The sequence below is a fragment of the Streptomyces griseochromogenes genome (assembly GCF_001542625.1).
GTDB lineage: Bacteria > Actinomycetota > Actinomycetes > Streptomycetales > Streptomycetaceae > Streptomyces > Streptomyces griseochromogenes.
The window spans coordinates 3,652,455-3,767,797 of the sequence record NZ_CP016279.1; the positions used below are offsets into that span (position 1 = coordinate 3,652,455).

Below are 115,343 nucleotides of genomic sequence, written 5' to 3' on the forward strand. Positions count from 1 at the left end.
CTCTCTCGGCCATGGCAGCCGGGGCGGCCGTGGACCTAGGCCGCCCTGTTCGCTGGAGGGAGGATCTGCGTGCGGTACGGGTGGGAGTACCTGCCGAACTGCTGGAGCAGGACGCGGACATCACCGACGACTGCCGTACCGTGTTTGCCGAAGCCCTCCGCCACATGAAGGACCTGGGTGCCGAGGTCGTACCCATCGAGTTCTCCGAATACCACCCACTCCTGGCCGCCCATCTGATCACCGTGCTCGTCGAGGCCTTCGGCAGCCATCGGGACAGATTGCGGCGCCACTGGACGGAGCTGGGGAGATCCTTCCGGCGGGCCATCGTGCTGGGCGGGCTCCTGACACCCGAGGCCTACGAGCGCGCGCAGACGACCCGGCGGCATGCCCTCGGTCTCATGCGCGAACGGTTCCGGACCTTCGACGCGGTCGCGACTCCGACCTGGCCCACGACGGCCCCCCGGCTCGACGACCCCGCCGCGTTGCGGCGGATCTCGGGTCTGCCCGGGATCTGGAATGCGCTGGGCTGTCCGGCGGTGGCACTTCCGATGGGGTTCGGTGCCGATGACCAGCCGCTCTCGCTCCAACTGGCAGGCGCGCCGGGAGACGACCTCCGGCTCGCGGAGATCGCCGACGTCTACCAGCGGCGCACCGGATGGCATCTGCGCACGCCGCCCCCGATCGACGAGCAGAGCACACCTACGGCCCGGACTCCGCCGTGGCAGCCGCCACCACCCGGGGAGACCGCGTCCTCACCCCGGCTGAGGAGGGCACTGACCGCGATCGGGATCACCGTCGAGGAGGACGACCTCGCAGCGCTGGAGAAGGCATGGCCGGGTATCGCCGGACTCCCCGGCCACCTCCAGGGGTTCGCCACGGCGACGGCACCGGAGAACCCCACGCACCGGGCCTGAGGCGGAAGCCGGGCCGCTCGGTCCGATGGAACGTCACGCCTCGGGCAGCCGGACACTGTGTACGACCTTGTCCTCGCCCGCGCCGGCGAGGAACCCGCCGTGCGGGTAGAACGCCACGGCGTTCACGGAGCGTTGGTGCCTGTGGGTGAGCAGCGACTCACCCGTGTCGGCCCGCCACACGCGGACGGTGCCGCCCTCGCTGCCGGTGGCGAGCATCGTGCTGTCGGGGCTGAATGCCACCGTCCGCAGACCGCTGTTGTGCTCCACGTGGAAGAGCGGAGTCCAGGTCTCCGTCTCCGTGGCCTGAGCCGTGTGGTCCTGGCTGCACGTAGCGATCTTCCGCCCGTCCGGAGACCAGGCGACATCGAGGACGAAGTCCCGGTGCGGAATCCGCGCCACCTGCCCGCCGGTGTCGATGTCCCAGACGTACGCGTTCTTGTCCTCGGACGCCGTGAGCAGTCGGCGCCCGTCCGGACTGAACCGTGCGGCCTTGACCGCGCGCGCGTGGCGCAGGGACAGGACACGGTTCCCGGTGTCGAGGTCCCACACGCAGGCCGTCGCATCCGCGCTCCCGGTGGCCAAGTATCTCCCGGTGGCGTCGAAGTCCACGGCGTTGACGAAATGCCGGTGGGCCAACTCGGCGACCATGGACCCGCTTGCCATGTCCCAGATGCGCGCGGCGTTGTCCGTGCTGCCGGCCGCCAGTCTGCCGCCGTCGGGGCTGAAGGCGATCGCGTTGACCATCGTGCTCCACCCGCCGAGCCGGTGCTCCCATGTCGAGTGGCCGGTGATCACGTCCCAGACCCGCACGAGCTTGCGGGAGCCGGTGGCGAGCAGGAGCCCCTGAGGGTGGACGGCCAGGCTGACGACCCAGTGCCCGGTGTCGATCTCCGTCCGTGGCGGTGTGATGTCGGGGGCGGGCTTCCTGGGTTCGGGAGTGCTCGGTCGGGGGGACGTTCGCACGGGCGGCGGCGCGGGCCTCTCGGTGGGCTTGACCTGGTCAGGGGCCTGCCAGATCTGGTTGATCTTCTTGACCACGGTCTGCGGGGGAGTGGGGGGTCGCGGAGAGGTGAAGTCGAAGAGCCGGGCGTCGCCGCTGCGCTGGTACAGGACGGGAGTGAAGCATTCGAGGCTGTCGTCCTTGTCGGCCCGCAGCGCGATACGGCCCGTGCGCACCGCCTCGTCGACCGGCCGGTTGGCCGCGAGGGCCTGGTAGAAGGCCGCGGAGAAGAGCACCGCCGCCTTGTCGGTCACCGCGAACTGCATGGCCACCACGGCCGGCACCGTGTACTCCAGCATGGCCGCGGTGCTGGAGAACAGATCCCGCGAGTGGGAGGTTCCGGTCTCGCAGCTGTTGAGTACGACGAGGCGCGGTGCGGGCTCGGCGATGCTGATGAGCGAGCCGAGCGCCTCGGCGTGCAGGGGATCCTCCCGGCCCTGCTCATCGGCGAAGACGATCATTCCCTGGCGTCGTTGATCGTCGAACTTTCCGTGGCCGATGAAGTGGAAGACGTGGCAGCCACCGAGCAACGCCGCCAAGAGATGCTGTTTGGTTCCCCCGGGCACCCAGTCGAGCTGCACCATCCTCTCGTCGATCAGCGGTTTGAGCGCTGTGCTCAGGCTCTCCCGCTCTGCCTCCGCGTCCAGTGCGCCCATCGAGCCGGGCAGGGACACCATGCCGAGGATGTGCAGCGGCGGCTCCACGTGCAGCGGCGAGACCGGCTCCAGCATCTCCACGTGGCGGATGATCGGGTGGTGCAGACACAGGTAGCCGCCGAGCTTCGGGTCGTGCAGCAGCTCCCAGGGCAGCGCGGCGAGTACGGGGGAGCGCACCCGGAGGACCATGCGCAGCCGCTGCCCGTGCTCCTGCGCCGTCTGCCTGCTGGCGAGGTACAGCGCTCTGATTGCGCTTTGAAATACAGCGTCGAAGAGAATGCCGCCGACCTGCCGGGCGGGCGCCTCCAGCTCGGTGCCCACGCTCCGTGAGCGCGCTGCGGACCCCAGAACGGCCGCCTCCAGGGCGGGCAGCCTGTTCAGCAGGTCCTCTGCGTCGATGTCGGCGATGGCGCTGTCCTGTCCGCACGGCGACGACACCTCGATGCGGTAGCCGTCGGACGCCTCGCTCATTTCGAGCACGAAGTCAGAATCCGCCGCCATGGCGCCCCTCTCTCCTCCGGCCGGGTCAGTGTCCCGCTTCGGACATGGTGTGAGAGGGCGTCGCGGGGGTGGCATCCTGATCCCCTGCGGGGACGGAGTCGTCGCTGTTCACCCATTTGATGAAGTCGGAGAGAAGCTGGGGATTCGCGGACTGGGCAAAGACGACGATGTTGTAGCGCCGGTCCGTGAAGACGGACACTGCGGTAGTCCCGGCCATGTAGCAAACCTGATCACCGACAGTGACGGACTGGTCGTTGAGGAACCACGGCCCTTTGCCCCCCTTCTTGAAGTCATCCGTGGTGGCGCAGGTGGCTCCCGAGAAGTTGCTCGGAGTGGCCTTGTCGAACCAGTACTTCTGCATCAAATTCACGTCGGGGAACAGGGTGAACCACACCTGCTCCGGGGTGGTGCTGGCATCCGTGCTGTCGCACTCTATTTGCACCGCACTCTTGGGGGATTCGGGGGATTCCGCACAGCTCAGGCCCGACTTGATGTTGTCCGGAATGTGTTTCCGGAGTTCCGCCAGCGAGGGCCTGTGCTGCTCGGTCTTGGTCACCATCCCCCACGCACCCCCGGCCAGCAGCACCACACCGAGAATCGCGAGCACGATACGTGGAGCCTTGTGCATCTTGGGAATGGTCATCAACCGCCGGGAGATGCCGCTGCCGATCAGTGCGGCCGCCAGGAGGAGAATTCCGATGACAATGAGAACGATCTCGACGGCGAGTGACATCGCTGAGCTCCTTCATGTGTGAAGCCGCAATCCGCGGCCGAAGCCCACCGACCCTGCCCTCGCCTCCGGCGCGCACGTTCGGGAATTGAAATAATCATCAACTAGCTGGCGCTACCCGGAAATTCGTGTTAATCCATAGTTTATGGCGATTGTAGAGTTCCCGCTACACGACGGCAGCGCCGTGCTCGTCAAGCTCTCCGACGAGCAGGCGCTGAGCCCGGTCCGCACCCGGGGTGCGTCGACGTCTGCGGTGATCGAGAGAGCCGAGGCCACGTTCGAGTCCGTCATGCACGCCGTACGGGCGGTGACCCGCGGCGTCGCGGCGCAGGTCGAGGACTTCGCGCAGCGGCCGGACGCCCTCGTCGTGGAGTTCGGGATCGAGTTGACCGCCCAGGCGGGGGCGGTCATCACGGCGGCCGGGGCCTCGGCCCAGCTGACCGTCAGTCTGACCTGGAACAACAAGTCCTGACCGACGGCAGCCGGGCTGCCGTCACCGCGCTTCGACGCGCGGTTCCCGTACGACGGCGATCTCACCCGGTGGGACCGTGACCGAGTCGTGTACCGCCTTGCCGGTGAGCAGTTCCGTCGCCCCCGGGAGGACCGGGATCGATGCGCCGTGGCCCGCGTGGTCGACGAGGAAGAGGTAGTCCGCGTCCGCGCCGCGCCGCCGGACCACTTCCACACCGGGCGGCGCGGTGCGGACCGGCTCGACGCCCGCCTCGGTGCGGATGCGGTCCAGGAGCGCGGCCAGCGTGGCCGGGTCGGGCAGGGTGGCCAGGTACCAGGTGGTGCCCGTGCCGTAGCCGCGCCGGGTCACCGCCGGGATGTCCTTCAGTGGGCCGTCGGCGTACGAGGCGATCGCCTCCGCGCCCTCCAGCCGCAGCCGCTCCGACCACAGCGTGCCCGTCGCGCCGTCCGGCACGGCGCCGCTCAGGGCGACCTGTTGCCCGGGCAGCAGCGGGAACGGCTCGTCGGAGCGCACGCCCAGTACGCCCCGGAACGCTCCCGGATATCCGCCCAGCCGCACATGGCAGTTCTCGTCCACCGCGCCGCTGTGGAAGCCGACGGCGAGCGTGCCGCCGCGTTCGGCGTACGCCGTGAGGTTCGCCGCGCCCGTCTCGTCGACCAGGTACAGGTTCGGGGCCAGGACCAGCCGGTAGCCGGAGAGGTCCGCGTCGGGCCGTACGAAGTCCACGGCCACGCCCGCCCGCCACAGCGGCTCGTACCAGGACCGCACCAGGTCCGGGTAGCGCAGCTCGCCGCTCGGCTGGGAGGGCAGCTCCAGGGCCCAGCGGGCGTTCCAGTCCCAGACGATCGCCACCTCGGCGGGGACCGTACTGCCGCGCACCTCGGCGAGGGCCCTGAGGTCGGCGCCGAGCCGGACCACGTCCTGCCAGATCCGGCTGTCGGTGCCCGCGTGCGGCAGCATCGCCGAGTGCCACTGCTCGGCACCCGCCTTCGCCGCCCGCCACTGGAAGTAGGCGATGCCGTCCGCCCCGCGCGCCACATGGCCCAGCGCGTTGCGGCGCAACTCGCCGGGGTTCTTGGCCCGGTTGACGGGCTGCCAGTTCACCGCGCCGGTGGAGTGCTCCATCAGCAGCCACGGGCCGCCGGCGAGCGAGCGCATCAGATCGCCGCTCAGCGCGATGTCGATCTCCGACTCGGGGTCGGTGGACATCAGGTAGTGGTCGTTGGCGACGATGTCCAGCTCCGGTGCCCAGCGCCAGTAGTCGAGGGCGTCGAAGGTGTGCATCACCATGAAGTTGGTGGTGGCCGGGATCGTGGGGGCCGCCGCTCGCAGCACGTCCCGTTCCGCCGTGTACAGCGACAGCAGTTCGTCCGAGCAGAAGCGGCGCCAGTCCAGCTGGTGTGTCGGGTTGGCTACGGCGCCGGTGGCGCGGGGCGGCAGGATCTCCTCCCAGTCGTAGTACCACTGCGACCAGAAGGCCGTGCCCCAGGCGTCGTTGAGGGCCGCCAGGTTCTCGCCGTAGCGGGTGCGCAGCCAGCGGCGGAAGGCCGCCGCGCTGGTGTCGCAGTAGCAGGCCGCGTTGTGACAGCCGTACTCGTTGTGCACGTGCCACATGGCCACGGCCGGATGACCGGCGTACCGCTCGGCCAGCGCGTTCGCGATGCGCAGGGCGGCCTCGCGGTAGGCGGGGCTGGACGGGCAGAACGTCTGGCGGCTGCCGTAGGAGAGGGTGCGGCCGTCACGGTCCACCGGCAACGCCTGCGGGTGCGCGCGGAAGAACCACGCCGGAGGCGCCGCCGTGGGCGTGGCCAGGTCGGCGGCGATGCCGTTCTCGTGCAGCAGGTCGAGGACCTTGTCCATGCGCGAGAAGTCGTACCGGCCCTCGGACGGCTCCAGCAGCGCCCAGGAGAAGATGCCGACGCTGACCAGGTTCACCCCGGCCTCGCGCATCAGGCGCATGTCCTCGGCCCACACCTCCTCGGGCCACTGCTCGGGGTTGTAGTCGCCGCCGTAGGCGATGCCGGGGACGGACAGGGTGCGCTTCACTGTGCTTTCTTCGTTCCCTTTCACGTGCGGGCGGATCAGCCTTTGTTGGAGCCCAGCGTCAGGCCGCTGACGAACTGGCGCTGGAGCGCGAAGTACACGATCAGCGTCGGGACCGCGGTGAGCAGAGCGCCCGCGGCGACCAGGTTGGGGTCGGTGAAGTACTGGCCGGAGAGGTTGTTCAGGGCCGAGGTGATCGGCATGTTCTCGCCGGTCGAGATCAGGACGAGGGCCCAGAAGAAGTCGTTGTAGATCCAGATCGACAGCAGGGTCGCCAGGGCCGCCATCGCCGGCTTGCACAGCGGCAGCGTGATCTGCCAGTACAGCCGCCACACCGAGGCGCCGTCGACGAGCGCGGCCTCCGTCAGTTCGTGCGGCAGGGAGCGCATGTAGTTGCTCAGCACGAACGCGCAGAAACCGGACTGGAACGCCACGTGGATGAGGACCAGGCCGAGCGCGGAGTCGTACAGTTTGCCGCTTGCCGTGATGCCCGGCAGATCCGTGAGCAGGTAGAGCCGGTACAGCGGGGTGATGATGACCTGCTGCGGCAGCAGGTTGCCCGCCGTGAAGACCAACAGCAGCGCGAGGTTGAGCCGGAAGTCGAAGCGGCTGACGTAGAAGGCGACCATCGACGACAGGAACAGCGTGAGCAGCACGGCCGGTACGGCGATGACCAGCGTGTTGCCGAAGTAGTGCAGCATGTCCGACTGCTGGAACGCGTTCTTGAAGTTGTCGAGGTTCAGTGTGTCCGGCCAGGAGACGTAGCCCTTGGCGCTGGTCTCGCTGTAGGGGCGCAGCGCCGAGAAGACCGCCCAGAGCAGCGGGGCGAGCCAGGCCAGGGCGGCGCCCGCGAGGAAGACGTGCAGCAGGACCCGGGCCGGCCGGATCGGGGCGCGCCGCTTCGATGGAGCGGTCACGGTGGAGGCGCTCACGATCGCCGCTCCTTCCGGAAGGTGGCCACCAGATACGGGATGATCACCGCGAGGGAGATCACGAGCAGGACGACGGCGATGGCCGACCCGTAACCGATGCGGCTGGACTCGCCGATGATGTTGTTGGTCACCAGGATCGACAGCAACTCGGTGCCCTGGGCGCCCTTGTTGAAGACGAAGACCAGGTCGAAGGCGCGCAGTGCCTCGATGATGGTGACGACGAGGACGACCGTGTTGGTCGGGCGCAGGGTCGGGAAGATGACGTTCTTGAACGTCTGCCACTCATTGGCGCCGTCCAGCGCGGAGGCCTCCCTGAGGGACGGGTCGACACTCTTCAGACCGGCCAGGTACAGGATCATCATGTAGCCGGCGTGCCGCCAGGACGCGGCGATCAGGACGGCCCACAGATTGAGCTTGGGGTCGCCGATCCAGTCGATGTAGTGGCCGGGCTTGTTGGCCCCGATGATGCTGTTGATCAGGCCCGTGTCCGGGTTGTAGACCAGCTGCCAGACGAAGCCGATGCAGGCCATCGAGATGACGACCGGCAGGAAGAACGCCGTCTGGTAGACACGGCTGAACCGGATCTTCTTGTCCAGCTGCACCGCCAGGAACAGGCCGAGCGGCGTCGGGATCAGGATCAGCACCACGAACCAGATGACGTTGTGCTGGACGGCCGGCCAGAACTGCGGGTTGTCGTCGAAGAGCTGTTTGAAGTTGTCGAGGCCCACCCACTTGATCGAGTCGAACCCGATGCCGTCCCAGGTGGTGAAGGCGAGCGCGATGGAGGCGAGGGCCGTGACCCAGACCAGGGCCACGTGCAGGACCGTGGGCACGCCCGCCATCAGGGCGAGCGTGATCCGGTCACGGCGGGTCAGCAGGCGCCGGTGGCCCCGCGCGGCCCGCTTCTTCTCAAGCGCAGTGCCCGGAGGCGGCGCGGCGGCCGTCTCCGGGGACTTCGTGGTCGTGTCCGTCGTCATCGGGCTGCTCACGAGGACGCGAAGATCTGCTTCTTCTGGCGCTCGATCGACGACAGCAAGCCGTCCACGCCCTTGGGGTTCTGGAGGAACTTCTGCAGCCCGGGCTGCATCACCGTGGAGGTGAAGTCCGGCCGGGAGTCGCGGTCCATGAACTGGGTGAGGGTCTTGGCGTTGCCGATCATCTCGAACGCCTTCTTCTGCAGCGGCGAGTAGGAGGAGGTGTCGGCCTTGCTGGAGGCGGCCACCACGCTCGGGTCGGTCTTCAGATAGACCTCCTCGGCCGCCGGGGTGCCCAGGTACTCCAGCAGCTTCACGACACCGGCGTGGTTCTTCGGGGACTTGCTCACCATGAAGCCGTCGGTCGGCGCCTCCACGGTGTCCTGGCCGTACGCGGAGTTGATCTCCGGGAAGGGGAAGAAGTCGAGGTCGTCCAGGTCGGCCTTGTCGGTGAACTGCTGGGCCACGAAGGAGCCCAGGAGGTACATGCCGGCCTTCTTGGCAACCAGCGTCTGGGCGGCGTCCTGCCAGGTGCGGCCCATGAAGCCGTCCTGGTGGTAGGGCAGGAGCTCGGCCCAGTGGTCGAAGACGGCCTTGACCTTGGCGTCGGTCCAGGAGGCCTTGCCGGCCATCAGCTGGACGTGGAAGTCGTAGCCGTTGAGGCGGAAGTTGATCTGGTCGAAGGTGCCCATCGCCGGCCAGGCGTCCTTGTCGCCGAAGGCGATCGGGACCAGGCCGTCCTTCTTCATCTGCTTGCACAGGGCGACCAGTTCGTCCCAGGAGGCGGGGACCTTGTAGCCGTGCTGCTGGAAGACGCTCTTGCGGTAGAAGATCGCCCAGGGGTACGTGGTCAGCGGCACGAAGTAGTACTTGCCGTCCTCGCCCTTGCTGAGCTTCTTCATCGCGTCGGGGAAGTTGTCCCCGATCTTCGCCCACACGTCGTCGATCGGCGTGGCCAGCTTCTTCGCCGCGAAGAACTGCATGCGGTATCCGGCGAACCAGTTGAACACGTCGTCCGGTGTGCCCTGCAGATACGAGTTGATCTGCTCCTGGAAGGTGTTGTGGTCCTTCGTGTTCACATCGACGGTGAGACCGGACTGCTTCTTGAAGGCCGCGTAGACGCTCTCGAAGGCCTTCTTCGGCACCGCGTCGGAGGCGTTGGAGCCGAGAGTGACGGTCTTCGGGTCGGAGGACGAGCCGCTGCCGCCGCAGGCGGAGAGCAGGGGTATGCCGGCACCGGCGAGGAGGGCGGCACCGCCCGCTCCGCGCAGCAGCGAACGGCGGCTGGGACCCGGGACGGCAAGGCCGGAAGGGGAGAGGCGCATGGCGGCTCCTGAGGAATACAGGGTTCGGTCAAGGGGATGAGTCGATCACCGAAAGGTCCTCGAAACCGATCAGAAACCAACTCGACCGAACATCGTGGGCGTAATAACAGCCCCATGTCCGCTCATGCGTCAATAGCTCTGGTCGTACTGGGTGGTCTCTTGCCCGAAACGTAATCGTCATCGCCACCAGCGGCGTTGTTGACGGGACAGGCAAAACGGCCCCCGCGGCGGACGCGGCCGCGGGAGCTGTGTGAACACGGGTGGTTCCGTTTCCGGGTCTGACCAGCGGCGGTCAGGGCCTGACCAGCAGCTGGAAGTCGAAGGTGTACCTGGAGGCCCGGTAGACATGGGTGCCGTACTCCACCGGCCGGCCGGTGTCGTCGTAGGCGGTGCGCTGCATGGTGAGCAGGGCCGCGCCCTCCTTCTCGTCCAGCAGGGCGGCCTCCTCGGGGGTGGCGCTGCGGGCGCCGACGGACTGGCGGGCACTGTGCAGCGTGATGCCCGCCGAGCGCATCATCCGGTACAGGCCCGTCGACTCCAGCCGCTCGGTGTCGAGTTCGAGCAGGTCCGCGGGCAGGTAGTTGCACAGGAACGCCACCGGCTGGCCGTGCGTGCGGCGCAGCCGCTCCAGCACGACGACCTCGGCGCCCTCGGGGATGCCGAGGGCCGCGGCCACGTCGGCGCTCGCCGGAACGCGTTCGCCCCGCAGCACCTGAGTGGTCGGTCCCTGCCCGGCCGACTCCAGGTCGTCGTAGAGGCTGCTCAGTTCGAGCGGCCGTTTGACCTGGCTGTGCACCACCTGGGTGCCCACTCCGCGGCGGCGCACCAGTAGGCCCTTGTCGACCAGGGACTGGATCGCCTGGCGGACGGTGGGCCGGGACAGGCCGAGGCGCACGGACAGATCGACCTCGTTGCCCAGGAGGTTCCCCGGGGTGAGGATCCCGTGTTCGATCGCCGCCTCCAGCTGCTGGGCGAGCTGGTAGTAGAGCGGCACCGGACTCGTGCGGTCCAGGTCGAAGTCGAGGGAGTCGAGCGCGGAGACGGTCACGGGACGAGCGGAGTCACCGGTCCTCGTCACGGTGCACCTCCTTCCGGAGCGCGGACGGGGCGGGGTTGTTCACAGGTGCCGGCGGCGGCCGGCGACCTGGCGGTCGTATTCCTCGCGGGCGCGCAGTGCCGCCTCGCGGGTGGCGGCCCCGGCGACCGGCACGTCCCACCAGGCCTCGGCTCCGGGAGCGGTGGGTGCCGGGTCGGTCTCCACGTAGACACAGGTGGGGACGTCGGCCGCGCGTGCGGCGGTCAGCGCCTCGCGCAGCTCCCGCACCGTCTTGGCGCGGAGCACCTCCATGCCGAGGCTCGCGGCGTTGGCGGCCAGGTCCACGGGCAGCGGGGCGCCGCTGAAGGTGCCGTCGGCCGCCCGGTACCGGTAGGCGGTGCCGAAGCGCTCGCCGCCCACCGACTCCGACAGGCCGCCGATGGAGGCGTACCCGTGGTTCTGGATCAGGACCAGCTTGACGGGCAGCCGCTCCTGGACGGCGGTGACGATCTCGGTCGGCATCATGAGGTAGGTGCCGTCGCCGACCAGCGCCCACACCACCGTGTCCGGGGCGGCCTGCCGTACCCCGAGCGCGGCCGGGATCTCGTAGCCCATGCAGGAGTAGCCGTACTCCAGGTGGTACTGGCGCCGCGAGCGGGTCCGCCACAGCTTGTGCAGATCGCCGGGGAGCGAGCCCGCGGCGTTGATGACCACGTCCTCGTCCCCGACGACCGCGTCCAGCGCGCCGAGCACCTGCGTCTGGGTCGGTACGGCGTCCTCGTCGCCGGCCCGGTAGGCCGCCTCGACGACCCGCTCCCAGCGCTCCTTGCCGGCCCGGTACGCGGTCTCGTACGCCGCGTCGACGCGGAAGCCGGCCAGTCGCGCGGTGAGCGCTTCCAGGACGGCCCGCGCGTCGGCCACCACGGTCTGCGCGGCGAGCTTGTGGGCGTCGAAGGCGGTGATGTTGAGGTTGAGGAAGCGGACCTCGGGGTCCTGGAAGAGGGTGCCGGAGGCCGTGGTGAAGTCCGTGTAGCGGGTGCCTACGCCGATCACCAGGTCGGCGGTGCGGGCGAGGTCGTCGGCGACCGCGGTGCCGGTGTGGCCGATGCCGCCGACGTCGGCCGGGTGGTCGTGGCGCAGGGAACCCTTGCCGGCCTGGGTGGCGGCGACCGGGATGCCGGTCGCGTCCGCGAGAGCCTTCAGGGCGTCCTCGGCGCGGCTGTGGTGGACCCCGCCGCCCGCGACGACGAGCGGCCTGCGCGCGGCCCTGATCGCCCGGACGGCCGCTGAGAGCTCGGTGGGGTCCGGCGCGGGACGCCGTACGGTCCACACGCGCTCGGCGAAGAACTGCTCGGGCCAGTCGTACGCCTCGGCCTGTACGTCCTGGGGCAGGGCGAGGGTGACGGCGCCGGTCTCGGCCGGGTCGGCGAGGACGCGCATGGCCTGGAGCGCGGACGGGATGAGCTGCTCGGGGCGGGTGATCCGGTCGAAGTAGCGGGACACCGGGCGCAGGGTGTCGTTGACCGACATGTCGAACTGGCCCGGATGCTCCAGCTGTTGCAGCAGCGGGTCGGCCGGGCGGGTGGCGAAATAGTCGCCGGGCAGGAGCAGCACGGGCAGCCGGTTGACGGTGGCCAGGGCGGCGCCGGTGACCAGGTTGGTCGCGCCCGGGCCGATGGACGTCGTCACGGCCTGGGCCGAGAGGCGGTCGAGCTGGCGGGCGTGCCCGACGGCCGCGTGCACCATCGCCTGCTCGTTGCGGCCCTGGTGATACGGCATGACGTCGCTGTATTCGATCAGCGCCTGGCCGATGCCCGCCACGTTCCCGTGCCCGAAGATGCCCCAGGTGCCGGCGATCAGCCGGTGCCGTTCGCCGTCGCGTGCGGTGTACTGGGCGGACAGGAACCGCACCAGCGCCTGGGCGACGGTCAGACGGCTCGTCGCTTCACTCGTCGAGAGGCTCATGCCTCCCAGGTGTAGGTGCCGAGGGGCAGCACTGTCAATGGTTTGTACTTACATTCGGACCTGCTGGTGAAATTATGTCTTAACAAAGTATTGACAGCGGGCTCCGCAGGGACTTTGATCCCGTCCCAACGCAACAGCGTCCCTTCCCCCGTAGCACAGTGAGGTGCAGGAACGATGGACCGCTCTTCTCACTCCCGCTCCCGCAGGCTGGCCCCCGTCGTGGCCGTGGCCGCCGCGGCAGCTCTCACCCTCGCCGGCTGCTCCAGCAGCTCCGGGGGGAAGAAGTCCGAAGAGGGAGGATCGAACGCCTCGGCGGGCAAGGCGAACACCCCGCGGATGACGGTCGCGCTGGTCACCCACCAGTCGCCGGGCGACACCTTCTGGGACATCGTCCGCAAGGGCGCCGAGGCCGCCGCCGCCAAGGACAACATCAAGCTCGTCTACTCCGCCGACCCGAACGCCGGCAGCCAGGCCAACCTGGTGCAGAACGCGGTCGACCAGAAGGTCGACGGCATCGCGCTCACCCTGGCCAAGCCGGACGCGATGAAGGACGTGATCAAGAAGGCGACCGCGGCGAAGATACCCGTGGTGGGCCTGAACTCCGGGGTCAGCGACTGGAAGAAGCTCGGACTGCTGCAGTTCTTCGGGCAGGACGAGGGCGTGGCGGGCGAGGCGTTCGGCAAGAAGCTGAACGAGGTCGGCGCCAAGAAGGCCGTCTGTGTGATCCAGGAGCAGGGCAACATCGGCCTCACCCAGCGCTGCGACGGCGTGAAGAAGACGTTTTCCGGCACGACTGAGACGCTGTACGTGAACGGCACCGACATGCCGTCGGTGAAGTCGACGATCACGGCCAAGCTCAAGCAGGACAGCTCCATCGACTACGTCGTCACCCTCGGCGCCCCCATCGCCCTGACCGCCGTGCAGTCGGTGGGCGACGCCGGCAGCAAGGCCAAGGTCGCCACGTTCGACCTGAACAACCAGCTGACCAGCGCCATCAAGAAGGGCGACATCCAGTTCGCGGTGGACCAGCAGCCGTATCTGCAGGGCTACCTGGCGGTCGACTCCCTGTGGCTGTACAAGAACAACGGCAACTACAGCGGCGGCGGCGAGCAGCCCGTGCTCACCGGCCCGGCCTTCGTCGACAAGTCCAACGTCGACCAGGTCGCCCAGTTCGCCGCGAAGGGCACCCGGTGATGAGCATGACCCAGCAGGCTGAGCCGGCGGTCGGCGGGCCGCCGGCGTCCGCCCCCAAGGAGACCGACGGCCGCACCGCCCGGCGCCCCCTGGCCCTCAGGCTGCTGGCCCGGCCCGAAGTGGGTGTCTTCCTCGGCGCCGTGGCCGTTCTGATCTTCTTCCTGATCGCCGCGCCCTCACTGCGCCAGGGCAGCTCGATGGCCACGGTCCTCTATCAGTCCTCGACCATCGGCATCATGGCCCTTCCGGTGGCCCTGCTGATGATCGGCGGCGAGTTCGATCTGTCCTCCGGTGTCGCCGTGATCACCTCCGCGCTCACCGCGAGCATGCTCAGCTACCAGCTGACCGTGAACGTGTGGACCGGCGTGATCGTCGCCCTCGTCGCCTCGCTCGCGATCGGCGCCTTCAACGGCTGGATGGTGGTCAAGACCGGGCTGCCCAGCTTCCTGGTCACCCTCGGCACCTTCCTGATCCTCCAGGGTGTCAACCTGGCCGTGACCAAGTGGGTCACCGGCAACGTCGCCACCGACGACATCAGCAACATGGACGGCTTCGACCAGGCGAAGAAGATCTTCGCGTCCTCCGTCGACATCGGGGGCGTCGAGGTGAAGATCACGATCTTCTACTGGCTGGCCTTCGCGGCCCTGGCCACCTGGGTGCTGCTGCGCACCAAGTACGGCAACTGGATCTTCGCCGTCGGCGGCAACAAGGACAGCGCCCGCGCCGTCGGCGTCCCGGTGAACTTCACCAAGATCACCCTGTTCATGCTGGTCGGCTTCGGTGCCTGGTTCATGGGCATGCACAACCTGTTCTCGTTCAACACGGTGCAGTCCGGCGAGGGTGTCGGCCAGGAGCTGATCTACATCGCCGCGGCCGTCATCGGCGGCTGTCTGCTCACCGGCGGCTCCGGCTCCGCCATCGGCCCGGTCTTCGGCGCGTTCATGTTCGGCATGGTGAATCAGGGCATCGTCTTCGCCGGCTGGAACCCCGACTGGTTCAAGGCCTTCCTCGGCGTGATGCTCCTCGGCGCCGTCCTGATCAATCTGTGGGTCCAGCGCACGGCGACCCGGAGGTAAGACCCGATGAACAGCAACGGAACCGGCACCCATGGCGCCGTCCTCCAGGACTCCGTCCCCGCCGGGGACGGCCCGATCGTGGAACTGCGCGGCGCGGGCAAGTCCTACGGCAACATCCGCGCCCTGCACGGCGTCGACCTCAAGGTCCACACCGGCCGGGTGACCTGCGTCCTCGGTGACAACGGCGCCGGCAAGTCCACCCTCATCAAGATCATCTCCGGGCTGCACCAGCACACCGAGGGCGACTTCCTCGTGGACGGCACCCCGGTGCGCTTCAGCACCCCGCGCGAAGCCCTCGACCGCGGCATCGCCACCGTCTACCAGGACCTCGCCACCGTCCCCCTCATGCCCGTGTGGCGCAACTTCTTCCTCGGCTCCGAGATGACCAAGGGACCCTGGCCCGTCCGCCGCCTGGACATCGCCCGCATGAAGCAGACCGCCGACCAGGAACTGCGCAACATGGGCATCGTCCTGGACGACCTGGAACAGCCCATCGGCACCCTCTCCGGCGGCCAGCGCCAGTGCGTGGCCATCGCCCGCGCCGTCTACTTCGGCGCCCGGGTCCTGATCCTGGACGAGCCCACCGCCGCCCTCGGCGTCAAACAGTCCGGAGTCGTGCTGAAGTACATCGCCGCCGCCCGCGACCGCGGCCTCGGCGTCATCTTCATCACCCACAACCCGCACCACGCCTACATGGTCGGCGACCACTTCAGCGTGCTGCGCCTCGGCACCCTCGAACTGTCCGCCGACCGCAGCGAGGTCAGCCTGGAGGAGCTGACCAACCACATGGCCGGCGGGGCCGAACTCACCGCCCTCAAGCACGAACTGGCCCAGGTACGCGGTGTCGACGTCGAGGAACTCCCGGAAGAGGAGGACCTCACCGCTCCCGTGGCGACCTCCCCCGAAGGGACCACCTGACATGGCGAACCCCTCTGCCCTGGACCGCATCCGGGTCGGCTCGGCCCCCGACTCGTGGGGCGTCTGGTTCCCCGACGATCCCCGGCAGGTCCCCTGGGAACGCTTCCTGGACGAGGTGTCCGAGGCCGGCTACGACTGGATCGAACTGGGCCCCTACGGCTATCTCCCCACCGACCCCGCCCGCCTGACGGACGAGCTGGGCCGGCGGAACCTGAAGGTGTCGGCCGGTACGGTCTTCACCGGCCTGCACCGCGGGCCGGCCGTCTGGGACGAGACATGGACCCATGTCAGCCAGGTCGCCGCCCTCACCCGGGCCATGGGCGCGCGGCACCTCGTCGTCATCCCCTCCTTCTGGCGGGACGACAAGACCGCCGAGATCCTGGAGCCGCCGGAGCTGACGGCCGAGCAGTGGGCGCACCTGACCAAGGGCATGGAAAGGCTCGGCCACGAGGTCAAGGAGGCGTACGGCCTCGAACTCGTCGTCCACCCGCACGCCGACACCCACATCGACACCGAGGACCATGTCGAGCGGTTCCTGGACTCCACCGACTCCGAACTGGTCAACCTCTGCCTGGACACCGGGCACTACGCCTACTGCGGCGGGGACAGCGTCAAGCTGATCGAGACCTACGGCGAGCGTATCGGCTACCTGCACCTCAAGCAGGTCGACCCGGACGTCCTCGCCGAGGTCGTGGCGGACGAGGTGCCGTTCGGGCCGGCCGTGCAGCGGGGTGTGATGTGCGAACCGCCGTCCGGTGTGCCCGCGTTGGGGCCCGTCCTGGAGGCGGCGCAGCGGCTCGGCGTGGAGCTGTTCGCGATCGTCGAGCAGGACATGTACCCGTGCGAGCCGGACAAACCGCTGCCGATCGCGCTCCGCACACGCAGGTTCCTGAGGTCGTGCGGGGCCTGAGGGGTTCGGTCCGGCCATGGCCGGGAACCAACGGGGGCGTGCGGGCGTTCTGACGGATGACGGGGGACGCCCGCGAGGACGGGAGGACGAGATGGCACAGCACAGGGAACTCCACGAAACCCCCCAGCAGGCCGCCGAGGGCACCGGCAGCCCGAGCCCCAACCGTTTCAGCCGCTTGCCCGAGCGGATACGCCCCGAGGACACGGTGGAGACGAAGCCGGCGACGCTGCCCGACCCGGCGCGCGACCAGTACAACGCGGACGAGTGGCTGGTGCGCTACTGCCTCTGAGCTGCCGCACCGGACGGGACGGCGCCGTGAGCGAACAGGCTCTCGGCGCCGTCCCGTTTTTCGTTCGCGTCGCGGTCACCGCGCACACGCAGACGGGGCACGACGGGTGAGCCGTGCCCCGTGGCGTCAGGGTCGGGTCAGGCCCCGCGTACCTCCGCGATCGTCACCGGCCGGTGCTCGTGCAGGGACAGGGTGCACGCCTCGGCGATCCAGCCCGCCTCCAGGGCGTCCTCGACGGTGCAGGGGGAGGGGCGGGTGCCGGCCACGACCTCGGTGAACGCGGTCAGTTCGGCGCGGTAGGCCTCGGTGAAGCGGTCCATGAAGAAGTCGTGCGGGGTGCCCGCCGGGAAGCTCACGCCGGGTTCGACCGAGCGCAGCGGCAACTGGTCGTCCAGACCCACCGCGATGGAGTCCTTGAAACCGTGCAGCTCCATGCGGACGTCGTAACCGCGGGCGTTGTGACGGGAGTTGGAGACCACCGCGATCGTGCCGTCGTCCAGGGTGAGGACCGCGCCGGTGGTGTCGGCATCGCCCGCCTCCCTGATGTAGTCGGCACCCCGGTTGCCGCCGACCGCGTACACCTCGGTCACCTCGCGGCCGGTCACCCAGCGGATGATGTCGAAGTCGTGCACGGAGCAGTCGCGGAAGATGCCGCCGGAGGCGGCGATGTACGCGGCCGGCGGGGGCGCCGGGTCCAGGGTGGTCGAGCGGACCGTGTGCAGCTTGCCCAGCTCGCCGGCCCGGACCGCGGCCCGTGCGGCGACGAAGCCCGCGTCGAAGCGCCGGTTGTAGCCGATCTGGATCGGCACCCCGCTGCCCCGTACGGCCTTGAGGACCTCGACGCCCTCCGTCATGGTGCGGGCGACGGGCTTCTCGCAGAAGACGGGGACGCCGGCCTCGACACCGGCCAGGATGAGCGCGGGGTGGGCGTCGGTCGCGGCCGCCACGACGATGCCGTCCACGCCGGCGGCCAGCAGCGCCTCGGGCGAGTCGGCGACCTCGGCCCCGAAACGCTCGGCCGCGGCCTTGGCCGCGTCCGCGAAGGGGTCGGTGACGACGAGGGACTCGACGGCGTCGAGTCCGGAGAGGGTCTCGGCGTGGAAGGCGCCGATGCGGCCGAGGCCGAGGATTCCGATGCGCATGAGGGTGCGGCTCCTAGAGGTGATGGTGCTGAAGGGGAGAGTCAGTCGAGTCCGCCGAGCACGTTCTGGTCCCAGTCGATCACCGATCCGGTGACCACGCCCGAGCGGTCGGACAGCAGGAGGACCACGAAGTCCGCGATCTCGTCCGGCCGGCCGAGCTTGCCCATCGGCAGCCGGGCGGCGGCCTGCTCACGCCAGTCGTCGCCCGCTCCGTGGAAGGAACGCTGGGTGGCGTCCTCGCCCTCGGTCGCGGTCCAGCCGATGTTCAGGCCGTTGATCCGGATCCGGTCCCAGCGGTGGGCGTGCGCCGCGTTCCGGGTCAGGCCCGCAAGACCCGCCTTCGCGGCGACGTACGGCGCGAGGAACGGCTGCCCGCCGTGCGCCGAGGAGGTGATGATGTTGACGATCGTGCCCGGCGCCTTGCGGGCCACCATGTCGGCGACCGCCGCCTGCATCGCGAAGAACGGCCCCTTGAGGTTGACCGCGATGTGCGCGTCGAACAGCTCGGGCGTGGTGTCCAGCAGCGTGCCCCGGGAGGTCAGACCCGCCGAGTTCACCAGGCAGTCGATCCGCCCGTACGCGTCGATCACCTCGGCCACGGACGCCTTGGCCTGCTCGGCGTCGGCCAGGTCGGCACGCACGAACATCGCCTTGCCGCCGGCCGCCGAAAGCTCGGTCACCAGCGCCTCGCCGGGTTCGCTGCGACGGCCCGTGACGGCCACCACGGCGCCCTCACGGACGGCGGCCCGCGCGATCGCGGCACCGACCCCCTGGCTGCCGCCGTTGACCAGGACGACCTTGTCGTCGAGAAGTCCCATGTGTCGTTCGCCCTTTCAGCTCGCGCACCGCCCGGCGCCGGCCCGTCGCTGCTCACTGAGGCGGCGGGCTTCCCTTCGGGCACGGGAGCGACGCGGCCCTGTCATTCTTGTCAGTACAAACCCCTCGAACAACCAGCAGGCAGCCATCAAAAACCCCTCAAGGAGCCGGTCCATGGGCCATCCGTTCCCCCTCCGGGAAATCGCACGTCAGGCAGGCCTGAGCGAGGCCACGGTGGACCGTGTGCTGAACGGCAGGGGAGGGGTGCGCGAGAGCACCGCCCAGGAGGTGCACCGGGCCATCGCCGACCTGGACCGGCAGCGCACCCAGGTCCGGCTGGTCGGCCGTACCTTCATGGTCGACATCGTGGTGCAGGCCCCCGAGCGGTTCTCCACGGCCGTGCGGGCCGCGCTGGAGGCCGAGCTGCCCTCGCTGCACCCGGCCGTCGTCCGCTCCCGCTTCCACTTCCGCGAGACCGGTCCGGCGGCCGAGCAGGTCAGGACGCTGGACCGGATCGCCCGCCGGGGCTCGCAGGGCGTGATCCTCAAGGCGCCGGACGTCCCCGAGGTCACCGCCGCCGTCGGCCGGCTCACCGCGGCCGGCATCCCGGTCGTCACCCTGGTCACCGACCTGCCCGCCAGCGGCCGCCTCGCGTACGTCGGCATCGACAACCGGGCGGCGGGCGCCACCGCCGCCTACCTCGTGGGCCAATGGCTCGGCGACCGGCCCGGCCATGTCCTCACCAGCCTGAGCAGCGGCTTCTTCCGCAACGAGGAGGAGCGCGAGATGGGCTTCCGCGGCGTCATGCGAGCCCGGCACCCGGAGCGCACCCTGGTGGAGATCGCCGAGGGCCAGGGCCTGGACGCCACCCAGTACGACCTGGTCCGCGCCGCCCTGGAGCGCGACCCGCAGATCCGTGCCGTGTACTCCATCGGCGGCGGCAACAACGCCACCCTGCGCGCCTTCGCCGACCTCGGCCGAGACTGCTCGGTCTTCGTCGCGCACGACCTCGATCACGACAACACCCGTCTGCTGCGCGAACACCGCCTGTCCGCCGTCCTCCACCACGACCTGCGGCACGATCTGCGCGAGGCCTGCCACGAGGTGATGCGCCACCACGGCGCCCTGCCGCCCGCCGGAGCGGTCCGGCCGTCCGCGATCCAGGTGGTCACCCCCTACAACATGCCTACGACGCAGGCAGGCTGACCCATGCCCCGCTCTCGGCCGACGCCGCCATGGCGTCCAGCACGGCCGCGCTGTGCACCGCGTCGGCCAGGGTCGTGCCGTACGGCCTGCCCTCGGCGACCGAGCGCAGGAAACGGTAGGCCTCGATCACCTTCAGGTCGTCGTAGCCCATCGCGTTGGCCGCGCCCGGCTGGAACGCGGCGAACTCGCCGTCGCCCGGGCCGACGTACACCGTGCTCACCGGCTGGTCCTGGTACGTCGTGCCGCGGCTGAGGGCCAACTCGTTCATCCGCCGGAAGTCCCAGAAGACCGCGCCCCGGGTGCCGTGCACCTCGAAGCCGTAGTTGTTCTGCTCGCCGACCGAGACCCGGCAGGCCTCCAGGACCCCGCGGGCGCCGGAGGCGAACCGCAGCAGGCAACTGGCGTAGTCCTCGTTCTCGACCGGACCGGGTTCGCCGCCCGAGGCGAGCGCGTGACCGGCGGTGGCGCCCGTCGGGCGGGCTCGTTCCGGGACGAAGACCGCCGTGTCGGCGGTCAGGGAGGCGATGTCGCCGAGCAGGAAGCGAGCCAGGTCGGCGCCGTGCGAGGCCAGGTCGCCGAGCACCCCGCTGCCGCCGCGCTCACGCTCGTACCGCCAGGTCAGGGCGCCGTCCGGATGGGCCGCGTAGTCGCTGAACAGGCGGATGCGCACATGCGTGACCCGGCCGATGTCACCGGAGGCGATCAGGTCACGGGCGGCCTCGACGGCGGGCGCGTTGCGGTAGTTGAAGCCGACCGCGCCCTGGACGCCGGCCTTGGCGGCCGCGTCGGCCACCGCGCGGGCGTCCTCGCCGGTCAGGCCCACGGGCTTCTCGATCCAGAGGTGCTTGCCCGCCTCGGCCATCGCCACGCCGATCTCCCGGTGCAGGAAGTTGGGCGCGGTGATGCTGACAGCCCGCACGCGCGGGTCGGTGGCCACCTCGCGCCAGTCCCGGGTGGCGGTGGCGAACCCGAACCGCTCGGCGGCCTCCTCGGCCCGGCCCGGCACCTCCTCGGCCACCGTCACCAGCTCGGGCCGCAGGGACAGCTGCGGATAGTGGTGCCGGACGCGGGCGTACGCCTGCGTGTGCACCCGCCCCATCCAGCCGAACCCGACGACGGCGACACCGAGCGCATCCACCATGACAGCCCCTCTTTGGACCGGTCCATATCCTGTCCGGGCCCACCTTTGTACGGACATGGCCCGCACGTCAACCCGTGGGTCGGAGGGTACGGCCTTGTGTCAGCCCTTTGACAGCGCGGCGAGTTTCATGGAACGGTCCAAGTCATGAAACCGCCGACGATCCGCGACGTGGCCGAACGGGCCGGAGTGTCCAAGTCGCTGGTCTCGTTGGTGCTGCGCGGCTCCGGCCAGGTCCGCGCCGAGAAACGGGACGTCGTCCTGAAGGCCGTGCGCGAGCTGGGCTACCGGCCGAACGCGGCCGCCCGCAGCCTCAGCGAGCAGCGCACCCGCACCGTCGGCGTCCTCCTCGACGACCTGCGCAACCCCTGGTTCGTCGATCTCCTCGACGGCCTGAACTCCCTGCTGCACGCGGCCGGCCTGCACATGCTGCTCGCCGACGCGCGGCTGAACCGGCGCATGGGCCACGACCTCGCCGAACCCTTCCTGGACCTGGGCACCGACGGCCTCGTGGTCGTCGGCACGGTCCCGGGCGCGGGCGGGCTCGGCGCGCTCGCGCGGCGGATGCCGGTGGTCGTGGCGGGTGCCCGGGAGCCGCAGCCGCCGGGCGTGGACGTCGTCGCCGGGGACGACGAGCACGGCGCCCGCCTGGCCACCGAGCACCTGCTCGCCCTCGGCCACCGCCGGATCGCCCATCTCGCGGGCCACGGCGCGGTCGGCGAGCTGCGCCGGCGCGGCTTCGAGGCGGGAATGCGGGCGTACGGCGCCGAACCGCTCGTCGAACCCGGCGACCTGACCGAGGAGGGCGGCTACCGGGGCACCGTACGGCTGCTCAGCCGCCCCGACCGGCCCACGGCGGTCTTCGCCGTCAACGACATGGCCTCGGTCGGCGCCCTCTCGGCGGCCGAGGAGCTGGGCCTGAGGGTGCCGCGGGACCTGTCGGTGGCCGGGTACGACAACACGAGCATCTCCCGGCTGCGGCATGTGTGGCTGACCACCGTCGACACCGCCCCGCACGAGGTCGGCCGGCGCGCCGCCCGCTGTCTCCTGGACCGCTTCGAGCGGCCGGATGGCGAGGGGCGCGTGCACCTGGCCGTACCGACGCTTCAGATCCGGGGGACGACAGCGGCGCCGCCCGAGCTCACAGATTGATCGCGTACGCCTTGCGCAGCGTCTCGTGCACGGTCCACGTCGTGCGGTCGCCCTCGCGCAGCACGGCCATGTCGCCGGGCCCCACCGTCAGCGTCGGACCGCCCTCGACCTCGATCGTCGCCGACCCGCTGATCACCACGAACAGCTCGTCCGCCTCGGTGTCGGTCACCACGCCGGGCGTGATCTGCCAGATCCCCCGGATCTGCCGGCCGTCCGCCGACTCCCAGACCACCTTCCCGGTCACCTCGGGGTTCCCGGAGACGATCTGCTCCGGGGCGAGGGGTTCGGGTTCGAGGTCGGCGGCTGGGATGTGGAGCGCGAAGCTGTGCGTCATGAGGCGACCCTAACCAGGATCCGCGGCGCGCGGCCGTCGACAGTGTGTGCGGCATCGGGGCTGGTGGGAGGACACTTCGTCGGGCCACGCGGACCGGCGGTGCGGACTGGCGGCGGCGCGGGGCGCAGGTGATCGTGGAGGGCATGGCTGACTCCACGGCGGCCGCCGTCGAACCGCACCGGCGGCACGACACGCACGAGGCCATCCTGTTCGGCGGTGTCTACGGCGCCGTCCTCGCCAGCTCGATGGTCGCCGCGCTCTCCCAGTACGGCCACAGCTCGGCCGCCGGCCGCCGCTACGACGCCATCTGGCTGCTGGTCACCGCGCTCGCCTCCGCCCTCGCCCACGGCTACGCCCACTACATCGCCGAGCGCGCACCGCACCGCCGCTGGGACGTCCTGCGCGCCCTGGTCGACGAATGGCCGCTGGTCACGGCCGTCCTGCCGACGGTCTTCCTGCTCGCGGGCGCGGGCTGGGGCTGGTGGCCCCCGAACGGCGTCCAGTACCGGGTGTTCGTCCTGAACATCGCGATCCTCTTCGCCCTCGGGGTGGTCACCGCCCGCTGGTCGGCACGCAGTTGGCCGCGCGCCGTCCTCATCGGTCTGATCGACGCCGTGCTCGGGGTGGTCGTGGTGGTGGCCAACGCGCTCATCAAGTAGACGACCGGCGTCCCGCCGGGCATGGACTCGGTATGACCACTGAAGACGCCGTAACCGAAGCGGCCGCCGCCGACGTCACCCGTCAAGCCGTCGACAGCCTCCGCGCCACCGCCGACCCCCGGCTGCGCGACCTGCTCACCGCACTTGTCCGGCACCTGCACGCCTTCGCCCGCGAGACGCGGCTGACACAGGCGGAGTGGGAGCGGGCGATCGGCTTCCTCACGGCCACCGGGCAGGCCTGCACGGAGACCCGGCAGGAGTTCATCCTCCTCTCGGACGTCCTCGGCCTGTCCACACTCGTCGAGACGCTGCGCGGGAACAGCGCGCCCGGCACCACCGAGTCGACCGTCCTCGGCCCCTTCCACCTGACGAAGTCCCCGGTGCGGGAGCTCGGTGACAGCGTCGACCTGGTGGGCGACGGCGAGCCCTGCGTGATCAGCGGCCGGATCCGGTCCGCCGACGGCACCCCGCTGCCCGGCGCGGTCCTGGACGTGTGGCAGGCCGACGGGCACGGCTTCTACGACGTCCAGCAGCCCGAGGTCCAGCCGGCCGGCAACGGGCGCGGCCTGTTCACCACCGACACCGAGGGCCGCTTCCGGTTCCGCACCTGTGTGCCCGGCTCCTACCCGGTCCCCGTCGACGGGCCCGTGGGCACCCTGCTCCGGGCCACCGGCCGCCACCCCTACCGCCCCGCGCACATCCACTTCATCGCGACGGCCGACGGCCACACCCCGGTCACGACCCACGTCTTCGTGGCGGGCGACGCCTACCTGGACTCGGACGCGGTGTTCGCCGTGAAGGAGAGCCTGGTCCAGGACTTCCCCCTGACCGACGACCCGTCGCTGGCCCGTGAGCTCGGCCTGCCGAACCCGTTCCGGCATGCTCGCTTCGACCTCGTACTGGAACGCGGCTGAGGGCGGCAGGCCGCCGCTTCCCCGTGCGGCGGGCGGGACGGGAGACGAGGAGGGCGCGCCGCGGGCCGGCGGGCCTCAACGGACGGCGCGTACCCCGTCCAGCGCGATCGCGAGCACCCGGTCGCGCTGGGCGTCGTCGTCGAAGGCCGTCGCCGTGATACCGGCGACCATCCGCAGCAGATCGCCGAAGTCCATGTCCGTGCGGGCCACGCCCGCCTTCTGGGCGCGCTCCAGCAGCGGACCGCCCGCCGCGTACATGGAGTCGCGGCAGGCCATGAAGATGTCCGACTCGTCGTTCAGGGCCTCGCGGACCGCGCGCTTGGTGACCATGTAGCCGGCGAACCGGTCCAGCCAGCCCGTCAGGGCCTCCCACGGCTCCCGGTCGGCGACCTCCACGGCCGCCCGGCACAGGGCGTTCACCTCGTCCGCGTAGACGCTCTCGAAGAGGTCGCGGCGGGCGGGGAAGTTCCGGTACAGGGTGCCGATGCCGACGCCCGCACGGCGCGCGATGTCCTCCAGGGAGGCCTCCGCCCCGTGCTCCGCGAAGGCCTCGCGGGCGGCCGCGAGCAGGGCGTCGTAGTTGCGGGCGGCGTCCTTACGGTGCGGCCGACGGGACGCGACGATCTCGCTGACGGGGAACGGCGTGGCCGTCACTGCTGCCTCCCGGAAGGGATCGATTGAACCGGAGGAGTGCCTCCGGTAGAGTGGAGGGGTACCTCCACTTTAGCAGTGCGGGGGTGGCTTCGCCGTGGACGGACGCGTCCGGCGCCTGCCGCTGCCCGCAGTCCCGTGAGTACGGGCCCCGCGCGCCCGCGCACCGCCCGCTCCCCAAGACATCCCACCCTCCGCGTTCGGATTCCGGAGAGGCTCCTTCATGCCCCGCACCTCCAGCCGCATCACCTTCACCGTCCTCGCGACCGGCGCAGGTGTGTTCTCCATGCTGCAGTCGCTGATCGCGCCGGCCCTGCCGACCGTCCAGCACGCGCTGCACACCTCGCAGTCCACCGCGACCTGGGTGATGACGGCATACCTGCTGTCCGCCTCGGTCTTCACCCCCATCCTCGGCCGCGTCGGCGACCTCATCGGCAAGAAGCGCACCCTTGTCGCGGTCCTGCTGGCGGTCCTCGCCGGCTGCCTCGTCGCCGCGCTCGCCCCGAGCATCGGCGTGCTGGTCGTCGCCCGGGTCGTCCAGGGCGTGGGCGGCGCCCTGTTCCCGCTCTCCTTCGGCATCATCCGGGACGAGTTCGCCGCGTCCGAGGTGGCCGGCAGCATCAGCAACCTGTCCGCCGTGATCGCCGCGGGCGGCGGTGTCGGCATGGTGGCCGCGGGCCCCATCGTCTCCGCCCTCGACTACCGCTGGCTGTTCTGGATCCCGGTGGCCGTCGTCGCCGCGACCGTCCTGATCGCCCTGCGCTACGTCCCCGAGTCGCCCAATCGCGCTCAGGGAAAGGTCGGTTGGCTCGGAGCCGGACTGCTGTCGGCCTGGCTGGTGGCCCTTCTGCTCCCGCTGAGCCAGGCCGGGCAGTGGGGCTGGGGCTCGGGCAAGGTGCTCGGTCTGTTCGCCGCCGCCGTGGTGCTGTTCGCGCTGTGGCTGGCCACCGAGGCCCGCTCCCGCACCCCCCTCATCGACCTGCGTGTGATGCGGCTGCCCGCGGTGTGGACGACCAACGCGGCCGCCCTGCTGTTCGGCGCGGGCATGTACGCCATCTGGTCCTTCCTGCCGGGCTTCGTGCAGACGCCGGCCGTGGCCGGATACGGCTTCGGCGCGAGCGTGACCGAGTCCGGTCTGCTCATGCTGCCGATGCTCGTCGCGATGTTCCTGTCGGGTGTCCTGTCCGGGCGGCTCGAACCCCGTGTCGGCGCCAAGGCGTTGCTCACCACGGGTGCCGCGCTCGGCGCACTGGCCTGCGGCTTCCTCACCCTCTGGCATGACGCGCGGTGGCAGATCGGCGTCGTCGCGGGCCTGTTCGGCCTCGGTATCGGACTGGCCTTCGCCTCGATGGCCCATCTGATCGTGGGCAGCGTGCCGCCCGGGCAGACCGGCGCCGCGACCGGCATGAACGCCAACATCCGCACCATCGGCGGTTCCATCGGCGCCGCGCTCACCAGCGTCCTGGTCACCGGCCGCCTCCAGCCCTCCGGCCTGCCCTACGCCTCCGGCTACACCCACGGCTGGGCCCTGCTCGCCCTGCTCTGTCTGGCCGCGGCCGGTGCCGCACTCCTCGTCCCGGTCCGCCGCGGCGGCCTCGCGGTGGGCCCCGTCCTGGAGGAGGTGACACGGGCACCCGCGCGCGTGCGGTAGTGTTGACCTGCGTGATCACGCGGGACATCCCGCGTGAGTCCGCAACGGGACGTGGCGCAGCTTGGTAGCGCACTTGACTGGGGGTCAAGGGGTCGCAGGTTCAAATCCTGTCGTCCCGACACGGAGACCGCTTCGTAGTCGCATGTCAGAGCCCTGTTTCGCATCAGCGAGACAGGGCTCTCGATCATTCCCGGGCAGTCCCGTCCCCTCCTGTCGCGGTCGGCTCGGCAGCGCCGCCTACCCGAACGGACCATTCCGGGAGGGCACCGTGTGCGAAGCGCCCCTAACGTCATGTGTGTCCGCACTCACTCCCCGTCAGGAGCCCGATGTGAACCGCATACGCCGCTACATGGCCTGCACGGCCGCAAGTACCCTGCTCACCGTCGGCGGCCTCGCGCTGGCCTCGCCCGCCCAGGCGCAGACCGGCGTCACCGCCGCCCGTGTCGTGGCCGCGGCCGCACCCGCCGACGACACGAGTGGCACCGGTGACACCAGTGCCACGGATGACACCACCGGCAACTGCAATTGCACCGGCAATGGCAATGGCAATGGCAACGGCGCCGGCGGCGTCGTCGGCGGCCTCCTCGGTGGCCTGCTCCACCTGGTCGGCGGCCTGCTGGGCGGAGTCACCGGCGGCTTGTGACCGGGGCACGGTGCACCTGCTCCACGACCGTGTCCGCCGCCTCGCCGCCCGGTGCGGCGTCCCGCTGCCCGGGGCGCCGCACCAGGCGGCTGGTGGCGGCCGGCCGCATGCCGTAGAGGCCGGGCGACAGGGGCTGTCGCGACACGGGCCGTAGGGGCCGGACGGACGGAACTCGCTCATGTGTACGACCTTGTCGGCCCGGTGACGGATGAGCGGCCGGTTGTCGGTGGACGCCGTGCCCCGCCTCATCGGCGCGGTGATCCTCGGCGCCGTGGTCGGTGTGGCCGTCGGGCTGCCGACCGGAGCACCGCTCGGGGCGCTGGCCGCGATCGCCGCCACGCAACTGGCCTTCGTGGTGGCGGGCTGGGCGGTGCTGTGGCCCATGGACGCCACGGCCACCCACCGCAACGCCCGGCGTGAGGATCTGCGGCCCGTCGGCGAGGAACTCGTGGTCGTGGCGGTCGCCTCGTGCGGACTGGTCGCCATCGTGCTGCTGCTCGTGCTCGGCACCTCCGACACCGGCCACGCGGGCGCCGCGATCGCCCTGTCGGGGGTGTTCATGGCCTGGGCGGCACTGCATCTGATGTACGCCACGCGTTACGCCTACGCCTACTACGACGCCGCGGGCGGCATCGACTTCAACTCCGCCCGGCCGCCGGCATACCGCGACTTCCTATACTTCAGCTACAACCTCGGCATGACCTACCAGGTGTCCGACACCGCCGTCTCGAGTACGGTCATCCGCACGATCGTGCTGCGCCACGCACTCCTGTCGTACGTCTTCGGCACCAGCATTCTGGCCACCGCCATCAACCTCGTCGTTGGACTCGTCACCGGCTGACGCCGACGGCGACGGCCACGACCGGGACCCGATGAGCGCGGTCCGCCGCGCCCGCCACTTTCGCGGCGCCCGTCCGGCTACTCGGCCCACAGGGCGCGCACATGCCCCAGGTGCCGCGTCATGATCTCCGCCACGGCCTTCTCGTCGCGCTCCAGCAACGCGTCCAGCAGCTCCAGGTGCTCCTGGGCCGAGGCCAGCAGACGGCCCGCCTCGACCAGGGCGGTGAGACCGTACAGACGGGAGCGCTTGCGCAGGTCCGCGACGACCTCCACCAGGTGCGCGTTGCCGGCCAGGGCGAGCAGGCCGAGGTGGAAGCGGGTGTCGGCCTCGACATAGGCGATCAGGTCGCCGGCCGCCGCCGCGGTGACGATCTCCCGGGCCGCGGGGCGCAACGCCTCCAGCGAGACCCGGTCGGCCGTGCGGGCCAGTGCCACCACGGTGGGGATCTCGATGAGTGAACGGATGTGCGTGTACTCGTCGAGCTGCTGGTCGGAGACGGCCGTGACCCGGAAGCCCTTGTTGGGCACCGTGTCGACCAGGCCCTCCTTGGCCAGGTCCAGCATCGCCTCCCGCACCGGTGTCGCCGAGACGCCGAAACGGGCCGCGAGCGAAGGTGCCGAGTAGACCTCGCCCGGCCGCAGCTCGCCCGCGATCAGCGCGGCCCGCAACGCGTCGGCGACCCGCTCGCGATAGCTGCTGCGCCGACCGCCCAGCCGGGGGAGCGCGGGTGCGTTCGCCTGCTGCGGATCCTGTGCCATGTCACGCATCATCGCAGTGTAATCGGCGTCTAGAGGACGAAGCCCTCCGGGAACGGATCGGTCGGATCGAGCAGGTACTGCGCCGTGCCGGTGACCCAGGCGCGGCCGGTGAAGCTCGGCAGGACGGCGGGGATGCCGGCGACCTCGGTCGTGCCCAGCAGCCGTCCGGTGAACCGGGTGCCGATGAAGGACTCGTTCACGAACTCGGTGTGCAGCGGCAGTTCGCCCCGCGCGTGCAGTTGTGCCATGCGCGCGCTCGTACCCGTGCCGCAGGGCGAGCGGTCGAACCAGCCGGGGTGGATGGCCATCGCGTGCCGGGAGTGGCGGGCGGTGGCGCCGGGCGCGTACAGATGGACGTGGTGGCAGCCGCGGATGGACGGGTCCTCCGGGTGGACCGGCTCCTCCTCGGCGTTGATCGCCTCCATCAACGACAGCCCGGCGGCGAGAATGTCGTCCTTGCGGGCACGGTCGAAGGGCAGGCCGAACTGCTCCAGCGGCAGGATGGCGTAGAAGTTGCCGCCGTAGGCGAGGTCGTACGTGACCGTCCGCCCGTCGGCCAGCACCGCCTTGCGGTCCAGTCCGACGCTGAAGGACGGCACATTGCGCAACGTGACGTTCGCGGCGGCACCGTTCTCGACCGCCACCTCGGCGACCACGACCCCCGCCGGGGTGTCCAGGCGGATGGTGGTCACGGGCTCCACGACCTCCACCATGCCGGTCTCGACCAGCACGGTCGCCACGCCGATCGTGCCGTGCCCGCACATGGGCAGATAGCCGGAGACCTCGATGTAGATCACCCCCCAGTCGCAGTCGGGCCGGCTCGGCGGCTGCAGGATCGCGCCGCTCATCGCGGAGTGCCCGCGCGGCTCGTTCATCAGCAACTGCTTGACGGGGTCGCGGTGTTCACGGAAGTACAGCCGCCGCTCGTTCATCGTCGCACCGGGTACGGTGCCGATCCCACCGGTGATCACGCGGGTCGGCATGCCCTCGGTGTGCGAGTCGACGGCGTGCAGGACGAGCTTGCTGCGCATCTGCGGTTCCCTCTCCGTTGTCCGTCACGCGGTCCGTCGTCCGTCACGCGAGGCCCGCGGCCACGGCCTTCTCGGTGGCCGCGCGGACCGCGGCCTCCTGCTCGGGCAGCAGCGGGACGCGGGGCGGGCGCACCGGGCCGCCGTACCGTCCGACCACGTCCATGGACAGCTTGATGGCCTGCACGAACTCCACCTTCGAGTCCCAGCGCAGCAGCGGGTGCAACTGCCGGTACAGGGGGAGCGCGGTGGTGAGGTCCCCGGACACGGCGGCGCGGTACAGCTCGGCCGAGGCGCGGGGGAGTGCGTTGGGGTACCCGGCCACCCAGCCCTTGGCGCCGGCCACGGCCAGTTCCAGCAGCACGTCGTCGGCGCCGATCAACAGGTCCAGTTCCGGAGCGAGTTCGGCGATCCGGTAGGCCCGGCGGACATCACCGGAGAACTCCTTGACGGCGTGGATGTGGCCCTCGCCGTGCAGCCGGGCGAGGAGTTCGGGTTCGAGGTCGACCTTGGTGTCGATGGGGTTGTTGTACGCCACCACCGGCAAGCCCGCCCCGGCGACCTCCGCGTAGTGGGCCAGTACGGACCGCTCGTCGGCGCGGTAGGCGTTGGGCGGCAGCAGCATCACGGCCTCGCAGCCGGCCTCACCCGCCTGCTCGGCCCAGCGCCGGGCCTCGGCGGAGCCGTACGCGGCGACGCCCGGCATCACCCGCGCGCCGCCGATCGCGGCGACGGCCGTCTCCACCACCTTGGCGCGCTCCTCGGGCGTGAGCACCTGGTACTCGCCGAGCGAGCCGTTCGGTACGACGCCGTCACAGCCGTTGTCGACCAGCCAGGCGCAGTGCTCGCCGTACCGGTCGAAGTCCACCGAGCGATCGGCGCGCAGCGGGAGCGCGGTGGCGACGAGGACGCCGCGCCAAGGGCGGCTCTCCGGGAGGGTCATGAGCGGTCCCCAATCCAATAGGGTGTGACATATTACTGGGCTTCACAGGCGTGTCCATGCCTTCGACGCTGATCAGTGCCGGTCGGCGACGGCCGGTGCTGATCCGTCAGGCTCCTGTCCGGGCAGTTCGGCCAGTACTCCGAGCGGCACCGGCCGGGCGAACGGCCGCCGTCCGGGTGTGAACGCGCACCCGGCGAGGCCGGCCACCGCCGGACCGCACATCCGGCCCTGGCACCAGCCCATTCCGGCCCGGGTGAGCAGCTTCACGGTGCGCGGGTCGGTGGCCCCGAGCGTGCCGACGGCCGTGCGGACCTGCCCGGCGGTGATCTCTTCGCAGCGGCACACCACCGTGTCGTCCGTGATCAGGTCCGGCCAGCCCCCGGGCGGCGAGTACAGCGTGTCGAGCGCCGCGAAGAACTCCCGCGACCGGGTGCGGGCCCGGGCGGCCGCGGCCCACCGGCGCGGATCGGGTGCCGTGCCGTGCAGCCGGGCGGCGATCGACCGGCCGGCGATGTGCCCCTCGGCGAGCGCGAGGGCCGCGCCGCCGATCCCGGTGGCCTCCCCGGCGGCCCAGACGCCCGGCACATCGGTGCGCTGCTCGTCGTCGACCCGTACGTCCGTCCCGGACAGGGTGCAGCCGAGGGTCTCGGCGAGGTCGGTGTGCGGCAGCATGCCGTGCCCGATCGCGAGGGTGTCGCAGGGGATGCGGCGCGTGCCGCCGGTCTTCGGGTGTCCGTCCCGGCCGAGCGCGGCGACCGTGACCGCCTCCAGCCGGTCGGTGCCGTGCGCCTCCACGACGGTGTGCCGGGTCAGGGTGCGCACCCCGTGCCGGAGCAACTGCCCCGCGTACCAGGCGCCTTCGGCGAGTTTCCCGGGCTGTGCGGCCAGTGCCGCGGCGCGCCTCGGCAGGGCCCTCGGATCGGCGGACTCCACCAGCGCGGCCACCCGGGCGCCCGCCGCCGCGAGCGTCGTGGCCACGGGCAGCAGCAGGGGCCCGGTGCCGGCGACCACGGCCGTACGGCCCGGCAGCACCAGGCCGCCCTTGAGCATGGCCTGCGCGCCGCCCGCGGTCACGACACCGGGGAGTGTCCAGCCCGGGAAGGGCAGCACGCGCTCGTAGCCGCCGGTGGCGAGCAGCACGGCGTCCGCGGACACGGCGACACCCCTCTCCTGCGCGGGGCCGCGCAGGGCGTACACCGTGAAGGCTCCCGAATCCCCTTCCACGCACCAGACATGGTGATCCGCCAGATGCGCGACGCGCCCGGCGCCGACGTGCCGGTCGAGTGCGTCGCGCAGCCGTTCCCAGGTGCGCCACTGATGGTGCAGGGCCTGTGGCCGGCGTGCGCCGAGGGCGGCGGCGGGCTGCCGGTAGAACTGCCCGCCCGCCTGCTCGGCCGCGTCGAGGAGGGTCACACGCACCCCGTCGGCGGCCGCCGCCAGCGCCCCGGCCAGTCCCGCCGGGCCCGCCCCGACGACGGCGAGATGCGGTCGCTCAGTCATCGTCCCGCCCCGTTCCCTCCTGTGTGACGATCACATCACCCGGCCGTACCGGGACCAGGCAGGCGCGTTGGTTCGCCTGGCCGTTGACGGTCACCAGGCAGTCGAAGCACACCCCGATCCCGCAGAACACCCCGCGCGGCCGTCCCGCACCGCGCGTGCTGCGCCAGGAGGTCACCCCCGCGGCCCACAGCGCGGCCGCGACCGTCTGACCGGGCAGCGCCTCGACGGGCCGGCCGTCCAAGGTGACGGTGAACGGGGCGCCCGGACGGGCCCGGGCCAACTCGATGGGGTTCACGCGGTGCCGCCTCCGTCCGTCGGATGGGCCTCGCCCGCCTCGAACCGCTCCGGGCGGAACGGGGTGATGTCCAGGTCCGGCGTCTTTCCCGTCAGCGCCCGCGCGATCAACTGCCCGGAGCCGGTGGCCAGTCCGATGCCCGCGCCCTCGTGTCCGCAGGCGTGGTACAGCCCGGGCACCCGGGGATCGGGGCCGATCGCCGGGAGGTGGTCGGGCAGGTAGGGCCGGAAACCCGCGTACGTGCGCAGGGCGTGCACCCGCTCCAGGAAGGGGAACAGCCCGATCGCCCCGGCCGCCAGCGCGCGGACCGCCCGGAGTGACAACGAGCGGTCGAAGCCGACCCGTTCCCGGGTCGCCCCGATCAGGACGGGCCCCGCGGCCGTGCCCTCGACGACCGGTGAGGTCCTGAGCGCGGCCGAGTCGCTCGCCACGTCGGCCACGTAGTCGGCGGCGTACACCTTGTGCCGGACCAGGCGCGGCAGCGGCTCGGTGACCAGGACGAAGCCGCGCCGGGGCAGCACCGGGAGGCGGACGCCCGCCAGTTCGGCGAGGTCGCCGCCCCAGGTGCCGGCCGCGTTCACCACCGCCGGGGCGTGGATGTCGCCCTGGTCGGTGCGGACGCCGAGCACCGCGCCCGCCGCCGTGCGCAGCACCCCGGTCACGGTCCGGCCCGTGTGCAGACGGGCGCCGCAGGCGCGGATCAGATGGGCGGCGGCCAGTGCGGGCATGACCTGGGCGTCCTGTGGATAGCGGACGCCGCCCGCCATTCCGGGCGCCAAGTGCGGCTCCAGGTGCAGGAGTCCGTCCGTGTCGACGACTTCGGCCGTGACGCCGGCCGCGCGCTGGGCCTCGGCGAAGTCCCGCAGCGCGCCGAGCGCGCCGGGCGTCGAGGCGACCACCACACCGCCCTTGGGCTCGTACTCGATCGGCGTTCCCAGCTCGTCGGCCAGGTCCGTCCACAAGCGGGCCGAGAGCAGGGCGAGTTCGAGCTCGGGGCCCGGCTCCTTGTCGGAGACCAGCAGGTTGCCCTCGCCGGCCCCCGTGGTGCCGCCGGCCACCGGGCCCCGGTCCACCACCGTCACATCGAGGCCGGTCCGCGCGGCGTACAGCGCACAGGCCGCACCCACCATTCCGGCTCCCACGACCACGACATCGCAGGTCAGTCGCTTCGCCACGGCAGTACTATGTCACATGTCGCTGTGTCTGGGGAGACCCCTGAACCGGCCTCGTCACCCGTCCGGAGTCCCAGGAGTGGACGCCCCCTTGACGTCGTACGACGCCGGATCGACACTCAAGGGCGGAATCCTAGTGAACGGGTAGGGAAGCATGGTGCGTCTGAGGACGGTCGCCTGCCGAGCGGGCTGTACGCCGTTGCGCGCGCCCCTGCTCACCTCCCGCCTGCACATCGACCTGCTGCGCGTGTGCAGCGCGATCAGCCCTCGCCGCTGACCCAGGCCCGCACGCGCTGTCCGAGCCCGGGCACGTCCCGCTGCCCGAGCCAGGCCCGCGCCCGCTGGAAGAGGCCGGTCCGCCCGGCGCCCCGGGCCCGGCCCGCCCCCGCACCCACCGTCCTACGACGCTTCCGCCGCGCATACGTCCGCGCGCCCGCATCCGGGGAGACCCATGTCCATCACTCCGCTCGCCGCCGTCCCGTCCGCCCACCGCACCGCCCCCGGCTTCCGAGGCCGGATCGGCCGGGACGCGCGCAGTGGCCACTACGCCGTGCCGCACCGCTACCGGCTCCATCTGTCCACCGCCTGTCCGGACGGGCTGCGCCTCGCCATAGGCCATCACCTGCTCGGCCTTCACGGCAGCTGTCCGGTCACCTTCCTGCCCGCCGTCCCGGACTGTCCCGGTGGCGGCCACGCCGCCCTGCGCCCGCTGTACGAGGCGAGCGCACACCACTACACCGGACCGGCCCTCGCGCCGGTGCTCAGCGACGACTGGTCCGGACGCATCGTCAGCACCCATGCCCCGGAGATCCTGCGCGACCTGGACCGCTTCCCCGGGGACGGCCGCCCGTCCCTGTATCCGCGCGGCACCGAGAGCGAGATCGAAGCCGTCGAAAGGCTCTGCGCCGAGGGCATCCAGGAGGCCGCGCAGCGCGCCGGACGCGCCGACGCCGACCCCGCCGAGCGCGCCGCCGCACTCGATCTGCTGCTGGACACGCTGGGCAGGCTGGAGCGCTACCTGGCGGGGGAGGAGTACCTCGTCGACGGCCGGCTCACCGCCGGCGACCTCGAGTTGTGGGTGTCCCTGGTGCAACTGGACACGGTGCACCGCTACCACCTCGACGCCTCCGCGGTGCACCGCATCGCCGGTCACCCGGCGCTCTGGGCCCACGCCCGGCGCCTGGCCGCCCATCCCGCCTTCGGCACCCACCTCGACCTCGACGGCATCGCCCGCCGTCACCACGGCCACTGCCAGGGGCTGGAGGCCGCCGGAGCGGCCGTCCAGATCCTGGACTGGACGCGCCACGCAAGCCGTTGACATGCGAACGGTCAACTGACCAGCCCGACCTGCGACGTGGCCGCGAAAGACGAGGTCGGCCCGGGAACATCCGGCGCCGCCCGCGCGTTCCCTCTCTTGACGAGATCCGCCGGGCGGCCGCCGACCAGGCCCGCCGCGTACGCACGACGGAGGTGACGGCCGTGACACATGTCCTCCCCCTGCCCGTCCGCCACCCGTACCGCTCCGTCCGTCTCCACTCCCGGCCGCACATAGACCTCCAGCGTGTGGCCGGCGCGCTCTGTCGCCACTGACTCCTGCCCCACTCCTTCCCGGCCATCGCCCGGGTTCCCTTGCGCCGCGCTCGCCCGCCGCCGACGCCTGCCCGCGAGCCGATGCTCTCGTACGGACTTCCAGGAAGGCACTCACGTGTCCCCGACTTCCGCCCCTTCCCTGCATCTCGCCGTCGCCCTGGACGGCACCGGCTGGCACCCGGCCTCCTGGCGCGAGCCGGTGGCCCGGCCCCGGGACCTGTTCACCGCCGGCTACTGGGCCGACCTCGTCGCCGAGGCCGAGCGTGGCCTGCTCGACTTCGTGACCATCGAGGACGGCCTCGGCCCCCAGTCCTCCCGCTTCCTCGAACCGGACGACCGCACCGACCAGGTCCGCGGCCGGCTGGACGCCGTACTCATCGCCTCCCGCATCGCACCGCTGACCCGGCACATAGGCCTGGTGCCGACCGTGGTGTCCACGCACACGGAGCCGTTCCACATCTCCAAGGCGATCGCCACCCTCGACTACGTCAGCACCGGCCGGGCCGGACTGCGCGTCGAGATCACCGCCCGGCCGGACGAGGCCGCGCATTTCGGCCGCCGGACGGTCCCCCTGACCGACGCCCACGCCGGCCCGTCCGCAAGGGAGCTGGTCACCGAGCTGTTCGACGAGGCCGCCGACTACGTGGAGGTGGTCCGCCGGCTGTGGGACAGCTGGGAGGACGACGCGGAGATCCGGGACGCGGCCACCGGCCGCTTCGTCGACCGCGACAAGCTGCACTACATCGACTTCGAGGGACGGCACTTCAGCGTCAAGGGCCCCTCCATCACGCCCCGCCCGCCCCAGGGCCAGCCGCTCGTCACCGCCCTGGCCCAAGACACCGTCCCCCACCGGCTCGTCGCCCGCCAGGCCGACATCGGCTACGTCACCGCGCACGACATCGAGCAGGCCCGCGCGATCGTCGCCGGGATACACGCCGAGCAGGCCGAGGCGGGCCGCGCCGACCAGACCCTGCACCTCTTCGGTGACCTGCTGGTCTTCCTCGACGACGACCAGGCCGAGGCCACGGCCCGTCGCGAGCGCCTCGACGCCCTCGCCGGGGAGCCGTACACCGGCGACGCCCGGATCTTCGCCGGTACGTCCGTCCAACTCGCCGACCTGCTGGAGGAGTTGCGGGAGGCAGGCCTCAGCGGCTTCCGGCTGCGGCCCGCCGTGGCCGCCCACGACCTGCCGCGGATCACCGGGCACCTCGTGCCCGAACTGCAACGCCGGGGCCTGTTCCGGCGGGCCTACGAGGCCGGCACCCTGCGCGGCCTCCTCGGTCTCGCCCGCCCCGCCAGCCGCTACTCCGCGGCCAACGCCTGAGCCGGAGGAACGCCCGACCATGAGCAAGCCGCTGAAGCAGATCCACCTGGCCGCACACTTCCCCGGCGTCAACAACACCACCGTGTGGAGCGACCCGGCCGCCGGCAGCCACATCGAGTTCAGCTCCTTCGCGCACTTCGCCCGCACCGCCGAACGGGCCAAGTTCGACTTCCTGTTCCTGGCCGAGGGCCTCCGGCTGCGCGAACAGGGCGGCGAGATCTACGACCTGGACGTCGTCGGCCGCCCCGACACCTTCACCGTGCTGGCCGCGCTGGCCGCCGTCACCGACCGGCTCGGCCTGACCGGCACCATCAACTCCACGTTCAACGAGCCCTACGAGGTGGCCCGTCAGTTCGCCAGCCTCGACCACCTCTCCGGCGGCCGCGCCGCCTGGAACGTGGTCACCTCCTGGGACGCCTTCACCGGCGAGAACTTCCGCCGCGGCGGCTTCCTGCCGCAGGACGAGCGCTACGCGCGCGCCAAGGAGTTCCTCGCCACCGCGCACGAGCTGTTCGACTCCTGGCGCGGCGACGAGATCCTCGCCGACCGGGCCACCGGCACCTTCCTGCGCGACGCCGAGGCCGGCGCCTTCGCGCACCGGGGGCGGCAGTTCGACATCCACGGCCGGTTCAACGTCCCGCGCTCCCCGCAGGGCCGCCCGGTGATCTTCCAGGCCGGAGACTCCGAGGAGGGCCGCGAGTTCGCCGCGTCGAGCGCGGACGCGATCTTCAGCCGGTACGCCACCCTCAAGGAGGGCCAGGCCTTCTACACGGACGTCAAGGAACGCCTCGCCAGGTACGGCCGCCGGCCCGGCCAGCTGCTCATCCTGCCCGCCGCGACCTTCGTCCTCGGCGACACCGACGAGGAGGCCGCCGAGCTGGCGGGCGAGGTGCGCCGGCAGCAGGTCAGCGGCGCCACGGCCATCAAACACCTGGAGTTCGTCTGGAACCGTGACCTGTCGGCGTACGACCCGGAGGGCCCACTGCCCGACGTCGACCCGGTGGTAGGCGAGGAGCACATCTCCCGCGGGCGAGCCCAGGTCCGGATGTACCGGGACCCGATCGCCATCGCCCGCGAGTGGCGCGAACTCGCGGCCGCCCACAACTGGTCCATCCGCGACCTGGTCATCAACACCGGCAACCGGCAGACGTTCGTCGGCTCCCCGGCCACCGTGGCCCGGACCATCGACGACTTCGTTCAGGCCGACGCGTCCGACGGCTTCATCCTCGTTCCGCACATCACCCCGGGCGGCCTCGACCCCTTCGCCGACAAGGTCGTACCGCTCCTCCAGGAACAGGGCGTCTTTCGCACCGACTACGAGGGCACGACCCTGCGCGACCACCTCGGCCTCGACCACCCCGACGCCGGCACCACGGCCGAGCGCGCCGTGTCATGAGGTTCCTCGCGGTGCCGGCCACGGCTTCACGCAAGGGCACAACGGCACATCGCCGTTCGCAAGCGCGGCGAACGGCGTATCGGAGTGGTCGAGGGACGTCTCCCTCCCCCGAAGGCGACGTCCCTCGACCGTTCCCCCGGTGCCGGACTGTGGCCAGGACAGCCAGACTGCCGCCCCCGGCGACCGGACGCCTGAGTCGGGGGCTACTCAAGTCACCCTGTATCAAATCTGAGTAGGCGCACTCCTCTTGGCGTGACGACTTACGAACGGGATGCGAAGACTCTGGAGCTGCCCTGGCCGTTCACCGGCCGGGAGGGCGAACTGGAACTGGTGCGCGGGTCGTTGGCGGCCGGCCGGCCCGGCATCGCGGTGACCGGGCCGGCCGGCCGCGGCAAGACCCGGCTGCTCACGGAGGCAGCACGGGGCGCGGACTGTGCCCGGGTGACCGGGACGCCCGAGACCCGGGGGCTGCCCTTCGCGGCGTTCGCGCATCTGATGCCCGACACCCTGTCACTGCACCGCGCGGTGCACCTGATGTCCGGCGTACGGCTCCTCGTCGTCGACGACGCCCACCTGCTCGACGAGGCCTCCGCCGCTCTGGTCCACCAGCTCGCCGTGCACGGCCGCACCCGTCTGGCCGTGGCCGCCACCGACGGCGTGCCGGTGCCGGGCGCGGTGTCCCGGCTGTGGACGGGGGAACTGCTGCCGCGTCTCGCGCTGGAGCCGCTGCCCCGCGAGGACACCGCCCAGTTGCTCGCCCCGGCCGCTCTGGAGCCGCTCACCATGAGCCGGCTGCACCGGATGTGCCGGGGCGATCTGCGACTGCTGCGCGATCTGCTGGAGGCCCTGCGCCGGTCCGGGGGACTCGCCAGAGTCCCGGACACCGGTGAGTGGGCGTGGCGCGGCCCGGTACCGGTCACCGCGACCGTCCGTGACCGTCTCGGCCCCGCCCTGAACCGGCTCGACGCCGACGAGCGGGAGACGCTCGACCGGCTGGCCTTCGCCGAGCCCCTGCCGCTCGCACCGGACGGCCTCGACCTGGACGTCCTCGAACGTCTGGAGGCGGACGGCCTGATCCAGGTCGACGACGACGGCTCGGTCACCCTCGCCCACCCCCTGCACGGCCCGGCGCTGCGCGCGGGCGCCGGCCGGCTGCGGGCGCGGCGGCTGGCCCGCGCCCCGGAGCCGTGCGGTACCGCTCTGGAGACCGAACAGGCCTCCATGACAGGCAGGTTGGAACAGCAGGACGTACGGGCCGTGCCGACGCCGGTCGGGGACTGGCTGCTGGCCGAGGGCCTGCCGGTCCCCGCCGGATACGCCGCCGTACGCGCTCGGCGCGCCCGGCTGCGCGGAGAGCTGCGAGAGGCGGCCGCCTGGGCGCGGGAAGGGCTGCGGGCGGCGCCGGATGACGAGCGCTGCCGCCTGGAACAGGAGCTGGCCGCAGGACAGTCGGGCGAGGTCACGGGAGAGGAGGTCTGGGCGGCGGCGGCCCGCGGTGACATCGAGGGCGCCCTGGCCGCGATCGCCGGCGACGACGTGCTCGTGCTCTACGACGCCGTACGCCTCGGCGCTCCCGAACGGGTGGCCGCGCGGCTGCCGGGCGACGGAGTGTTCGCCCGGCACGCGGAGGCGCTCGCCCGGGGCGACGGGCCCGCGCTGGACCGGGTGGCCGAGTCGCTGGCGGAGCGGGGCTTCCTGCTGTTCGCGGCCGAGGCACATGCCCAGGCCGTCCGCGCACACCGCGATCCGAGCGCCGCCCGGTTCTCCCGTACCCGCGCGGTCGCGCTGGCCCGCCGCTGCGAGGGTGCGCGGACGCCGGCGCTGGCCGGGCTCGTTCTCGGCGATCTCACGGTGCGGCAACGGCAGATCGTGGCTCTCGCGGCCGCCGGTCTGAGCAACCGGGAGATCGCCGAGAGACTGACCCTGTCCGTGCGGACCGTCGGCAATCATCTGTACAGCGCCTATACCCGGCTCGGCGCCAGCGATCGCGGTGCTCTGCCGTGGCTGAGTGACCTGCCGGAAGCCGAGCCGGCGTGAGAGCCGAGGGGGCTGCGCCTGCTGCCGACAGGACCGGCAGCAAAGGGGCGCGGGGAACTGCGCGACCAGTCACGACGGGCCCGCAGCCGACGGACGGCCTGAGGTCATCAGCGCCGTCCGAGCCAGTGCGACGCTACGCCGCCCCGAACGCCGCGAACGCCCAGCCCGTCGCCTGGTGGACCGCGTCGCCGGGCTGGGCCGTGCGGGCGTCGCGCAGGGCCTCGGCCAGGGAGAGGCCCGCGTCGAGGCCCTTGTGCAGGGCGAGCATCAGGGGGACCACGGCGGCGTCGTTCACGGGCGCGCTGCTCGCGACCACCCCGGCCGTGCCCAGCGGGAGCAACGCGGTGACCAGCCCGAGGAGTTCGTCGGCGCCCACCGACGCGAGCCGGGCGGTGTCGCAGCTGGAGAGGATGATCCGGTACGGGCTGCGGGCGAGGCGTTCGAAATCGTGCACGATCAGCGGGCCGTCGGCCATCCGCAGGGCCGAGAACAGCGGGCTGTCGGCGCGGAACGTGCCGTGCGCGGCCAGGTGGGCGAGGGCCGCGCCGTCGAGTTCCTCCAGCACGCGGGGGACCTGCGCCGCCTCACCCTCCAGGACGGTCGCCGTGCCGTAGCGGTCGGCCAGTTCGGGCACCTCGGCACCCCCCGTGGCCAGGCCGGGGCCGCGCACCAGGACGGGCCGGCCACCGGGCGGCGGCTCGGTCTCCCGGGCCCGCAGCCAGCTGCTCGCCGACGGCGACACGCTGAGCACCCGCTCGCGCAGCGCGGGCAGCAGCGCCCACGGCACCCGGTGCAGCGCGCCCGGCGGCACGATCACCACCGGACCGGACCCGAGGTGCGCCGCGGCATCGCCCAGCAGCAGCTCCTGCAGACGCCGGCCCCCCGCCTCCACCAGCGGCAGCCGCGCCTCGCCCTGCGGGTGCGCGAGCCTGCGCAGCCCGGCCTGCACATGCTCGGCCTCGGCCACCGCCTCCGCGAGCGCGCCGCCCGCGAACCGCCGTACCCGGCCCTGTCCGCACAGCAGGACGTGCACCTGGCCGTCCACGACGGCGAGCTCGGCCAGCCGTGCCTCGCCCAGCCGGTCCAGCAGGCGGCCGGCGTCGAAACGGTCGCCGTAGCCGGGCGTGTCCCCGCGCAGGTGGTGGGTGCGGGAGCGGATGTCCCGCTCCAGCCGCCGCTGTTCGCGCTCCAGGGCGGGAATCGGGCGGCCCTCCCCGCGTGCCTCCTCGGCGCGGGCCGCTATCTCCCGGTAGGCGGTGAGGCTGCCGAGCAGCGCCGGATCGGCGGGCGGCCGGGCGGGCGGCGCGGACAGCACGGTCGCCCGCCAGCGCTCGCTCCACTCCAGCAGCCGTCGCGGACCGCCGTGGGCCAGGCTCGCCTCCTGCGCGAGCGCGGCCAGTTCGGCGCCCTGCGCGGTGACGCGCGCCCTGAGCTCGGAGGCGCCGAGTGTCATCCGGTGGTCGTCCAGCACGTCCAGGCCGCGCCGGCAGGCCTTCAGCACGCCTCGCCCGGAACCGGCCGCCCGGGCCCGCAGCGCCTGCGCGGCCCAGCCCGTCATGCGGGCCGGCGGGGGACCGCCGTGCCGGCTGCGCGCGGCCACCGCCAAGTGCCGCTCCGCCTCCGCCGTCCGGCCCAGGGCGAGCGCGATCCGGCCGGCGAGCAGCGCGGCCTGGGGCGCGGCGGGCGAACCGAAGGAGGCCAGCCGCTCGGCCACCGCCGCCGCGTCCGCGACCAGCCGCCCCGACCTGCGCCCGGCCGCCACCCGGGCCTCTATGAGCACCAGCCGGGCGTGCGTCTCCCACCAGGTCCGTCGCTGCCCCGTGAAGAGCCGCACGGCGACGGCGGCACGGGCGATGGCGGTGTCCGGGTCCCCGGCCGAGCGGGCGGCCCGCGCGGCGGCGAGCAGCAACTCGGCCTTGCGGGTCGGCTGCCCGCCGATCCGGTCCAGCAGCGCGATGGCCGCGTCCGCCTCCGCGAGCGCCTCCGGGGCGAGTCCCGCCGCCATCAGCACCTCGCAGCGCCGGATCGAGAGCATGAACGTGGGTGTCTCCAGCTTGCCGTACCGCTCCTCGGCCTCGTCCAGCAGCCGCAGCGCGGCCGGGATGTCACCCGAGCGGAACGCGGCAAGGCCCCGGCTCTCCACCGCGTCCGCCTTGTCGTGTTCCTGGCCGGTGGTCTCCCACAGCCGCTCCGCCGCCGTGAAGTCCGCGTCGGCCCGGTCCACGGCGCCCAGCGCCAGATGCACCGTGGCCCGCAACGTCAGGGCCCGTGCGGTCCAGATGCCGTCGTCGGCCTGCCGCAGCACCGGAAGCGCCCGCCGTACGTCCTCCAGCGCCTCCCGGTGGTGTCCCAGCACCCACCACACATAGGCCCGCCGGTACAGCACCCGTGCCCTGGTGTGTCCGCTGCCTCGCGCGACACCCCGCTCGAACGACGCCAGCCCCTGCCGCGTGCGCCCCGCGTGCACCAGTGCGACCCCCAGCGTCGCGAGCACGTCCGCCTCCCGGTCGGCCGACTCGGCGCGCGCGGCCAGGTCCCGGGCCTGGCGCAGATGCCGCAGGGCGATCCTCAGGTCACCGAAGTCCCGCTGCCAGATACCGAGAACCTGGTGGGCGATGCTGGCGTGCAGCGGTGACGGACGGCTGTGCAGTACCTGTTCCGCGCGTGCCCGGGCCTCGCCCGGGTCGGCGAAGACCATCGGCAGTAGTTCGAGAACCGACTCGCGTCCCGCTGTCACCCCTCGCATGGTAGTGGCCTGCGTAAATCCGTCACACGGGTTCTCCGTGGTCTCCGCAGTCTGTACCAGCCGTACTTGCGGGCTGTATCAATCGGTCTTCGGGCGACTCTGACTGTCGAGCACCGTCTCAGGGGGAGGACACACCATGGCACCTCGGCGATTCCACGAGCAGTTCGACCACATCCAGCGCTCGATGCGCGACGTCCCGCTCACCATGGGACCGGACGACTCCGCGGGGTTCCTCTACGAGAAGGGCGTCGTCCTCGCCCGCGACGGCGAGGAGGCCCGGCTGGTCGAGGACACCGTGCGCACTCACTTCACCGACACCCGGGGACTGGTCCCCGACCATGTGCGCCGGGTCGGCCCGGACACCAACCGCACCGGAGTCACCCGGATCCGGGTCGGCGACCCGGCCCAGGGCGACGACGCCGTCCCGCACGCCCTGCGCGCTCTCGCGCAGGCCGAGGGGCGCCAGAACCGCCGGCTGGTCAGCCGCAACCACGTCGTGCACATCGCGGTCAACGCCTGCCCGGGTGACGAGCCGGTGCCCGTGCCACGCAGTGAGCCACCCAACCCGGCGGCGGCCGAGGACCCGTACGACCCGGACACCGCCGTCCCCGTCCTCGTCATCGACACCGGTCTCGTGCACGATCACGCCTCCTACCCGCTCCTCGCCCACACCACCGGCGATGCCCAGGTGAGCGAGACAGGCGCGGACGGAATGCTCCGGCAGTACGTCGGCCACGGCACGTTCATCGCCGGGATCCTCGCCGCCGTCGCGCCCAACACCGACGTCACCGTGCGGGGCACGCTCAACGACGCGGGCGCCGTCCTGGAGTCCGAGTTCGGCGCCAAGCTCTTCGAGGCCGTCGACGAGGGCGGCTGGCCGGACATCCTCAGCCTCTCCGCGGGCACCTCCAACGGGTCCGCGGACGGCCTCATCGGACTCGACGCGTTCATGCGGGAACTGCGCGAACAGGGCACCCTGCTGGTGGCCGCCGCCGGCAACAACGGCAGCGACGACCCCTTCTGGCCGGCCGCCTACGCGGCCCTGCCCGAGTACGAGGACAGCGTGCTGTCGGTCGGCGCGCTGCGCGGGGACGGTGAGTCCGGCGCCTGCTTCAGCAACCACGGCCCCTGGGTGCGCGTCTACGCCCCCGGAGAGCGCCTGACGAGCGCCCTCACCGGCTTCGACATCCCCGTGCCGTACGTCTACCAGCACTCCACCTACGACGCCTGCCGGTACGGCTGCACCTATGCCTGCACCTGCCAGTACCCGCGCCACACCGGCGCGCTGAGCGAGGCGCGGGAGAGCACCTCGGCCAAGCCGGACCAGGTGATGTTCGACGGCCTGGCGCAGTGGAGCGGCACCTCCTTCGCCACCCCCGTCGTCGCCGGGCTCGTCGCCGCCCATATGACGGCACACAAGGAACGCGACCCGCGCGCGGCCCGCGCACAACTGCTCGCCTCCACCACCGACCGAGCCGATGTGCGCGGGGCGCACGTCCAGGCGCTGCGCCCGCCCACCTGGCGCCCGGTTCCGGTCCTGATCCCGAGTCTGCCCGCATGAGGGCCGGAATCCTCCACTCCACGGCGTACGATGACGTGCCGTACACGAGGGGTGGAGCCGTGGACCGTACAGAGGTCGGCGCGCTGGTCCGGTCCGCTGTCGACGGTGACGCCGCGGCCTGGAAAGCGCTGGTGGAAGGGATGAGTCCGCTGGTGTGGTCGGTCGTGCGCGCGCACCGGCTCTCCGACGCCGACGCGCACGAGGTCTACCAGACCGTGTGGTTCCGCTTCGCCCAGCACCTGGGCCGCCTCCGTGAGCCCGACAAGGCGGGCGCCTGGCTGGCCAGTACGGCCCGTCACGAGTGCCTGAAGGTGCTCAAAGGGATGGCGCGGCTGACGCTGACCGACGACCCGCAAGTGCTCGACCGGGCGAGCGAGGACCGCACGCCGGAGCAGACGCTGATCGACTCCGAGGAGGCGGCCGTCGAGGCCGAGCGCATCCGCCGGCTGTGGCAGGAGTTCGAGGCGCTCGGCGACCGGTGCAGGAAGCTGCTGCGGGTGCTGATGGCCTCGCCGCCGCCCAGCTATCTGGAGGTGTCGTCCGCGCTCGGTATCGCGGTCGGCAGTATCGGGCCGCTGCGCCAGCGCTGTCTGCGCCGGCTGCGAGCCCGCATGGACGCCCGGGGGGCGATGTGAGCGGCATGGACGACAACGGCATCCCTGAAGAGGGCCTGGAGGCGTCCGGGTTCGACGGCGATCTCCTGGAGGAGGAGCTGCGGCAGGCGGCCGCCGTCCTGGATCCCGTCCCCGCCGAGCTGCTCCAACTCGCGCTCGAAGCCTACGCGTTGCACGACCTGGACGCGCGGATCGCCGAGCTGACCTTCGACTCGCTCGTGGACGCGCTGCCGGTCAGGGGAGTGCCGGACGCTCCCCGGATGCTCACCTTCCGCGCGGGCGGACTGACCGTCGACGTCGAGGTCACCGGGGAGGGGCTGATCGGCCAGGTGCTGCCGCCGCAGTCGGCCCGCATCGAGGTGCTGGGCGGTCCCCAGACGGCCCGGCCGGTCAGCGTCGACACCCTGGGCCGCTTCACCAGCGACACAACGCCCGCCGGCCCGTTCGCGCTGCGACTGCGGGCCGACGGCGAGGTGATCGTCACGGAGTGGCTGCGGGCCTGACCTCGCTCACCAGGTGACGGGCAGCGTCCGCGGCCCGCGGATCATCGTCTTGTGCCGCCAGCGCACCTGCTCCGGCGGCACCGCGAGCCGCAGCCCGGGCAGCCGGTCCAGCAGCGTGCCGACGAGCAGTTCGGTCTGCAGCCGGGCGAGGACGGCGCCGGTGCAGTGGTGCGGGCCGTTGCCGAAGGCCAGATGCGGGTTGGGGTCGCGGTCGGGGTGGATGGTGTCCGGGTCGGGGAAGGCGTCCGGATCGCGGTTGGCGGCGAGGTAGGAGACGTACACCGGCTCGCCCGCGCGGATCCGGCGGCCGGCCAGCTCCACGTCCTCCAGCGCGATCCGGGCGAGCCCCACCGTGCTCCGGTGCGGGATGTACCGCAGCAGCTCGTCCAGGACCGGGCCGCGCGCCTCCGGGCGGGCGCGCATCCGTTCCGTGAGCTCCGGCCGGGTCAGGATCAGGAACAGCGTCTGCCCGCTGTGGTGGGTGACGGCCTCGCCGCCGATCTGCAGCGGACCGGCCAGGCCCACGGCCTCCTCCGCCGTGATCTCACCGCGTGCGACGGCGGCTCCGAGCAGCGTGTACACGTCCTCGGCCGGGCTCACCGCCCGCGCCCGGACGGTCTCGCCGATCCAGCCGTACAGGCCCTTCTTGGCCCGGTCGGCGGCCTCGGTGCCGCCGGAGGTGGAGATGATCTGCCGGGTCCAGGCGTGCACCCGGTCCCGGTCGGCGGGCGGTACCCCCATCACCTCGCTGACGACCGTGAGCGGGAACGGCTCCAGGACCCGCTCGACCAGATCCACGGGTGGTCCGTCCCGTACGACCCCGTCCACCAGCTCGTCCAGGATCTCCTGTGCGCGGGGCCGCAGTTGTTTCATCGCGCTCACCGTGAAGGCGCCGGCGACCGCCCTGCGCAGCCGGTTGTGCGCGGGCTGGTCGGCCCAGGCCAGCGAGCCGGGCCGGGGCGCGAAGTTCGGGGCGAGCCGGGTCACCTGACGGCGGGTCACCTCGGCCCGGCTGAACCGCGGATCGTTGGTGACCAGCTTCACGTCCTCGTACCGGGTGGCGAGCCAGGCCCACCCCTCGCCGAACGGCAGCCGGATCCGGGTCAGCGGACCCTCGCTCATCAGACCGGCGAGGACGGGGTCGAACTCCGTCCCGTCCAGGTCGAGCGCGGGCCAGTCCCGCACGGGCGGCGGCGGTGCCTGGCCGGTGAGCGGGCCGGGCTCCTCGGTGATGCCTGTCATGGCCTCCACCCTGGTACGCGCCCGGCCCGCTGTCCTGCGGGAATGCTCCAGCCGGAGGCCCGCAAGGCGTCCATGCGAGTCGACGGGCCTAGACGGCGTCCACGAGCCCCGCCAGGGCGGCGGCCAGCCGCTCCAGGCCCGGACCGGCCGGCCCGCCGGGCTCGGCCATGTACGTGTCCCGGCGGATCTCCACCATCAAGGCGCTCACCCGCCGGTCCCGCCCGTAGTACTCCAGCGGCACATAGGTCCCGCTGAACGGGCTGTCCAGCCCCGTCTCCCCGCACCCTGCCAGCGCCGTCCGCGCTGCCCCGGTCAGTGCCGGCGGCGTGTGGAAGGCGTCCGTGCCGAGACACACGGCGGGGCGCGGTCCCGCCCCGTGCAGCTCGTAGGGCAGCGGCTCGGCCGGATACGAGTGCACGTCGATCACCACGGCCCGTCCGGTCGCGGCGAGCCGCCCGGCCACCGCCTCGCTCATCGCCCGCGCGTACGGGCGGAAGTACCGCTCCAGAAGCGGCTCGGGATCCGCGTCCGCGGGACGCAGCTCGCCCCGGTGCGTGGTCCGCGTGTAGACGGCCCCCATCCCGGCGGCGAGCATCTCCTCCCGGTCGTCCGGAAACCGCTCCGGGTCCACGACCAGCCGCGACAGCCGGTTGACGAACCGCCAGGGGGTGATCTCGGCCAGGGCGGCGGCCCGCTCGGCGATCCGGTCGGTGTGCGCGTCGGTGATGTGGTCCAGCTCCCGCCGGAGCGACGGGTCGTCGAGCAGGATCCCTGTGCGCACGTCCTCCGGTATCGCCCGCGCGCTGTGCGGCACATGCAGCAGCACAGGCGACTCGGCCGCGCCGGGGAGGAGTTCGAACGAGGTCACGGGCTCGGTCACGGGCTGCTCCAGGGGCGTTGTCAGTGGCGTGGTGCAGGATCAAGGTGTCACACCGGCATCCAGTGAGGGAGGCGGGAGCGTGCCGATCGGCAATCCCCGGGGGCCCGGCACTCGTTTCTGGAAGGGCTCCACGAGGACGGGTACTTCCCCGACCACGTCGTCGACGGGGGCTGGACGATCCTGCTCGCCCTGTGCCCGGACGTGGAGGAGCTGATCGCGACCCGGGAGTGGTGACACCACGGGCCTCGGGCGGCAACACGCGAGCCGGCGACTCCACTTGATCCTCTCGCCGGGTAACCCGCCGTGTCCGTACGGCGATGCCCCCCCGGTGCCGCCGCGCCGAACCCGCGGCGTCACGGCCGGGACCCCGGACATGACTCCGCCCCGGCCGGGGCACCGACCGGGGCGGAGGTTCACTCACGACTGCGGCTCTGCCGCCGCGGGCGTCAGCTCAGGGAGGCGAGGGTCTCGTTCCAGGTGGCCGACGGGCGCATGACGGCGTCCGCCTTCGCCTTCTCCGGCTGGTAGTAGCCGCCGATGTCGGCCGCGGAGCCCTGCACGGCGATCAGCTCGTCGACGATCTTCTGCTCGTTCGCCGCGAGGGTCTCGGCGAACGAGCCGAAGGCCTTGGCCAGGTCGGCGTCGTCGGTCTGCTGCGCCAGCTCCTGCGCCCAGTACAGGGACAGGTAGAAGTGGCTGCCGCGGTTGTCGATGCCGCCGACGCGACGGGTCGGGGACTTGTCCTCGTTGAGGAAGGTCGCCGTGGCGCGGTCGAGGGTGTCGGCGAGGACCTTGGCGCGGGCGTTGCCCGTGGCCGTCGCGTACTGCTCGAAGGAGGGGACGAGCGCGAAGAACTCGCCGAGCGAGTCCCAGCGCAGGTAGTTCTCCTTGACCAGCTGCTGGACGTGCTTCGGCGCGGAGCCGCCGGCGCCCGTCTCGAACAGGCCGCCGCCCGCCATCAGCGGGACGACCGAGAGCATCTTGGCGCTGGTGCCCAGCTCCAGGATCGGGAACAGGTCGGTCAGGTAGTCACGCAGGACGTTGCCCGTCACCGAGATCGTGTTCTCGCCGCGGCGGATGCGCTCCACCGACAGCTTGGTGGCCTCGACCGGGGACAGGACGCGGATGTCCAGGCCCTCGGTGTCGTGCTCCGCCAGGTACTGGTCGACCTTGGCGATCAGGTTGGCGTCGTGGGCGCGGGTCTCGTCCAGCCAGAACACGGCCGGGTCGCCGGTGGCGCGGGCGCGCGTGACGGCGAGCTTGACCCAGTCCTTGATCGGGGCGTCCTTGGTCTGGCAGGCGCGGAAGATGTCGCCGGCGGAGACCGTCTGCTCCAGGACGACATTGCCGGCCTGGTCGACCAGGCGGACGGTGCCCGTGGTCGGGATCTCGAAGGTCTTGTCGTGGGAGCCGTACTCCTCGGCCTTCTGCGCCATGAGGCCGACGTTCGGGACGGATCCCATGGTCGACGGGTCGTAGGCGCCGTGGGCGCGGCAGTCATCGATCACGGCCTGGTAGACGCCGGAGTAGGAGGAGTCCGGCAGCACCGCGAGGGTGTCGGCCTCCTGGCCGTCGGTGCCCCACATGTGGCCGGAGGTGCGGATCATGGCCGGCATCGAGGCGTCGACGATCACGTCGGACGGCACGTGCAGGTTGGTGATCCCCTTGTCGGAGTCGACCATCGCCAGCGCCGGGCCCTCGGCCAGCTCGGCGTCGAAGGATGCCTTGATCTCGGCGCCCTCAGGCAGGGCCTCGATGCCCTTGAAGATGCCGCCCAGACCGTCGTTCGGGGTCAGACCGGCGGCGGCGAAGGTCTCGCCGTACTTCGCGAAGGTCTTCGGGAAGAAGGCGCGCACCACGTGACCGAAGACGATCGGGTCGGAGACCTTCATCATCGTGGCCTTGAGGTGCACGGAGAACAGGACGCCCTCCTCCTTGGCGCGGGCGACCTGAGCGGTCAGGAACTCGCGCAGCGCCGCGACGCGCATCACGGAGGCGTCGACGACCTCACCCTCGAGGACCGGTACCGACTCGCGCAGGACGGTGGTCGAGCCGTCGTCACCCTTGAGCTCGATGCGCAGCGCACCGGCCTCGGAGACCACCACGGACTTCTCCGTGGAGCGGAAGTCGTCCACGCCCATGGTCGCCACGTCGGTCTTGGACTCGGAGGACCAGGCGCCCATGCGGTGCGGGTGGGTCTTGGCGTAGTTCTTGACCGAGGCGGGGGCGCGGCGGTCGGAGTTGCCCTCACGCAGGACCGGGTTGACGGCCGAGCCCTTGATCTTGTCGTAGCGGGCGCGGATCTCGCGCTCCTCGTCGGTCTTCGGGTCGTCCGGGTAGTCCGGCAGCGCGTAGCCCTTGCCCTGCAGCTCGGCGATCGCGGCCCTCAGCTGCGGGATGGACGCCGAGATGTTCGGCAGCTTGATGATGTTGGCCGAGGGGGTCTTGGCCAGCTCGCCCAGCTCGGACAGCGCGTCGGGGATGCGCTGGTCCTCGTTCAGGTACTCCGGGAAGACGGCGATGATGCGCCCGGCCAGCGAAATGTCGCGGGTCTCCACGGGCACACCGGCCTGCGAGGCATACGCCTGGATCACCGGCAGGAACGAATGCGTCGCCAGGGCCGGGGCCTCGTCTGTGTAGGTGTAGATGATGGTCGAGTCAGTCACCGGGTGCTCCGCTCCACGTCTGCAACATTGCTCGATATCAAGATATCTCGTGAGCGGGATCGGCTCGACAGGGGTCCTGGCCGGAAAACGTGCCGTACGGGTGCGACCGAAGCCTGGGGCTCGTGGTCATGACAAGCGATCGCCCGCTGACCGGCGGCCGGACCCGACCACCCGGCCGCCCGAGCGAAAGCGGATCATGAGATATCGCACCAGAGTGACGGCCCCGGCGGCCGCCCTGATCGGTACGGCGGCGGCGCCGGGCGTGGGGAGCACGGCCCGTGCCCGGCCGCCATCCGCACGCGCACGGCGGACCCGGACCCGGGCCCGGAGAGCCTCGGCGACCCCGTCTTCCCGGCCCTCGGCAACGACGGCTACCGCGCCCGTGCCCATCACCTCGACCTCTGTTACGACGCCACGGCCCGGTGTGTCGACGCCGCCGCCCTGAGGATCCGCACCACCCGGGCGCTGGACGAGGACCGCGTCGTCACGGTCCGCGTCGAGTACTCCGCCGACCCGCGCCGCGCCCTGGCGCACACCGCCCGGGTGCCCACTCCGGACGGCTTCGCGATCTGCCCCCGGCCGAACTCCGCGCACACCGTCTTCCCGTGCAACGACCGCCCGTCGGACAAGGCGGACTTCAGCTTCCGCAGCACCGTCCCGAACGGACTGCGCGGCGTGGCGAACGGCCCGAACCTCGCGGCCCGCACAGCAGGCGCGGAGGCCACTGGCACGAGAATTCGGCCACGCTCCGACCGGCGGTGGCGGGCGGGGCCCAGTGGCCGGTTTCGCTCGCCACGTACTGCCCGACTCCTCGTTGATCTGGTGGGATCGGGTGTCGCCGTGGGAGGGAGAGCAAGACGTGGACTTCGTCAGCCGTCGGGGTTTCCTGGGTGCCTCCGCAGCCGGAGTCGCCGCCGCCGTGTCACCGGCGACGGCCCTGGCAACGGGCCGGCGGGCCGCCCGTGCCGGGGAGCGGGTCCTCACCTATCACGAGACGACCGGCGGGTCGGTCACCGCGTGCCGTGACGGATCGGTGCTGATCGCGGAGGTGCAGGGAGTCCTGTGGCGTGTCCCTCGCGACGGCGGGCCGGCCCGGCAGCTGACGGACTGGTCGCTGGAGGCGACCCGTCCGGCGCTCACGCCGGACGGCGAGCGGCTCGCCGTGTGCGGTTACCGCGGCGGCGCCTTCCACCTGTGGTCGATGCGACCGGACGGCAGCGAGCCGCGCCGACTGACCGACGGGCCCTGGGACGACCGCGGAGCGGCCTGGTCACCGGACGGGACACGCATCGCCTTCTCGTCCGAGCGCGGTGGCGACCCCGTGACCGGTACGTCCTTCGGCCTGTGGACCCTGGAGGCGGACAGCGGCCGGCTGCACCGGCTGACCGGCGGGGACTTCGAGGACTTCGATCCGGTGTGGTGGCCGGACGGGCGGTCGTTGGTCTGCGTACGGGCCGCGCACCGGCCGGACGGCGGGAACGACGGCGGCCTCGCCCTGGTCCGCGTTCCCGCCACCGGCGGTACGGCGGAGGTGGTGCGCTCGGTGACGGAGGGCAGGCTGCTGTGCCCGTCCGTCTCACCGGGCGGGCGGATCGCCTTTGTGCACCTGACCGGGACGGGCGAGGCGGGGTCCGGTCCGCCCGCGCGTGCGGCGCTGATGGTCGACGGGCACGTCGTCACGGCGGACGAGGACCTGGCGGCGGCCCCGCCGTGCTGGCTGGACGAGGACCGGCTGCTGTACGTCGCGGACGGCCGCATCCGCATCCGTACCCTGGCCGAACCCTCCGTGACGGACGTGCCGTTCACCGCCCGGCTGCCGGTGCCCCGGCCCCGGTGGCGGCCCAGGACGCGGGCCCTGGGATCCCCGGCACCGGACCCGGTGCGCGGCATCCACCTGCCGGCTCTGTCACCGGACGGGAAGCGGGTGGCGTTCGTCGCGCTGAACGCGCTGTGGCTGCTGCCGGTCGACGGCGCCCCGCGCAAGCTCCTGCAGAGCGAGCCCGTTCACTACGTGCAGATGCCCGCCTGGGCCCCCGACGGGCGCAGCCTCCTGTACTGCACCGACCGGGACGGTCTGACCGCCGTGCACCGCCTCGGTCTGGAGGACGGCGACGACCGGTTGGTGGCAGGCGGCGGACGGCTGCACCCGGCGCTGTCGCCGGACGGCTCTCGGCTGGCCTGCCAGGACATCGCCGGAAACCTGGTACTGCGGGACCTGGCGAGCGGTCAGGAACGGGTGGCGGCCCGGCCCCTGGCCACCGACGGACCGCCCGGGGCCCCGACCTGGTCACCGGACGGCCGGTACCTGGCCTTCTGCGACCGCAACCGGCTCAACCACCGCTTCCGCGAGGGCTACCACCTCATCCGCGTCGTCGACACCGTCACCGGCGCCGAGAAACGCCACCTGCCGGCCGCACACCAGTCGCTGTCCGACCGCGCCGCCGCAGGACCGGTGTGGTCGCCCGACGGCCGCTGGATGGCCCTGATCGCCGAGTCGGCGCTGTGGCTGCTGCCCGTCACCGCCGAGGGCACGCCCACGGGTCCGGCCCGGAAACTCACCGACGAACCCGCCGACCACCCCAGCTGGGCCGCGGACTCGCGCACACTGCTGTACCTGTCGTGCGGGCGGCTGCGCCTGATGTCCCTGGGCTCCGCGGTCGCGGCCGACGAAGTGCGCACCCTGACCGCCGGTCCGGTCACCCGCCCCCGTACCCCGGACCGCCGGGAGAAGCTGCGGATCCACGCCGGCCAGCTGTGGGACGGCACCGGTGCCGCTCCCCGCCAGGACGTGGACATCCTGGTCAGCGGCGACCGCATCACCGCCGTGGAGCCGCACCGGACGCGCCGGCCGGGTCACCGCACCGTCGACGCCTCGTGCCGGACCGTCATCCCGGGCCTGTTCGACAGCCACACCCATCCCTACAACGCCACCTACGGCGCCCGGCAGGGCCTGACCGCGCTCGCCTACGGCATCACCACCACCGCCTGCCTGGGCGGACCGCTGTACGAGGCGGTCCGGCTGCGTGAGTCGGCCGCCACCGGGTACGGCCTGGGGCCCCGCCAGCTCGCCTGCGCGGAACTCATCGACGGTTCCCGCACCGCCTACAGCATGGGCCGGGCGCACCGCACCCGCGCGGGCGTCGCCCGCACCCTGCGGCGCGCCACGGCGCTGGACGTCGACTTCGTCAAGACCTATGTGCGCGCCTCGGGGCAGGTCATGGCGCAGGCCGCCGAGGCCGCGCACGAACTGGGCGTGCCCAGCGGCAGCCATCTGTGCTCGCCCGGCAGGTCGGCCGGGCAGGATCTGACGACCCATCTGCAGGCCACCCAGCGCCTGCCCTACGGACATGCCACCACCCCCCTCGGGCACGTCCACCAGGACCTGGTCGAGCAGTACGCCGACGGCACCTTCTCCCTGATCATCACCCCGTTCACGGCACAGGCCCTGCTCGGCGCCGATCCCGGGCTGGCCGGCGATCCTCGGGTGAGCCGGCTCATGCCGCCCTGGGACGTGGCCTCCGTACGCGCACGCGCCCAGGCCGCCCCCACCGACCGGCAACTCGAAGCACTGGCCGTGGAGATGGCCGACTACCGGCGGCTGGCCGCCCACGGTGCCGTGCTCGCCCTGGGCACCGACGCCCCGCTGGTCCCCGTCGGGCTCTCCCTCCACCTGGCCCTGCGCGCGCTGCACGCGCACGGCTTCGGCGTGGCCGAGACCCTGCACTGCGCCACCTCCGTCCCGGCCCGCCTCTTCGGCCTCGACGGCGACCTCGGCACCGTCCAGGAGGGCAGGATCGCCGACCTGACCGTCGTGAACGGCGATCCCTTCACCGACTTCGCCACCCTCGTCGACACCCCGATGGTGGTGCGCGACGGCATCCTCCACCGGCAGAGCGACCTGACGGAGGTGCATCGGCACAGGGATCACCCCGCGCCCCGGGACACCACCTGGCTCGACATCGCCCACGGCCTCGGGCGCGGCTCGTGCTGCGACACCGGCGACGGCTGACCGGGGCGACGAGAGGGCCGTCCTACGAGCGCTGGTCGGTCACGGCCGAACCCGACGACAGGTCCTCCCCGCCGCGCTGCTGCGGGATCGTCACCGTGCCCTGTTGCAGCGCCACCGTCCTGGCCGGGGCCGGGATACGGATGCCCTCCTCGCGGTAGCGGCGGTGCAGGCGCTTGATGAACTCGTGCTTGATCCGGTACTGGTCGCTGAACTCGCCGACGCCGAGGATCACCGTGAACCCGATGCGCGAGTCCCCGAAGGTGTGGAAGCGGATCGCGGGCTCGTGGTCCGGGAGGGCGCCGGTGACTTCGGCCATGGTCTCGGCGATGACCTCGGTCGTGACCCGCTCGACCTGGTCCAGGTCGCTGTCGTAGCTCACGCCCACCTGCACCAGGATCGTCAACCGCTGCTCGGGACGGGTGAAGTTGGTCATGTTGGTCTTCGCGAGCTGGCCGTTGGGGACGACCACCAGGTTGTTGGACAGCTGGCGGACCGTCGTCTGACGCCAGTTGATGTCCACCACATAGCCCTCCTCGCCGCTGCTCAGCCGGATGTAGTCGCCCGGCTGGACGGTCTTGGAGGCGAGGATGTGGATGCCCGCGAAAAGGTTGGCGAGGGTGTCCTGCAGGGCGAGGGCGACCGCCAGACCGCCGACGCCGAGGGCGGTGAGCAGAGGCGCTATGGAGATGCCGAGCGTCTGCAGCACCACCAGGAAGCCGATCGCCAGCACCAGCACCCGGGTGATGTTGACGAAGATGGTCGCCGAACCGGCGACACCCGAGCGGCTCTGGGTGACCGTGCGCACCAGGCCCGCGATCACCCGGGCCGCGGACAGCGTCACCACGAAGATCAGCCAGACCTGGAGGGTCTGGTTGACGTGGTGCTGGACGGTTCTGGTCAGCGGCAGCACCACGCCGGCCGCCGCCGCGCCGCCCGCGATCGCCGCCCACGGGACGACCGAGCGCAGCGCGTCCACGATGACGTCGTCGCCGCTCCACTTGGTCCGCTTGGCGTGCTTGCCGAGCCAGCGCAGCAGCGTACGGGACAGGAAGGCCAGCAGCAGGCCCGCGGACAGGGCGATGCCGGCGAGGACGAGGTCGTCCAGGGTCAGCGCGCGGTTCACCGGTCACCTCCAAGGCACAAAGCTGCTGCGGGGAGCCCGCTGTGAAGTCTCGTCACGTTGTCACCTGCTCGATGTCCGGAATGTGCGTTCGCGCCGCCGACCGGGTACCCGGCGTCGACGCGAACGTTCATCCTGCCGTATCCCGCACACCGGTTCGCACCGTGGGCCTCGCGGTCAGCGGGACCTCACAGCCGGCAGATCCCGCGCTCGTAGTCGACCGTGGCGGTCTCCTTGGAGTATGCCCACTGCGGCTCCAGCAACTGGGTGTCGAGCGGCCGGGCGGCGCCGGGGCTCTCCACGATGTACCCGAAGTCCTGCAACCACGCCGGGTAGAGGTTCTTCGAGCCGATGTAGAAGGCGGAGCCGTCGACCGAGACCGGCTTGTGGCGTTGGGCGTAGGGGTGTCCGTCGGCCTACGTCGCGCTCGGGGAGCTGCGGAAGGACGCGAGCTGCAGATGGGAGCAGAGCGCCGCCGTCGCGCGGCGCTCGTCGCCGGTGAGCCGGGCGAGCCTGCTGCGCAGCGCGTCGCTGATCTCGGAGAGGGACTTGATCTGGGAGTAGCCTCCGCTGCCGACGGCGCCGCGGTTGGCGGGGTCGCCGACGACGATGCGCACCTTGACGCCGGCGGCCGGTTTCGCGGCGAGGGCGTCGTAGACGCGGGTGTCGTAGCGGGGCAGCGGCGGGCAGGTCGCGTTGAGGTCCTGCTGCGAGATCTCGATGTGGCGCGTCGCGCTGGAGATCAGTGAACGCAGCGCGCTCTCCTCGGGGTTGACCGTGTCGTAGTCGCGGTCCCCGTTGGTGTTGTCGTGCAGCCCGATCACGCATCGGGTGGCGGACGTGTCCGGCAGGGCCGGACGCCAGGCGGAGGCGGGATCGGAGTCCTGGATGCCCACGCCGAGCCCGCCGACGGCGATCACCGGTACGTCGCCGGATGCCCGGACGGCACCGGGATTGGTGTCCCGCTCCATGGTGGCCATGCAGTCCGCTCCGCCGGAGGAGGCGCACCAGACACTGGCGATGTTGCTCTTGTTGCGGCAGGTCCAGGTCCACAGCCGGTCCAGGTACCGGCCGGCCGTGCCGGCGGCGGGTCCGGTCAGGGCGAGGTCGACGTCGGTGACCGGGTGGGCGGTGTCGAGGTAGTCGCCCTTCCAGTCGTTGATGCCGCCGGTGACCGCGGACCGTCCGTCGACGACCAGGAGCTTGGAGTGGTTCCACGAGAAGGCGGTCTTCGACGTCGTCATCGAGGCGACGTCGAGCGTGATGGAGTCGGCCGCCGGGCCGAGCTTGCCGATCAGGTCGTCCCGGTACTTCGAGGGCAGTACGTTCATGTGGTACAGGGGCGCGGCCCCGACAAGGACCCGGACCTTGAGCTTGTGGCCGGAGTCCACGGAGGCCTTCAGTCCCGCGACGACGGCGTCCTGGAAGGCGCCGTCCGGGAAGGGCGCGAGACTGGAGATGTCGACGGTCCGGGTCGCCCGGGAGATGTTCGCGGTCATCTTGGCCAGCAGCCGCTCGGTGCCCGCGCGGTCCTTGCAGACGGCGTCGCCCCAGCAGCCGGGCGTCTGGAGCAGCCACCCGGCGGGGTCGCCGTCCGGGGCGTCGAGGCGGTTGCCGCTCGTCCGCTCCCACACGTCCCCTTCCAGGCCGGGCGACACCTCGCGCAACGTCCGCTCCACGGAGTCGAGATGAGGGGTCGTCGGATCGGCGGCGGTGGCGGGTGCGGCGGGCAGCACGGCCAGGGTGAGGGCGGATATCAGTGCGGCGCGCGCCGGACGGCGCAAGCGGGGCGAAGGATCATCCGCAGAAGTTACCAGTCGGTAGATCTCGCGTTCGACCGTAAAACCCCACGGCGACGGGTCGGCCGCGCACGCGCACCCCGCACGCTCGGCGTACACGCCGCGCGGCAGCGGCCTCGCGGGCCCGCTGATCAGACGATGCCCTCCGCGAGTTCGGCCTGGTCGCGGTCGTCGCCGTAGGCGGCGGTGGTCGGTGTGCCGTACGCGCGCCGGGCGACGTACCACCAGACGCTGGCCAGGAGCAGGACGACGGCGAGCGCCACGGCCGCGTAGTTCATCGTGTCGACGGTGACCGGCGAGGCTTGCGGCAGGCAGAACAGCACCGTCACACAGGCCACCCAGACCACCGCGATCCAGCCGACCGGCCTGCTCCACCGGCCCAGGTTCCAGGGACCCGGCCGGAAACGGTCGCCCGCGCGCAGCCGCAGCAGCACGGGGATGGCGTAGGCGGGGGTGATGCCGATGACGTTGATGGCGGTGACCGCGCCGTACGCAGTCGTCGAGTACAGGGACGGCAGGGCGAGGACGCCGGCCACGATCACCGACAGCCACACCGCGGCGACCGGGGTCTGGGTGCGGCTGCTGACCTTGCGCCACAGGTACGAGCCGGGCAGGGCGCCGTCCCGGCTGAACGCGAACACCATCCGGCTGGCCGCGGCCACCTCGGCGTTCCCGCAGAACAGCTGGGCGATGATCACGACGAGCAGCAGCGCGCAGGCTCCGTCGGTGCCGAGACCGTCGAGCAGGATCTGCGCGGGCGGCACGCCGGTGGCGGTGGTGCGCGTGGCGTCGTAGTCCCGGATGGCGAAGGTCAGCCCTGCGAGCAGCACGAAGCCCGCGATCCACGACACCCAGATGGACCGTACGATGCCCTTCGCCGCCGACACCGAGGCGTTGGAGGTCTCCTCGGACAGGTGCGCGGAGGCGTCGTAGCCGGAGAACGTGTACTGGGCGAGCAGCAGGCCGATCGCCGCCACGTAGAGCGGATGCGACCAGCCGGTGTCGTTGACGAACTCGGTGAACACGAAGGACGGCGACCGGTGGTGGTCCGGGACGATCGCGAGCGCCCCGACGATGAGCGCGACACCGCCCAGATGCCACCACACGCTGATCGAGTTGAGCAGGCTCACCAGGCGGACGCCGAACAGGTTCAGCGCGGCGTGCAGCAGCAGGATGGCGCAGAAGATCAGCATCGTTCTGCCGGGGGTCGGCTCGAAGCCCCACCGGAGGTTGGCGAAGGCGCCGGTGAACAGGGCGGCGCCGTAGTCGATGCCGGCGATCGCGCCGAGCAGACCGAGCAGATTCAGCCAGCCCGTGTACCAGCCCCAACGCCGACCGCCGAGCCGGTCGGCCATGTAGTACAGGGCGCCGGAGGTCGGATAGGCGCTGGTGACCTCGGCGAGCGCGAGGCCCACGCACAGCACGAACAGGCCGACGCCCGCCCAGCCCCACAGCATCACCGCGGGCCCGCCCGCACCCAGGCCGAAGCCGTAGAGGGTCATGCAGCCGGACAGGACCGAGATCACCGAGAAGCTGATCGCGAAGTTGCCGAACCCGCCCATGCGACGGGCCAGCACCGGGCGGTAGCCCAGCTCGCGCAGCCGCCGCTCCTCGTCGTGCTGCGGCCGGGCGGGGGAGGACGGTCGATCGGGAGCGGGGGACATGCGGAAACCTCCGGGGTCAGGAAGGAACAGGCGCGTCAGGCGCCCCCGGCGGCCGCGTGGCAGCGGTCCCTGGCCTGCAGGAAGACCTCCACGGCGCGGGCCCGGTCCGGGGTGCGGTACATCCAGGGCGGGGGCGTGAAGTACGGGCCGATCGCGTCGAACACCCGGGCCGCGTCCGGGAAGAGAAGGGCACCCCACAGGGCATGGGCCAGGTGGTTGAGGTCCGGCAGCGTGTGTTCGGCCCGGGGTGCCCGCTCGAACCAGGAGTGCAGCGCACGCCGCGCCTCCCGGGACGCGTCCTCCGCGACCCAGTGCAGGTCGAGCGCCGCGTCGTGTCCGCTGCCGCGCCGGTAGCGCTCGACCCGCACGTACAGCGGCAGCACATGCAGCGCGGAGGCGGGCGGCGCCGAGGCGGCGGCCCACTGGGCGTAGCGCACGGCCTCGGCGAGCCGGTCCGGGGAACCGATCGCGTACAGGAACTGGAGCATGCGGTGGTGCGCCTCGCGGTTGTGCGGATCACGCCGGCCGGCCTCGGTCAGCAGCCCCCACGGGCCCGGCGGCAGACCGGGTTCCGGCGGCGGCGCCCGGTGCTCCTCCCAGCGCTGCTCGGGATCGAGCTGGGCCAGCGCCAGCAGGCACACCCAGGGCACCGGGTCCCGCGGGGCGGCCTCGGCGACGCTCTGGGCGGCATCCCACGCCTCGATCCACAACTCGTGCGTACGGCGGTGCCGTTCGCGCCGCGCCCGCAGGGCCCGCTCCACGCGGACCCGGGCGTGCATCACCGCGGCCGGCACGCTGTGCGGCTCCTCGGCGAGCCACGCGCGCACCACGTCCGTACCGGCCGCCGCGGCCGCGAGGACCTGGGTGCGCCGGGTCCACTGCGACCAGCCGGAGGTGTCCGTGAGCAGGGTGCGCATCGCCATCCAGCGCCCGGTGCGCAGATCCTGCAGCGCGGTGCGCAGGGCTCCGTCGTGACCGGCGGGGTCGTAAGAAGGGCGTGCCGGCAACAGCCCTCCTCTGGGCGTCGGCTGAGGGATCTCGTGCGGTCGGCGGTCACTATAGGGGCGGACGTTGGACCTCGCCATTGTTGTCAACTCAACTATCCCCAGGGGTGGTTGAACCCCAGGTGGACGACTGCCGGGGCCGTCGGCGTCGGTGCTTGACGCCGGACACGGCCCGGCGGCAGGCTGTGCGCGGTGATCTTCCAAGGGTGCGGACGAGCGTGCGGAGGGGTGCGATGACGGGGCCGGTGCTCGCCGTCGACCAGGGCACCTCCGGCACCAAGGCCCTGGTGGTCTGCCCCGAACGCGGGGTCCTCGGCACCGGGTTCGCCGCCGTGACGCCCCGATACCTGCCCGGCGGCCTGGTCGAGGTGGATCCGGCCGAACTGTACGGCTCGGTCCTCGACGCCGGCCGGCGTGCTCTCGCCGAGGCCGGTGAGGACGTCGTGGCCCTGGGCCTGGCCAATCAGGGTGAGACCGTCCTCGCCTGGGACCCGGGCAGCGGCCGCCCGCTGACCGACGCGCTCGTCTGGCAGGACCGGCGCGCCGAGACCGTCTGTGCCGAACTCGCCCCGCACGCCGAGGAGTTGCGGCGGCTGACCGGACTGCCCCTGGACCCGTACTTCGCCGCGCCCAAGATGGCCTGGATCCGCCGTCACCGCACCCGCGAGGGCGTGGTCACCACCTCCGACGCCTGGCTGGTCCACCGCCTCACGGGAACGTTCGTCACCGACGCGGCCACCGCCGGCCGCACCCAGCTCCTCGACCTCGACCGCGCCCAGTGGTCGCCGCGGGCGCTGGAGATCTACGGGCTGTCCGGCGAACGGCTCCCCCAGGTGGCCGGCAACGCCCAGCCCATCGGCACCACAAGCGCCTACGGCCGCGACATCCCGCTCACCGGACTCGCGGTCGACCAGCAGGCCGCCCTGCTCGCCCAGCGCGTCACCGGGCCCGGCCGCGCCAAGTGCACCTACGGCACGGGCGCCTTCCTGCTCGCGCACACCGGCGGCACACCCCGGCGCGGCACCTCCGGCCTGGTCAGCTGTGTCGCCTGGCGGCTCGCCGGAGACACCAGCTACTGCCTCGACGGGCAGGTCTACACGGCCGCCTCCGCCGTGCGCTGGCTCACCGACCTCGGCGTCATCTCCTCGGCCGCCGACCTCGACCCGGTCGGCGGTGCCGTCCCCGACAGCGGCGGCGTCACCTTCGTCCCCGCCCTCGCCGGGCTCGCCGCCCCCTGGTGGCGCGGCGATGTGCGCGGCTCCCTGACCGGGCTCGGCCTCGACACCGGACCGGGGCACGTGGTGCGCGCCCTGTGCGAGGGCCTGGCGGCCCAGGTGGCGGAGCTGGCGGAGGCGGCCGCGGCCGACCTCGGCAGCCCGCTCGACGTGCTGCGCGTCGACGGCGGCCTGACCCGCTCCGCCCTCCTCATGCAGACCCAGGCCGATCTCCTGCAACGCCCCGTCGAGGTCTCCGCGCTGCCCGACGCCACCGCGCTCGGCGCCGCCGCCCTGGCCCGGCTCGGCGCGGACCGTACGCTGAGCGTGGAAGACGCCCTGCCCGACGGGAAGCCCGCCGCCGTGTACGAACCCCGCATCCCGGCCGACCAGGCGGCCGAGCGCCGCGCCGGCTTCCGCAGCGCGGTCGCCGCCCTGCTCGGCTCATGACGGTCACCGCCGAAGGGGCGCTGCCCGCGCACGCCTACGACGTGACGGTCGTCGGCGCCGGCGTCGTCGGCTGCGCCGTCGCCCGCGAACTCGCCCGTCACCCACGGCTGCGCGTCGCCCTGGTCGAGGCCCAGGACGATGTCGGCCAGGGCACCTCCAAGGCCAACACCGCCATCCTGCACACCGGTTTCGACGCGACCCCGGGCTCCCTGGAGGCCCGGCTGGTGCGCGAGGGATCCCGGCGGCTCGCCGCCTACGCCGCCGAGTCCGGCATCCCCGTCGAACGGGTCGGCGCCCTGCTCGTCGCCTGGGACGAGGAGCAACTCGCCGCTCTGCCGCGACTGGCCGAGAAGGCCGAGCGCAACGACTGCCCGGACACCCGCCTCCTCGGCACCGACGAGCTCTACGCCCGCGAACCGCACCTCGGCCCCGGCGCGCTCGGCGCCCTCCACGTGCCCGGCGAGAGCATCATCTGCCCCTGGACGACGACTCTGGCGTACGCCACCCAGGCGGTCCGCGCGGGCGTCGACCTGCACCTGAACACCCAGGTGCAGGGCATCGGGCGGACCACCGACGGCCACCGCCTGACCACCTCCAGGGGCACCCTGCACAGCCGCCACCTGGTCAACGCGGCAGGCCTGCACGCCGACACCCTCGACCGGGCGCTCGGCCACGAGGACTTCACCGTCACCCCGCGCCGCGGCCAGCTCCTCGTCCACGACAAGCTCGCCCGCCCCCTGGTCCGGCACATCCTCCTCCCCGTCCCGACCGCCCTCGGCAAGGGCGTCCTGGTCGCCCCCACCGTCTACGGCAACGTCCTGCTCGGCCCCACCGCCGAGGACCTCGACGACAAGCGGGCCACAGGCTCCACCGCCGAGGGCATCGCCCTGCTGCGCGAGAAGGGCCGCCGCATCCTGCCCGCCCTGCCGGACGAGGAGGTCACCGCCGTCTACGCCGGGCTGCGCGCGGCCACCGAGCACGAGGACTACCGCATCACCGCACACATCGAGCAGGCGTATGTCACCGCGGGCGGCATCCGGTCCACCGGCCTGACCGCGTCCATGGCCATCGCCGCCCACGTCGTGGCCCTGCTGGCCGGCAACGGGCTCGACCTCGGCCCGGCCAGGGAACCGGACCCTGTGCGCATGCCCAACCTGGGGGAGGCCTTCCCGCGCCCCTACCAGCGGCCCGAACTCATCGCCGCCGACCCGGAGTACGGCACCCTCGTCTGCCACTGCGAGCGCGTCTCCCGCGGCGAGATCCGCGACGCCCTCGCCAGTACGATCCCGCCGCGCACCCTGGACGGCCTGCGCCGCCGCACCCGCGCCCGGGCGGGCCGCTGCCAGGGCTTCTACTGCGGGGCGGCGGTACGACAGCTCTTCGAGGAGGCCCGCCCATGACCGCGCAAGGCGCCGTACGCGGGGTCGACGTCCTCGTCGTCGGCGCGGGTCCCGCCGGACTCGCGGCCGCGGCCCGCCTGGCCGCCGCCGGAGCCGGCCACGTCGAGGTGCTGGAGCGGGAGGCACAGCCCGGGGGAGTGCCACGGCACTGCGCCCACGGCGGCTTCGGCACCTGGGTGCACCCGCTGACCGGCCCCGGGTACGCCCGTCTGCTCACGCAGGGCGCCACACGTACCGGTGCCGTGGTGCGGACCGGGGTGACGGTCCTCGACTGGACGGGCCCGCGCACGCTCACCGCTGTCGGTCCCGAGGGCCCGGAGACGATCGACGCCCGAGCCGTCGTCCTGGCCACCGGCTCCCGCGAACGCCCCCGCGCGGCCCGCCTGGTGCCCGGCACCCGGCCCGCCGGTGTCCTCACCACCGGCGAACTCCAGCAGGCGGTCCACCTGTTCGGGCAGTCCGTCGGCACCCGGGCGCTGATCGTCGGCGCCGAGGCTGTCTCGTACGCGGCGGCCGGCACCCTGCGCGCGGCCGGCGTGAGGGTCGTCGCCCTGGTCACCGAAGACGCGCGAGCCCGGGTCCCGCGTCTGCGCGTCCAGTCGGCCCGCCTCGGCCACCGCGTCCCGCTCCTGACGGACACCACGGTGGCCGAACTCCTCGGCCACGGCCGCCTCTCCGGCGTCCGCGTGCGCCACCGTGACGGCCGCACGGCCGTCCTGCGCTGCGACACGATCGTCTTCACCGGCGACTTCGTCCCCGACGACGAGCTCGCCCGCCGGGCCGGCATCACGCTGGACACCGACCCGCACACCTCGCGGCCGGGCGTCTTCGCCGTCGGCGCGCTGCTGCACCCCGGGCAACGCGCCAGGGCGGCCGCCTGGGCCGGGGCGGAGACGGGCGGCATAGTGCTGGAGTGGCTGACGGCAGGGGAGTCGCCGAGCGGTCCCGCCGCCTGAGCGGGTGGCCCCGACCGCGTGCCCTTCGACCCGACCCGGTGACCGAAGTGCCCGGTGAGCACCCCGGGCGGCTCACAGATCCGTGTACGACCCGTGCCGCCCGGCACCCCCGGCGAACCGCGCCGCGCCTTCCAACCCCTGCGCCAGAACGTCCATGCCGTACCGGAGTTCGACCCGCATCGCGCTCTCCTCGTCAAGACCCTCCTGGTCGAGCAACGAGGCCCGGTCGCCGCGCAGGCAGGCCTGCGGGAAGCGGGCCATGGCCGCCGCCAGCTCCTCGGCCGCTCCGCGGGCGCGACCGGTGGGCACGAGACGGTTGGCGAGGCCGATGTCGTAGGCCTCGCGGGCCGGGACCGGCCGACCGGTCAGGATCATGTCCATGGCCCGGCCGGCGCCGATCAGCCGGGGCAGCCGTACCGTGCCGCCGTCGATCAGCGGAACGCCCCAGCGGCGGCAGAACACCCCGAACACGGCGTCCTCCTCGGCGACCCGGAGATCGCACCACAGGGCCAGCTCCAGGCCGCCCGCGACGGCGTGGCCCGCGACGGCCGCGACGACCGGCTTGGACAGCCGCATCCGGGTCGGCCCCATCGGCCCGTCACCCCCCTCGGCGACCCGGTTGCCGCGCTCGCCGCCCACCTCCTTCAGATCGGCTCCCGCGCAGAACGTGCCTCCCTCGCCCCACAGGACCGCCACCCGCGCGTTGTCGTCGGCTTCGAACTCCCTGAACGCCGAGGCGAGTTCCGCGGCCGTCGGACCGTCCACCGCGTTGCGGACCTCGGGGCGGGACAGGACGATCGTGGTGACGTGCTCGTTGTGCTCCACGCGGACCGGCACGGCGGGTGCTCCTTCTCGGGCTGCGGCTCGGAGGGCCACTCTGCCTCAGATGACCTTCAGACGCACCAGCGCCCCGAGCGTGAGCGCCCCCGGTACCAGCGGCACCCAGACGGTGATGATGCGGTAGGCGAGCACCACCGCCGTGGCCACCGCCACCGGGCCGCCCACCGCCACCAGCGCCACGATCAGCGCCGCCTCGACGGAGCCGAGCCCGCCCGGCGTGGGCACCAGCGCCACCGCGACGGTCGCGGCGAGATACGCGAGCGCCATGTACGCCGGCGGCACCGGCAGCCCCAGCGCCCGCCCCACCGCCACCAGACCGGCCGCCTGCAGCGCGGGGAAGGCGAACGAGCCGCCCCACAGCGCGAGCGCCCGGGCCGGACGCGTGTGCACCGAGCGCGCCTCGCCCAGGGCGGTGCGCACGAAGCCGAGCACGGGCTCGCGCAGGCGTCGTACGAGGGCGAGCGCGGCCACCGCCACCGCCAGCGCCGCGCCCGCGGCGACCAGCACCGGTCCGACGTCCCCGGGCGGCAGCAGGCTGCCGAGCCGCAGTGCGTCGGGGAAGGCGAGCAGGAGCGCGGCCAGCAGGCTCAGCCGGCCGACCGACTCGGCGAGCAGATACAGCGCGAGCGCTGCGGAGGAGCGGGCGAGCGGCACCCCGCACACGGCCATGAACCGCAGGTTGACCGCGCCCGCGCCGAGCCCCGTCGGCAGCAGGTGATTGGCCGAGCCCGCCGCGAACTGCGTGGCCAGCAGCCGCCACCGGGGCAGCGGCTGGATCACGGCGCCCTGCCGGGTGAAGGCCGCCGCCACCCAGGTCAGACAGGTGGCGCCGGCCGCCGCCAGCAGCCAGGGCCATGAGGCCGACCGCAGATGACCGAAACCCTCGATGAGCACCGACCGGTGCCGTACCGCGACGATCGCGACCAGCAGGAGCGGAAGCAGGCACAGGACCTGCCGCACGGGGACGCGCCGGGCGAGCCGGGAGAGGCGTCCCTTACGGAAGCCGGGGAGGTGTACCGCTGTCACACTGCGAGAGGTTTTCCGCACCGTGTGAGCGGCGGGTTGCAAAAGCGCGGACGCCGGCTTACGGGCGGGCAGCGGATGAGAGGGAGGAGTCATGAAGGCCTTTGAACGCGGGGACGCCGGGTGGGGTGAACAGGCGCGGACATTGACCTCAACGAAGCTTGAGGTCTTACGTTCTCTCCCATGAGCATGGAGACCACCGCATGGATGCAGCTGCACAGCGTGATGACCGCGCAGCAGGAACGCCGTCCCTTCGCCCGCGCCACGCTGCGCCGCATCGCCGCCTTCGCCCGCCCGCACCGCGCGGGCATCGTCCGTTTCGTACTGCTCGGGGTGGTGACGGCACTCCTCGCCGTGGCCACCCCCGTGCTCGCCGGCCGCGTCGTCGACGCGATCGTGACGGGCCATGACTCGGGGAAGGTCGTCCGGCTCTCCCTCCTGATCGCGCTGGTCGCCCTCGCGGAGGCGGGGCTCGGCATCCTCGGCCGGCGCCTGTCGGCGACGCTCGGGGAGGGACTCATCCTCGACCTGCGCACGGCTGTGTTCGATCATGTGCAGCGCATGCCCGTCGCGTTCTTCACACGTACTCGTACGGGAGCGCTGGTCAGCCGTCTCAACAACGACGTGATCGGAGCCCAGCGCGCGTTCGCCAACACGCTCTCGGGTGTGGTGACCAATCTGGTGACCCTGCTGCTCACGCTCGCGGTCATGCTCACCCTGTCCTGGCAGATCACGCTGCTCGCGCTGGTGCTGCTGCCGGTGTTCGTGCTGCCCGCCCGCCGCATGGGCAGCCGGATGGCACGGATGCAGCGGGAGGCGGCGGCGCTCAACGCGGCGATGGGCACCCGGATGACCGAGCGCTTCTCCGCGCCCGGCGCCACGCTGATCAAGCTGTTCGGCCGCCCGGAGGAGGAGTCCGCCGAGTTCGCGGCCCGCGCCCGCCGGGTCCGTGACATCGGCGTGCGCACGGCGACCGCCCAGTCGGTGTTCATCACCTCCCTCACCCTGGTCTCCGCCCTCGCCCTGGCCCTCGTCTACGGCCTCGGTGGCTGGTTCGCGCTGCGCGGCACCCTGCAGGCGGGCGCGGTCGTCTCCCTCGCCCTGCTGCTGACCCGGCTCTACGCCCCGCTCACCGCGCTCGCCGGAGCCCGCGTGGAGGTGATGAGCGCGCTGGTCAGCTTCGAGCGGGTCTTCGAGGTGCTGGACCTCAAGCCGCTGATCGAGGAGAAGCCGGACGCGGTGGAGGTGCCCGAGGGCCCGGTCGCCGTCGAGTTCGAGGACGTCACCTTCTCCTACCCGTCCGCCGACCAGGTCTCGCTCGCCTCCCTGGAGGAGGTCGCCGCGCTCGACACCCGCGGCGGCGCCGAGGTGCTGCACGGCATCTCCTTCCGGGCCGAACCCGGCCAGACCGTCGCCCTGGTCGGCTCCTCCGGCGCCGGCAAGTCCACCATCGCGCAGCTGCTGCCGCGCCTGTACGACGTCGACGCCGGCGCCGTCCGGATCGGCGGGACCGACGCGCGCGACGTGACCGCCGCCTCCTTGCGGGCCACCCTCGGCATGGTCACCCAGGACGGCCACCTCTTCCACGACACCGTGCGCGCCAACCTGTTGCTGGCCCGTCCCACGGCCACGGACGAGGAACTGTGGGACGCCCTGGGCCGCGCCCGTCTGGCCGAGGTCGTCCGTTCCCTGCCCGACGGTCTCGACACGGTGGTCGGCGAGCGCGGCTACCGGCTCTCCGGCGGCGAGCGCCAGCGCATGACCATCGCCCGGCTGCTGCTGGCCCGCCAGCGCGTGGTCATCCTCGACGAGGCCACCGCCCATCTGGACAACACCTCGGAGGCGGCCGTCCAGGAGGCGCTCACGGAGGCCCTGGAAGGCCGTACCGCCGTGGTGATCGCCCACCGGCTGTCCACCGTCCGGGCCGCCGACCAGATCCTGGTCGTGGAGGCCGGCCGGATCGTGGAACGGGGCACGCACGAGGAGCTCCTCGCGGCGGGCGGACGGTACGCGGAGCTGCACCGCACGCAGTTCGCCGAGCGGGGCGACGAGGTTTCGACGGCCTGAGACCGAGGGGGTGGGCCGCCGCGGGGTTGCCGCCCACCCCCTTGACGCCAGTGGTCCGGACCTTTAACTTCACGCCTTAATCAAAGACTTCCGAATGCGCTCGGCACCCCGTGGCCACACCAGTGTCGGCCTGCGTTCGGCACCCCCCACCGAAAGGCCGCCCCGCATGGCCAGACCACTGCCCGCAGCCGTCTCGCTCGCCGCCCTGTCCCTCGCCACCGGCCTGATCGTCGCCTCCCCGGCCCAGGCCGCCACCGGCGCCATCACCGGGCTCGCCGGAAAGTGCCTGGACATCGCCGGAGCGAACTCCGCCGACGGCACGGCCGTCCAGCTCTACGACTGCAACGGCACCGCCGCCCAGCAGTGGACCGTCGGCGGCGACGGCACCGTCCGCGCCCTCGGCAAGTGCCTCGACGTCACCGGCAACGCGACCGCGGACGGCGCCAAGGCGCAGCTGTGGTCCTGCACCGGCGGCGCGAACCAGAAGTGGACCGTCACCGCCGCCCACGACATCGTCAACCCGCAGGCGAACAAGTGTCTGGACGTCACCGACAACTCCTCGGCCAACGGCGCCCGCGCCCAGATATGGGGCTGCGGCGGTGGCGCCAACCAGAAGTGGAACGCGCCCGCGGCCGACGGCGGCACCACCCCGGCCGCCCCGATGGCGGTGGCGCCCTACCTCTACAACGGCTGGGGCAGCCCGCCGAACCCGGGCACCATCACCCAGGCCACCGGCGTGAAGTGGTTCACGCTCGCCTTCGTGCTCAGCAACGGCTACTGCGACCCGCAGTGGGACGGCAGCCGCCCGCTGACCGGCGGGGTGGACCAGCAGACCGTGAACACCGTGCGGGCGAACGGGGGCGACATCATCCCGTCCTTCGGCGGCTACAGCGGCAACAAGCTGGAGAGCTCCTGCTCCAGCGCGGGCGAACTCGCCGCCGCCTACCAGAAGGTGGTCAACGCCTACGGCCTGAAGGCGATCGACATCGACATCGAGGCCGACGCCTACAGCAACCCCACCGTGCAGCAGCGCACCGTGGACGCACTCAAGACGGTGAAGGCCGACAACCCCGGCATCAAGGTGTACATCACCATCGGCACCGGGCAGAGCGGCCCCGACACCGGCCTCATCGACCGGGCCGCCTCCTCGGGCCTGACCGTGGACGCCTGGGCGATCATGCCGTTCGACTTCGGCGGAGCCGGACAGAACATGGGCAACCTCACCACCCAGGCCGCCGAAGGCCTCAAGAACGCGCTGAAGAACGCCTACCACTACAGCGACGACCAGGCCTACCGGGACATGGGCATCTCGTCCATGAACGGCATCACCGACAACAACGAGACCGTCACGGTGAACGACTTCCGGACCATCCTGGCCTACGCCCAGCAGCACCACCTGGCCCGGCTCACCTTCTGGTCCGCCAACCGCGACCGCCCGTGCACCGGCGGCCCCGCCGACAGCTGCTCCGGCGTCTCCCAGTCCGACTGGGACTACACCCGCGTCTTCGCCGGCTACACCGGCTGACCCCCGTCCCCCAGGAGAAACCGTGCTTCCCCTCAACCGCCGTCGCAGATCGACGGCCGTCGCGCTGGTCGCCGCCGCGGCCGCGTCCCTGCTCACCGCCGCACCCGCGCGCGCCACGAGTTCCGCCCTGCCGACCGGTTTCGCCACCGTCCTCAACGCGGCCAGCGGCAAGTGTCTCGACGCCAAGGCCGCCGCCACCGCCGACGGCACGGTCGTGCAGCAGTACGCGTGCAACGACACCGCCGCCCAGCAGTGGAGCTTCATCGCCACCGGCGACGGCTACGTCCGCATCGGCAACGCCAACAGCACCAACCAGGTCGTGGACGTCGCCGACGTTTCCACCGCCGACAACGCGCAGGTCCACCTGTGGAGTTACGGCGGCGGGGCCAATCAGCAGTGGCTGCCCGTGGACGACGGCGGCGGCGCCTTCCACTTCGTCAATCGCAACAGCGGCAAGTGCCTGGACGATCCGGGCGCCTCGCTCACGGACAGCGTGCAGTTCGCGCAGTACACGTGCAACGGCACCGCCGCCCAGCGCTTCCAGGTGGTCCCCGTGAACCAGTCCACGAGCGACCCCGACCTCGGCCCGAACGTCGTCGTCTTCGACCCCTCGATGTCGTCCTCGGCCATCCAGAGCAGGCTCGACACCATCTTCAAGCAGCAGGAGACCAACCAATTCGGCTCCCAGCGCTATGCCGTGCTCTTCAAGCCCGGCGCCTACAGCGCCGACGTCAACGTCGGCTTCTACACCCAGGTCTCGGGCCTCGGGCTCACCCCCGACGCCGTGTCCGTCAACGGCGCGGTGCACGCGGAGGCGGACTGGTTCCAGGGCAACGCCACACAGAACTTCTGGCGCGGCGCGGAGAACCTGTCGGTCAACCCGGCCGGCGGCAGCGACCGCTGGGCGGTCTCGCAGGCGGCGCCGTACCGCCGGATGCATCTGCGGGGCAACCTCGCCCTGGACGACGGCGGCTGGTCCAGCGGCGGCTATCTGGCGGACAGCAAGGTCGACGGACAGGTCGGCTCCGGCACCCAGCAGCAGTGGCTCACCCGCAACTCCCAGCTGGGCGGCTGGACCGGCGCCAACTGGAACATGGTCTTCGCCGGCAGCCAGGGCGTGCCGGACACCAGCTTCCCCAACCCCCCGTACACCACGGTCGCGCAGAGCCCGGTCAGCCGGGAGAAACCGTTCCTGTACGTCGACGGCAACGGCGCCTACCAGGTGTTCGTGCCATCGGTGCGGTCCAACTCCACCGGGACGAGCTGGGCGGGCGGCACCCCCTCGGGCAGCTCGCTGTCCCTGGACACCTTCTACGTCGTCAAGCCGGGCGCCACCGCCTCCCAGATCGACGCCGCGCTCGCCGCCGGTAAGAACCTGCTGTTCACCCCGGGTGTCTACCACCTGGACCAGACCCTGAAGGTGACCCGCCCGGACACCGTCGTCCTCGGTCTCGGCCTCGCCACTCTCGTCCCGGACAACGGCATCACCGCGATGACCGTCGCCGACGTCGACGGCGTGAAGATCGCGGGCCTGCTCCTCGACGCCGGCACCACCAGCTCGAAGACCCTGCTCGAGGTCGGGCCGGCCGGCTCCTCCGCCTCCCACGCCACCGACCCGACCTCCCTGCACGACGTCTACGTCCGCGTCGGCGGCGCGGGCGTCGGCAAGGCGGGCACCGGCATCGTCGTGAACAGCAGCAATGTCATCGGCGACCACATGTGGATCTGGCGCGCCGACCACGGCGGCGGAGTCGGCTGGACCAGCAACACCGCCGACACCGGGCTCACCGTCAACGGCGCCGACGTGACGATGTACGGCCTGTTCGTGGAGCACTTCCAGAAGTACCAGGTGATCTGGAACGGCAACGGCGGCCGCACCTACTTCTTCCAGAACGAGATGCCCTACGACCCACCGAACCAGTCGGCCTGGATGAACGGCTCCACCCAGGGCTACGCCGCCTACAAGGTCGCCGACTCCGTCACCAGCCATCAGGCCTACGGTCTCGGCAGCTACTGCTATTTCAACGTCGACCCGAGCGTGACCGCCGCCCACGCCATCGAGGCACCGAACACCCCGGGCGTCCGCTTCACCAGCATGGTGACGGTCTCCCTCGGCGGCACCGGCACCATCAGCCACGTCGTGAACAACACGGGAGGACCGTCGAACCCGGCCGGCAACGTCGCCGACCTCGTCCGCTACCCCTGACCGGCGCGACGGGCGGGGACAGGAGGTCCTCGCCCGTCGTACCCGCTCCGCAGGCCGATCCCCCGACAGCGAGGCAGACTGGACCGAGGAGGACGGAGGGACCGCTTCGGTGACGGGTCTGCTGTGGGAGTACGACGGCTACGACCCCGCGGAGGAACGCCTGCGGGAGTCCCTGTGCACCCTGGGCAACGGCTACTTCGCCACCCGCGGAGTGCTGCCCGAGTGCGCCGCGGACGCCGTGCACTACCCCGGCACCTACGCGGCCGGCTGCTACAACCGGCTCGCCTCCGAGATCGCCGGGCGCCGGGTCGAGAACGAGGACATGGTCAATCTGCCCAACTGGCTGCCGCTCCGCTTCCGCCCGGCCGGGCGTGACTGGCTCACCCCCGACACCGCCCCGGTCACCGAACACCACCAGGTCCTCCACCTGGACCCGGGCGTACTGGAGCGCCGTACCCGCTACCGGCTCGGTGCCGACGGCGCCCTCCTCGTCCGTCAGCTCCGCCTCGTCCACATGGCCGAACCGCACCTCGCCGCACTGCGCACCGACCTCACCGTCGAGGGCCGCACCGCCGAGCTGGACGTCGAGGCCGCGCTCGACGGCAGCGTCACCAACTCCGGCGTCGCCCGCTACCGCGACCTGGACGGCCGCCACCTCACCCACGTCGAGACCGGCAGCGCGGCCGCACCCGGCACGGTGTGGCTGCGCTGCCACACCCGTACCTCGGACACCGCCATCGGGCTCGCCTCCCGGCTGGCCGCCGACGTACCGGTGTCGGACGGCCACGACGCACTGCGGGCCGTACAGCACCTTCGTCTGTCCCTCGAACCCGGACGTACGGTCACCCTCGACAAGACCGTCGCCCTGCACACCTCCCACGACCCCGCCATCAGCGACCCGCTGCGCGCGGCCCTCGACCATGTCGCCGACGCGCCCGGCTTCGACGAGCTGCTCACCTCGCACATCACGGCCTGGGAGCAGCTGTGGCGGCGGGCCGAACTCGACGTCCCCGGAGATCCCGGCCGCATCCTGCGCCTGCACCTCTTCCATGTGCTGCAGACCCTCTCCCCGCACACTGCCGATCTCGACGTCGGCGTGCCCGCACGCGGACTGCACGGCGAGGCGTACCGGGGCCACGTCTTCTGGGACGAACTGTTCGTCCTTCCCTACCTCAACCTCCATCTGCCCGAGGTCTCCCGCGCCCTGCTTCACTACCGCCACCGCCGCCTGGACGCCGCCCGGCACGCGGCCCGCGAGGCCGGCCTGCGCGGTGCGCTGTACCCGTGGCAGAGCGGCAGCGACGGCCGCGAGGAGACCCAGGAGCTGCACCTCAACCCCCGCTCGGGCCGCTGGCTGCCCGACCACTCCCGGCTGCAGCGGCACGTCGGCTCGGCCGTGGCCTACAACGTCGTCCAGTACTGCGAGGCCAGCGGCGACACCGACTTCCTGCACGCCGAGGGCGCCGAGATGCTCCTCGAGATCGCCCGCTTCTGGGCCGACTCGGCGACCTACGACGAACACCTCGGCCGGCACCGCATCCGGGGCGTGGTCGGCCCCGACGAGTACCACGACGCCTACCCCGGCGCACCCGGACCCGGCCTGGACGACAACGCGTACACCAACGTCACCGCCGCCTGGGTCCTCACCCGCACCCTGGACCTGCTGCGCGGCCTGCCCGAGCCGCGCCGCCGCGAACTCATCGAGCGCACCGGCCTGGAGGAGGACGAACTCGCCCGCTGGGAAGAGGTCTCCCGCACCCTCCACGTGCCCTTCCACGACGGTGTGATCAGCCAGTTCGAGGGCTACGGCGACCTCGCCGAACTGGACTGGCACGGTTACCGCGAGCGGTACGGCGACATCCGGCGCCTGGACCGGATCCTGGAGGCGGAGGGCGACACCGTCAACCGCTACAAGGCGTCGAAACAGGCCGACGTCCTGATGCTCGGCTACCTGTTCTCACCGGCCGAACTCCATTCCCTCTTCGCCTGGTTGGGCCACCGCCTCGACGAGGACACCTGGTCCGCGACGGTCGACCACTACCTGCACCGCACCACGCACGGCTCCACCCTCAGCGGCCTGGTCCACGGCTGGATTCTGGCCCGCGCCCGCCGCACCGACGCCTGGGGCTTCGTCCAGGAGGCCCTGCGCGGTGACATCGCCGACGTCCAGGGCGGCACCACCGGCGAGGGCATCCACCTCGGCGCCATGGCCGGCACCCTCGACCTCGTCCAACGCTGCCTCACCGGCCTGGAGACCCGCGACAGCGAACTCTGGCTCGACCCGGTCCCCCTGCCGGAACTCTCCTCCTACGGCTTCTCGTTGCGCTACCAGGGCCACTGGGGCGTACGGCTGCGTCTGCGCCACGGCCAGCTGGAGGCCGCCATGCCGAAGGCCTCGGGCCCCACCCCCATCGACATCCGGCTGCCGGACCGCGTGGTGCGCGTCGGTCCGGGGGAGAAGGTACGGATGCGGCTGCCGGACTGACGCTCCGGGGGTTCGCGGGGAAGCGAGGCCATCACCGGCAGGCGGAGACGAGGAGATGCGGGAGCTGCTGCGCGCACTCGCGGTGGACGACGAAGAACCCGCGCTGGAAGAGCCGCTGTACCTGCTGGGCGAGGACCCGCGGGTAACGCGTCCGGGCCCGGCTCGCGATGTGGCAGGCTCGACCCGCCCTCCAGCTCGCCGGTCTGTGCCATGCGTTCTACGGCACCGACGGCTTCGCCACCGCACTGCTGCCGGTGGACCGCCGTACCGAGCTCGCGGCGGTGATCGGCGCGGAGGCCGAGGAGATCGTGTATCTGTACGCCTCCTGCGACCGCAAGGCCACCTATGATCGCGCCCACCAGGGCGCCGACCTCGTGCGCGCCGGCCGGATCCGCTACGAGCACGACGCCGCGGCCTGCACACCGTTCCGGTTCCCCGGAGGGGATTTCGACTTGCTGTTCTCGCGCCCGCTGTGCAGACCAAGGTTCTCGGGAGAGCACGCTCTCTCACGCGCCCCAGAGAGTGACGTACACCGGGGGCCGGAACCGGGAGGGCGGGACGCCGGCCCCGGGCGCGCGCATGATGCGGGTCGCCGCGGGCGTGTGCAGGAAGTACAGGAACGCGTCGGTGGCCGGGGAACGCTGCTCCGGCTGCACGACGGTGGCGTGCCAGGTGGCGTCCGACGGCGTGACAGGGGTCTCCAGGATGCGCAGCTCGTCACGGAGGATCCGGGGCGACACCAGATGGGCCAGCGCCGGCGCCACCCCCGCGCCCTCGGCCGCTGCCGCCCAGGTCGCGGCCTGGTTGGGGAACACCCACACGTGTCCTTCGGCCACGCCGAGCCGACGCAGCAGCCGCCCGGAGTCCGCGTCCGGATCGGTCCCGGAGGAATCGACCAGCCACGACCACCGCGCCGGCGGACCGGGCGGCCGCGGCGACCTGGCGCCCGTCACCACGACCAGCTGGGTGCGGAACAGCGGCTCGCTGACCAGTTCGCCCCTGCGGGCGGCGCCGAGATACGGCCCGAGCGCGACGTCGGCCAGCCGGTTCTCCACCAGTACACGGATCTCGTTGCCGGAGGCCACCCCGAACGAGGTCTCGGTCCTGCGCCCCGAGCGAGAGGCGAAGGCCTCCACGAGCGACGGGAGCACGAACTCCGCCAGCGTGCTCGTGGCGACGACCCGCAGTTCGTCGGGCGCGCCCCGGGCCGCCCGCACCGCGGCCTCGGCATCCGCACTCAGTGCGACCATCCGCGAAGCGACCGGCAGCAGCCGCGCCCCGGCCGGCGTCAGGCGCATCCCACCACCCCCGGTGCGCCGGATGAGCGGATCGCCGTAGTGGGTCCGCAGCGCGGCGAGCGCCTGCGACACCGCGGACTCGCTCACGTCCAGAGCCCGCGCCGCGGCGCCCACCGAACCGAGCCGGGCAACCAGCACGAAGGTGCTGAGCTGCGTGACGGTCACCGTCCGATTTTCTCGCGTTCGGGGTGATAAGTGAATGCTTATCCACCCATTGCATGGGCGGTACGCAAGAGCGCAGCATCGCTTCAGCAACGGGCACAGCGATCCAGGAGGGCCCGATGCAAGTACCGGCTGCATTCCAGTACGAGAGGGCCACCAGCCTGGAGCAGGCGATCGAGCTGCTCGCACGGTACGGCCCCGAGGCCCGGGTGGTGGCGGGCGGACACAGCCTGCTGCCGATGATGAAACTGCGGCTCGCCCAGCCCGAAGCGCTGATCGACATCAACGACCTCTCCGAGCTGGCGCTGATCAGGGTGGACGGGCACGACCTGGCCGCCGGAGCGATGGTCCGCCACGCGGATCTGCTCGCCTCACCGGTCGTCGGCGAGCACTTCCCCATCCTGCGGGACGCGGAACGGGTCATCGCCGATCCGCTCGTACGCAACCGCGGCACCGTGGGCGGCTCGCTGTGCCAGGCCGATCCGTCGGAGGACCTGTCCGCGGCGTTCTCGGCGCTGCGCGCGACCCTCGTCGCCCAGGGGCCCGGCGGCAGGCGCACCATCGCGATCAGGGAGTTCTTCCTCGGACCGTACGAGACCGCGCTGAACGAGGCGGAGCTGCTGGTGGAGATCCGCGTGCCCATCCGTTCGCACGCCAGCGCCTACCGCAAGGTCGAGCGCCGGGTCGGCGACTGGGCCGTCGTCGCCGCGGGAGCGGTGCTGGAGATCTCCGGCGGGGTCATCACCGAGGCCGGGATCGGCCTGACCGCGGTGGGTGCCCCACGGTTCGTGTCCGAGCAGGCCGAGGACTTCCTGCGTGGCGGACGGCCGGACGACGAGGCCTTCGCGGAGGCGGGCCGGATCGCCGCGCAGGAGTGCAGGCCGACGGCCGACCAGCGCGGCCCGGTCGACTACAAGCGGCATCTGGCCGGGGAGCTCACCACGCGGGCGCTGCGCGCCGCCGCCGCACGTGCCCAGGGGCAGGAGGCGTGACATGCGGATCACCGTGACCGTGAACGGCGAGCAGCACACGGGGGACGTGGAGCCCAGGCTGCTGCTCGTGCACTTCCTGCGCGACGAACTCGGACTCACCGGCACGCACTGGGGCTGCGACACCTCCAACTGCGGGGTGTGCACCGTCTGGCTGGACGGCACGCCGGTCAAGTCGTGCACCGTGCTCGCGGTGATGGCCGACGGCCATGAGGTGCGGACCGTCGAGGGCTTGGCGCACGGGGCCGAACTCGACCCGGTGCAGCAGGGATTCATCGCCTGCCACGGGCTGCAGTGCGGCTTCTGCACGCCGGGGATGATGATGACCGCCCGCTGGCTGCTCGACCACAACGCCGATCCGTCCGAGGAGGACATCCGCGAGGCGATCTCCGGACAGATGTGCCGCTGCACCGGTTACGAGAACATCGTGCGCTCCGTCCGCTGGGCCGCCGAGCACGGCGGCGGGCGGGGGACCGCCGACGCGGGCACCGAGCCCGCGCCCGGCCGTGAAGAGCCTGTGCCCGGCCGCGAGGAGGTGCGGGCATGACGACCACCGAGGAACGGCCGGTCGGTTTCGGACGGATGCCGCGCAAGGAGGACGCGCGGTTCGTCCGTGGCCACGGGACCTACGTCGACGACGTACGGCTGCCCGGCATGCTGCACGGGGCCATTCTGCGCAGCCCGCTGGCGCACGCCCGGATCATCTCGATCGACACCAGCGCCGCCGAGGCACACCCCAAGGTGAAGGCCGTGATCACCGGGGAGACCCTGGCCGGTCTCGGGCTGGCCTGGATGCCCACGATCTCGTACGACACCCAGGCGGTGCTGGCCACCGACAAGGTGCGCTTCCAGGGCCAGGAGGTCGCCTTCGTCGTCGCCGAGGACCGCTATGCCGCGCGGGACGCTCTCGAGCTGATCGATGTGGAGTACGAGCCGTTGCCACCGGTCGTCGACGCCCTGCGGGCGATGGAGCCGGACGCACCGGTGATCCGTGACGACAAGGAGGACCAGCGGGACAACCACATCTTCGACTGGTCGGCGGGCGACAAGGAGCGCACCGACGAGGTCTTCGCGGGCGCCGAGGTCGTGGTGGCGCAGGACATGCTGTATCCGAGGGTGCACCCGGCGCCGCTGGAGACCTGTGGCACCGTCGCGGACATGGACGCCATCACCGGGAAGCTGACGGTGTGGTCGACCACGCAGGCCCCGCACGCCCACCGCACGCTGTACGCGATGGTGGCCAGCATCCCGGAGCACAAGATACGCATCATCTCCCCGGACATCGGAGGCGGATTCGGCAACAAGGTCGGCATCTACCCGGGTTACGTGTGCGCGGTCGTCGGTTCGATCGTCACCGGCAAGCCGGTCAAGTGGGTCGAGGACCGCTCGGAGAACCTGATGAGCACGTCCTTCGCCCGCGACTACCACATGCACGGCGAGATCGCGGCGACGAAGGACGGGAAGATCCTGGGCCTGCGCGTCCATGTGATCGCCGATCACGGCGCGTTCAACGCCACCGCTCAGCCGACGAAGTTCCCGGCCGGCTTCTTCGGGGTGTTCACCGGCTCGTACGACCTGGCCGCCGCGCACTGCACCGTGACCGGTGTCTACACCGACAAGGCGCCCGGCGGTGTCGCGTACGCCTGCTCGTTCCGCGTCACCGAGGCCGTGTACCTGGTCGAGCGCATGGTCGACGTGCTCGCGGCCGAACTCGACATGGACCCGGGCGAGTTGCGGATGCGCAATCTGCTGCGGCCCGGGCAGTTCCCGTACCGGACGCAGACCGGATGGGAGTACGACTCCGGCGACTACCCGCGCGCTCTGCGACTGGCGATGGACATCGCGCACTACGAGGACCTGCGCCGGGAGCAGGCCGAGAAGCGTGAGCGTGGCGAGCTGATGGGCATCGGGGTCAGCTTCTTCACCGAGGCCGTCGGCGCGGGCCCGCGGGGGCACATGGACATCCTGGGACTGGGCATGGCCGACGGCGCCGAGCTGCGGGTCCACCCGACCGGCAAGGCCGTCCTGCGGATCTCCGTGCAGACCCAGGGGCAGGGCCACGAGACGACGTTCGCACAGATCGTCGCCGAGGAACTGGGCATCCCGCCCGAGGACGTCGAGGTGGTGCACGGCGACACCGACCAGACGCCGTTCGGGCTCGGCACCTACGGATCCCGCTCGACGCCGGTGTCCGGAGCGGCGGCCGCGATGGTCGCCCGCAAGGTACGCGAACGCGCGAAGATCGTCGCCTCCGCGATGCTCGAAGTGAGCCCGGACGACCTGGAATGGGAGAAGGGCCGCTGGTACGTCACGGGCGACCCCGACCAGGGACGGACCATGCCCGAGATCGCGCTCGCCGCCCACTCCGACCTGGAACTGCCCGAGGGTGTCGAGGGCCACCTGGACGCGACCTGCGTCTACAACCCGCCGAACCTGACCTTCCCGTTCGGCGCATACATCTGCGTCGCCGACGTGGACGCGGACACCGGCCAGGTGAAGGTCCGCCGGTTCATCGCCGTGGACGACTGCGGCAACCGGATCAACCCCATGATCGTCGAAGGTCAGGTGCACGGCGGACTCGCGGACGGCCTGGGCATGGCGCTCATGCAGGTGATCGCCTTCGACGAGGACGGCAACTGCCTCGGCGGGTCGTTCATGGACTACCTCCTGCCCACCTCGGTCGAGTGCCCGTCCTGGGAGCTCGGCGAGACCGTCACCCCGTCCCCGCACCACCCCATCGGAGCCAAGGGCGTCGGCGAGTCCGCCACGGTCGGCTCGCCCGCCGCGGTGGTCAACGCCGTGGTCGACGCGCTGAAGCCGCTCGGCGTACGCCATGTCGACATGCCGCTGACGCCCGCCGCGGTGTGGCGGGCCGCCCAGGGACGGCCGCTGCGCACGGACCTGGCGATCACCTGAGGCACCCGCGATGACGAGCACCGAACTGCTGACCCGGGCGGACGTGCTCCGGCACGGCCGGACCCCGTTCGTCCTGGCCACCGTCGTCCACGCGGAACGGCCCACGAGCGCCAAGCCCGGGGACAGCGCGCTGGTGCTGCCCGACGGCACCGTCGAGGGCTTCGTGGGCGGCACCTGCGCCGAGACGACGGTGCGACTGCAGGGCCTGCGCGTGCTGGAGACCGGCGAGTCGCTGCTGCTGAGGATCACGCCCGGCGCGGACACCGGCACCGAAGGCGCGCAGGAGTCTGTCGAAGGCCTGGTCACGGTGGCCAATCCCTGTCTGTCGGGCGGGACGCTCGACATCTTCCTGGAGGCCAACCTTCCGCCGGCGCTGGCGTACGTCTACGGACACGCCCCGATCGCCCGCGCCCTGCTCGACGTCGGTCGCGTGCTCGGCCTCGACGCCCGGCCGGCCTCGCCAGGGGAGCCGCTGCCGCCCGATCTGGACGTCGTCGTCATCGCCACACACGGCCGCGACGAGGAGACCGTGCTGATCGAGGCCGCACGTGCCGGGATCCCGTACATCGGGCTGGTGGCCAGTCCGAAGCGCGGCGCGGCGGTGCTCGCCGGGCTGGACGTCACCGAGGAACAACGCGCGCACGTCCACACCCCGGCCGGTCTGGACATCGGCGCGCGGACCCCCGGGGAGATCGCGCTGTCGGTGTATGCCGAGATCATCGCCTTGCGGCCGAAGGCGGCCCGAGCCGTGCGCCCCGGAGCCGACTCCGCCTCGCCGCAGGCCGTGGCTGAGGGCGTGGATCCCGTGTGCGGCATGACCGTGACGATCACGCCCGGCACCCTGGCACTGGACCGGGCCGGCAGCAGGGTGTACTTCTGCGGGCCGGGGTGCCGGCACGCCTTCGCCGACGACCCCTCCCGTTACGCGCATGCCTGACCTCGACCCCCTCGTACCCGATGTCCCCGCCCTGCGCTCGTGTCTCGACGCAGTCGGATACCTGGCCGACGATGCCCTGGCCACGGCGCTGCTGCTGGCCGTGCGGATGCGGCAGCCGATCCTGCTGGAGGGCGAGCCCGGCGTCGGCAAGACCGAGGCGGCCCGCGCGCTCGCCGCCGTGCTGGACACCCCACTGATCCGGCTGCAGTGCTACGAGGGACTGTCCTCGGCCGAGGCCCTGTACGAGTGGAACTACCCCCGGCAGCTACTGGCCATCCGGCTGGCCGAATCCCGCGGGGAGCCCCTGCGGGACGCCGACCTGTTCACCGAGGACTACCTGCTGCCACGGCCGCTGCTCGCCGCGATCTGCCACCCTGGGCCCCGGCCGGCGGTGCTGCTCGTCGACGAGGTGGACCGCGCCGACGACGAGTTCGAGGCGTTCCTGCTGGAACTGCTCGCCGATGCCGCGGTCACCATCCCCGAACTCGGCACCCGGACGGCCGCGGTGCCGCCGGTGGCCGTACTGACCTCCAACCGGACCCGGGATCTGCACGACGCGCTCAAACGCCGCTGCCTCTACCACTGGATCGACTACCCGGACACCGCACGAGTCGCCGCGATCATCCGCAGACGGGTGCCGGAGGCGGCCGAGTGGCTGGCCCCGCGCGTGGCACGGGCGGTGGCGCGCCTGCGTGCCCGGCAAGAGCTGACCAAGCCGCCCGGCATCGCCGAGGCGATCGACTGGGCCGGCGCGCTGCACACACTGGGCCTGTCCGTCCTCGACGCCGACGCCGCCGACCGCACCCTGGGGGCGGTACTCAAGTACGCCGAGGACCTGGAGGCCGTGCGCCGGGCCGGACTGGCGGAGCTGATCGATGCGGAGGCCGGCACCGATGCCTGATCTGCCGGGACTGGCCGCCGCGTTCACGACCGCCCTGCACGACGCGGGGATCCCGGTGGGCCCCGACCGCACCCGCAGCTTCGCTCGGGCGCTCACCCTGCTGGCACCGTCGACGACGCGCGAGCTGCGGCACTGCGCGCTCGCCACCCTGGTGTCCGACCCCGAGCAGATCGAGCCGTTCGACGCGGTCTTCCGCGAGGTCTTCGGCGGCCCGGCCGACCGCGAGGTGCGGCGCGGGCAGTCCGGTGACCCGGCGCGCTCGCTCCCGCGCACCCTTCCCGGCCGCGTCCCCGGCGCCCGCGAGGCCACCGCGGACGGACGCGGCCGGGAGTCCGACGCACAGCGGAGGGAGGATCCCGTACCCCTCGCCGCCAGTCCGCTCGACCGTCTCGCGAGCCGCGACTTCGCGGACCTGTCCGCCGAGGAACTGGCGCGGCTCTCCGGCGTGATGCGCACCCTCGTGCTCCGCACCCCGACCCGGCCGTCCCGCCGGCACCGCGCCGCACATCACGGTGCGCGCATCGACGTACGCCGCACCCTCTCCGACAGTCGGCGCACCGGCGGATACCCGCTGCGGCTGCGCCGCTTCGTGCCCCGCACCCGCCCGCGCGACCTCGTCGTGCTCTGTGACATCTCCGGATCGATGGAGCCGTATGCCCGCGCGATGCTGCAACTGCTCTACTGTGCCGCCCGCGCCACCCACGCCGAGGTCTTCTCCTTCGCCACCCGCCTCACCCGCCTCACGCCCGTCCTCCGGCGGGCCGGGCCGGACGACGCCCTGGCCCGGGCCGGACAGGCGGCCCCGGACTGGTCCGGGGGCACCCGGATCGCGGAATGCCTGGCGGAGTTCAACGAGCGGTTCGGCCGACGCGGCATGGCGCACGGCGCCGTGGTCGCCATCATCTCGGACGGCTGGGACACCGGCGCGCCCGCCGACCTCGCCATCCACATGGCGCGGCTGTCCCGGGTCGCCTACCGCGTCGTATGGGTCAACCCGCGCACGGCAAGCCCGCGCTACCGTCCGCTCGTGGCCGGCATGGCCGCGGCACTGCCCTACTGCGACGCCGTTGTCAGCGCCCACAACCTCGCGGCCCTGGACGACTTCACCGCCGCTCTGTCCGCCCCGCGCCGCCGCCGATGACCCTGCCCGCCGCCGACGTCAACGAGATCACGCAACCGTGGCCCTGGTCGACGGCATCGCGCCCGTGGCCGTCCATAGGCGCCCGGCCTCGTCATTCGACGATCACCTGACCCTGTTCGAGAACATGATCGACGAACTCGTCGCACCATGTGGCGTGCCGCGGAAGCGGTGAGCACACGCCGTGTTCCTCCGGGCCGGTGACGGCCGTCCCGGTGTCCGGTGTGTGGTCCCGGTTCTGCCGGCGCGGCCTCTGGGAGACGTTGCGAGGGCCCGGCTCGAATGGCGCCGGGCTCTCGCAACGTCCGTGTCAGGGGCGGGTGGAGATGATCGCCACCTCCTGGGAACTCATCGGCCCGGCTGTCGCTACTTGGTGCCGAGACCGGCGTCGTCGACCTCGTCCTTGCCGTCGGCCTTGAGGACCTTGTTCAGCAGCGTGAGGTCGTAGATGCCCTTCAGGTCGGGCTTGTCCAGCAGACCGGCCTTCACCGCGTGCTCGGCCTCGGTGCTGAGCGTCGAGGCCAGAGGGTCGTCGAGAAAGGTGATGGACTTCCAGGCAGGGTCGATGACGCCGGCGGGCAGTGCCTTGCCCGACAGCTCCTTCAGCGCCGTGTTGGCGGCCGCCTTCGCCTTCTCCGGGTTGGCGTTGATCCACTCATTGGTCTTCACCGAGCCGCGCAGCACCGCCTCGACCACGTCCGGGTGCTCCTTGAGGAAGGCCTGCCGCACGACGATGTTCGTGATCACGAACTTCTTGTCCGGCCACAGCGACGCCTCGTCCAGCAGCACCTTGCCGCCCTCGGCGACCAGCTTGGACGCGGTCGGCTCGGGCACCCAGGCGCCGTCGACGGAGCCGGACTTGTAGGCGTCCGGAGTGATCTTGTTGTCGGTGCGGACGACGGAGACGTCGCCCTTGCCGCTCTGCGCGTCGACCTTCCAGCCCTGGTCCGCGATCCAGTTGAGGAACGCCACGTCCTGCGTGTTTCCCAGCTGAGGCGTGGCGATCTTCTTGCCCTTGACGTCCTTCAGGGACTTGATCTTCTTCGGGTTGACGACGAGCTTCACGCCGCCGGAGGCGGAACCGCCGATGATGCGCAGGTTCTTGCAGTTCGACTTGGTGTAGCCGTTGATGGCGGGGGAGGGACCGATCCAGCCGATGTCGATGGACCCGGCGTTCAGCGCCTCGATCTCGGACGGCCCGGCGCTGAAGGTGGAGGGCTTGATCGCGGTGCCGCCGAGCTCCTTCTGGAACAGGCCCTCCTGGTCGCCCACGAGGGCGGTGGCGTGCGTGAGGTTGGGGAAGTAGCCGATCCTGACCTCATCGGCGGAGAGCTTCTTGGCGCCCGCCGCGACCGCGGCCTTCTTCCCGTCGTCGGTGGACTTGGATCCGTACCCGCAGGCGGTCAGCAGGAGAGGCAGCGCCGTGATGACGGCGATGGTGCGCAGGGTGGTGAGCGGTCTTGCGGCAGACACGGAGGTGTCCTCTCGGGGAATGGGTGATCAGGGAGGTACGAAAAGTGATGCGTGAGTCGCATGGCGCGCACCAGCCGGTCCGCTCGCCGACCCTGGGCAGCAGGAATGCCGTCTCGGGCGGGAGAGCCGATCGTGGGGGGAGTGGGTGTTGCGCCTTTGCCACAACCCTGTCGCGCCGGAGACGTGCGGTCAGGGGAGGCGGTGGGAGCTGCCGGTCGAAGGGCGACCTGTTCGCCGGAGCCGGCAGAACGACGGGAGGAGCCCAGCGGTCTCCGTCGTGCTGCCGACAGGTTCTGCCCAGGTCTCAGACGGGCCGACAGATGTCACTGGACGTGCGGCCGAAGTCGATGTGGCGACGCGAGGTCAGCAGGGGCAGCAACAGGAGTGCGCGGTCGAGTGATCTCATGACCCCCACCCCGCAATCCCTAGTTTTCCTACCTGACTGCTAGGGATCGTGGCAGAAGGTGGCGTCCGCCCCAAGAGGGTGTTCGCATGCTGGACGGGCTTATCTCGTCATCTGGGATGAGGGTGAATGGCTCGGCGTATCAGGGGTTTGCCCACGCCGCTGGGGCATCGCTCAACGCCGATACCTCGGCCGGTAGTCGGGCGGCCGCGACGTCGGCCAGCGACACGCCGTCGAGGATCTCGCGCACGTTGGACCGCAATGCGATCCACAAGGGGAGCAGCGACTCGGCCGGGCCGGTGTACGACAGCTCCGGAGGGCGGACCCCGCGCACCGAGACCAGCGGTCCGTCCACGACGCGGATGACGTCGGCGATGCTGATGGACTCGGCGGGCCTGGCCAGCCGATAGCCGCCGCTGCCCCCGCGCTGGCTGAGGACGAGACCGCCCCTGCGCATGTCGTTCAGGATGCTTTCGAGGAATTTGTGCGGGATGTCCTGAGCGTCGGCGATGGCCTCGGCCTTCATCGGTCCGTCGTCCCGTGACGCGGCGAGCTGCAGCGCGGCACGTACCGCGTAGTCCGCCCTGGCTGAGATCCGCATGCGCCCATTATCCCGTACGGCTTCGCCAGGCATCCGCTCCGCAGGCCGCCGGGCAGTGGCAGGTGTCCCTCATGTTCTCGACCGTCCGGGACGCGGGTGCCCTCTGCCGCTGATCCGGCGCTCCGGGTCGGCCCGTAGGCGTCAGGCAGGCAGGACGAACGGTGGGTGCGCGCCGTTGAGGAAGTAGTCCCCGACATCGCGGAGCCGGTGAGCGACGGGCTCGTACAAGGTGTGGGTCCGGGCGTTGCGCCAGAAGCGGTCGAAGCCCAGCCGTGCAGACGCGGAGCGGGCGCCGACGATGTCGAGGGCACGGGCGGCGGACTCCTGCGCGGCCCGGGAGGCGGCGGCTTCGGCCATGGCCACGAGGACGGAGATGTCCGCGTACTCGTCGTAGGTGAGGTCTTCGCCGAGTGCCAGCCCGCCGTGCACGGCTTGCAGTGCCTGATCGGTGAGTGCGGACGCGGAGCGGGTGAGGACGGTGAGTTCCCCGTAGGCGGCCAGCACCTGCGGGTCCTGGGCAGGGCCGACCGGCCAGGCGGGGTGCCAGGGCGAGTGGCTCGCCCGGCTGTACTCCCGGGCTTCGGCGAGCACTCCCTCGGCCATGCCGAGACGGAGCTGGACGGAGAGGAGACGTCCGACCGGCGCCACCAGCGCGGCCGGGGGCGAGAGGACGTCCTCGTCCGCGGACAGGGAACCGAGTACGTCGTGGTCGGCAACCGGTACGGCATCGAACTCCACGCTGCCGCCGGCCGCGAGGCGCTGGCCGAAGGTGTCGGCGTCGCCGTCGATCCCGACGCCGGGCCGGGCGGGATCGACGACGACGGCGAGTGGTTCCCCGGTGTCGGCCCGCACGGCGCGCACGGCGAGGCGGTCGGCGACCAGGACCCCGGTGGCGTAGCTCTGCCGGCCGTCGAGCACATGACCGCCGCCTGTCCTCGTCAGGACGAGCGGGGGTTCCTGGCGGGCGAATCCACCACCCCAGCACCACTGTTCCGCCGCGGACTGTCCCTCGACCCGGGCGGCTGGAGAGGGCTCGGTGAAGAACCGCGCGCTCCACGACAGGAAGTAGTGGCAGCCGAGGAGTTGACCGATCGCAGCGTCGGCCGCGGCGATCTCCCGGACCACGGCGTAGGCCGTGAGCCAGTCCGTGCCGCCTCCCCCGGACTCGGCCGGTACGAGGAGCGTCAGCAGCCCCGCCTCGCGCAGGCGGGACACCTCGTCGAACGGGGCCTTGCCCGCCTGCTCCCGGTCCACCGCGTCGGTGGCCAGGTCGTCCGCCGTCTCGCGGGCCACGCGCAGCCACTGCGCACGGCCGGGCCCGTTCCGGTCGGACTCCGAATTGGGGCCGGACGGCGCAGCGGCAACGCCCATGGGGAAGTCTCCTCAAGGTCAATGGCAGGATGTCGAGTCGGGGCTCTGTTGCTGGTCGGGCACGTACTTGTAGCCCATGCGCCGCACCGTGACGATCCGGTATCGGTGAGCCGCGCCCAGCTTGCGGCGAAGGCGCGCGATGTGGACATCCACGGTGCGGCCGTCGCCGATGTGGTCGTAGCCCCATATGCGGACCATCAGCTGCTCGCGCGTGTGCACATGATGCGGATGCGAAACGAGATGCGCCAGCAGGGCGAACTCCAGGTAGGTGAGGTCGAGTTCGCGTCCATCTGCTTCTGCGGCATGTCGGGCGGTGTCGATACGGACGGCATCGCCTCTCGTCTGCCGCACGGGAGGTGAGTCCGTGTAGGCGACCGGTCGGATCTCCGGCCGTGTCACGTCCTTGGCGAAGAGCTCGGTGGGATCGGTGCCCTCGGGGACGAGCACGAGGTAACCGACGAGGGGAGCGGCCCCGTGTCCCTCGTCGCCGCCCTGCGCGTGGTCTGCGACGATGCGGAGACGGCGCAGGTCGGGGAGTGGCGAACCCGATGGGGTGGTGGCCTGGGCCGGAAGTGCCGTGGTCATGGCGGTCGTCCTTCGGAAGTACGTCGGGACGTCAGGCGCGACGGAAATGGGATCGCCTGGTCGTCCGGGATGAGAGAGAAGGAGCGGAGCGGCACGCGCTCTGTGGCGGACGTGTGCCTTACGCGCGACAGCAGGCGGCGCTGACGACGTGACCAAAGTCGACGTGCCGACGACGAACGAGTCGTTGCTGCGCGGGGGACATGTGCATCATCCTGCGCACCCCGCTGGGGAACGTCAACGTTTCCCTAGTAAACCGATAGGAAATGTAGGGAACGCCACACCTGAGCGGGCTCACCGGTCGCCGTCGACCGCCGGGCGGACCGCGGGTGCGATCGCCCTCTCCAGCCGGGCGCGAAGTTCGGCCCCACGCCGGCGACCCTCACGGCGCTCCAGCAGGACCGCATCGACGTGATCATGTCGACCATCAACGGCTTGCGTTACCAGGCCGCACAGACCGCGTCGCGGACGACCTTCCTCGGGGAGTACCACCGTCTCGACGTCGGCTTCGCCTTCAAGAAGGGCTCCCCGCTCACGAAGGCGTTCCGGGCGGCCGTCAACGAGCTGATCGAGGACGGCACATACACCCGGATCCTCAAGAAGTGGGGCACCTCCGCCTCCGCGATCGACGCGTCGCGGATCAACCCGCCCGAGCACAAGTAACCAGTGAGCAGGAACGCCACGATGGGACTCACCCCTGACTCCGCCACCGCGCCACCCGGCGCGACTTCACCGGGCACCGGCCCCCAAGCCCCGACCGTCCCGGACGAGCCGGCAACGCTGACGGTCGTTCCCGCCCGTCACTACGCTCGCTGGGCGGCGGTCGTCGCCGTGGTCGTGCCGGCCGCCCAGTTCGTGCACGGGCTGGCCACCAACCCGGTCTGGGAGTGGGGGGTCTTCCGCGACTACGTCCTGTCCGAGACGATCGTCGAGGCGGTGTGGGTGACCCTCCAGCTCACCGCCTACGCCACCGTGCTGGGTTTCCTCCTCGGCACCGTCCTGGCCTTCATGCGGCTCTCGCGCAGCCCGGTGCTGCAGACCGTCGCCTGGACCTACATCTGGATCTTCCGGTCCATCCCGATGATCGTCCAGCTGGTGTTCTGGTTCAACCTGAGCGCGCTGTACCAGGAGCTGGGGGTCGGCATTCCCTTCGGGCCGGTGTTCTGGTCCGTCGACAGCAACACGCTCATCGGCACCATCGGGGCCGCCGTCATCGGGCTGACGCTGCACCAGGCCGCCTACGCCGCCGAGATCGTCCGCGGCGGTGTCATCTCCGTCGACCACGGGCAGCTGGAAGCCGCGGCCGCGCTGGGCATCCCCCGGTTGCGGCAGATCCGCCGGATCGTGCTGCCGCAGGCCATGCGCGCCACCCTGCCCACGGCCGGCAACGAGATCATCGGCCTGCTCAAGGGCACCTCGGTGGTCTACGTGATGTCCATCGGCGAGCTGTTCTACCAGGTGCAGGTGATCTACGGCCGCAACGGCCGGGTGATCCCGCTGCTGCTGGTCGCCACCGCCTGGTACGTGGTGCTGACCTCCCTGCTGTCGATCGCGCAGTACTACGTCGAGCGACGTTACGCCCGGGGCACCAACCGCACCCCGCCGCTCACCCCGTATCAGCGTGCCCGGCGCTTCCTACGCGATCTGCGTGCGGCGGCGGCCCGGCGCAGCCGGCCCGTCGTACCCGTCAAGACCCTCAGACCACTGGGAGACAGCCGAGGAGCGAGGTGATGGTGGACGTCCGTGGCGTCCACAAGAGCTTCGGCCCGCTGGAAGTGCTCCGCGGCGTCGACCTGGAGGTCCGCACCGGCGAGGTCACCGTGATCCTCGGCCCGTCCGGCTCGGGGGAATCCACGCTGCTGCGCACCATCAACCACTTGGAGAAGGTCAACCGCGGCTGGATCAGCATCGACGGCGAGCTCATCGGCTACCGCCGCTCGGGCGGCAAGCTGTACGAGCTGAAGGAGAAGGACATCCTGAAGCAGCGCACCCACCTCGGGTTCGTCTTCCAGAACTTCAACTTCTTCCCGCATCTGACCGTGCTGGACAACCTCGTCGAGGCCCCCGTCTCCGCGCTGGGCCGCCCGCGCCAGGAGGCAGAGGAGACTGCCCGCCGGCTCCTGGAGCGGGTCGGCCTCGCCGACAAGGCCGACGCCTACCCGCGGCAGCTCTCCGGCGGCCAGCAGCAGCGCGTGGCCATCGCCCGCGCGCTCGCCCTCGCGCCGAAGGTCCTGCTCTTCGACGAGCCCACCTCGGCGCTCGACCCGGAACTCGTCGGCGAAGTCCTCGACGTCATCAAGGACCTGGCCCGCACCGGAACCACCATGATCGTCGTGACCCATGAGATCGGCTTCGCCCGCGAGGTCGCCGACACCGTGGTGTTCATGGACGGTGGGGTCGTCGTGGAGCAAGGGCCGCCCACGGCCGTCCTGGACGACCCGCGGCAGGAACGCACCCGCGCCTTTCTCTCCAAGGTCCTCTGACCGCCCCTCACCCCGTTTCGCATGCCCACGCAAGGAGAACGACCGTGTCCACCCTCCCCCAAGTTCTCGGCCTCGCTCGAACAGGGGGCGCCCCCACCGCCCGCCGCTCCGCCGCAGTCGCGCTCGGACTGACCTCCGCCCTCGTCCTCGCCGCCTGCGGCAACCCTTCCGACGGCGGCACCACCGAGGTCGCGGCCTCGAAGGGCACCAATACAAAGATCAACATCAGCCCTGACCAGAACCGCATCACCACGGACAAGGTCGACTCCATCGCCGCCGAGGTCCCGGAAGCGATCCGCAGGAGAGGCACCCTGGAGACGGTCGGCTCCTCCGGCTCCGCCGCGCCGCTCACCTTCTACGCCACCGACGACAAGACCGTCATCGGTGTCGAGCCCGACATCGCCCACCTGGTCGCCGACGTCCTCGGCCTCGAGCCGCGCATCAACACGGTCTCCTGGGAGAACATCTTCGTCGGCCTCGACAGTGGCAAGTACGACGTCGGCTTCAGCAACATCACCGACACCGAGGAGCGCAAGGAGAAGTACGACTTCGCCTCCTACCGCGAGGACAACCTCGGCTTCGAGGCGAAGAAGGGCAGCGGCCTGAAGGTCACCGGGCCCAAGGACGTGGCGGGCAGGACGGTCGCCGTGGGCAGCGGCACCAACCAGGAGAAGCTGCTCGTCGAGTGGAGCAAGGAGGACGTGAAGGCCGGCCTCAAGCCGGTGAGCATCAAGTACTACCAGAACGACAGCGACACCTACCTCGCCCTCCAGTCCGGCCGGATCGACCTCTACCTCGGCCCCAATCCGACCGCCGCCTATCACGCGGCCACCACCGGGAGGACGGAGGTCGTCGGCACCTACTCAGGCGCCGGTGCCACTCTCCAGGGCCTTATCGCGGCCACCACCAAGAAGGACAACGGACTGGTCAAGGCGCTCGCCGACGCCCTCGACGAGATCATCCACAACGGCACCTACGCCAGGGTGCTGGAGCGCTGGGGCCTGTCCGGCGAAGGCGTGGCGAAGTCGGAGATCAACCCGCCCGGCCTGCCCAGGACCAACAAGTAGCCGTCTGCTCGGGCAGCCCTTGCAGGGTGCGGGGCCGCGACGCGCGGCCCCGCACCGATCCCACGCCCGTCCCACGCTCCGAAGGGTCCGCCATGGCCACCGTCCTGTCCGTCTCCGGAAGTCCCTCCGCCACCTCTCGCACCGCCCGCCTGCTGCGCCACCTGGACAGGCGGCTCACGGCCCAGGGACACGAGGTGATCCCGCTGGACGTCCGCACCATCCCCGCCGAGGCCCTCCTCGGCGCCGACTTCCGGCATCCGGCGATCGTCGAGGCGACCGCGCTGGTCGACCGCGCCGACGGGGTCGTGATCGGCACGCCCGTCTACAAGGCCGCCTATTCCGGGCTGCTGAAGTCGTTGCTCGATCTGCTGCCGCAGTACGGTCTGGCCGGCAAGACCGTCCTTCCGCTGGCGACCGGCGGAACCACGGCGCACGTCCTGGCGATCGACTACGCCCTGCGCCCGGTGCTCAGCTCCATGGGCGCAGCGCACATCGTCCAGGGTCGGTTCACGCTGGACAAGGACATCGCGGTGGGCGATGACGGCACGCTGACCGTCGCGCCGGGTCCGGCCGAGGCCCTCGCACAGATCGTCGATCAGTTCTCCGAAGCCCTCGGCAGTCGTACAGCCCTGCTGGCGGCCGCCGGATGAGCGCCTTGACCGTGACCGCCGACCACGACGGGCGAAAGGCGTGAGCCCCGCCTTCCACACCGCCGTACCGGAGAATTCCTGCAGGCCGTAGGTGAGTTCTCGGGGCAGGGCACGGCCGTCGACCTGAACGACGAGCACCTCAGGGGCAAGGACGCCGGGCTCGCCCGGCCGCGCCCCTCGCTCCGGTGTCCGGCCGCCCGTCAACGTCCCCGCGGTGCCGGCCCAAGTTCCTGCGCGAGCCGACCAGAACGTAACGGCCGAGCACATCAAGATCAGCCGAATTGCTCCGTATTCCGGGCTGTGTGCTACGGCAACATGTCGACCTCATGGCGGCGCCAGGCAAAACCTGGTGCCGCGGCAAAGTACGGACCAAGCTGACGCTCGCATCTCCCTCACTCCGTTCCGTACCCGCAGAAAGCTTCACCGCGCATGCAATCGACCTGTCTCCCCGGTGCACCTGAGGCGCACATCCTCTGTGTGGTGAGGAGGTGCCGCGCGTGGTGCGCTATGTGACACGCAAGGCGGTGGGCTGGCTGCTGATGATCGTGGTGGCGACGAACGCGACCTACTTCCTGGCCAGTTGGTTCCTGGACCCGCGGTCGAACTTCAAGGAGCTGCGGCCCGTCCGCAGTGAGGCACAGATCGACCGGGCCCTCGCGCCGTACGACCTGGACCCCAGGGTGCCGTTGGCGCACCGCTGGTGGGACTGGCTGACCTCGGTGACGCTGCACTTCGACTGGGGAAAGTCCCCCACCGGAGTCTCCGTCAACGGAGAGGTGGGCTACCGGGCCCTTATCAGCGCGGAGTTGGTCGTCGTCGCGACCGTACTGTCCGTCGTGATCGGCGTCGCGCTCGGCGTCTACACCGCCGCACGGCAGTACGGCTGGGCCGACCGGGTGTCGCAGGCCGTGTCCATCGTGGTGTTCAACGTCCCCACGTCCGTCGCCGCCCTCGCCGTGGTCTTCGTCGCCATCTGGCTGAACCAGCACGCCGGGCTGCACTTCCTCTACGTCGCCGGGGAGAACTCACCAGGCGTCGAAGGACTGCTCCCCACGATCGGCGACCGCCTCCTGCACCTGATCCTGCCGACCCTGACGCTCACGCTGATGGGTTACGTCGGCTACCACCTGACGCAGCGTTCGCTGCTGCTCGACACCCTCCACGCCGACTTCGTACGGACCGCCCGGGCGACCGGGCTCACCCGCGGCCAGGCCATCCGCAGGCACGCCCTGAGGGCCGCGCTCATCCCGACGGCGGCTTCCGTGGCCTTCAGCGTCCCGGCCGTCTTCACCGGTGCCGTCATCACGGAGACGATCTTCGGCTGGAACGGCATGGGCCGCTACTTCATCCAGACCATCAGCAAGAACGATGTGCACGGCGCGGTCGCGACGGCCGCCTTCGCCGCCGCTCTGACCGCGATCGGCGCGATCCTCGCGGACATCGCCACGGTCTTCCTCGACCCGAGAGTGCGGGTGAGCTGACGTGACCACCGACGCGACGACCGACGCGCCTTCGGGTCCGGCCGCGGAGCGGACTCCGGAAGCCGCGACCACTGCGCGGGGGCACACGAACCTCGGCCTCGGCCGGCTCTACCTGCGGCGCTTCCTGCGCAACCGCCTCGCCGTCGTCGGAGTGGTGATCTTCGCGCTGCTGGTGCTGTTCGGTGCCTTCGGCGGCCGATTCACCTCCTACGCGTACACCGACGCCGACTTCACCGCACTCACCCAGCCTCCGAGCGGCCTCCACTGGTTCGGCACCAACCAGGGCGGCAACGACATCTACGCCTGTGCCGTACACGGGCTCCAGCGCTCCCTGATGATCGCCGTGAGCGTGTCGGTACTGACGATCGTCCTCGCCGCGATCATCGGCTCCGGCGCCGCGTACTTCGGCGGCCGAGTCGAGCGGGTGACGCTCGCCGTCATCCACTTCCTCCTGATCGTCCCCTCGTTCCTCATCCTCGCGCTGGTCTCCCACCGGCTGGCCGGTGACTGGCGCGTCCTCATCGTCGTGCTGACCGTGTTCGGCTGGATGTCGACCGCGCGGGTGATCTGGTCCGTCTCGACCTCACTGCGCGAACGGGACTACGTGAAGGCGGCCGAGTTCATGGGGGTCGGTCCGCTGCGCATCATCTTCCGCCACATCATCCCCAACCTCGGCTCCCTGCTGATCGTCAACCTGACGCTCGGCGTCGTGGCGACCGTGCTCAGCGAAACCGCCCTTTCCTTCCTGGGGTTCGGCGTCCAGACCCCGGACGTCTCTCTCGGCACGATGCTCGCGGACGGCGCGAGCACCGTCACGAGCGCCCCCTGGCTCTTCGCCTTCCCCGCGGGGCTGGTCGTTCTGCTCACCGTGTCCATGACCTTCATCGGCGACGGCCTGCGCGACGCCCTCGACCCCACGTCAGTGACCGGCTCGGCAGGAGGCCGACGATGACCCTCGCGACCCCGCTGCCCGCCCCGGCACCACCTGCCGACGCCGTCCCCGTCCTCTCCGTGCGGGACCTGCGGATCTCCTTCCCCTCCGAGGCGGGCACCGTCGAGGCGGTGCGCGGCGTGAGCTTCGACCTGCTGCCCGGCCGGACCCTCTGCATCGTCGGCGAATCCGGCTCGGGCAAGTCGGCCACCGCGATGGGCATCATGGGCCTGCTGCCGCCCACCGCCGACCTGCGCGGCCGGGTACTGCTCGACGGACAGGACCTCATCGGCCTCGACGACCGGGCGCTGTCGAAGATCCGCGGCAACTCCATCGGCATGGTCTTCCAGGACCCCTTGTCCGCCCTCACGCCGATCTTCTCGGTGGGCAGGCTGCTCTCCGACGCCCTGCGGGTCCACCAGGACCTGACGAAGCGGGCCGCCTGGGAGCAGGCCGTGGAACTCCTCGATCTCGTCGGCATCCCCGATCCGCGCAGCCGGGCCACAGCCTTCCCGCACGAGTTCTCCGGCGGCATGCGCCAGCGCGTGGTCATCGCCATGGCCATCGCCAACCGGCCGTCCGTGCTCGTGGCCGACGAGCCCACCACCGCACTCGACGTCACCGTGCAGGCCCAGATCCTCGACGTGCTGCGGCTGGCGCAGGAGGAGACCGGCGCCGGTCTCGTGCTGATCACGCACGATCTCGGGGTCGTCGCGGGCCACGCGGACGATGTCGCCGTCATGTACGCGGGCCGGTTCGTGGAACACGCGGGCGTCGAGGAACTCTTCCGCCGGCCGACGATGCCGTACACCGCGCGGCTGCTAGCCGCCGTGCCGACCGTGGACGGCGGAGCCCGCCGCCCCCTGGTCCCGATCGGTGGGGAGCCACCCGCCCTGGTGGGCCTCCCGGACGGCTGCCCCTTCGCACGCCGCTGTGCCGTCGCCCTCGACGCGTGCCGCTCCGGCGAACCGGAGCTGCGTGAAGTCGCCGGGCACGGGCACGTGGCCTGCCTTCGCGCCACCGAGATCGCCGACGGATCCCTGGACCCCACGGGGGATGCCGCGCCCGTCGACCGACCGGCGCCCTCGAATCGTGCCGCGGCCGGTGAGGTGGTGCTCCGCGTCGAGGATCTCGTCAAGACCTTTCCGGTCACCAAGGGCGCCCTCCTCAAGCGTCGGGTCGGTACGCTGCACGCCGTCAACCGGGTCGGCTTCGAGCTGCGCGCCGGCGAGACGCTCGGTCTGGTGGGTGAGTCCGGCAGTGGCAAGACCACGACGCTGATGGAGATCCTTCGGCTCCGACGGCCCGAAGGCGGCCGGATCGAGATCTCCGGCACCGATGTCGGCACGGTCGCGTCCGGCGCGCGCACACGGGAGCTGCGGCAGGACGTACAGCTCGTCATGCAGGACCCCTTGGGGGCTCTCGACCCCCGCATGCCCGTCTTCCACTTGCTGGCCGAACCCCTGCGGGCGATCGGGCGTGATCGCGCGTCGATCCGCACACGGGTCCACGAACTGCTGACCCTGGTCGGTCTGGACGACTCGGTCGGCGAGCGCTTCCCGGCCGCACTCTCCGGAGGTCAACGCCAACGGATCGGTATCGCCCGTGCCCTGGCGACGGAGCCGAAGCTGCTCGCGCTCGACGAGCCGCTCTCCGCCCTGGACGTCTCGGTGCAGGCGGGGGTGATCAACCTGCTGGCGCGGCTGCAGCGTGAACTCGGACTCGCCTACCTCGTGGTCGCCCACGACCTGGCCGTGATCCGGTACATCTGCGATCGCATCGCGGTGATGTACCTGGGACACATCGTCGAGACCGGGGACACCGAGGCGATCTTCTCCGATCCGAAACACCCCTACACCCGTGCGCTGCTGTCGGCAATCCCGATACCCGACCCCGAGCGGGAACGCACCCGCGAACGCGTCGTGCTGGAGGGCGAGCAGCCGAACGCGGCCCGCCCGCCCGCGGGGTGTGTCTTCGTCGACCGCTGCCCGCTGTACCGCCTCGCCGACGAGGAGCTGCGACACCGCTGCCGCACCCAGCCCCCCGTGCCGACTCCCGCGGTCGGGCTCCCCGGCCATCAGTACGCCTGCCACGCCGTCTGAACACCGGCCCCGGCGCCGTTTCCCTCACCGACCTCTAAGGAACCTTCCACCATGCGCACGAGACTGGCCCTGCCCGTCGCCCTGATCGCCGCCATCTCCGTCACCGCCACCGCATGCCAGTCCGCATCCGGGAAGGACCCCGCGGAGTCGGACGCGAAGAACGCTCCCTCGGCCGCACCGTCCGTCGCCGACTACAACCCCACGCCTTATGACCGGATCAAGGACGGGGGCACGTACACCACGGTCGGGACCTTCGACGACCAGGGCAACCCGTTCAACGTCAATGCCACGCTGACCGCCTCCCGTGTCTGGGCCTGGTACAACGCCGACGCGATCACCTACTCGCCGACCGGCGACGTGCAGTACAACCCGGACTACTTCAGCGACGTGAAGGTCTCCGTGAAGGGCGGGAACCAGAAGGTCACGCTGACCATCAATCCCAAGGCCGGCTTCAACGACGGCACCCCGATCGACTGGACCGCGATCAGGGCCACGTGGAAGGCGAACAACGGGTCCGACAAAGACTACGCCGCCTCCTCCACGGACGGCTACGACCAGATCACCTCGGTCGAGAAGGGCAGCAACGCCAAACAGGCCGTCATCACCTTCAAGGGAGTCGACCCTTCCTGGTCGAGCCTGTTCACCACCTTCCTGCACCCCAAGGCCGCAACGGTCGAGAACTTCAACAAGGCCTACGTCAAGAAGGCGCACCCGGAGTGGGGTGCGGGGCCCTACACCGTCGGCAAGTGGGACACCCACTCGGGCGACATCACGTTCGTCCGCAACCCGAAGTGGTGGGGCAGGAAAGGCAAGCTCGACAAGCGCGTCTACGTCAACCTGGAATCGACCGCGGCGATCAACGCGTTCAAGAACGGGCAGCTCGACTACGTCTCCGCGGTCGACGCCGAGAGCCTCAAACAGATCAAGGGGCTCCCGGGCACGGAGATCCGCAGCGGCGGAAGCCCCTTCGAGTACTCGCTCTACTTCAACACCAAGTCCTCGGTCCTCGCCGACAAAACCGTGCGCAAGGCCGTCGAGGAGAGCATCGACCGCACACAGATCGCGAAGATCCGGTTCCAGGGCCTGGACTACAAGGAGCCGCTGCCCGGTTCCGCCATCCTCTACAGCTTCCAGAGGGGTTATGAGGACAACGTCTCAGCCGTGCTGAAGTACGCGCCGGACGAGGCCGGGAAAGCACTCGACGCGGCGGGCTGGAAGCCCGGGGGCGACGGCATACGTGTCAGGAACGGCAAGAAGCTCGAAGTCGGCTACACGCTCCTCGGCGACGACCCGCTGGACAAGGCGACCGCCGGCGCCTTCGCGGCGATGCTGAAATCGGTCGGCATCCGCCTCGACATCAGGAAGGCCGACGAGGCGGACTTCTCGAAGATCCTCAGCGACCGCAGGTTCGACCTGTTCCTGTCGGGGAACCGCTCGATGGACCCGTTCGGCGCTCGCTACCTGTGCGACTTCTACTGCTCCGACCGCGACTCCAACATCACGGGTGCGGGTTCGCCCGCGCTGGACACGGAGATCCGCGCCACCGGCAAGATCGCCGACCTCGCCAAGCAGGCCGCGGCGGCCGACGAGATCGAGAGGAAGGCGCTCCGGCAGTACGCCTTCCTCCCGGTGTTCAGCGGCCCCTCGACCTACGGTGTCAAGAAGGGCCTCGCCAACGTCGGTGCGACCATCTTCTACAACCCGCTCCCGGAGACGGTCGGCTGGGAGAAGTAACCACCCCTGCAGGACTGTGCCGTAGGGCAGGCAGCAGGACATGGGGAACCCGCACGGTCCTGCGAGCGCGACTGCACACCGGCCCGAAGCATCCGGTGGAGACGCTCGTCAGGAGTGAGCCGGGCGGGGGAACGGGTTCCCGGCCGCCGTCACCTCGGCCGGTATCTCGGCCGAGGACCCGCCGCGCTCCCGGGGGATCTTCTGACCCGCCTCGATCGCGACCGGCAGCCGGTTCTCGGCCGGTGGCAGCGGGCAGGTGGCCAGGTCCGTGTAGGCGCACGGCAGGTTCGCGGCGCGGTTGAAGTCCAGGACGACCGTGCCGTCGGCGGCCGGCGGCTCGACGGCCAGGACCCGGTTGGCGGCGTAGGTGGTGACGCCGGAGGTCGCGTCGGTGAACAGCACCATCAGCTGGCCGGCACCCTGTCCGGGAAATGCCGTCAGGGACAGCTGACGCCCGTGGAGCTCGAACTCGATCCTGCCCGGAGCGCCGTACACGTGCTCAAGGCCCTCGACGGCCGCGCCCACGGTGGTCGGCCGCGGCTCGTCGAAGGGGACGTACTGGCCCGTCACGGCCCAGCGCGGGTCGGGGGCGTAGGCGGGTGTTCCGGTGAAGGCGGTGCGCAGCGGCGCGTCCGGGTGCCGGGGGCGCACGATGTCATGGCCGCCGCGCTTGGCGACCTCGATGACGGCGTCTCCCCAGGCCGCGTCGACGCCGCCGCGTTCGGGAAGCACGCCGAAGCGGTGTTCACCGCGCACCGGCGTTCCGTCGACGACCAGTTCTTCTCCGTCGTCGAGATGTACGACGACCCCGTCGCGGCCGGTGTGCCACGCACCGGGCGCGTCGGGGAAGCGCTGCGGCCGGTCGTCGAGCCAGTGCAGGCCGGTGATGGCCAGGAACCCGTGCGGGTCGGCGAGCCTGGCCTCCTGGGTGCGGTACCAGTCCAGCCAGTCCTCGGTGAATGCCTGGAGGTCCGCCGTGGCGATCTCAGTGGTCATGAGTTCTCCTTGGTCACGCGAGGCTCGGCCTCGCACAGGGGTGCAGGGCATCTGCCGGCCGACGTCCGATGGGCTCACTCATCCGGCCAGTTCGCCGAGGAGTGCCCACGTGCGTCGGCGGGCCGCTTCTCCCGCGATCTCGGTGCCCGAGAACACGACCTCGGTGGCGCCGGCGTCACGGTATCGTCGCACTTCGGCTTCGACCGCCTTCTCGTTCCCGATCACGGCCACGTCGGCGGCCCGGCGGCCGCCGGAGAGTTCGATGACCCGCGCGTAGGACGGGATCTGTTCGTAGAACGCGAGGTTGTCGGTGACCTTCGCCCGCACCGCATCCACGTCGTCCGTGACCACGCCGGGTACCAGAGCCACGATCCTTGGCGCGGGACGGCCGACGGCCTCGGCCGCGGCGGTCAGTGCGGGAACGATGTGTTCCGCCAAGGCGCGCGGTCCCGCCAGATACGGAAGGATCCCGTCCGCCAGCTCACCGCTGACCCGCAGCGCCTGCGGCCCCATCGCGGCGACCAGCACGGGGACACCGCTCTCGGCGCCCGGTACACGCGCCGGGACCGGGGTGGTGGCGGTGAGCAGCTCACCGTGGAAGTCGGCCGTGCCGGTCTGTGTCAACTGCCTGAGTGCGATGAGGAATTCACGCAGACGGGCGATGGGGCGCTCGAAGGGCAGGCCGAAGCCGGTCTCCGTCAGCAGTTTGGTGCCCAGGGCCAGACCGAGGTGGTAGCGGCCGTGCGTCGCGGCCTGGGCCGTCTGGGCCTGGCTGGAGACGAGCAGTGGGTGCCGGCCGAAGACGGGGATCGCGGAGGTGCCCACATGCAGTCCGGGCACCGCGCGCCCGACGATCGCGGCGAGCTGGGGTGAGTCCGCGCCGAAGGTCTGGCCGAACCAGGCCGACCGCAGACCGGCGGCCGCGGCCTCCTGGGCCTGCTGCACGGTGGCGTCGACCTGGTTCCGCGCGTCGGACGCGTTGATGGCTACTCCAACAGTCATGCCAGTCAGAACGGGCGCCCGCCGGACCCGCATTCCAGTCCGCGTGTGACAGCTTCTTGTCAGTCATGTGTACAGGAGCCGTACCTCCCCGCAGCAGAGGCGCATCACCCCCGTCACCGTCACCGAGAACGGTCGGCCCACCTTCAGCGCGACGGCGCGGACGCGGCGCCGGTGGTGGGTTTCGTAACGCGGTGGCTTCGTGGGTCGTCCGTGCGATCCCGTGGGTCGTCACCGGCGACATGCTCACACCATGACTGACATCCCCCACCACAACACCGCGGAACCGCAGCGCGACCCCGAGCCGTCGGACGTTCCCGCGGGTGCCACCCGCAGGTCCGTCATAGCCGGCCTGGGCGGCGCCACCCTCGGAGTGGCCGCGCTGGGTCTCGCCGCCACGCGGGCGACCGCCGCCACCGAGCACCACGCCGTGGCCCGGCCGGCCGTCGCCTGCGTCCTCACGCCCGAGCAGACCGAGGGGCCGTACTACCTGGACCTGGAGACGGTCCGCAAGAACATCACAGAGGGGAAGGCGGGCGTTCCGCTGACCCTTCGCGTGACGGTGGTCGACGCGGCGACCTGCGCCCCGCTGCCCCGGACGGCGGTCGACATCTGGCACTGCGACGCCCTCGGCGTCTACTCCGGTTATGTCGCCGGAGGTTCCACCCCGGACACCACCTTCCTGCGCGGCGTGCAGCTGACCGACTCCGCCGGTGTCGCGGAGTTCACCACCGTCTACCCCGGCTGGTACGTCGGCCGGGCCCTCCACATCCATGTCAAGACGCATGCGGGAGGCACCGTGTCGGGAGGGACGTACCACGGCGGCCACGTGTCCCATACGGGCCAGCTCTACTTCCCCGAGGCGTACAACACCAGGATCGCCGCCCTGACCCCGTACCGGAACAACACGGCCACCCGCACGCTCAACGCACGGGACGGCATCTACCGCAACGGCGGGTCCTCGACCCTGCTGACCCTCACCCAGGCAGGCAGCGACCTCGGCCAGGGAGTGACCGGAACCGTCGTCCTCGGTATCGACCCCGCCGCCACACCCTGACGCACCCGAACGCCTGCGGTGGCCGGCCCCGCCACGGTGTCGGCCATCGCATCCGTGACGGCGGCCGCTCCGCTCCCGCCGAAGCCGGCCGGCGCGGTTTTCGCGGAGACACATGGCTGAAGGCGATGGTTTCGTTCCCGGGCGGTGCGGCCAGGAATCGGGGATGAGCCGGAGTCGAACATGTGAGGTGTGCGGTGCGGCGCTGATCGTGAGGCCGCACGGGGGCCGGCCGGCTCGATACTGCTCCAGCGCCTGCCGGCAGCGGGCGATGCGGCGACGGGCCGCTTCGGGTACCACGCCCGCGGACTCGACGGCCGGTAGGAGCGCCCTGCCGCCGACGCTCGACTCCTTCGTCGGCCGGCGGCACGAACTGTCGGGCCTGCGCACCCTCCTGAGGAGCTCGCGCCTCCTCACACTGACCGGTGCGGGCGGTGTGGGCAAGACCCGGCTGGCGCTCGAGTTCGCCAAGGGATTACCGAAGCGCTTCGCACGAGTCGACCTCGTGGAACTCGCCTCGCTCCAGGACGGCGCGCTGCTGACGCAGTCCCTGGCCGCTGCGCTGGGGGTGGGCGAACGAGCGGGCCGGACCGGCGTCGACGTGCTGGTCCGGGCGATCGGTGACGCCTCCCGGGTGCTGATTCTGGACAACTGCGAGCACCTGGCCGAGCCGTGCGCCCGGCTCGCGGCGACCTTGCTGGGCCGCTGCCCCCGGCTGCGGATCCTGGCCACCAGCCGGGAGGCCCTGAGGGTGCCCGGAGAGACCGTGTTCCGGGTCGGCGAGCTGTCCCTGCCGCCGGCCGACGCCGGAGACGATGTGACGGCCCTCATGCGGTCCGATGCCGTACGGCTCTTCGTCGACCGCGCCGCGAGCAACTCCCCGGGGTTCACGCTGCACCGCGGCAACGGCCACCTGGTGGCCGAGATCTGCCGGCGCCTGGACGGTCTGACACTCGCCGTCGAACTCGCGGCCCGCCACGTCGGTTCGCTCGCGCTGAGCGACATCCTGGCAGGGCTGGACGACCGGTTCTCCCAGCTGGACCTGCTGACCGGGGGAAGCAGAACCGGACCCCCACGCCACAGCGGGCTCGCCGCAGCGGTCGACTGGAGCCATCGGCTGCTGGATCCGGCCGAGCAGGCGGTCTTCCGGCGTCTCTCGGTCCTGGTCGGCGGGTTCGACGTGACCGCCGCGCAAACAGTCTGCGCCGGTGGCGGCATAGGCCGGCGGCAGGTCCTCCGCATCCTGTGCGCCCTGGAAGCGAAGTCGCTCGTCGTACGTCTGCCGGGAGAGACGGCGCCCACCCGCTTCAGACAGTTGAGCGCCATCCGTGCCTGTGCCCTGGACCGTCTGCGCGCCTCCGGCGAGCTGTACGCCACCTTGCGCCGGGCGCTCGCGTGGCTGACCGAGCTGGCCGAACGGGGTCGCGGGGACGTGTTCGCCGACCAGGCCGGCAGCCCGCTGGCGGCGGAACGGGACAATCTCGCCTCGGTACTGGCCCGCAGCGCCGGCCACGGCGATGCCGTACGGGTGCGGCTGACACTGGAGCTGGCGCGTGTGCACTACCAGCAGGAGCAGCCGTCGGCCGCCCGTGCGCTGCTCACCGGACTGCTGCGGGGAGCCGGGGGCCGGGCGCTGGGCGGGCAGGTACCGGCGCTCGCCGCACGAGTGGCCTGCCAGCAGGCCGATCTGGACGAGGCACTGCGCCTGGGCGAGCAGGCGGTGCGGAGCGAGCGGATGCGCCGTGACGCCGCCGGACTGGCCAACGCCCTGGACGCCCGGGCGGCGGCGCGGCTGTGCCGCGGTGAGTTCGCCGAGGCCGTCGCGGATCTCAGGGAGTGCCTGGAGGCCGTCGCTTCCCCCGGCAGGCCACAGGACACCGCTTGGTGCACCCATCACCTGGCCTGGGCGCTGCTTCAGGCCGGCGGGGAGCTGGAGGCCGACGAACTGATGTCACGGTGTCTGCCCGTGCTGAGGCGGCAAGCGCCGTGGCCCCGCACCGCGGCCGCCCTGCACACCGCGGGGGCCGTACGGCTGGCCCTGGGGCGTCTGCGCAGCGCGGAAACCCTGTTCGCCGAGGTGCTGCGGATCGCTCCAGGGGCCAGTTTCCATGCTCTGTACCCCGTGGAGGGCCTGGCTCTCGTGGCCGCGGAGAGCGGCGACATGCAGCGTGCGCTGCGGCTGTACGAGGCGAGCGTGCAGGCGCGGCGCCGCCTGGACACCGAACCCGAGGCTCCCTGGCGGCACAGGATGGAACAGGCGGCGGCGCGTGCCCGGACACGGCTGTCGGCAGCGGCGCAGGAGGCTGCCGTCGCCGGTGCCCGTGGGCTGTGCGGAGAGCGGCTGGTCGCGTACGCGCTCGGCGCGGGGAGCGGCAAGGACCGGACGGGGCGCGATGTCCGGGCCGCCGACGAGCGGCTCCGGCTCACCGTGAGGGAGTCCACGGTGGCCGAACTCGTCGCCGAAGGGCTGACCAACCGGCAGATCGCGGACCGGCTCGGCCTTTCGATCCACACGGTCGCCACGCACCTGGACAAGATCCGCGACAAGCTGGGCCTCCGCTCTCGCACGCAGATCGCACTGTGGGCAGTCGCACGGACCGAGGATGGGTGCACAGCCCGGCGGTGAGCACCTGGAAAACGGGAGAAGCCCAAGGGGGGCTGCCTGCATCTCCATTCATGCCGGGCCTGCCTGTCGTGACACAGATGTCGATGTGGTTCCGCCGCGCGTCTCCATACCCTGGTCCGGATGACGTGTACGAGTCAGATCGAAGGTCCGCTACCGGCGCAGCGTCAGCTGGTCACACGTCGCCTGTGCCGCGACGTCGGCGCGGTCGTGGCCGCCGTCCACTACCGCCGGTCACCCGGGCATCCCTTCCCGGCCCCGTACGACGACTGCCTGGCCGCGGCCCGCCACGTCGCCGACAGCGTCACGGACTACGGGGCGCGACGTGATCGCCTGGCCGTGGCGGGTGACAGTGCGGGCGCCAATCTCGCCGCCGTGATCGCCCAGACCTTCCGCGACGAGCACCGCCCGCTGGCCGCCCAGCTCCTGGCCTACCCGCCGACCGATTCCGACGGGGACTACCCGTCTCGCACCCAGAACGCCACCGGGTACATGCTCACCAGCGAGAACATCGCCGACATCCAGTACCTCTACGCCGGGAACGACCCCGTCGTAGTCACTACGAACACCTCGCCGCCGGCGGCTTCCAGGCTCATACACGGCTTCCTGAACATGTTCCCCGTCTCCGCCCGTGCCCACGCCGCTACTGCCGAACTGTTCGCTCAGCTCGAACAGCGCCTCTGACAACCAGCCGTGTCACCGCGAGGAGTGGGCCGACCTCGTCCGTGGCGTTGTGAGGGCTGCCGGAATCGCGCTCGACGGTGATCCGGACGGCTGGCGCTGGATCGTCGTCCTCCACGCTCTGGGCCGATCACGCTCTGAGCCGATCCATGTGGCCGCCTCGAAAGCGCACGGCTGCCTGCGGACCGCGTGCGGGCCCTCCGCTCGCATACCGTGTCCGGAGCCGTTGCCCCCGGTGTGCGCATGCCGCTGTGGCCGCGGTGGTGCCTCGTCTGCCGGCGCCTCGAAAGGGCGCACCGCGGTCGTCACGGGCGCGGGCAGCGGGATCAGGCCCGCCACCGCGCTGCGCCTCGCCGCCGGTTCCGGCCCGGGATCTTGGTCGGTCTGAGGGTCGGGTGGCGAAGCACCGCTGTGGTGATCGTCACGAGGGTTCTCGGGGGCCATTGCGTACGCTGTTCCCGGTAGTACGGGGGCCCGCCCGGGGGTGATGCCGACCCCGAGCAGCCCGTCCGATCGCCTGATGCCTCTCCAGGGAAGTCAGCGCTCGGTCAGCATCAGTCCTGAAGAATCTGGGGAGAGCTGCCCGAACACGCGACTGACTGTAAGGTGTGGAAACAGCCCTTGAACTGCAAGAACGCAGGCAGGGAGCTCAATTCAGGGAGTTCTGAATGCTGCGCACCATGTTCAAGTCCAAGATCTAGTGTTTGGGTGTTTTTGCAGGTCAGAGGCTTGATGGCCTCGCTCGGGTCAGCAAACGGTCAGCATTGGGCGCGGGAGCGTCCCAGCTTGCTGACCAGCTGGCCGTCATGACGGGCGACCGGGACACAGGCGCCTGACTCTCGCTTGAGACGTTCGCTGCATGCCTCGACAGCTCGTCCGCGGCGTGGATCCTGAGTGAGTGGGCTGCGTTCGGGGCCGAAGCGGCGTGCCTTATGGATGCCGCCTGCCCCCTCCGGCCGCTGTCGCCACCTCGCCCGCCCCGGTGTCGTTCTCGTCCACTGCGCCGGCGTCATGGGCCTCGGCTTCGACACCGTCGTCATTCCCGACGCCGGGACCGAAGCCGCAGTCCACTCCACCGCGGCGGCCCTCCGCGTGACCTGTTGCATCACGATCACCCGCGCCCGCAAGCGGGGCTGGTCCTCGGTCGGCAGGGCAGCCGGTTGCCGCACCACCCGGGGGCTGCACGGGTAGGCCATGATGCGCCAAGGGGTCCTTGCACTATGAGCGTCCACGGTGTGAGGTGTCCGAGGGAAGGGCGGGCGGCGCCCGACCCGTACGTACGACAGGGGAGCCCCGTATCCACCGTTCCGCCGCCTCCCAGCAGCGATACTGGATGCATGGATACGACGATCACAGCCCCCCGTGCCGAGGTGCTGCGAGACCGCTACCGCAGCCGACTGCCCGAGTGCTTGCAGGAGCTGGCCGGCCCCGTCGAGGGCAACGTGGATCTGCCGCTCCACATCGTCTGGTCCGGGAGGACGAGCTACAGTCTGGACCGTCCGAAGTCCCGCATGACGCTCTACCGGACCGTCCTCGCAGAAGGACTGAGTGAGGACCTGGTGGTTCTCCTGCACCACCGGCTGCTCACCGAGCAGTGGCCCGTGCTGCGGCGCTTGATCAGTCCCTACATCCGCGAGGTCTGGGAGGACGCCTTCCCCGAGCTCCTCCGCACCGGTCTCGCTGACACGACCGCCGCGTGAAGCTCACTCCGCTCCACGAGCGTCTCCTCGCCGACATCCTCGACCTCGGCTCCCCCTACCCTCTGGTCCTCACCGGCGGTTACGCCGTGCAGGCCCACGGCCTGGTCGAACGCTTCAGCCGTGACCTCGACGTCGCCACCGAGAACCCCGCTCCGATGCAGGAGATCGTCGCCTCACTCACAGCAGGTCTCAGCGCGCGCGGATGGCGGACCACGCACGTCCAGACCGATCCGCTCAGCGGCCGGTTCCTCGTCACCGATCCGGACACCGGCGAGGAGTGCGAGGTCGACGTCCTCAAGGAGGCGTTCTGGGCTCCGCCCGCCCAGACCCCCTACGGCCCCGTTCTTTCCCTCGACGACGTGATCGGCACCAAGGTCCGTGCCCTCGCCGACCGCGGCACCGTCCGCGACCTCATCGACGTCCAGGCTGCCTCCCGCCACCGCTCCGCCGCCGACCTCGAATCCCTGGGCCGCCGTCGCGCCCACGATGAGTTCAGCCTCGAAGACCTCCGGGACCGGCTCATCGGCGCGGACTGGTACGAGGATGAGGACTACACCGCGTACGGGCTCACCTCCCGGCAGATCGAAGAACTCAAGGCGTGGGCCCTGGAGTGGGCGGAGGATCTGGGTGCGCGGATCCATGACGAGAACGCCTGAGAGGCGGTCATCGTGTCCATCCCCCCTCTACCGCCGTTGCAACGAGAGGATGCGGTGTAGCCAACAGGTTCCAACCTGCAGCCGTCCACGGTGGGTGGCTGCCCTGCACAGCGGACGTGCAGGGCAGCCGAGCGATACCCCGCAGCGGACTCACGGCGAAACCGGGCTGCGGTAACGGTCGAACACTGCATCCCGTTCCCACTCCCATGTCCAGTCCGGTCCGGACGGTGGAACTCGGTAACGGCCAGCTCGAAGAATTGGTCGTAAGGCTTCCGGCTGGATCCGGAAAGTCTCGCCGAACCCCTCGACGTCACCCCTGCCGAAGTCCTGTATGGAGGACGGGGCACGGACCCGTCCGTAGTGAAGGCACGCCGCGAGCGGGCCAGCAGACGGCGGGGGAATGCGCGAAGGGGTGATGGCCGCAGCAGCGGAAGAGGCCGCGTACCGGACGGGCGACCACGCCGATCTTCCATCACGTGCGCCTTGTGCGCCAGTTCGGCTCGTGGAAGCTGAGCACCATCACGCCTGTCCATGTCCGTCTGACGCCCACGAATATTTCTGCTTAAGGCCCGTAACCTTCCGAATAAAACTATGATGTAGGCCACGTCCCGGGTCTCCAGGGGAGGGAGAGCCGAGGGAGCGGCGCGGTCGAGCATGGGCCGGGGCCGTGTGCAAGGGGGTGTACATGCCCGAAGGGCAGACGGTTTCTGCGGCGTCGCGGAAGATTGCAGAGCTGGTCCGCGCCTTCCCGTCCGGAATTTCTGAGCGGGAACTGGTCGTCGAGGCCAAGAGGCAGTTCGGCACACTGCCGGAGCAGCGGTTAGTCAAGCTGGTCGCCGAGGCGGTCCGCGGAGGTCTGCTGATCGCTTCGGGGGACCTTCTCCTGCCTGTTGCTCCGCAGGAACCGGTGCGCCCGCCACAGGTGGCGTATGAACGGCGCCAGCCAGGCGCTGAGTCCGCTGTTGCTGCAAGGTTGGACGAGACGTCCGTGCTGCGGACTATCGCGCTCGACGTCGAAAGCGTCGTACGGACGACGGCGACCGCTCCCTACTTGGAGCGGCACGTCTACGAGGTGGCAGCGGTCAGGTTCGGCGCCGATCGTGAATGGGTCGCTGCGGCGCCCCGCTGGCGGCGGTACCTCAGGTTCCCTGGTGACACTGAGGAGTTGCGTGACGGCAGCGTGCGGGACGCTGTGCTTGGCCAGGGGTTATCCCAGCAACAGGCGTGGACGGAGCTGAGTGACTTCCTGTCGGACGCCGATGTAGTGGTCGCCTATAACGGCACGACACTGGACTTTCCCGTCGTCAGTGAAGCGGCGAAGGAGTCCGGTGCCAGCGATCCGCTCTCCGCCGTGCGCCCCGTCGATGCCCTGTACCTCGCGCACGCCCTTTGGCCGACAGCCCCGTCCCACCGACTTCAGGACCTCGCGCTTCAGCTCGACGTCTCCCGTTCGGATCTGCGTGCCCATACTGCGGACGGCGACGCGGTCTTGCTGGTGCGCCTCCTGGAGCGGGCCGCCGCCGAGTTCGCCTGCAGGACGGCCGAATTGCGTGATCTCATCGCCGACGTCTGCCCCGGCTCCGACGCGTGGCGGCTGCTGCGGGAACTGGCCGAGGGTGAGGCCGCCAACGATCGAGAGCCGCGGATGTGGGAGCAGGCGCATGTGGCCCGCCTGTTGGGTGCCGAGTTTGGGCGGCACACGCCGCGTCGAACCCCTGCCGGAAGGGCACCGGGCAAGGGCGCCGTGGACGTGCCGGACGTCTTACGGGGCGCCGACGGACGGGTCGAGCCGACCGCTCTCGCCCGGGTCGTGCACGGTTCCCGCGTTGAACCCCGGCCCGCCCAGCAGGAGATGACGGCGACGCTGCACGACTGGACTGACCGCGGCGTCGGCGGGCTGCTGGAAGCGCCCACCGGCACCGGAAAGAGCTATGCGGTACTTGCCGCTGCGCTGGACTGGCTCGCCGGTGGTAACAGTCGTACCGCTGTCATTGCCACGTACACCAAACAGTTGCAGAGCCAGATGGCGAAGGACATCCAGGACTTGGAGTGGGCCCTGCCGGGCATCCTCGGGGTCGCCGACCTAGTCAAGGGCAAGTCCAACCGGCTCTCACTCGCAGCCCTGACGAAGACCCTCGCCGAGGCCACGCGTCGGCGCCGCTCCGCGGGCACCGCCCGCGCCCGCTTCTCTCAGCGGAGCCGGTTCCGCGAACTCGCCGTCTTCCTCGCGCTGCGCCTGCTCGCGGCCAAGGAGCCCCCGCAGTCCTGGACGGCCAGATCGGTCGACCCGGTGGACCTGCCCGCCTCCTTCACCGACTACATCGGGCGCGGCCTGCCGCTCTGGCTGGAGTCCCTGTCCCAGCGCGACGGCGACTACGGCCCCGCCGCAGGCAACCCGCTCGCCGTGCACACCGACACCGTCCGGGAGTCGATCGACAGCCACCGCCTCATCCTCGCCAACCATGCGCTCGTCCTCTCTCACCTGGACGACCTGCGTGCCGTCGGACCCGAGGTGCTCCTCGTGATCGACGAGGCGCATGAGCTGGAGAACGCCGCCACGTCCGCGCTGACCGTGACCGTCGACCACCAGGACCTGGAAGCTTTGCTGCCGGAGTACCAGGCATGGATGGCGGACGCGCACCCGGGCACCGCCAAGGAGCAGGCCGCCGCAGCGATTGCCGATCTCGAACGACTGCTCGATGATGAACGCCTTCCCCGGCTGGCGGCGCAAGCCTTCGACGCCCAGGCCAAGGGGGTGGGCGTACGCATCGGCAGCCGGGCGACCACGCTCGCCAGCCCCTACGCCGGCACCTCCGGCACCCGGCACACCCGGCGCCTGTCGCTGGTGCTGGAGAGCATTGCCAAGGCGCTCGTGTCCTGTCGCATCACGCTGGAGCGGTACGTGGTCCAGCACGCTGCCGGAATCGATCCCCTGGTACGCGAGCGCCTGACCGCGCTCGCGGAGCACACCGACTCCCTCACCACGGCCCTCGACCGGATCACGGCCGACATCCGCGCCTTTCTCGACCCCGCCCTCACCCTGGACGAGGCTCCCCCTTCCCGCGTCATACATCTGGAGGAGCTGGACGAACCCAAGGCGGAGCTACGGTCCTATCGCTTCCGTGTCGCCACCAGTCCCGTCGATCTGCCCGCAGACCCGGAGTGGCGGCGTTACCTGGAGTCCTTCGATCGTGTCCACTACGTCTCCGCGACCCTGCGTGTCGCCGGGGAATGGGATTTCATGCGGACCCGACTCGGGTTGCCCGACGATCTGCCGACGCTGGCGCTGCCTTCCCCGTTCGCCCTGCGCAGTCAGGCCGAGGTCGTGTGCTTCTCCGACTTCCCCTCCTGGGCGGAGCAGGAGGAGGGCGCCCTGAGGACCGTCGCCCACCAGGTCGCCGGATTCGCCACCGAAATGACACGTGTACGCGCCGACGGCAACGGCTTCGACGGCGGCGGCATGATCCTCACGACCGCTCGCTCGACCGCCGCGGGCATCGGCTTCCACCTCGTGCGGGAGCTGCGCTCCCGCGCCCTTGACACCCCAGTCGTCGAGGCGCTCACCCTCGGCAACGGCCGGGCCTATCAGGCCTTCACCGACCGGCGGGGCGGCGGAGGGTTTCTCGTCGGCACCAAGGGACTCTGGCAAGGGGTCGACGTCTCCGACGCCGAGCGGCTGCGTCTGGTGTGGATCAACAAACTGCCCTTCGCACCGTTCGCCGCTCCGATCGTGGAGGCTCGGCGCGCGGCAGTCGCCGAACGCGCCGAGCAGGCCGGCCACCCCGATCCGGAAGGTGCCGCCACCGAGCACTACTACCTGCCGCTCGCCGCGCTCCAGCTGCGTCAGGCGGTGGGCCGGCTCATCCGCTCCGACCGCCACCGCGGCGTCGTCGTCATCAGCGACCGCAAACTCGCGGGAGCAAGCAGCCTGCGCCGCTCCTACCGGCGTGCCTTCCTCGGCAGCCTCGATGACGGACTGCAGCGCCCCGACCCGGAAACCGGCGACACCGGCGGCGGCAACGTCGCCACCATGGCTGAAGGATGGCGTCGCATCTGGGAGTTCATGGCGGCCCACAGCCTCCTGGACCCCGCCCGGGCCGCGGAGCTGTGTACCGACGAAGCCCTCGAACGACAGACCCTCCTACCGCACACCAGGCGCATCCGCGAACTGGCGCTGACCACCGAAGAGACTCGGAAGCTGCGGGAACAGGGCCTGCTCGTGGAGGAGATCAAGGACCGCTGCGCCCGCATCGGAGGATTGTTGCGGCTCGTCGACGAACCCGTGGCCCTCAAGCCGGCCCAGCAGGCTGTCATCGCCGCCGCGGCCGAGGGACGCAACGTCCTCGGACTGCTTCCCACAGGCTTCGGCAAGAGCTTCACCTTCCAGCTGCCCGCGCTGGTCCTACCCGGCGTCACCGTGGTCGTCAGCCCGCTCGTCGCTCTCATGCACGACCAGGCCCTCGAACTGAACCGGTCCATCGGTGGCGCGGTCCGCGCGCTCATCTCGCCGCTGCGCGAGTCCAGCAGCAGGGCCGGCAAGACAGAAGTGACGGACCAGCTCCTCGGTCGGGCCGACCACGGTATCCGCCTGGTCTACGTCAGCCCGGAGCGCCTGTGCCAGCGGCGCTTCCGGGAGACCGTCCGCGCGGCCGCGGCGGCGGGCCGGGTGACCCGGATCGCCGTGGACGAGGCACATACCCTCCCGCAATGGGAGGACTTCCGACCCAGCGTGCGCCGGGTCAGCAGGTTCCTGGACGAGCTGCGCCGGGACCACGGGGTGGCGGTCACCGCGGTGACCGCCACCGCCAACAGGGCCGTCCACGAGGCGCTGCGCGAAGGACTGTTCGGTCTGCCCGCCGAGGTCCCGGAGCTCGCTTCGGCCGAGGCGACCGCCGAAGCAGAGCATCCCGGAGTCGTCGGCGGGCTCCTGACGGTGCGCGAGAACCCGATCAGGCCAGAACTCGCCGTTTTCCGCCGCTCCCTCGACCGGCTCGGACAGGGAGGTGTGGCCGGGCTGGTCGAGCGCGTCGTCGACGCGCTCGACGGTCACGCCATCCTCTACTGCCTCACCGTCAAGGAGGTCAACACCCTCTACACCCACCTGCGCGAGTACGTGGGTGACGCCGGCGTCCGCGTGCTGCGGTTCCACGGCCGTCTGACTGAGGCGGAGAAGGCGGCCGTCATGACGGAGTTCCGGGAGGCGCCCCGGGAAGCCGACGACGGCTTCGTCCCGGTCGTGGTGGTGGCCACCTCCGCGTTCGGGCTCGGTGTCAACCGGCCCGACGTACGCACCGTGATGTGTGTGTCGCCGCCTACCGACCTGGCCGCGCTCTACCAGCAGTTGGGTCGGGCGGGGCGGGACGGCGCGGGCCGGGGGACGGCCGGTGATGGCCCTGTCAACAGCGGTCTCGCCCTCGCGACGAGCCGGGGTCTGCGCATGGTCCGTTTCATGACGGGCCAGGAACTGCCCCCGTCGCTGCTCCGGCGCATGGGCAGCCTTGTCCTCGCCCAGCGGGACGGCACGCTCGATCCGGTACGGCTGGCCGACCTGCTCATGGCCGAAGACGCCGCGAGCGGTGCGCTGAGCGAGGCCGAGCTGGACGACCGGCACACCCAGGAGCGCTACCAGGGCGGCATCATGCGGGCGTTCAGCGCGCTCGCCGACCTAGGCGCCGTCGAGGACCTCGGCGACCACCCGCCGTTCTGCGCGGTCAAACCCGGCGACCTCCGACCGGCCGGCCACGGCGCAGGACAGACCCCTACTACTGCAGCGGAGCGCGACGAGGAAGCGGCCGGGTCCATGCGGCTGGAGCAGGCCGTCATCGACACCGCCCTGTCCTGGGACCCCCCACGACAGGTCGACGTCCGAGCTCTCGACCGGGAACTCGCCGCCCGGTGCCCCGGCTACCGCTCGGTCGCCGATGGACCGTCGGCGACCTGGGAACTGCTCGCCGATCTCCACGACCGTGGGCTCCTGGACGTCTCAGCGGCACCCAGCCGCCGCCTGGTCACCGGTCTGATCACCCGCACCGGCACCCTGCCCGACGGGTTCCTCCCGCTGCTCGGCCGACGCGGCCGCCGAGCCGCCGAGGAACTGGCCAGGCTCCGGAACTTCTTCGACGCGAGCACGGTCTGCGCTCAACGGGTCTTCGCCGATTACTTCGGCGTCAGCGACCTGCCCCAGGGGTGCTGCACCACGGCCCGCTGCCGATGCTCGGCCTGCTGGGACACCGGCCGCTGGCCCGTGGAGGAGCGGCGCCCTGCCGTCGCCCAGGCCTTCGACAGCCCGCGCCCCCGCGAGGGAGGCGGTGCCGACACCTCGCTGCGTGACCAGCGCGTCGACCTCCAGGTCCACCGGCTGCTGCAGCTCCAGCCGCAGGGCGCACACCCCCGCCGGCTCTGGCACGCACTGCGCGGCGACGAATCCTCCTACAACCCGAGCAATCGAAAGATGATCCCCCTGCCGAAGGCGATCCGGGAAAGCCGCCACTTCGGCGGTCGCGCCGATCTGCCCTATGCGGCAGTAGGCGCGAGCCTCACACGGCTGGCCGCAGCCGGAGCAGCAGTCGAGGGCCCGGACAGCCTCTGGCGAGCCATCCGCCCGGTCCGACACACGAGATCCCGCCGTGCGGGAAGCGGATCCGAACGAAAGGACGGCTGGGTGTGACCACGATGATCAGCACTGGACCGGACATCTGGCGGCCCTTCGACGGCGAGCCTGTGCTCACTCCGGCCATGACCGGCGGACACCGCAGCACACCCACCGAGGAACTGGAACGGTTGCGTCGCTACCTGGAGGCGGTCGTGGCCGACCGCGTGTGTCCGGTGCACACCGCGGTCGCCTTCAACGCGGCCTATTTCGGCTACGAACTCGGTGATGAAGGCCACGGCAACGGTCCGTTCGACCTGGACGCGTTCCCCTCCCTGATGCTGGGCGACGAAGTACCGGCCCTGCCCGTCGGGGCACTCGTGCGCATCGAAACCGGATCCGACCCGCTGTACGCGGAGATCGTCTACAAGGAGGGCCGCCACCCCGGCGTCGAAGAGGGTGCCGACGTACCCGCGTGGCTGTCCGGGGCACCGGCCGGTGTCCGAGGACCGAGCGAGCTGTCGGAGGCGCCGCACCCAGTGCGCCGGGAGCTGCTGGTCCCTGATCTCACGGCGTTCGGCCCCGCGCTGCAGCTCAGCGAGGCGAAGTTGCAGCGGTTCCGGGCCCGCCAGAAGTGGCTCAACAAGGACGGCCACGTCGTCGTCGACGCCCGCTACGGCTCGGCGCCGCAGGCCGGGCTCGACGACTGCACCGCCTTCGTGCAGCACCTGCTGACCCACCAGCGCGAAGCACTGCTGAGCCCCCTCGTTCCCGCGTCCGTCGCTCACCTGGCCGGGGGTGGCACGGAGGAGCGGCTGAAGAGCGCCCTCAGCGGGCTGCTGGACACCGTTGATCACGCCTTGCGCACCGGCGACAGTCTGCGCAGCTGGGGCCACTACGCACTGACCCGTACCCGCATCGGGGCCGCCCTGGGCCACGACGGGCCGCTGGGCGGCGACGACCTGAGAGCCCTCGCCGGCTCCCTGGAACGCAGTGCGGCCCCTGCCATCCACCGACGGCACGGCCTGAACGGTTCCCGCACCGTGTACACGGCGATCGGGGCGTGGCTGCGCGGCGTCGACGGTGCCGAACCACTGCTGAGCGGAGTGGAATACGCGGTCTCGGTGTGCCGCGCCAACCTGGCGGTCGCGGACTTCGTCCGGGGAGAGACGGACAACGGCATACGCGCCGGGAGCGACGTACGGATCACCCTCGACGACGACTTCCAGAACGGTGGCATCTGGCGGTCCCACCATCCGGGCTCGGAGGAGGCGGACGACAGTGATCCGCTGCGCCCAGCGGGACGCGGCTGGCATGACACGGTGCATCCACCCGCGCCGCCCCGGCCTGTCGCGGTGCCGCACGCACAGAGCATCCCCCGAGGGGAACAGCCGGAGGACGAACAGTACGTCCATGCCGAACCCGCGGACACCCCGCTCGTGGACGGTGACCGGATCGGTCCGCCGAACTACCTCAGGATCAACGACAGCGAGGTCTGCTGGCAGACCCCGCTGCGTCTCGCTCACCTCATGGAGGACCGACTGCCGTTGAGCCCCAGGGCACGGGACGGGTTGGCATATCTCGGCACGGATACCGTCTCCGTGCGCGTACGCCTGGAACTCAGCCATTCCGGCGGCGAGCTCGACGCGTCCGAGGAGGTCCAGGAAGTACTTCTGGATCTCACCGATGAGACCGGCATGCTCCGGAACGTCCAGTGGCCCATTGATTTCTCCCCCGGGCTGTGCCTGTACATCCAGTGGCCGCGCGGCGGCACCGTCTTCCGGGTCCACACCGTCGAACTGGAACACCCCGTCGACATCGACGGGCATCTCGTCGGGCACCGCTACGACCCGGGAGTGTTCACCCGAGAAGGAGCGCCGGGTAGCGACCGGGACGGTGACTCGTCCGCCGGCCTCGACGCCCGGCGTCTCGTCCTGCGTACCGTGCGACGCTTCGGCCGCCTCACGCCCGACGGACATGCCCTCCTCGACCGGGCCGCCCTCCCTCGAGGCGTCTACGACACAACTCCCGCCCCCCACCAAGTCACCGTACTGGAGCAGGCCGTTGACGAGCTCCTCGCCGAACACCACCTGTACCCGGCCATCGGCAGCCGCGGTGCGGACGGCGAGCCCCACCACCCTGCCCGCGACGGTGAGCCGCCCATCGCCCTGATCGGTTACGCGCCGAACCCCGTGGTGGTGCCACGACCGGGCTCGGGTGCCGGCGCGCCGCCGCAGGTCCACGGCGTGGAGCACTTCGTCCACGGCTTTCTGCGGAGGCTGCCCGCGGGCTCGAATCCGACCGATGCACAGCGCGCTGCCTACCGCGAGCACTGCCGCCATGTCGGAAAGGCGGACGGCTGGGAACTGCCACCCGGCTACACCTTCGTCACGGAACACTCTCGCCGGCGCTGACCCGCCCCAGCCGGACCGGCCCGACATGCGCGCGCCGCACGCCACACCCCCCGCATCCACATCACAGAAAACAAGAGATCGGGACTGAATGACCGCCAGCTACGCCGTGGTCGCCAAACCACCGTCCTCCCCGCACGGCACACCGGTGGGACTGCTCAAGGAACTCGCCGTAACGCTCGACGGGCTCGGCCAGGTCCTGGACGCCGCCCTCGACGACCTCACGGTCGGCGAGACGGAACTCGCGCTGAATTCCCTCGGCCCCAAGGACCGTCAGGCCATCATGAGAGGTCTCGGCTTCCGCAAGGTCGAGCCG

The 115,343-nt window shown here is 71.4% G+C and carries 93 protein-coding genes, 1 tRNA gene and 3 pseudogenes (2 of these 97 cut by a window edge); 58 read left to right on the plus strand and 39 right to left on the minus strand.

All coding sequences use genetic code 11. The features are described from left to right. Positions 1–914, plus strand: partial view of an amidase gene (locus tag AVL59_RS15510; protein WP_079146713.1) — the 3' portion only. It extends 634 nt beyond the left edge of the window; 914 of the gene's 1,548 nt are visible here — the last part of the coding sequence; its start codon lies off the left edge, out of view; the stop codon is at positions 912–914. 33 nt (positions 915–947) lie between these two features. On the opposite strand, the gene AVL59_RS15515 is transcribed toward AVL59_RS15510, so the two are convergent. Together AVL59_RS15515 and AVL59_RS15520 are read right to left on the minus strand one after the other, a co-directional pair. Beyond that, positions 948–3,071, minus strand: coding sequence for a CHAT domain-containing WD40 repeat protein (locus tag AVL59_RS15515; RefSeq protein WP_067304253.1), 2,124 nt, complete (start codon positions 3,069–3,071; stop codon positions 948–950). Positions 3,072–3,096: 25 nt separating this feature from the next. Next, positions 3,097–3,804 carry a tetraspanin family protein gene (locus AVL59_RS15520; RefSeq protein WP_067304256.1) on the minus strand — a complete coding sequence of 236 codons (708 nt, stop codon included), beginning with the start codon at positions 3,802–3,804 and terminating at the stop codon, positions 3,097–3,099. Between the two features lie 142 nt (positions 3,805–3,946). Here AVL59_RS15520 and AVL59_RS15525 point away from each other — a divergent pair, with 142 nt between their 5' ends. Further along, positions 3,947–4,273: a CU044_2847 family protein gene (locus AVL59_RS15525; protein ID WP_067304259.1), complete on the plus strand. Its 327-nt coding sequence runs from the start codon at positions 3,947–3,949 to the stop codon at positions 4,271–4,273. Between the two features lie 21 nt (positions 4,274–4,294). Here the strand turns inward: AVL59_RS15525 and AVL59_RS15530 are convergent, their stop codons facing one another. The 6 genes from AVL59_RS15530 to iolD all read right to left on the minus strand — a co-directional run bounded on the left by AVL59_RS15530 (position 4,295) and on the right by iolD (position 12,548). Then, a complete protein-coding gene (locus AVL59_RS15530; RefSeq protein WP_067304261.1) occupies positions 4,295–6,319 on the minus strand; it encodes a beta-galactosidase in 2,025 nt (674 codons plus the stop codon). 35 nt (positions 6,320–6,354) lie between these two features. After that, on the minus strand, positions 6,355–7,248 hold the full coding sequence (locus AVL59_RS15535; protein WP_067304264.1) for a carbohydrate ABC transporter permease: 894 nt from the start codon (positions 7,246–7,248) through the stop codon (positions 6,355–6,357). Next, positions 7,245–8,225, minus strand: coding sequence for a carbohydrate ABC transporter permease (locus AVL59_RS15540; protein ID WP_067304267.1), 981 nt, complete (start codon positions 8,223–8,225; stop codon positions 7,245–7,247). Before AVL59_RS15540 ends, AVL59_RS15535 begins: the two co-directional genes overlap by 4 nt. Before the next feature lie 8 nt (positions 8,226–8,233). Then, complete coding sequence (locus AVL59_RS15545) at positions 8,234–9,547, minus strand: ABC transporter substrate-binding protein (RefSeq protein WP_067304269.1); 1,314 nt, start codon at positions 9,545–9,547, stop codon at positions 8,234–8,236. A 292-nt stretch (positions 9,548–9,839) separates the two neighbouring features. Beyond that, positions 9,840–10,625, minus strand: coding sequence for a GntR family transcriptional regulator (locus AVL59_RS15550; protein ID WP_067304272.1), 786 nt, complete (start codon positions 10,623–10,625; stop codon positions 9,840–9,842). Positions 10,626–10,664: 39 nt separating this feature from the next. Beyond that, a complete protein-coding gene (iolD, locus tag AVL59_RS15555; protein ID WP_067304275.1) occupies positions 10,665–12,548 on the minus strand; it encodes a 3D-(3,5/4)-trihydroxycyclohexane-1,2-dione acylhydrolase (decyclizing) in 1,884 nt (627 codons plus the stop codon). A gap of 174 nt (positions 12,549–12,722) precedes the next feature. Here iolD and AVL59_RS15560 point away from each other — a divergent pair, with 174 nt between their 5' ends. The 5 genes from AVL59_RS15560 to AVL59_RS15580 all read left to right on the plus strand — a co-directional run bounded on the left by AVL59_RS15560 (position 12,723) and on the right by AVL59_RS15580 (position 16,935). Further along, positions 12,723–13,742, plus strand: a complete 1,020-nt coding sequence (locus tag AVL59_RS15560; protein WP_067304277.1) for a sugar ABC transporter substrate-binding protein — start codon at positions 12,723–12,725, stop codon at positions 13,740–13,742. After that, positions 13,742–14,818, plus strand: coding sequence for an ABC transporter permease (locus tag AVL59_RS15565; RefSeq protein WP_067304280.1), 1,077 nt, complete (start codon positions 13,742–13,744; stop codon positions 14,816–14,818). Before AVL59_RS15560 ends, AVL59_RS15565 begins: the two co-directional genes overlap by 1 nt. A 6-nt stretch (positions 14,819–14,824) precedes the next feature. Continuing rightward, positions 14,825–15,736 carry an ATP-binding cassette domain-containing protein gene (locus AVL59_RS15570; protein ID WP_067304283.1) on the plus strand — a complete coding sequence of 304 codons (912 nt, stop codon included), beginning with the start codon at positions 14,825–14,827 and terminating at the stop codon, positions 15,734–15,736. Between the two features lies 1 nt (position 15,737). Continuing rightward, complete coding sequence (locus AVL59_RS15575; RefSeq protein ID WP_067304285.1) at positions 15,738–16,646, plus strand: sugar phosphate isomerase/epimerase family protein; 909 nt, start codon at positions 15,738–15,740, stop codon at positions 16,644–16,646. 91 nt (positions 16,647–16,737) lie between these two features. Beyond that, positions 16,738–16,935 (plus strand): hypothetical protein, encoded by a 198-nt coding sequence (locus AVL59_RS15580; RefSeq protein WP_067304288.1) that lies wholly within the window; start codon positions 16,738–16,740, stop codon positions 16,933–16,935. A gap of 137 nt (positions 16,936–17,072) precedes the next feature. Here AVL59_RS15580 and AVL59_RS15585 read toward each other — a convergent pair whose 3' ends face one another. Together AVL59_RS15585 and AVL59_RS15590 are read right to left on the minus strand one after the other, a co-directional pair. Continuing rightward, positions 17,073–18,077: a Gfo/Idh/MocA family protein gene (locus AVL59_RS15585; RefSeq protein ID WP_067304291.1), complete on the minus strand. Its 1,005-nt coding sequence runs from the start codon at positions 18,075–18,077 to the stop codon at positions 17,073–17,075. 41 nt (positions 18,078–18,118) lie between these two features. Then, positions 18,119–18,895: an SDR family oxidoreductase gene (locus tag AVL59_RS15590; RefSeq protein ID WP_067304294.1), complete on the minus strand. Its 777-nt coding sequence runs from the start codon at positions 18,893–18,895 to the stop codon at positions 18,119–18,121. A gap of 172 nt (positions 18,896–19,067) precedes the next feature. On the opposite strand from AVL59_RS15590, the gene AVL59_RS15595 reads away from it, so the two are divergent. Next, complete coding sequence (locus tag AVL59_RS15595) at positions 19,068–20,099, plus strand: LacI family DNA-binding transcriptional regulator (RefSeq protein ID WP_067304297.1); 1,032 nt, start codon at positions 19,068–19,070, stop codon at positions 20,097–20,099. On the opposite strand, the gene AVL59_RS15600 is transcribed toward AVL59_RS15595, so the two are convergent. Beyond that, entirely contained in the window at positions 20,080–21,240 is a 1,161-nt protein-coding gene (locus AVL59_RS15600; protein WP_067304300.1) for a Gfo/Idh/MocA family protein, read from the minus strand. The two genes, AVL59_RS15595 and AVL59_RS15600, sit on opposite strands and share 20 nt — an antisense overlap. Before the next feature lie 144 nt (positions 21,241–21,384). Between AVL59_RS15600 and AVL59_RS15605 the strand changes: the two genes are divergently transcribed. Further along, on the plus strand, positions 21,385–22,389 hold the full coding sequence (locus AVL59_RS15605; protein ID WP_067304302.1) for a LacI family DNA-binding transcriptional regulator: 1,005 nt from the start codon (positions 21,385–21,387) through the stop codon (positions 22,387–22,389). On the opposite strand, the gene AVL59_RS15610 is transcribed toward AVL59_RS15605, so the two are convergent. Further along, a complete protein-coding gene (locus tag AVL59_RS15610; RefSeq protein WP_067304305.1) occupies positions 22,379–22,723 on the minus strand; it encodes a cupin domain-containing protein in 345 nt (114 codons plus the stop codon). The genes AVL59_RS15605 and AVL59_RS15610 overlap by 11 nt on opposite strands. Before the next feature lie 143 nt (positions 22,724–22,866). On the opposite strand from AVL59_RS15610, the gene AVL59_RS15615 reads away from it, so the two are divergent. Both AVL59_RS15615 and AVL59_RS15620 read left to right on the plus strand, forming a co-directional pair. Then, positions 22,867–23,382 (plus strand): hypothetical protein, encoded by a 516-nt coding sequence (locus AVL59_RS15615; protein WP_067317317.1) that lies wholly within the window; start codon positions 22,867–22,869, stop codon positions 23,380–23,382. A 32-nt stretch (positions 23,383–23,414) separates the two neighbouring features. After that, positions 23,415–24,296, plus strand: a complete 882-nt coding sequence (locus AVL59_RS15620) for a dioxygenase family protein (protein ID WP_067304308.1) — start codon at positions 23,415–23,417, stop codon at positions 24,294–24,296. A 75-nt stretch (positions 24,297–24,371) separates the two neighbouring features. Here AVL59_RS15620 and AVL59_RS15625 read toward each other — a convergent pair whose 3' ends face one another. Further along, positions 24,372–24,950, minus strand: a complete 579-nt coding sequence (locus tag AVL59_RS15625; protein WP_067304310.1) for a TetR/AcrR family transcriptional regulator — start codon at positions 24,948–24,950, stop codon at positions 24,372–24,374. A 220-nt stretch (positions 24,951–25,170) separates the two neighbouring features. Here AVL59_RS15625 and AVL59_RS15630 point away from each other — a divergent pair, with 220 nt between their 5' ends. From AVL59_RS15630 to AVL59_RS15640, 3 genes are all read left to right on the plus strand, one after another. Next, positions 25,171–26,598 carry an MFS transporter gene (locus AVL59_RS15630; RefSeq protein ID WP_067304312.1) on the plus strand — a complete coding sequence of 476 codons (1,428 nt, stop codon included), beginning with the start codon at positions 25,171–25,173 and terminating at the stop codon, positions 26,596–26,598. Between the two features lie 45 nt (positions 26,599–26,643). Further along, positions 26,644–26,717, plus strand: a tRNA-Pro gene (locus AVL59_RS15635). A gap of 209 nt (positions 26,718–26,926) precedes the next feature. Further along, positions 26,927–27,241, plus strand: coding sequence for a hypothetical protein (locus AVL59_RS15640; RefSeq protein WP_067304315.1), 315 nt, complete (start codon positions 26,927–26,929; stop codon positions 27,239–27,241). On the opposite strand, the gene AVL59_RS52130 is transcribed toward AVL59_RS15640, so the two are convergent. After that, entirely contained in the window at positions 27,225–27,386 is a 162-nt protein-coding gene (locus AVL59_RS52130) for a hypothetical protein (RefSeq protein ID WP_159399922.1), read from the minus strand. The two genes, AVL59_RS15640 and AVL59_RS52130, sit on opposite strands and share 17 nt — an antisense overlap. 63 nt (positions 27,387–27,449) lie before the next feature. Between AVL59_RS52130 and AVL59_RS15645 the strand changes: the two genes are divergently transcribed. Continuing rightward, the gene (locus AVL59_RS15645) at positions 27,450–28,082 is read left to right on the plus strand and encodes a DUF1345 domain-containing protein (RefSeq protein ID WP_067304318.1); all 633 of its coding nucleotides are present in this window, start codon (positions 27,450–27,452) and stop codon (positions 28,080–28,082) included. 77 nt (positions 28,083–28,159) lie between these two features. Here AVL59_RS15645 and AVL59_RS15650 read toward each other — a convergent pair whose 3' ends face one another. The 6 genes from AVL59_RS15650 to AVL59_RS15675 all read right to left on the minus strand — a co-directional run bounded on the left by AVL59_RS15650 (position 28,160) and on the right by AVL59_RS15675 (position 33,781). Beyond that, positions 28,160–28,852: a GntR family transcriptional regulator gene (locus AVL59_RS15650; protein WP_067304320.1), complete on the minus strand. Its 693-nt coding sequence runs from the start codon at positions 28,850–28,852 to the stop codon at positions 28,160–28,162. 17 nt (positions 28,853–28,869) lie between these two features. Further along, entirely contained in the window at positions 28,870–29,871 is a 1,002-nt protein-coding gene (locus AVL59_RS15655; RefSeq protein ID WP_067304323.1) for a proline racemase family protein, read from the minus strand. Between the two features lie 43 nt (positions 29,872–29,914). Next, positions 29,915–30,811 (minus strand): dihydrodipicolinate synthase family protein, encoded by an 897-nt coding sequence (locus AVL59_RS15660; protein WP_067304326.1) that lies wholly within the window; start codon positions 30,809–30,811, stop codon positions 29,915–29,917. 72 nt (positions 30,812–30,883) lie between these two features. Then, entirely contained in the window at positions 30,884–32,311 is a 1,428-nt protein-coding gene (locus tag AVL59_RS15665) for an FAD-dependent oxidoreductase (protein WP_067304328.1), read from the minus strand. Then, positions 32,304–32,606: a (2Fe-2S)-binding protein gene (locus AVL59_RS15670; RefSeq protein ID WP_067304330.1), complete on the minus strand. Its 303-nt coding sequence runs from the start codon at positions 32,604–32,606 to the stop codon at positions 32,304–32,306. Before AVL59_RS15670 ends, AVL59_RS15665 begins: the two co-directional genes overlap by 8 nt. After that, positions 32,603–33,781, minus strand: a complete 1,179-nt coding sequence (locus AVL59_RS15675; protein WP_067304332.1) for an NAD(P)/FAD-dependent oxidoreductase — start codon at positions 33,779–33,781, stop codon at positions 32,603–32,605. Before AVL59_RS15675 ends, AVL59_RS15670 begins: the two co-directional genes overlap by 4 nt. A gap of 151 nt (positions 33,782–33,932) precedes the next feature. Here AVL59_RS15675 and AVL59_RS55560 point away from each other — a divergent pair, with 151 nt between their 5' ends. The 6 genes from AVL59_RS55560 to AVL59_RS15700 all read left to right on the plus strand — a co-directional run bounded on the left by AVL59_RS55560 (position 33,933) and on the right by AVL59_RS15700 (position 40,125). After that, positions 33,933–34,055 (plus strand): putative leader peptide, encoded by a 123-nt coding sequence (locus AVL59_RS55560; RefSeq protein WP_257785082.1) that lies wholly within the window; start codon positions 33,933–33,935, stop codon positions 34,053–34,055. A gap of 174 nt (positions 34,056–34,229) precedes the next feature. After that, entirely contained in the window at positions 34,230–35,096 is an 867-nt protein-coding gene (locus AVL59_RS15680; RefSeq protein WP_067304335.1) for a glutathione S-transferase C-terminal domain-containing protein, read from the plus strand. 161 nt (positions 35,097–35,257) lie between these two features. Further along, on the plus strand, positions 35,258–35,368 hold the full coding sequence (locus tag AVL59_RS56385) for a putative leader peptide (RefSeq protein ID WP_418361204.1): 111 nt from the start codon (positions 35,258–35,260) through the stop codon (positions 35,366–35,368). A 115-nt stretch (positions 35,369–35,483) separates the two neighbouring features. Further along, a complete protein-coding gene (locus AVL59_RS15690) occupies positions 35,484–36,692 on the plus strand; it encodes an LLM class flavin-dependent oxidoreductase (RefSeq protein WP_067304340.1) in 1,209 nt (402 codons plus the stop codon). A gap of 19 nt (positions 36,693–36,711) precedes the next feature. After that, positions 36,712–38,088, plus strand: coding sequence for an NtaA/DmoA family FMN-dependent monooxygenase (locus tag AVL59_RS15695; protein ID WP_067304343.1), 1,377 nt, complete (start codon positions 36,712–36,714; stop codon positions 38,086–38,088). A gap of 252 nt (positions 38,089–38,340) precedes the next feature. After that, positions 38,341–40,125 carry a LuxR family transcriptional regulator AbsR2 gene (locus tag AVL59_RS15700; RefSeq protein WP_067304346.1) on the plus strand — a complete coding sequence of 595 codons (1,785 nt, stop codon included), beginning with the start codon at positions 38,341–38,343 and terminating at the stop codon, positions 40,123–40,125. A 133-nt stretch (positions 40,126–40,258) separates the two neighbouring features. On the opposite strand, the gene AVL59_RS15705 is transcribed toward AVL59_RS15700, so the two are convergent. Then, the gene (locus AVL59_RS15705) at positions 40,259–42,871 is read right to left on the minus strand and encodes a CHAT domain-containing protein (RefSeq protein WP_099053070.1); all 2,613 of its coding nucleotides are present in this window, start codon (positions 42,869–42,871) and stop codon (positions 40,259–40,261) included. A gap of 136 nt (positions 42,872–43,007) precedes the next feature. Between AVL59_RS15705 and AVL59_RS15710 the strand changes: the two genes are divergently transcribed. From AVL59_RS15710 to AVL59_RS15720, 3 genes are read left to right on the plus strand one after another with little or no spacing between them, the layout of a single operon-like run. Next, positions 43,008–44,432, plus strand: coding sequence for a S8/S53 family peptidase (locus AVL59_RS15710; protein ID WP_067304351.1), 1,425 nt, complete (start codon positions 43,008–43,010; stop codon positions 44,430–44,432). Further along, the gene (locus AVL59_RS15715) at positions 44,429–45,067 is read left to right on the plus strand and encodes an RNA polymerase sigma factor (protein ID WP_208870384.1); all 639 of its coding nucleotides are present in this window, start codon (positions 44,429–44,431) and stop codon (positions 45,065–45,067) included. The genes AVL59_RS15710 and AVL59_RS15715 overlap by 4 nt, the downstream gene beginning before the upstream one ends. Positions 45,068–45,072: 5 nt before the next feature. Further along, on the plus strand, positions 45,073–45,549 hold the full coding sequence (locus AVL59_RS15720; protein WP_067304358.1) for a hypothetical protein: 477 nt from the start codon (positions 45,073–45,075) through the stop codon (positions 45,547–45,549). Positions 45,550–45,555: 6 nt separating this feature from the next. Here AVL59_RS15720 and AVL59_RS15725 read toward each other — a convergent pair whose 3' ends face one another. The 4 genes from AVL59_RS15725 to AVL59_RS56015 all read right to left on the minus strand — a co-directional run bounded on the left by AVL59_RS15725 (position 45,556) and on the right by AVL59_RS56015 (position 51,062). Next, positions 45,556–46,791 carry a cytochrome P450 gene (locus tag AVL59_RS15725; protein ID WP_245383686.1) on the minus strand — a complete coding sequence of 412 codons (1,236 nt, stop codon included), beginning with the start codon at positions 46,789–46,791 and terminating at the stop codon, positions 45,556–45,558. 88 nt (positions 46,792–46,879) lie between these two features. Then, positions 46,880–47,671, minus strand: a complete 792-nt coding sequence (locus tag AVL59_RS15730; protein WP_067304361.1) for an N-formylglutamate amidohydrolase — start codon at positions 47,669–47,671, stop codon at positions 46,880–46,882. A 446-nt stretch (positions 47,672–48,117) separates the two neighbouring features. Then, positions 48,118–50,337: an NADP-dependent isocitrate dehydrogenase gene (locus tag AVL59_RS15735; protein ID WP_067304364.1), complete on the minus strand. Its 2,220-nt coding sequence runs from the start codon at positions 50,335–50,337 to the stop codon at positions 48,118–48,120. Positions 50,338–50,741: 404 nt separating this feature from the next. After that, entirely contained in the window at positions 50,742–51,062 is a 321-nt protein-coding gene (locus AVL59_RS56015; protein WP_208870385.1) for a hypothetical protein, read from the minus strand. 134 nt (positions 51,063–51,196) lie between these two features. Between AVL59_RS56015 and AVL59_RS15745 the strand changes: the two genes are divergently transcribed. Further along, entirely contained in the window at positions 51,197–54,346 is a 3,150-nt protein-coding gene (locus AVL59_RS15745) for an amidohydrolase family protein (protein WP_079146715.1), read from the plus strand. A gap of 22 nt (positions 54,347–54,368) precedes the next feature. On the opposite strand, the gene AVL59_RS15750 is transcribed toward AVL59_RS15745, so the two are convergent. From AVL59_RS15750 to AVL59_RS15765, 5 genes are all read right to left on the minus strand, one after another. Then, a complete protein-coding gene (locus tag AVL59_RS15750; RefSeq protein ID WP_067304371.1) occupies positions 54,369–55,469 on the minus strand; it encodes a mechanosensitive ion channel family protein in 1,101 nt (366 codons plus the stop codon). A gap of 185 nt (positions 55,470–55,654) precedes the next feature. After that, positions 55,655–55,789: a hypothetical protein gene (locus AVL59_RS55565; protein WP_257785083.1), complete on the minus strand. Its 135-nt coding sequence runs from the start codon at positions 55,787–55,789 to the stop codon at positions 55,655–55,657. A gap of 93 nt (positions 55,790–55,882) precedes the next feature. Further along, positions 55,883–57,250: a phospholipase D-like domain-containing protein gene (locus tag AVL59_RS15755; RefSeq protein WP_237281512.1), complete on the minus strand. Its 1,368-nt coding sequence runs from the start codon at positions 57,248–57,250 to the stop codon at positions 55,883–55,885. 146 nt (positions 57,251–57,396) lie between these two features. Then, positions 57,397–58,929, minus strand: coding sequence for an amino acid permease (locus AVL59_RS15760; RefSeq protein WP_067304372.1), 1,533 nt, complete (start codon positions 58,927–58,929; stop codon positions 57,397–57,399). 35 nt (positions 58,930–58,964) lie between these two features. Beyond that, positions 58,965–59,936: a hypothetical protein gene (locus tag AVL59_RS15765; RefSeq protein ID WP_237281513.1), complete on the minus strand. Its 972-nt coding sequence runs from the start codon at positions 59,934–59,936 to the stop codon at positions 58,965–58,967. A 230-nt stretch (positions 59,937–60,166) separates the two neighbouring features. Between AVL59_RS15765 and AVL59_RS15770 the strand changes: the two genes are divergently transcribed. The 3 genes and pseudogenes from AVL59_RS15770 to AVL59_RS15780 form a co-directional block, all read left to right on the plus strand. Further along, complete coding sequence (locus AVL59_RS15770) at positions 60,167–61,597, plus strand: FGGY family carbohydrate kinase (RefSeq protein ID WP_067304375.1); 1,431 nt, start codon at positions 60,167–60,169, stop codon at positions 61,595–61,597. Further along, entirely contained in the window at positions 61,594–62,997 is a 1,404-nt protein-coding gene (locus AVL59_RS15775; protein WP_067304378.1) for an FAD-dependent oxidoreductase, read from the plus strand. Before AVL59_RS15770 ends, AVL59_RS15775 begins: the two co-directional genes overlap by 4 nt. Next, a pseudogene (locus tag AVL59_RS15780) lies at positions 62,994–63,938 on the plus strand (FAD-dependent oxidoreductase); the annotation flags it as partial. The gene AVL59_RS15775 and the pseudogene AVL59_RS15780, both read left to right, overlap by 4 nt. 87 nt (positions 63,939–64,025) lie before the next feature. Here AVL59_RS15780 and AVL59_RS15785 read toward each other — a convergent pair. Together AVL59_RS15785 and AVL59_RS15790 are read right to left on the minus strand one after the other, a co-directional pair. Beyond that, positions 64,026–64,790 carry a crotonase/enoyl-CoA hydratase family protein gene (locus AVL59_RS15785; RefSeq protein ID WP_067304380.1) on the minus strand — a complete coding sequence of 255 codons (765 nt, stop codon included), beginning with the start codon at positions 64,788–64,790 and terminating at the stop codon, positions 64,026–64,028. A 45-nt stretch (positions 64,791–64,835) separates the two neighbouring features. Continuing rightward, positions 64,836–65,819 (minus strand): lysylphosphatidylglycerol synthase transmembrane domain-containing protein, encoded by a 984-nt coding sequence (locus tag AVL59_RS15790; protein WP_372450391.1) that lies wholly within the window; start codon positions 65,817–65,819, stop codon positions 64,836–64,838. Positions 65,820–66,005: 186 nt separating this feature from the next. On the opposite strand from AVL59_RS15790, the gene AVL59_RS15795 reads away from it, so the two are divergent. The 5 genes and pseudogenes from AVL59_RS15795 to AVL59_RS54275 all read left to right on the plus strand — a co-directional run. Continuing rightward, the gene (locus AVL59_RS15795) at positions 66,006–67,883 is read left to right on the plus strand and encodes an ABC transporter ATP-binding protein (protein WP_067317325.1); all 1,878 of its coding nucleotides are present in this window, start codon (positions 66,006–66,008) and stop codon (positions 67,881–67,883) included. Between the two features lie 166 nt (positions 67,884–68,049). Then, positions 68,050–69,408 carry an RICIN domain-containing protein gene (locus AVL59_RS15800; protein WP_067304383.1) on the plus strand — a complete coding sequence of 453 codons (1,359 nt, stop codon included), beginning with the start codon at positions 68,050–68,052 and terminating at the stop codon, positions 69,406–69,408. Positions 69,409–69,430: 22 nt separating this feature from the next. Beyond that, complete coding sequence (locus tag AVL59_RS15805) at positions 69,431–71,614, plus strand: RICIN domain-containing protein (RefSeq protein ID WP_067304386.1); 2,184 nt, start codon at positions 69,431–69,433, stop codon at positions 71,612–71,614. 109 nt (positions 71,615–71,723) lie between these two features. Continuing rightward, positions 71,724–74,099, plus strand: coding sequence for a glycoside hydrolase family 65 protein (locus tag AVL59_RS15810; protein WP_067304389.1), 2,376 nt, complete (start codon positions 71,724–71,726; stop codon positions 74,097–74,099). Between the two features lie 146 nt (positions 74,100–74,245). Continuing rightward, positions 74,246–74,446, plus strand: a pseudogene (locus tag AVL59_RS54275) (DUF6817 domain-containing protein); the annotation flags it as partial. Positions 74,447–74,605: 159 nt separating this feature from the next. Here the strand turns inward: AVL59_RS54275 and AVL59_RS15815 are convergent. Continuing rightward, a complete protein-coding gene (locus tag AVL59_RS15815) occupies positions 74,606–75,562 on the minus strand; it encodes a LysR family transcriptional regulator (protein WP_067304392.1) in 957 nt (318 codons plus the stop codon). A 116-nt stretch (positions 75,563–75,678) separates the two neighbouring features. Here AVL59_RS15815 and AVL59_RS15820 point away from each other — a divergent pair, with 116 nt between their 5' ends. The 7 genes from AVL59_RS15820 to AVL59_RS55570 are packed head-to-tail and all read left to right on the plus strand — an operon-like array spanning position 75,679 to position 82,615. Next, positions 75,679–76,551, plus strand: a complete 873-nt coding sequence (locus AVL59_RS15820) for an FAD binding domain-containing protein (RefSeq protein ID WP_067304395.1) — start codon at positions 75,679–75,681, stop codon at positions 76,549–76,551. Position 76,552: 1 nt separating this feature from the next. Beyond that, positions 76,553–77,095, plus strand: a complete 543-nt coding sequence (locus tag AVL59_RS15825) for a (2Fe-2S)-binding protein (protein ID WP_079146718.1) — start codon at positions 76,553–76,555, stop codon at positions 77,093–77,095. Next, on the plus strand, positions 77,092–79,464 hold the full coding sequence (locus AVL59_RS15830) for an aerobic carbon-monoxide dehydrogenase large subunit (RefSeq protein WP_067304398.1): 2,373 nt from the start codon (positions 77,092–77,094) through the stop codon (positions 79,462–79,464). The genes AVL59_RS15825 and AVL59_RS15830 overlap by 4 nt, the downstream gene beginning before the upstream one ends. Before the next feature lie 10 nt (positions 79,465–79,474). Next, positions 79,475–80,401: an XdhC family protein gene (locus AVL59_RS15835; protein ID WP_067304401.1), complete on the plus strand. Its 927-nt coding sequence runs from the start codon at positions 79,475–79,477 to the stop codon at positions 80,399–80,401. After that, positions 80,394–81,302 (plus strand): AAA family ATPase, encoded by a 909-nt coding sequence (locus AVL59_RS15840; RefSeq protein WP_067304404.1) that lies wholly within the window; start codon positions 80,394–80,396, stop codon positions 81,300–81,302. The genes AVL59_RS15835 and AVL59_RS15840 overlap by 8 nt, the downstream gene beginning before the upstream one ends. Continuing rightward, the gene (locus tag AVL59_RS15845) at positions 81,295–82,443 is read left to right on the plus strand and encodes a vWA domain-containing protein (protein WP_079147389.1); all 1,149 of its coding nucleotides are present in this window, start codon (positions 81,295–81,297) and stop codon (positions 82,441–82,443) included. The genes AVL59_RS15840 and AVL59_RS15845 overlap by 8 nt, the downstream gene beginning before the upstream one ends. 37 nt (positions 82,444–82,480) lie before the next feature. Further along, positions 82,481–82,615 (plus strand): hypothetical protein, encoded by a 135-nt coding sequence (locus AVL59_RS55570; RefSeq protein ID WP_257785084.1) that lies wholly within the window; start codon positions 82,481–82,483, stop codon positions 82,613–82,615. A 191-nt stretch (positions 82,616–82,806) separates the two neighbouring features. On the opposite strand, the gene AVL59_RS15850 is transcribed toward AVL59_RS55570, so the two are convergent. The 4 genes from AVL59_RS15850 to AVL59_RS15865 all read right to left on the minus strand — a co-directional run bounded on the left by AVL59_RS15850 (position 82,807) and on the right by AVL59_RS15865 (position 86,873). Then, entirely contained in the window at positions 82,807–83,913 is a 1,107-nt protein-coding gene (locus AVL59_RS15850) for an aliphatic sulfonate ABC transporter substrate-binding protein (protein ID WP_067304410.1), read from the minus strand. 545 nt (positions 83,914–84,458) lie between these two features. Then, a complete protein-coding gene (locus tag AVL59_RS15855) occupies positions 84,459–84,917 on the minus strand; it encodes an RrF2 family transcriptional regulator (RefSeq protein ID WP_067304413.1) in 459 nt (152 codons plus the stop codon). Between the two features lie 141 nt (positions 84,918–85,058). Next, the gene (locus AVL59_RS15860; protein ID WP_067304415.1) at positions 85,059–86,288 is read right to left on the minus strand and encodes an acyl-CoA dehydrogenase family protein; all 1,230 of its coding nucleotides are present in this window, start codon (positions 86,286–86,288) and stop codon (positions 85,059–85,061) included. Positions 86,289–86,306: 18 nt separating this feature from the next. After that, the gene (locus AVL59_RS15865) at positions 86,307–86,873 is read right to left on the minus strand and encodes a winged helix-turn-helix domain-containing protein (RefSeq protein WP_067304418.1); all 567 of its coding nucleotides are present in this window, start codon (positions 86,871–86,873) and stop codon (positions 86,307–86,309) included. 372 nt (positions 86,874–87,245) lie between these two features. Here AVL59_RS15865 and AVL59_RS15870 point away from each other — a divergent pair. The 9 genes and pseudogenes from AVL59_RS15870 to AVL59_RS15910 form a co-directional block, all read left to right on the plus strand. After that, a pseudogene (locus tag AVL59_RS15870) lies at positions 87,246–87,533 on the plus strand (transporter substrate-binding domain-containing protein); the annotation flags it as partial. A 21-nt stretch (positions 87,534–87,554) separates the two neighbouring features. Then, positions 87,555–88,601, plus strand: a complete 1,047-nt coding sequence (locus tag AVL59_RS15875) for an amino acid ABC transporter permease (RefSeq protein ID WP_067304424.1) — start codon at positions 87,555–87,557, stop codon at positions 88,599–88,601. Next, entirely contained in the window at positions 88,601–89,353 is a 753-nt protein-coding gene (locus tag AVL59_RS15880) for an amino acid ABC transporter ATP-binding protein (RefSeq protein WP_067304427.1), read from the plus strand. Before AVL59_RS15875 ends, AVL59_RS15880 begins: the two co-directional genes overlap by 1 nt. Before the next feature lie 44 nt (positions 89,354–89,397). After that, the gene (locus AVL59_RS15885; RefSeq protein ID WP_067304429.1) at positions 89,398–90,420 is read left to right on the plus strand and encodes an ABC transporter substrate-binding protein; all 1,023 of its coding nucleotides are present in this window, start codon (positions 89,398–89,400) and stop codon (positions 90,418–90,420) included. A gap of 92 nt (positions 90,421–90,512) precedes the next feature. Beyond that, complete coding sequence (gene ssuE, locus AVL59_RS15890) at positions 90,513–91,070, plus strand: NADPH-dependent FMN reductase (protein ID WP_067304432.1); 558 nt, start codon at positions 90,513–90,515, stop codon at positions 91,068–91,070. Between the two features lie 497 nt (positions 91,071–91,567). Then, a complete protein-coding gene (locus AVL59_RS15895; RefSeq protein WP_067304435.1) occupies positions 91,568–92,551 on the plus strand; it encodes an ABC transporter permease in 984 nt (327 codons plus the stop codon). 1 nt (position 92,552) lies between these two features. Beyond that, positions 92,553–93,503: an ABC transporter permease gene (locus tag AVL59_RS15900; protein ID WP_237281514.1), complete on the plus strand. Its 951-nt coding sequence runs from the start codon at positions 92,553–92,555 to the stop codon at positions 93,501–93,503. Next, positions 93,500–95,584, plus strand: coding sequence for a dipeptide ABC transporter ATP-binding protein (locus AVL59_RS15905; protein WP_067304437.1), 2,085 nt, complete (start codon positions 93,500–93,502; stop codon positions 95,582–95,584). The genes AVL59_RS15900 and AVL59_RS15905 overlap by 4 nt, the downstream gene beginning before the upstream one ends. A 51-nt stretch (positions 95,585–95,635) precedes the next feature. Further along, positions 95,636–97,318, plus strand: coding sequence for an ABC transporter family substrate-binding protein (locus tag AVL59_RS15910; protein WP_208870386.1), 1,683 nt, complete (start codon positions 95,636–95,638; stop codon positions 97,316–97,318). 108 nt (positions 97,319–97,426) lie between these two features. On the opposite strand, the gene AVL59_RS15915 is transcribed toward AVL59_RS15910, so the two are convergent. Both AVL59_RS15915 and AVL59_RS15920 read right to left on the minus strand, forming a co-directional pair. After that, the gene (locus tag AVL59_RS15915) at positions 97,427–98,314 is read right to left on the minus strand and encodes a DUF1684 domain-containing protein (protein ID WP_079146719.1); all 888 of its coding nucleotides are present in this window, start codon (positions 98,312–98,314) and stop codon (positions 97,427–97,429) included. A 78-nt stretch (positions 98,315–98,392) separates the two neighbouring features. Next, the gene (locus AVL59_RS15920; protein ID WP_067304439.1) at positions 98,393–99,316 is read right to left on the minus strand and encodes an LLM class F420-dependent oxidoreductase; all 924 of its coding nucleotides are present in this window, start codon (positions 99,314–99,316) and stop codon (positions 98,393–98,395) included. A 250-nt stretch (positions 99,317–99,566) separates the two neighbouring features. Here AVL59_RS15920 and AVL59_RS15925 point away from each other — a divergent pair, with 250 nt between their 5' ends. From AVL59_RS15925 to AVL59_RS15965, 9 genes are all read left to right on the plus strand, one after another. Continuing rightward, the gene (locus AVL59_RS15925) at positions 99,567–100,370 is read left to right on the plus strand and encodes an intradiol ring-cleavage dioxygenase (protein WP_079146720.1); all 804 of its coding nucleotides are present in this window, start codon (positions 99,567–99,569) and stop codon (positions 100,368–100,370) included. 268 nt (positions 100,371–100,638) lie between these two features. Next, complete coding sequence (locus tag AVL59_RS15930; protein WP_237281515.1) at positions 100,639–102,993, plus strand: ATP-binding protein; 2,355 nt, start codon at positions 100,639–100,641, stop codon at positions 102,991–102,993. Between the two features lie 120 nt (positions 102,994–103,113). Further along, positions 103,114–103,674, plus strand: coding sequence for an alpha/beta hydrolase fold domain-containing protein (locus tag AVL59_RS15935; protein WP_067304443.1), 561 nt, complete (start codon positions 103,114–103,116; stop codon positions 103,672–103,674). Positions 103,675–104,607: 933 nt separating this feature from the next. After that, positions 104,608–104,862 carry a hypothetical protein gene (locus AVL59_RS15940; protein ID WP_159399924.1) on the plus strand — a complete coding sequence of 85 codons (255 nt, stop codon included), beginning with the start codon at positions 104,608–104,610 and terminating at the stop codon, positions 104,860–104,862. 146 nt (positions 104,863–105,008) lie between these two features. Beyond that, complete coding sequence (locus tag AVL59_RS15945; RefSeq protein WP_067304450.1) at positions 105,009–105,371, plus strand: hypothetical protein; 363 nt, start codon at positions 105,009–105,011, stop codon at positions 105,369–105,371. Then, the gene (locus AVL59_RS15950; protein ID WP_067304452.1) at positions 105,368–106,027 is read left to right on the plus strand and encodes a nucleotidyl transferase AbiEii/AbiGii toxin family protein; all 660 of its coding nucleotides are present in this window, start codon (positions 105,368–105,370) and stop codon (positions 106,025–106,027) included. The genes AVL59_RS15945 and AVL59_RS15950 overlap by 4 nt, the downstream gene beginning before the upstream one ends. A gap of 685 nt (positions 106,028–106,712) precedes the next feature. Then, positions 106,713–112,694: a DEAD/DEAH box helicase gene (locus AVL59_RS15955; protein WP_159399925.1), complete on the plus strand. Its 5,982-nt coding sequence runs from the start codon at positions 106,713–106,715 to the stop codon at positions 112,692–112,694. 5 nt (positions 112,695–112,699) lie between these two features. Next, a complete protein-coding gene (locus AVL59_RS15960; protein ID WP_237281879.1) occupies positions 112,700–115,030 on the plus strand; it encodes a hypothetical protein in 2,331 nt (776 codons plus the stop codon). 88 nt (positions 115,031–115,118) lie between these two features. Continuing rightward, on the plus strand, positions 115,119–115,343 hold the start of the coding sequence (locus AVL59_RS15965) for a hypothetical protein (RefSeq protein WP_067304455.1). The gene runs 5,760 nt beyond the window's last position; only the first 225 of its 5,985 coding nucleotides appear in the window; the start codon lies at positions 115,119–115,121; its stop codon lies off the right edge, out of view.

What these genes read in the sequence shown, in the direction of transcription:
- AVL59_RS15880 (WP_067304427.1), top strand. Translation starts at nt 88,601, where the DNA reads ATGGTGGACGTCCGTGGCGTCCACAAGAGCTTCGGCCCGCTGGAAGTG.
- AVL59_RS15920 (WP_067304439.1), bottom strand. Translation starts at nt 99,316, where the DNA reads ATGACTGTTGGAGTAGCCATCAACGCGTCCGACGCGCGGAACCAGGTC.
- AVL59_RS15825 (WP_079146718.1), top strand. Translation starts at nt 76,553, where the DNA reads ATGCGGATCACCGTGACCGTGAACGGCGAGCAGCACACGGGGGACGTG.
- AVL59_RS15940 (WP_159399924.1), top strand. Translation starts at nt 104,608, where the DNA reads ATGCCGCCTGCCCCCTCCGGCCGCTGTCGCCACCTCGCCCGCCCCGGT.
- AVL59_RS15540 (WP_067304267.1), bottom strand. Translation starts at nt 8,225, where the DNA reads ATGACGACGGACACGACCACGAAGTCCCCGGAGACGGCCGCCGCGCCG.
- AVL59_RS15580 (WP_067304288.1), top strand. Translation starts at nt 16,738, where the DNA reads ATGGCACAGCACAGGGAACTCCACGAAACCCCCCAGCAGGCCGCCGAG.
- AVL59_RS15710 (WP_067304351.1), top strand. Translation starts at nt 43,008, where the DNA reads ATGGCACCTCGGCGATTCCACGAGCAGTTCGACCACATCCAGCGCTCG.
- AVL59_RS15720 (WP_067304358.1), top strand. Translation starts at nt 45,073, where the DNA reads ATGGACGACAACGGCATCCCTGAAGAGGGCCTGGAGGCGTCCGGGTTC.
- AVL59_RS15515 (WP_067304253.1), bottom strand. Translation starts at nt 3,071, where the DNA reads ATGGCGGCGGATTCTGACTTCGTGCTCGAAATGAGCGAGGCGTCCGAC.
- AVL59_RS15595 (WP_067304297.1), top strand. Translation starts at nt 19,068, where the DNA reads ATGGGCCATCCGTTCCCCCTCCGGGAAATCGCACGTCAGGCAGGCCTG.
- AVL59_RS15650 (WP_067304320.1), bottom strand. Translation starts at nt 28,852, where the DNA reads ATGATGCGTGACATGGCACAGGATCCGCAGCAGGCGAACGCACCCGCG.
- AVL59_RS15725 (WP_245383686.1), bottom strand. Translation starts at nt 46,791, where the DNA reads ATGACAGGCATCACCGAGGAGCCCGGCCCGCTCACCGGCCAGGCACCG.
- ssuE (WP_067304432.1), top strand. Translation starts at nt 90,513, where the DNA reads ATGGCCACCGTCCTGTCCGTCTCCGGAAGTCCCTCCGCCACCTCTCGC.
- AVL59_RS15855 (WP_067304413.1), bottom strand. Translation starts at nt 84,917, where the DNA reads ATGCGGATCTCAGCCAGGGCGGACTACGCGGTACGTGCCGCGCTGCAG.
- AVL59_RS15660 (WP_067304326.1), bottom strand. Translation starts at nt 30,811, where the DNA reads ATGACCCTCCCGGAGAGCCGCCCTTGGCGCGGCGTCCTCGTCGCCACC.
- AVL59_RS15655 (WP_067304323.1), bottom strand. Translation starts at nt 29,871, where the DNA reads ATGCGCAGCAAGCTCGTCCTGCACGCCGTCGACTCGCACACCGAGGGC.
- AVL59_RS15645 (WP_067304318.1), top strand. Translation starts at nt 27,450, where the DNA reads ATGAGCGGCCGGTTGTCGGTGGACGCCGTGCCCCGCCTCATCGGCGCG.
- AVL59_RS15955 (WP_159399925.1), top strand. Translation starts at nt 106,713, where the DNA reads ATGCCCGAAGGGCAGACGGTTTCTGCGGCGTCGCGGAAGATTGCAGAG.
- AVL59_RS15770 (WP_067304375.1), top strand. Translation starts at nt 60,167, where the DNA reads ATGACGGGGCCGGTGCTCGCCGTCGACCAGGGCACCTCCGGCACCAAG.
- AVL59_RS15760 (WP_067304372.1), bottom strand. Translation starts at nt 58,929, where the DNA reads ATGTCCCCCGCTCCCGATCGACCGTCCTCCCCCGCCCGGCCGCAGCAC.
- AVL59_RS15845 (WP_079147389.1), top strand. Translation starts at nt 81,295, where the DNA reads ATGCCTGATCTGCCGGGACTGGCCGCCGCGTTCACGACCGCCCTGCAC.
- AVL59_RS15910 (WP_208870386.1), top strand. Translation starts at nt 95,636, where the DNA reads ATGCGCACGAGACTGGCCCTGCCCGTCGCCCTGATCGCCGCCATCTCC.
- AVL59_RS15875 (WP_067304424.1), top strand. Translation starts at nt 87,555, where the DNA reads ATGGGACTCACCCCTGACTCCGCCACCGCGCCACCCGGCGCGACTTCA.
- AVL59_RS15865 (WP_067304418.1), bottom strand. Translation starts at nt 86,873, where the DNA reads ATGACCACGGCACTTCCGGCCCAGGCCACCACCCCATCGGGTTCGCCA.
- AVL59_RS15560 (WP_067304277.1), top strand. Translation starts at nt 12,723, where the DNA reads ATGGACCGCTCTTCTCACTCCCGCTCCCGCAGGCTGGCCCCCGTCGTG.
- AVL59_RS15860 (WP_067304415.1), bottom strand. Translation starts at nt 86,288, where the DNA reads ATGGGCGTTGCCGCTGCGCCGTCCGGCCCCAATTCGGAGTCCGACCGG.
- AVL59_RS15665 (WP_067304328.1), bottom strand. Translation starts at nt 32,311, where the DNA reads ATGACTGAGCGACCGCATCTCGCCGTCGTCGGGGCGGGCCCGGCGGGA.
- AVL59_RS15915 (WP_079146719.1), bottom strand. Translation starts at nt 98,314, where the DNA reads ATGACCACTGAGATCGCCACGGCGGACCTCCAGGCATTCACCGAGGAC.
- AVL59_RS15715 (WP_208870384.1), top strand. Translation starts at nt 44,429, where the DNA reads ATGAGGGCCGGAATCCTCCACTCCACGGCGTACGATGACGTGCCGTAC.
- AVL59_RS15575 (WP_067304285.1), top strand. Translation starts at nt 15,738, where the DNA reads ATGGCGAACCCCTCTGCCCTGGACCGCATCCGGGTCGGCTCGGCCCCC.
- AVL59_RS15925 (WP_079146720.1), top strand. Translation starts at nt 99,567, where the DNA reads ATGACTGACATCCCCCACCACAACACCGCGGAACCGCAGCGCGACCCC.
- AVL59_RS15585 (WP_067304291.1), bottom strand. Translation starts at nt 18,077, where the DNA reads ATGCGCATCGGAATCCTCGGCCTCGGCCGCATCGGCGCCTTCCACGCC.
- AVL59_RS15570 (WP_067304283.1), top strand. Translation starts at nt 14,825, where the DNA reads ATGAACAGCAACGGAACCGGCACCCATGGCGCCGTCCTCCAGGACTCC.
- AVL59_RS15590 (WP_067304294.1), bottom strand. Translation starts at nt 18,895, where the DNA reads ATGGGACTTCTCGACGACAAGGTCGTCCTGGTCAACGGCGGCAGCCAG.
- AVL59_RS15775 (WP_067304378.1), top strand. Translation starts at nt 61,594, where the DNA reads ATGACGGTCACCGCCGAAGGGGCGCTGCCCGCGCACGCCTACGACGTG.
- AVL59_RS15840 (WP_067304404.1), top strand. Translation starts at nt 80,394, where the DNA reads ATGCCTGACCTCGACCCCCTCGTACCCGATGTCCCCGCCCTGCGCTCG.
- AVL59_RS15705 (WP_099053070.1), bottom strand. Translation starts at nt 42,871, where the DNA reads ATGCGAGGGGTGACAGCGGGACGCGAGTCGGTTCTCGAACTACTGCCG.
- AVL59_RS15695 (WP_067304343.1), top strand. Translation starts at nt 36,712, where the DNA reads ATGAGCAAGCCGCTGAAGCAGATCCACCTGGCCGCACACTTCCCCGGC.
- AVL59_RS15820 (WP_067304395.1), top strand. Translation starts at nt 75,679, where the DNA reads ATGCAAGTACCGGCTGCATTCCAGTACGAGAGGGCCACCAGCCTGGAG.
- AVL59_RS15680 (WP_067304335.1), top strand. Translation starts at nt 34,230, where the DNA reads ATGTCCATCACTCCGCTCGCCGCCGTCCCGTCCGCCCACCGCACCGCC.
- AVL59_RS15600 (WP_067304300.1), bottom strand. Translation starts at nt 21,240, where the DNA reads ATGGTGGATGCGCTCGGTGTCGCCGTCGTCGGGTTCGGCTGGATGGGG.
- AVL59_RS15630 (WP_067304312.1), top strand. Translation starts at nt 25,171, where the DNA reads ATGCCCCGCACCTCCAGCCGCATCACCTTCACCGTCCTCGCGACCGGC.
- AVL59_RS15960 (WP_237281879.1), top strand. Translation starts at nt 112,700, where the DNA reads ATGATCAGCACTGGACCGGACATCTGGCGGCCCTTCGACGGCGAGCCT.
- AVL59_RS15830 (WP_067304398.1), top strand. Translation starts at nt 77,092, where the DNA reads ATGACGACCACCGAGGAACGGCCGGTCGGTTTCGGACGGATGCCGCGC.
- AVL59_RS15605 (WP_067304302.1), top strand. Translation starts at nt 21,385, where the DNA reads ATGAAACCGCCGACGATCCGCGACGTGGCCGAACGGGCCGGAGTGTCC.
- AVL59_RS15610 (WP_067304305.1), bottom strand. Translation starts at nt 22,723, where the DNA reads ATGACGCACAGCTTCGCGCTCCACATCCCAGCCGCCGACCTCGAACCC.
- AVL59_RS15835 (WP_067304401.1), top strand. Translation starts at nt 79,475, where the DNA reads ATGACGAGCACCGAACTGCTGACCCGGGCGGACGTGCTCCGGCACGGC.
- AVL59_RS15615 (WP_067317317.1), top strand. Translation starts at nt 22,867, where the DNA reads ATGGCTGACTCCACGGCGGCCGCCGTCGAACCGCACCGGCGGCACGAC.
- AVL59_RS15935 (WP_067304443.1), top strand. Translation starts at nt 103,114, where the DNA reads ATGACGTGTACGAGTCAGATCGAAGGTCCGCTACCGGCGCAGCGTCAG.
- AVL59_RS15565 (WP_067304280.1), top strand. Translation starts at nt 13,742, where the DNA reads ATGAGCATGACCCAGCAGGCTGAGCCGGCGGTCGGCGGGCCGCCGGCG.
- AVL59_RS15945 (WP_067304450.1), top strand. Translation starts at nt 105,009, where the DNA reads ATGGATACGACGATCACAGCCCCCCGTGCCGAGGTGCTGCGAGACCGC.
- AVL59_RS15525 (WP_067304259.1), top strand. Translation starts at nt 3,947, where the DNA reads ATGGCGATTGTAGAGTTCCCGCTACACGACGGCAGCGCCGTGCTCGTC.
- AVL59_RS15930 (WP_237281515.1), top strand. Translation starts at nt 100,639, where the DNA reads ATGCGGCGACGGGCCGCTTCGGGTACCACGCCCGCGGACTCGACGGCC.
- AVL59_RS15905 (WP_067304437.1), top strand. Translation starts at nt 93,500, where the DNA reads ATGACCCTCGCGACCCCGCTGCCCGCCCCGGCACCACCTGCCGACGCC.
- AVL59_RS55560 (WP_257785082.1), top strand. Translation starts at nt 33,933, where the DNA reads ATGGTGCGTCTGAGGACGGTCGCCTGCCGAGCGGGCTGTACGCCGTTG.
- AVL59_RS15545 (WP_067304269.1), bottom strand. Translation starts at nt 9,547, where the DNA reads ATGCGCCTCTCCCCTTCCGGCCTTGCCGTCCCGGGTCCCAGCCGCCGT.
- AVL59_RS15795 (WP_067317325.1), top strand. Translation starts at nt 66,006, where the DNA reads ATGGAGACCACCGCATGGATGCAGCTGCACAGCGTGATGACCGCGCAG.
- AVL59_RS15620 (WP_067304308.1), top strand. Translation starts at nt 23,415, where the DNA reads ATGACCACTGAAGACGCCGTAACCGAAGCGGCCGCCGCCGACGTCACC.
- AVL59_RS15800 (WP_067304383.1), top strand. Translation starts at nt 68,050, where the DNA reads ATGGCCAGACCACTGCCCGCAGCCGTCTCGCTCGCCGCCCTGTCCCTC.
- iolD (WP_067304275.1), bottom strand. Translation starts at nt 12,548, where the DNA reads ATGAGCCTCTCGACGAGTGAAGCGACGAGCCGTCTGACCGTCGCCCAG.
- AVL59_RS15520 (WP_067304256.1), bottom strand. Translation starts at nt 3,804, where the DNA reads ATGTCACTCGCCGTCGAGATCGTTCTCATTGTCATCGGAATTCTCCTC.